Genomic DNA, 92059 nt, shown 5'->3' with positions numbered 1-92059 from the left:
GCTCCTCCACCAGCCGCTCGAACGGCACGTCCTGGTGCTCCAGCGCGCCCCCCGCGGTGCCGCCCGCGGCGGGGATGCCCTTGCCGAGGCCGAGGACGAGCAGCCGCCAGGTCGCGGGGCCCGGCAGGCCGTCGGCCTCCTTGCCCCGCCACCCCTGCGCCTGCTGGAACGCCTGGGTGGCGCGCCGGTCAGCCTCGCCCCAGCGCGGCCCGGGGCCCGTGGTGTAGAAGCGCTTGCCGCCGCGCGCCACGAGCAGCTCGCCGAGCCGGGTGACGTACGCGTTGTCCGCTCCGGGGCCGAACTTCGACGCGCCGGGGAACGCCGCCGACACCGCGGACGCGGCGCCCGCCGTCTCTTCGACGACCTCCTTGTAGCGGTAGGCGACGTACTTGTCGGAGTTGGTCCAGTACGCCATGGGCGTGGTCTGCGCCCTCGTGTGCGGCGGGGTCTGCTCGTACGCCAGGTAGGAGTCGTGCGAGGCGTCGGCCCAGCCGCCGAAGATGGTGACGTGCGAACCCCTGTTGGGGTTGGCGGGGTTGTGGAACAGGAGGATGTCGCCCGGCCTGAGGTCGGCGCGGTCGATCTTCACACCGTACGTGGCGAGGCTCCCCGTCCACTCGTTCTTCGGCAGGTTCCACGCCATGGAGACATAGCCCGAGCAGTCCTGGCGGTAGCCGTCGGTCCAGTACTTGGTCATGCTGTACGGCACCTGCGCGTCGACCCACTTCTTGGCGCGGCTGATGATCTCGGCGCGGGTCGTCCTGCGCAGGTCCTGCGACGTGCCGTTGCCTTCGGGCCTGCCGTGCAGCGGGCCGCTGCCGCCCTGCGGGGTGTCGTAGCCGGTGTCGACCGCGCGGCTGTGCGGCACCGCCGCGCCCGCCGGGGTGTGCGCGGGGGCCGCGGAGGCTGCCGCGGCTCCGCAGCCCCAGGCGAGGCCCACCGCCGTGGCGAGAGCCACCGCGCGCTGGGCGCCGGGCGCGCCCTCGCGCCCCGCGGCGCCTCGGGCCCGCTCCCTGCGTGCCTGTGCGCATCCCGCGCAGGGGCAGTCGAGAGCGGGCTCGTACTCTTCGAAGACCGGGACGGCCATGCGATCCCCTCCACGCTTGTCAGATGATGTGTGACGCGGCATCAAGAGCGTCAGTGTCTCAACTGCCCCAATGTGTCGCATTCTGACGGATCAAAGGTGGTAAATCCGCCTTTGACAGGGCGCGGCATACGACAAAAGGCCCGGTTTGCCCAGGAAAAGGGCGTAGAGTGCCGCCACCCCCTGCGGCATCGGCTGACGGGACGTCGGCCGCCATGCCGGTCTGCCGCAGCTCGCGGCAGACGGCGAGAGGCCCCCGCGCGCGGCGTGCGCGGGGGCCTCTCGGTGTCTCCTGCCGGGCGGGGCGTCCGGCGGGCGGCGCGGTCAGCGGGCGGCGGCGGCCGTGGTCCGCTCCCCCGCGCCGCGGTCCTTGCCCGCCCCGCCGCCCGGTGCGGCGTCCGTGACGCCGGTCAGGTACGCCGAGACGACGACGTTGGCCGTGTACTGACGGGTCGTACGGTCGAAGGTCCCCCCGCAGGTGATCAGCCGCAGGTCGGCCCGGGTCCGCTGGGCCGCGCCGTAGACCTTCGCGGCGTCGAAGTGCTTGCGCGTCACGACCTCCACGTCGTTGACCGTGAACTCGGCGACCGAGCCGTCGGCCCGCGTCACCCGCACCTTCTCGCCCGCCTTCGCGGTGCTCAGCCCGTAGAAGACCGCGGGCCTCGTCTCGGTGTCGACATGGCCGACGAAGACGGAGGTGCCCGCGGCGCCCGGCTGCGTACCGGCCTCGTACCAGCCGACCGTGCCGGGGGTGGAGTACGGCGGCGGGTCGACCGCGCCCGCGGCGTCGAGCCCGCGCCCCGACACGGGCGCGGCGATGCCCAGCGCGGGGATGTCGAGGTGCCGGGGCCGTGACGGGTCGAGGGGCCGGTGGGCGGGCGGCAGGGGGACGCCGAGCGGCCGGCCCACGGCGGCGATGTCGCCGGTGGCGGGTGCCGAGGCACCGCCCGACGAGCCGTCCGCGGCGCCGCGGCCCCACATCCACAGGCCGAGCAGCAGCACGGCCCAGGCGAGTCCCGTGATCAGGCGTCCGTTGCCGCGGCCGGGGGCCGCCGCGCCCTCTCCTTCGGACACGGTGGCCGCCTCAGTCCGCGTCCCGGGCGGCGGACGCGGCCGCGCGCCTGCGCTGCGTGGTGCGGTAGGCGACGGTCACCGCGGCGACGCCGGCGAGGGCGAGCCCCGCGAGGGTGAAGGGGGTGCCGGGGCCCGACTGCGTGGAACCTTCGGCCCGCGCGTTCCCGGCGTCGGCCGCGACGACCGCCGTGCCGCCGCCGCCCGCGTGCACCGGCGCGTGCGGGGCCGGGTGGTCGTGGCCTCCGCCGACCACCTGGAAGTGGCCGACATTGCCGTGGTGGTGACCGTCGCAGTCGACGCTGATGTCGTAACCGCCCGCGGCCATCCAGGACTTGATGGAGACGTCGCCGTACATCGTGTGCTGTGATCCGCTGACGGTGACCGCCTCGGCGAACGCGCTCGACGTGACCTTGGCCCGGCCGTCCCTGCAGCCGTCGACCTTGATCTGGACCTGGCCCTGCGCCGCGATGGCGGTGGGCGTGACGGTGGCGGTGACACCGTCGTGCGCCTGGGCCGACGTGGCCCCGCAGACCGGGGCCGCGACGAGTATGACGGCCGCACTGGCGGCACGGAGAGCGAGCAACCTTGAACGCATCGTGAACCTCCTCCTGACAGGAAGACTCACCCGCGCGCGGGGTTTCCGCATCCGCAGGGCCGCGGGCGCCTCACCCGTACGGCCCCGCGGTCACGGCGCTGACCTGGTCGTACGCCGCCTCAGACCAGGTCGATGAGGTCGGCGATCGAGTCGACGGTGTTCGACGGCCTGAACGGGTAGGAGCCGACCTCCTCGCGGGTGGTCACACCGCTCAGCACGAGGAACGTCTCGACCCCCGCCTCAAGGCCCGCGAGCACGTCGGTGTCCATCCGGTCACCGATCATCGCGCTGGTCTCGGAGTGGGCGCCGATCGCGTTGAGGCCCGTGCGCATCATCAGCGGGTTGGGCTTGCCCGCGAAGTACGGCTCCTTGCCCGTGGCCTTGGTGATCAGCGAGGCGACGGCGCCGGCGGCGGGCAGCGGCCCCTCCACCGAAGGGCCGGTCGCGTCGGGGTTGGTGCAGATGAAGCGGGCGCCGCCGTTGATCAGCCGGATGGCACGGGTGAGCGCCTCGAAGGAGTACGTGCGGGTCTCGCCGAGGACCACGTAGTCGGGGGCGTGGTCGGTGAGCACGTACCCGATGTCGTGCAGCGCGGTGGTCAGGCCCGCCTCGCCGATGACGTACGCGGTCCCGCCGGGGCGCTGGTCCTCCAGGAACCGCGCGGTGGCGAGCGCCGAGGTCCAGATGTTCTCCACCGGCACCTGGAGCCCCATCCTGGCCAGCCGCGCCTGGAGGTCGCGCGGCGTGTAGATGGAGTTGTTGGTGAGGACGAGGAAGGGCTTGCCCGATTCGCGCAGCCGCTTCAGGAACTCGGCGGCGCCCGGGATCGGAACCCCTTCGTGCACGAGGACACCGTCCATGTCCGTGAGCCACGACTCGATGGGCTTGCGCTCTGCCACTGGCCTGATCTCCGCTCTGCGGTGGAAACGACACGCCCAGCCTAACGAGCCGGGAATCCGTCCACGATCGGCCTCCCGCGCAGGTCGTTGCTCGCGGCGGCGCCGGCCGCGGGCCGCGGGCGGCCGCGGCCCACCGCCACCGGCGCGCGTGGGGGTACGCGCCGGGGGCGGTGCCGCGGCCCCGTACGGCCCGGGAGTGGCGCCGCGGCCCCGTACGGCGGCGACCGCCCCCGCCCGGCGGCCCCATGGGCCCGGCGGCCTCACGGGCCCGGCGGTTCTACGGGCTCGACGGTCCCGCGGGCCCTGCGGGTTCTACGGGCGGGGGCCGACCACCTCGCCCGAGGCACCGTCCGTCACGGTGATGGCGGACGAGGGGCAGGAGTCCGCGACGTCCAGCAGCACCTCGTCCTCGGGGGCGTCCGCCGCGTCCCGTACGACGGTGGCGGTGGAGCCGTCCAGAGCGAAACGTTCCGGCGCCAGCGCCGCGCACATGCCGGAGCCGATGCAGACGTGGTCGTCGACCTCGATGTGCCAGCCGGTCACCCCGCTCACCACCCCACCGGCAGCGAGCGCGGGCCGCGCACCAGCATCTTCGACTTCCACTCCGGCTCTCCCGCGATCCGCAGCTGCGGCACCTTCGTCACCAGTGCGCGCAGCGCCTCCTGGAGCTCCATCCTGGCCAGCTGCGCGCCCAGGCAGTGGTGCACGCCGTGGCCGAAGCCGAGGTGCTGGTTGGCCGGCCGGTCGAAGCGGAGCGTGTCGGGGTCCTCGAACTTCGCCGGGTCCCGGTTGGCGGAGCCGAGGGAGACGAGCACCGGCTCGCCCCTGCGCACGAGCACCCCGCCCACCTCGATGTCCTCCGCCGCGTACCGGGGGAAGAAGCCGCCGGACGCCAGCGGGATGAACCGCATCAACTCCTCGACAGCGCTGGGCACGAGGTCCGGGTCGTCGACCAACCGCTGCCACTCGTCGCGCTGTTCGAGCAGCGTCCACACCATGTTGGGGATCTGGGAGGCCGTGGTCTCGTGTCCGGCGACGAGGATCGCCAGGCAGAGGTTGGTCATCTCCTCCTCGCTCAGCCGGTCCTTGGCGTCACGGGCCTCGATGAGCCCGGAGATCAGGTCGTCGCGCGGCTCGGCGCGGCGCTGGGCGATGTACGCGGCGAGATATGCGGTCAACTGCTGCTGGTTCTCCAGGAGTTCCTCGGAGCTCAGCCGGTCGGTGGACATCAGCGCGTCGCTCCACACCCGGAACTTGGGCCGGTCCTCGGCCGGGACGCCGAGCATCTCGCAGATCACGGCGACGGGCAGCGGCAGCGCGAACGCGTCGACCAGGTCGGCGGGCGAGCCGGCCGCGATCATCTCGTCCAGCAGATCGCCGGTGAGCCCCCGCACCCACGGGCGCAGCCCCTCGACCTGGTGGCGGGTGAAGGCCCGGGAGACGAGGGTGCGCAGCCGGGTGTGGTCCGGCGGGTCCATCGACAGGATGTTGGGTCGGGACACGGCCGGGTTGTAGCGCGGCTCGCCCTCGTTCTCCACGGCCATGGCACGGGAGAACCGCAGGTCGCCGAGGACGAACCGGGCGTCCTCGTAGCGCGTCGCGAGCCACGCGGGTCCGCCGTGCGGCAGCTGGACCCGGATCATGCCGGCGCCCTCCCTGGCGTCGGCGTACGCCTCGTGCAGGTGGAGCCCCGCGCCCTCGTTGAACGGGTACGGCACGGGCTCGGGAACGGAGACCGAGGCTGAGGTGGGGGGTGTGATGCTCGTCAAGGATCTCTCCCACGTGAACGTGGCGGACGGTGTGGACGGTTGCACGGCACCCGGCAGAGCTGTGCGCACTCTCCGTGGCGCTCCCGCGACCGAACGTCTTGCAAGCAGACGCTTACAAGCTAGGCAGCCCTCCTCACGGCAGTCAAGGCGCGCTCCGCACACCGCGCGGGGGATACGGTGTGCGCGGGAGGACATGTGGCTGAAACCGGACGCCCCGCGCGCCCCCGGGCGCGCGACGCGGCGGCGACCCGTAGGGCTCTGCTCGACGCCGCCGCCGAACTCTTCTTCGAACGCGGCTTCCAGCGCACCACGGTGCGCGACATCGCCGACCGGGCGGGCGCCAACCAGGCGCTGATCTTCCGGTACTTCGGATCGAAGGCGGCGGTCTTCGAGGCGGTCGCCGCCCGCCTCGGCCATGAGCAGCTCGACCGGACACCGGTGGAGCGGCTGCTCGAAACCACCGTGCGCAGCATGGTGCAGGGCGAGCCGGGCAGACGGCGCGACCACACGATGGTGACGTTCCTGCGTTCGCTCGGCACGGACGGCCCCGCGGCCGACATCGCCGAGCAGCTCGGCGACGACTACGCCGCGGCCCTGTCGACGCTCACCGACGCGCCGGACGCGCGGCTGCGCGCACAGCTGGTGCTCGCGTGGCTCGTGGGCATCGGGCTGGTCAGGGACGTGAGCCGGATCGAGCCCCTCAAGACGGCGAGCGCCGACGAGGTGACGGCCCTCTTCCTGAAGGCGGCGCGCACGCTGCTTGAGGGGACGGAGTAAGTCCCGAGCCCGTGCGGCCGGACGGCCCAAGTCCCGTCCTCGTACGGCCTGTTCGGTGCGTATCCGGGGCCCGCGCCCCGGGCTCTGGGGCTCTGGGGCTCTGGGGCTCTGGGGCTCTGGACGCGATCCGTTGTGCGCTCCCGTTCACCCTGTGCGGTCGTCGTGTGCGGTCGCCGGTGGCGGTGTCGCCGTGGTCGTCGCGCACGGCCGCGCCGCCGCCCGGCAGGTCCGCCACGTCACGCACCGCACCGGTCGCCCAGGAAGGTGTACCGGCCGGTCGCGAGCAGCGCCTGCCCCAGGGCGAGTTGGGCGGTGCGCGGCTCGACGGCCGCGTCCCCGCGGCACCACAGCGCGACCGTGAAGGCGACGCGCGGGGCGGGGTTGCGGGCGCGCGCCTCGTCCGGTGCGACCAGTTCGAGGCCGCGCACCGCGGCGTCGGCGCCCGCCGTCGCGGCTGCGGCGACGGTCGCCTCGCGCTCGGTGCGCGCGCCCGGCGAGTGGAGGTGGTGGGAGTCGAGGGGGTGTTCCACCGTGGGATGGTCGTACGCGCCGCGCCGCGCCGCGGGTGCGGGTCAGGTCCTGCGCGTACGGCGCCGCTCCACCAGGACGGTGATCCCGGCGCCCGCGGCGATCAGCCCCACGGCCGCGCCGGTACGGGCCAGGACCCCGGCGGCACCGGTCGCCGCGAGCTGCGGGGGCAGAGGCAGCGGGGACGTCCACGGGTCGGTGCCGGGGCCGGCGGGCATGGCAGGGGTGGCGGGCATGCCGGAGGCGACCGGGCTGCCGGGGGTGGCGGAACTGACGGGAGTGGCCGGGGTGCCCGGCGGCCGGCCGCCTCCGCCGGGGCCGGTGTCCGCACCCCCGCCGGTGTCCGCCCCTCCGCTGCCCCCCACCACGCGGAGGCGGTACGGCGCCGACTCGCCGACCCAGCCGCCGTCGTCCCCCTCGCGCTGCACGGCGGCGGCGCTGACGGTGACGGGGCCCTCGGGCGCGTCCCCGGTGAACGCGAGGCTCGCCTCCAGGCTGACGGTGCCGCGCGCGGGGACCGTGAACCCGGTGGTGTCCCGGTCGAGGACGCCGATGATCTCGTCCTCGTCCGAGGTGTGGAGCGGGAGGGCGTGCGGCGCGCCGTGCTCGTCCGCGAGGCCGAGGGTGACCTGGGCCGCCGTCAGCCGCCGCCCGGCGTCGGTGACGACGAGGACGGGGTGGACATTGCGGCAGGCGCGGCGGGTGGTGTTGACGAGGTCGACGTACCAGGTCTGCGCGCCGCCGCCCGCCCGGTAGGCGGCGGGGCCGCCACGCAGGCGCGCCCGGATCGGGAAGTCGCGGGCGGCCGCGTCGCCGCAGAGCGGCACGGGGGCCGACGCGCTCGCGACGGCCCGCGCGGCCCCGGCCGGGTGCGGGCCCGCGACGGCGGGCACCGGCACGACGGCCGCGGCGAGACCGAGGGACAGGACGGCGGCACGGCGCAGGCGCATGGCAGCGTCTCCTCCACGGGTCGCGGGCGGGAGCCAGACGCTGCCACGCGGCACGGGGCTCACCCGGCCACCACGACCACCAATGGCCCGAAAATCATACGAATAGGCCCCTCGGGGTGGGCCGGGTCAGCGGCGGGCGAGCCCGCCGATCACCAGCCCGAGGGGGAAGCCGAACCGCTTGACTCGTGCCCCTCGCCCGCGGTGAGCTCCACGGCGTGCCGGGTGGTGCGCGGGGCCGGGCGCCGCCCGCCCGGCGCCCGGGTGCCCGACTGGGCGCGGGCGCAGAGCGCGGTGCCGCGCGGGGACGCCAGGCCGGCCGCGCTGCGTGGGGTTGTGGGCGGCCTGTCACAGCCGCGCCGGCGGCACGGCCACCGTCGCCCTCGGCCCGTACGGGCACGGGCCTGGCCCCGCACCGGCGGCAAGGGGCGGAGGCTGCCGAACGGGCGTCCCGGCAGGGCCAGGGCCCCCGGCCGGGACGCCCCGGTAACAGACGCGTGGAGGGGGCGCCGCCCGGGGGCGCGCACAGTCCGGGCGGGTCGCCCGGTGCCTGGCGCTCGGCGTCGGGCGCCCGGGACAGGCCGCCCGGCGCGTCTCGCGCTCGGGGCGAGCGGGCCCGGCCCGACCTGGCCCGGCCCGGCGCTTCGCGCGCCTCGCGGTCAGGGCCTCTGGCGCTCGGCGCCGTAGCGGAGGCCGTCGATGAGCAGGGCGACCATCCGCTCGTCCGCGGTGCGGTCCTCGCCGCCCGTACAGAGGCGGGACACGGCGTGCAGCAGTTCCATCGGGGCGACGTCCCCGCGGACGCGGCCCGCGCCTGCCGCCGCGTCGAGCAGCGTGCGCAGCGCGGGCTCGAAGCGCTCCTGGAAGTACGCGGGCAGCGGCTCGAAGGCGGGGTTGCCGGAGTGCAGCGCCGCGGCGAGGCCGCGCTTGGTGCCGACGAAGCCGGTGAACCGGTGCAGCCAGCGGGTGAGCGCCTCGAAGGGCTCGCACTCGGCGGCGAGGACGGCCGCCTCGGCCGCGCAGGCGTCTACCTCGTGCCGGAAGACGGCGGAGACCAGGTCGGAACGCTCGGGGAAGTGCCGGTAGAAGGTGGCGAGGCCCACCCCCGCCCTGCCGGTGATCTCACGCACCGGGGCGTCCACGCCCGACGTGAGGAAGACCTCTCGGGCCGCGGCGACCAGCGCGTCGATACTCCGCTGCGCGTCGGCGCGCACGCGCCGCGTGCGCTCGGGTGGGGGCGCGCCCATGAGGATCCTCCTTGCTAAGTGAGAAGCCGTTCCGTATCGTCTAAGTGATAAACCGTTCCGCTTAAGTGATCCTAGCACCGGAGGACAGCGATGAGGTATCGCACGCTCGGCCGTACCGGCATCCAGGTCAGCCCGTACTGCCTGGGGGCCATGATGTTCGGGGCCATCGGCAACCCGGACCACGACGACTCGGTCCGCATCATCCACAAGGCCCTCGACTCCGGCATCAACTTCGTGGACACGGCCGACGTGTACTCGCGCGGGGAGTCCGAGGAGATCGTGGGCAAGGCGCTCAAGGGCAGGCGGGACGGGGTCGTGCTCGCCACCAAGGTGAACGGCGCCATGGGCGACGACCCCAACCGGCGCGGCACCTCGCGGCGCTGGATCATGACCGCGGTCGAGGACTCGCTGCGCCGCCTGGGCACCGACCACATCGACCTCTACCAGGTCCACAGGCTCGACCCCACGGTCGACATCGAGGAGACCCTCTCGGCCCTCACCGACCTCGTACGCAGCGGCAAGGTGCGCGCGATCGGCTCCTCGGCCTTCCCCGCCTCGGCCATCGTGGAGGCCCAGTGGGCCGCCGAGTCCCGGGGACTCGAACGCTTCCGCACCGAGCAGCCCGCCTACTCGATCCTCGACCGCGGCATCGAGCGCGAGGTCCTGCCGGTGGCGCAGCGGTACGGCATGGGGGCGCTCGTGTGGAGCCCGCTGGCGCAGGGCATGCTGACCGGCCGCTACCGCAAGGGCCGGCCGGCCGAGACGCACCGCGGCGGACTGTTCAGGCACTACACGGACGAGCGCCGCCTGGACGCCGTCGAGCGGCTGATCCCGCTCGCCGAGCAGGCGGGCCTGAAACTGACGCACCTGGCGATGGCGTTCGCGGTCGCCCACCCCGGCGTCACCTCGGCCATTATCGGTCCGCGCACCATGGAGCACCTGGACGACCTGCTCGCCGGTGCCGACGTCACCCTCGACGACGCCCTCCTCGACGAGATCGACGCGGCCGTCGCCCCCGGCACCAACGTCGGCGAACTCGACATGGCCTACACGCCCCCCGAGCTCCAGCACACCCCGCTGCGCCGCCGCCCCCTCGACGAACGTCCGGCCGCCTGAGCGGACACGCGGGCCCACAGGCCCAGGCGCCGACTGCCGGGTCAGCGCAGGCGGTGGCCGTAGAGCGGGGCGAGTACGAGGTGTGCCGCGCCCTCCGCGACCGGGCGCGTCCCGTCCTCGACCGCGGTGACCGGCACGGCGCCGGGGGCGCGCCCGGATGGCCGCGCCGCCAGCACCTCGGCGACCCCTGCCGTGAAGCGCTCCCGGTGGGCGGCGACCGTGCGCCCGCCGAGTACGACACGGTCGATGTCCAGCAGCTCGACGAGGTTCGCCGCGCCCTCGCCCAGCACCCGCGCGGCGGTGCCGAGGTCGCCGCGCGCGGCGGCGGCCAGGCATGTCGCCTCAAGGCAGCCCCGGTAGCCGCAGCCGCAGGGCGGGCCGTCCAGTTGGACGACCTGGTGGCCGAACTCGCCCGCCCCGGTCCGCGCGCCGCGGTGCAGCGCCCCGTCCAGCACAAGACCGGCGCCGAGCCCCGTACCGAGGTGCAGGTACGCGAACGAGCCGCCACCACCTCCCGGCGCGGCGAGCCCCAGCGCCGCCGCGTTGGTGTCCTTGTCGAGCGCGACGGGCAGCCCGAGCCGCTCGGCGAGTGCCGCCCGCAGCGGGAAACCGTCCCAGTGCGGGAACCCCGTCACCCGGCCGGCCGTCCCGGCCGCGTGGTCGAGCGGCCCCGGCATGGCGACCCCGACCCCGAGCACCCCGCCCGCCGTCCCCGGGCCGCCCGCGCCCGCCCGCTCCGCGGATCCCGGCCGCGCCGAGGCCCGCACCTCCGCGACCCGGCCCACCGCGGCGGTGAGCACCTCGTCGGGCGGCGCGCCGAGGTCGAGCGGCCCGCTCGCGGCGGCCACCGGCCGTCCCGCGAGGTCGACCAGGACGGCCGTGGCCTCGTCCCGGTCCAGGTGGAGGCCCACCGCGTGCGCGGCGCCCGGGACGAGGCGCAGGACTGTGCGCGGTTTGCCGCCCGTGGAGGCGCGGAAGCCCGCTTCCGCCGCGAGCCCCTCCGCCCGCAGCCTCGCGGTGATCTTGCTGACAGCCTGCGGCGTGAGGCCCGTGCGCTCCGCGAGCTCCAGCCGGCTGATGCCCTCCTCCCCCGAGGCGCGGAGCAGGGCGAGCACCAGGGCGGTGTTGTGCCCGCGCAGCACCGGCAGGTTGGCGCCCGCGGCGCCGGGGGCGGGCGACTCCGCCGCCGACGCCGCGGGCCCGGGGCTTGGGGAGCGCCGGGCGGGCTTGTGGGGGTCCGTGCTGTTCATCGCCGCCATTCTCGCGTGCCCTTGCAGTTTGGCAACAGCGTTGCTTAAGTGGAACCATGACTGGCAGCATGACCGGCACATCCGACCGCCCTCTCAGGGTCGGGCTCGTGGGGTACGGCCTCGCGGGTTCCGTCTTCCACGCACCGCTGATCGCCGCCACCGGGGGTCTCGCCCTCGACACGGTCGTCACCTCAAGCGAGGAGCGCCGCGCCCAGGCGCGCGCCGAGTTCCCCTCCGTGCGGTTCGCCGCCTCTCCCGAGGAGCTCTGGCAGCGCGCCGACGAGCTGGACCTCGTCGTCATCGCCTCCCCGAACAAGACCCACGTGCCCCTCGCCACCGCGGCACTGGAGTCCGGCCTGCCGGTCGTCGTCGACAAGCCCGTCGCCGGGACGGCCGCCGAGGCCAGGGCGCTCGCCGCGCTCGCCGCGGAGCGCGGGCTCCTGCTCTCCGTCTTCCAGAACCGCCGCTGGGACAACGACTTCCTCACTCTCAGGAACCTGATCGACACCGGCGAGCTGGGCGAGGTACAGCGCTTCGAGTCCCGCTTCGAGCGCTGGCGCCCGCAGCTCAAGGGCGGCTGGCGCGAGTCGGGGGCCCCCGAGGAGATCGGCGGCCTGCTCTACGACCTGGGCAGCCATGTCGTGGACCAGGCGCTCACCCTGTTCGGCCCGGTGAGCCTGGTCTACGCGGAGTCGGACGTGCGCCGCCCCGGCGCCGAGGCCGACGACGACACCTTCTTCGCCCTCACCCACGCCTCGGGCGTCCGCTCGCACCTCTATGCCAGCGCCACCACGGCCCAGCTCGGCCCCCGCTTCCGCGTGCTCGGGTCGACGGCGGGCTTCGTCAAGTACGGGCTCGACCCCCAGGAGTCCGCCCTCCGCGACGGCCGCCGCCCCGGGGCCGGCGACAAGCCCTGGGGCGTGGAGCCCGAGTCCCAGTGGGGCCGGCTCGGCGCGGGCGAGTCGCCGCTGACCGGCGGCGGCACGCCCGTACCGACGATCCCGGGCGACTACCCCGCGTACTACACCGCCGTCGCCGCGGCCCTGCGCGACGGCGGCGCGCCGCCCGTCACGGTGGAGCAGGCCGCGGCGACCCTGGACGTCCTCGAAGCAGCTCGCCGCTCCGCGCGCGAGGGCACCGCCGTCCGGCTGGAGGCCACCGCATGAGCCCGACGCCCTCCCGCCAGGAGCTGCCCTCCGCCGCCGAGTTGGAGGCCGAGGCCGCAGATCTCGTGCTCCCCCGCTTCGGTCACGACGAGGCATGGCGCCTCGGCTCGCTGCTGGTCGAACTGGCCCGCGCCCGGCGCGCCCCGGTGGCGATCGACATCCACCAGGGCGCCCAGCAGCTTTTCCACTGCGCGCTGCCCGGATCGAGCGCCGACAACGACGGCTGGATCGAGCGGAAGCGCCGCGTCGTGGAGCGCTACGGCGCCGCCTCGCTTCTGGTCGGGGCACGCTTCCGGGCCAAGGGCCAGACCTTCGAGGAGTCCTCGCGGCTCGATCCGGCCCGCTACGCAGCCCACGGCGGCTGCGTACCGCTCGTGGTGGGCAACGCGGGCATGGTCGGCACCGTCACCGTCTCCGGCCTTCCGCAGGCCGAGGACCACGCGCTGGTGGTGGAGGCCCTGCGCACCCTGCGCGACGCACTCTGAGGGCTTCCACCCGGCACGTCCCGGCCGACGCCCCACCGCATACCCCACCGGCCCCGACCGCGCGGGCCCGGTGAGCGCGGGCCCGCCCGGCACCGGGCGCGGTGGGCGGCAGGCGCGGTGGGCGGCAGGCGGGGTGGGCGGCAGGCGCGGTGGGCGCCGCCGGCGGGGCACCCACCGCGCAGTCAGGCGTCCTTGAACTGCTGGCGCTGCCTGCCAAGTCCCTCGATCTCCAGCTCCACGACATCGCCCGAGCGCAGATAGGGCTTCGGCTCCGGCTGGCCGAGAGCCACCCCCGCGGGCGTGCCGGTGTTGATGACGTCGCCCGGGTAGAGCGTCATGAACTGGCTGACATACCGGACGATCTCCGCGACGGGGAAGATCATGTCGGCCGTCGTGCCATCCTGCCTGGTCTCCCCATTGACGCTGAGCCTCATCGAGAGCGCCTGCGGGTCGGGCACCTCGTCGGCCGTCACCAGCCAGGGGCCGAGGGGGTTGAACGTCTCGCAGTTCTTGCCCTTGTCCCACTGGCCGCCGCGCTCGATCTGGAACTCGCGTTCGGAGACGTCGTTGGACACGGTGTACGCGGCGACGTGCCCGAGCGCCGCCTCCGCGGACTCCACGTACCGCGCGGTCTTGCCGATGACGACGGCGAGCTCGACCTCCCAGTCCGTCTTCACGCTCCTGCGCGGGATGAGGACCGTGTCCTCAGGTCCGACCACCGTGTCCGCCGCCTTGAAGAAGATGATCGGCTCGGACGGCGCCTGCGCGTGCGTCTCGCGGGCGTGGTCGTGGTAGTTGAGGCCGATGCAGACGATCTTCCCTATGCCGGCGAGCGGCGCGCCGATCCGCTGCCCGCCTTCGAGCACGGGCAGCCCGCCTCCCGCCGCGGCGGTCCGGACGCGCTCCAGGGCCCCGTCGTCGGCGAGGAGCGCGCCGTCGATGTCGGAGACAAGATCCGACAGGTCCCGCAGGGTCGTACCGTCCTCGTCGAGCAGCGCGGGGCGCTCCGCACCCGCCGTACCGACACGCAGCAGCTTCATCGTTCCTGACTCCTCTTGGTCGAGCTGATCGAACTGGTTGAACTGGTCCGGCTGGTCCGGCTGGTCCGGCTGGTCCGGCTGGTCCGGCTGGTCGAGCCAGCGGGACCGTCCGAACCGGTGGTGTCGGGCCCAGAACCGGTGGTGTCGGGCCCAGAACCGCTGGGACCGGTCCCGAACCGGTGGGGCGGGTCGAGCCGGTGGGACCCGGTCCGGCCGGCGGATGCGGCGACCGGCGGACCGGCGGACCGCTCCCGTACAGCGGCCCTCCCGTGCAACCGGGCAATCCTTCCCATACATCGGATCTCTCCGCAAGGCCGCGTCTCACAGCCCGGTCATCGACGCGCCCGACGCCGAGGCGGGACCGCCCCCGTGCCGCCCGCTACGCGGGGGCCGCGACCGCCCGCCGCGGCGCCTCCCGCTGGAGCAGATACCGCTCCGCCGCCGTCCACACCGTGCTCGTCACCACATACAGCGCGGCGGCAAGCGGCACGACGGCGACCGTGACCAGGGTGAAGAAAGAGAGGAGTGGCATGAACCGCATCGCCCCCGTGACGGCCCCCGCGCCGGGAACCGACGCGTCGACGAGCGGACCGGCGCCGGCCTGCTGCCGCCTGGCGCGCACGGCGTTGAACGTGGCGACCGCGGCGATGATCACGAACAGCGCCGCGTACACCAGGCCCGCCGGGCCGAACGGCCCGCCGTGCGCGAGGGCGTCGCTCCAGCGGTCTCCGAGGGGTGCGCCGAGCAGGGAGTGGCTGAGCAGCTCATTGGGGCGTCCTCCGATCTCCGAGCTGTAGAACACGCGGTACATCAGGTAGAAGGCGGGCAGTTGCAGCAGCATCGGCAGGCATCCGGCGAGCGGGGAGACCTGCTCCTCCTCGTAGAGCTTCGCCATCGCGCGCTGGAGCTTCTCGGGGTTCTTCGCATGGGTGCGGCGCAGCTCGGCCATGCGCGGCGCGAGTTCGGCCCGCGCCCGCTGAGCACGGGCCGAGGCACGGGAGAGGGGGTGGACGGCGAGGCGGACGAGGACGGTGAACAGGACGATGGCGACGGCCACCGCCGAGCCGTGGAACAGCGGCCCGAGCGGGCCTGCGAGGGCGTTCACCAGGCGGGCGAACGCGGAAATCGTCGTGGACAAGGCTGTGCCCTCCGAGGGTCACGTCGAACCGGGCGAACCGGCACGGACCGAAGTCGAACCGGCGTGGATACGGCGTGACGGCCGACGCGGGCAGCACCCACGCGCAGGCAGGCAGACCCATGCCTCATCGCGTCGGCGCGGCGCGCTGTGCGCCACCGGCGGAGGAGGGGCGGGATCCGCAACGCCCGGAGTGAGTGCCGGAGTTACGCGGCCGTCGGAAGGCGGCGGCCGGGCGCTCGGGGGCGGGTGCGCCCCCTGGCGTCGGGATCTCGCTGGGGAAGGAACGCGGTGCGTATCTCGCGGTCGCGCATGGCCGTGCGCACCCGGTGGCGCGGCACCAACGGGGCCGTGCGGGCGGCGGCGACCACGCACAGCGCGAGTGCGGCGCAGGCGGCGGCGGTCGCGGCGACCGCGACGGCCGAGGGCACCAGCAGGCCGGGCGAGGACAGCAGTATCTGGGCGAGCACCAGGAACAACAGGGCTCCGGACCACAGTCCGGACGACCGCACGCCACGCCGCACGGAACTCCTCGCGCTCTCACGGGACATCCGCGCCACCGGTCGGCGCATCAGCACTCACCTCCCCCTTTCCGACTGCCGCTCTCAAACTGCTCTCAGCCTGCCACGGGCTTCAGACTGCCACGAGGGGGCCGCGGCTGTTTCCCGGCCCTGTCTGCTTGGACACGCGCCGGCCGAAAACGTCACGCACCCATCGCACACCGCGTTCCCCGTCACTTCCCGACCGACCACCGCACCGCGCCCCGTCACACGGACACGCACCCGCCCGCGGCCGCTACCCGCGCTCGACGTCAAGTCGCGTGAGCAGCCTGTGGGGCTTCAGCAGGGCCCGGCTCACCGGGTTCCCCGGCTCCGGGTCGAGGTCGCGCCCCGGCACGAGGAGCACGTCCTCGACCGGTACGACGCGCCCGCAGGCCGTGCACTGCCCGTGCGGGTCGAGCTTCGCGCCGCAGTCCGCGTGGACGAAGGAGCGCAGCGTCGGCACCCCGTCCACGTGCGCGGTCCCCCACGTGCCGAGCGACAGCAGGACCGGCCAGAGCGCGACCCCACGCTCCGTCAGGACGTACTCGTCACGCGGGGGCGACTCCTGGTACCTGCGCCGGTCCAGCACGCCGGCCTCTTCGAGGGAGCGGAGCCGCGCGACCAGCACGGCGCGCGGGATGCCGAGGTGCGTCAGGAAGTCGTTGTACCGCGTCACGCCGTAGAAGGCGTCCCGCACGATCAGGAGCGTCCAGCGCTCGCCGATGACCTCCAGGGCGCGGGCGACGGAGCAGTGCTGGTGCGCGTAGTCCTTCCCAAGAGCCATGCCGCCCACCCTACCGCTCCAGGTTCATTCACCGAACCTGCCGTGTTACGGTCACTCCATCCACAGGTTCATTGAACGAACTGACAACTCCCCGTCCCGGGTCTCTCGTCACGGAGGCACAGCCACCGTCCCAGGGCCCCCGTCACAGAGGCGCAGCCATGCCCCGCCCTTCCGACCCCGCCACGGCCACCACCCGCCCCCAGGGGACCGCCCAGGGCCTGGCCGTGGCGCACCCCGGTGTCTCGCCGAACGTGCGCGGCACCCTCGTCGCCACCCTCGCCGCGACCCTCGTGGCACTGATGGGCTACACGGCGCCGCTGCTCACCGTGCCGACGCTCGCCACGACCTTCCACACCTCGCTGTCGGCCCAGGCGTGGCTGCTCAACGGCACTCCGCTCGGCCTCGCCGCCCTGCTGCTCGTGGCCGGCGGCCTCGCCGACGACTTCGGCAGGCGCAGGGTGTTCCTGGCCGGGACCGCGGCCCTCGCGGTCACCACCGCTCTCAGCGGCCTCACCGACGACACCCTCCTCTTCACCCTCACCCGCGTCGCCCAGGGCGCGGCGAGCGCGGCGATCCTCGCGACCAGCCTCGGCCTCATAGCCCACGCGTTCCCCGCGGGCCCCGCCCGCCTCAAGGCCACCGGCGCCTGGGGTGCCACCGTCAGCGGCGGCATCGCGCTCGGCCCGCTCCTCGCCGCCGCGCTGAACGGCTTCGGCTGGCGCGTGCTCTACGCGGTGCTCGGCGTAGCCGCCCTCGCCGCGGGCGGCTACGCCTCCCGCGTCCTTGCGGAGTCGCGCGCGCCGCACCGCTCCCGCCCCGACCTGCCGGGCGCCGCGGCGCTCGGCCTCGCCTTCACCGCCCTGCTCACTGCGCTCACCCTGGGGCGCACCGGCTGGCTGCGCCCGTCCGTCCTGCTGCTCCTCGTCGCGACGGCCGTCCTGCTCGGCGCCTTCGCGCTGATCGAGCGGCGCACAGCCGCTCCGCTGGTCGACCTGGGGCTGCTGCGGCACGCGCCGTTCCAGTCGTCGATCCTCGGGGCGCTGTTCACCGGGCTCGCGGTGATCGGGTTCTTCAGCTACCTGCCCGTGGTCGTGGAGGGCGTCCTCCACCTGTCCGTCCTCCAGACGGCGTGGATCGTGCTGCTCTGGGCCGGGACCGCGGCGGTCGTCGCGTACCAGGCGAAGCGTTTGCACGCGCGGTTCCCCGTGCGGTACCAGATGGCGGCCGGCTTCCTCCTGCACGCCGTCGGCATCCTCGGCATGCTGGGCGCGGTCGGCGCCCTGTCGGAGGCGCGGTTGCTGCCGGGCGTGTTCGTCGCGGGGCTCGGCAGCGGGCTGCTGAACGCGGCGCTGCCCAGGCTGTCCGTCGAGTCGGTACCCGCACCGCGCGCCGCGATGGGCTCGGGCGCGAACAACACGGCGCGCTACATCGGCTCGTCGGCGGGCGTCGCGCTGACGCTCGCGCTGGTCACCTCGGCGGGCACGACCGCCCGCGGCATGGACACCGCCATCGCGGTGATGGCCGGGGTGTCCGTGCTCGGCGCCCTGTTCGTCGTAGCGCTGCGCGGGCGCGGGGCGGCGGCCTGAGCGGGCGGGTACGGGGCACGGCGGGCGCCCCAGGGACGGACGCGGGGTACGGCGGGCACGCCGGGGAAAGGGCGCGTGGCGCGCGCCCCGAGGACGTTCGCCGGGGAACCGGCGCCGGGTGACGGGGTACGGGCGCGCCCGAGAGGACGCTCGCCGGAGAACGGGCGCCGGGCGCGGGCGGACACGCCGAGGACGGAACTGCGAACCCCCGGCCCCGCGAGGGGCAACCCGGCGGCGGGCCGCCCCGACCGCCCTGGGGCCCGGCCGGCAGGCACCCCGGCCCGGCGAGCACGCAGGAGCCGTGCCACACGCGGCGGCGCGCCGGAACGGGCGGGCGCGCCGGCGACGCGGCCTACGCCGCCTCCGCCCCGCCCGGCCGCACCCCGTCGTCGGCGAGCACCTCGCCGTCAGGACGGGTGTCCGCCGCGGCACCGGCCGCGCCCGCCCCCGCGTACGTGAGGGAGAGCGCCACCAGCAGGTTGGCGGCGAGCCCGACGATGCCCGCGTTCACACCCCACACCGGGTCGTGGCCGCCGAAGACCAGCACACACACCAGCGCCACTCCGGCCGCGAGGCCGCCCAGCCCCGCGACGAGCGTGAACCGCCGCCACACCAGCCCCAGCAGCACCATCGGCAGGAGCTGCGCCATCCCCTCGTAGCTGATGAGCGACAGCCTGACGAGCGTGTCGGGCGCGGTGTACGTGAGGACGAGCGCGACGCCGCCCGCGACCACCACCACGGCCCTGGCCGCCGCGCGCTGCCGCCGCTCGCCGCTCAGACGCGGCACGAGCGACAGCACGCTCCGGCCCCACATCGTGCCGATGACCAGCATGAACACCGCCATCGGGACGATCGAGGAGAGCGCGGCGGCCACCCCGACCACGCCCACGGCCCAGGCGGGCAGCGCGTCCACGACGAGCCGGAACAGCGCGAGATCCGAATCGGAATCCGCGAGTCCGGGCACCACGAAGGTCGCGGCGAGCCCCAGCAGCATCGGCACGAACAGCAGCACGTTGTACGCGGGTAGGAACACCGCGTTCCGCCGGAGGGTGTCGGCGCTCCGCGCGCCGAGGTACCCGGCGACGGTCGTCGGGAAGATGACCACGGTCACCGCGTTCATCAGCGACGTGGTGACGAACCAGGCGGTGCCCATCGAGCTGTGCCCGTGACCCGGCAGGGTCAGCCACGCGGACCGCTCCCGTACGACGCGGTGCAGGAAGTCGCCGTACCCGTCGAAGTAGTGCAACGGCACGTACACCACGAGGAAGGCCAGGGTCCCGATCACCAGCAGGTCCTTCAGCACGGAGACCCAGGCGCTGCCGCGCAGGCCGCTGACGACGACGAAGGCGGTGGTGACCGCGAAGCCGATGAAGTAGGCCCAGTTCAGGCTGATCGTGCCGTACGAGATGGTCGAGACGACCACCCCCATGCCGGTGATCTGGAGCTGGATGTACGGCAGCAGGAACACCGTCGCGAGCAGCGCCGTCAGGGCGCCGAGCCAGGGTTTGCCGTACCGGTGGGCGATCAGGTCCGTGATGCCGACGAGGCCGTGCCGCCGCGCGTACGACCAGAGCATCGGGCCCACCACGTACCCGACCGCGTAGCCACAGGACATGTAGGCGATGACGTACAGGACCGGCGCCCCGAAGTCGTATCCCCAGCCGGCGCCGCCGAGGTAGCTGAAGCTGGTGTAGCTCTCCCCCGCCATCAGCACCCAGATGAAGACGGCCCCCAGGCTGCGTCCGCCCACGGACCACTCGGTGATGCCTCCCCCGCGGCCGCGCCCGCGCACCGCGAGCAGGCCGAGGACGACGGTGAGGACCATGAAGGCCCCGAACACGGAGGTCGCGACGGCCGCGTTCACCGCTTCCCCTGCCCGCGCCGGGCCATCTCCCTGCGGTCGCCCCGGTAGGCGGCCCAGACGGCGAACGGGGTCGCCACCACGGAGGCGAGCAGCCAGAACGCGAGGAACGGCAGGCCGCCGACCAGGGGATGGACCCGGTTCACCCAGGGCGGGGCGACCAGGAACAGCACAAAGGGGACGAGGAGCCAGAGCAGGTGGGGACGTTGTCGCAGCACCCGAGGACCCTAACCGGACGGCCGTCCACAAAGGACCCCCGCACCTCACCCCCTCCTCCCACGACGGAGCCGGTTTCCGGCAGTACCGTGAGGCCATGCGCCCCGACATGCCTGCCGACCACACGACGGAAGCCGAGCGCCTGCTGCGCACCGCGGCCCGCTACCCGGAGGACCAGGAGCCCCTGCTCCTCCAGGCGGCCGCCCACTTCGAGCTGGCCGGCGCGAGAGACCGGGCCTCCGGGCTCTACGACCAGCTCCTCACGGCCGGACAGGACCGGCCGAGCGCCGAGCACCCGCAACTGGTGAAGGCGCTCAAGGCGGCCAACCTCTGGGAGATGGGCCACGAAGGGGAAGCCCGCGCGATCATGGACGGCGTCCAGCTCGCGGCGCCCCTCGAACCCACACCGTGGGAGATCATCGCGGGCTGCCTTGAGCGCCACGACGAGCCGGAGGCCGCCCACGACATCTTCACCGAAGCGCTGAACCTGCTGCTGACGCCCGGCGAAGAGGTCCCGTACGCGACCCACGCGCTCCTCATCGGCCGCCACCGCACCCGTCGCGTGCTCGGCCTGCCGCACGACGCCTGGGACGCGCTCGCCGACAAGGTCAACCCGACGTCCGTGCCGCTCGACGAACTCCACGACCCGAAGCGGCTGTGGGCGCTCGGCTCGGACAACCCCGACGAGCTCCAGGCCGAGATCAACCGCCTGCGCGCCGAACTCGGCTCGTACCGCACGGCCCTGTCCCGGCCCTTCCCCGTCGCGGTCCTGCACTGGCCCGAGGCCGAACTCGCCGAGCTGATCGCGGCGTACCCGCCGCTCGCCGAGGAGTACCCCTCCCACGAGATCCACCTGGCCCGCGTCGAGACCGCCCTGCGCGAGCTCGCCGCGGCGGGCACCCCCAACCTGGGCGTCGTCACCGGCACGGTCCCCTCCTACGAGGCCTTCGCGGCCTCCGAGGCGCTCCCGCCGACCACCGCTTCCCTGCTCCCCCTGTACGCCACCACCCTCGCCGCCCGCGGCCGCGCCGTCCCTTGGCCCCCGCCCCGCAACGCCACCTGCTGGTGCGCCTCCGGCAAGCCGTACCGCCTCTGCCACGGGGCGGCGTGAGGGCCTGAGGCGGGGCGAGGGGGCCAGGGCCGGGGAGGCCTGCTCCGCCGGCCGCACTCGGACGGTCGGACCCGCGCCCGCGCTCCCCGGTTGAGAACGGGGCACGGTCAAAGGTCCGTCCACCCCTCCCGCGACCTTGCCTCCGCTGGCACAATGTGCAGGTGACTGGTCCGGTTCCCTCTTCCGCCGCCGTCTCCGGCCGTATGAGCCGACAGGGCTCCCGAGACACGGCACCGGAAGTCGCCGTCCGCAAACTCCTCCACTCGGCAGGTCTGCGCTACCGCGTGAACCATCGTGTCCCCGGCATGCCTCGCCGAACCATGGACATTGCCTTCGGACCAGCCAAACTCGCCGTGTTTCTGGACGGTTGCTTCTGGCACGGCTGTCCTGTGCACGCCACCCACCCCAAGGCCAACGCCGACTGGTGGCGCCAGAAGCTGGCGAAGAACATGGCGCGGGACCTCGAGACGACCCGCCATCTGGAAAAAGAAGGTTGGACGGTTCTTCGGTTCTGGGAGCACGAGGCTCCCGTGGCCGTCGCAGAGGACATCGCACGAAAACGGGAGGCCCTGCTCAGAGCAGCACGCCGCCCTCGCCGGGCACAGGCGCATGACTGAAATCCCCCACATCCCCCTGCACCCTGGACCAAGCCATTCACCCATCACCTTCGTGAGGCGAACATGAGCGACGACTGGAAGTTCGATGTCCCCGTCACCGGCAGCAAGCTTCTCCCGCCGGACGCTCGCTACATGGAAGGGCTGAGCAGTCAGGGGTACGGGTTCGAGGTCGCTCTCGCGGATCTGGTCGACAACTCCGTCGATGCCGGGGCAAAGGACGTCGTTATCCACTTCCTACGAGACGGTGACGAACTCGTGAGTCTGCTCGTGGTGGACGACGGGGCCGGTATGGACGACGCGGCCCTCGACGTGGCCATGACGGTGGGAGGTCGACGCGACTACGCGCCCGGGGCCTTGGGGATGTTCGGCACGGGTCTGAAATCCGCGTCTCTCAGCCACGCGTCGGCAGTGACCGTGGTGAGCACCACGAAACGCACTCGGGCAGCAGGCCGGCGTTGGCGTCTTCAAAGGGCGATGTCGAACTTCGAGTGCGACATCGTGGACGCCGACTACGCGCAAATCCTCATCGACCGCTACGACAACGGCCGGCCCATCCGATGGCAGGGAACAATCGTCCGCTGGGACGGAGTGAAGGACTTCCCCAAGCACGGTGGCGGCGGCCAGACGGACCGCTACCTCCATCGGACGATCAACAAACTGGGTTTGCACCTGGGGCTCCACCTGCACCGCTTCCTTGCGAGAGACGACTTCAACATCACCGTCGCAGTGGAGGACGTTCGTACAGGCACCGTCTACACAAGCTTCGGCGTACAACCCCTGGACCCCTTCGGCTACCCCGTGTCCGGCCACCCCGACTATCCGACGGCGTTCACGGCTTCAACGCCCGAACTGGGCCGAACGCGACTCGACGCCCACATCTGGACACCGAAGTCCAACCTGGACGAATACAGGGCCGTCGGTTCCGTCATGGAGCGTCAAGGGTTCTACTTCTACCGCAATGACAGGCTCGTCCAGGCAGGTGGTTGGAACAACTTCCGTCAACCAGAGCAGCATCTCTCGCTCGCCCGTGTGGCGGTGGAGCTCCCTGACCGCACCGGAGACGTCTTCCGCCTCACGGTGAAGAAGTCGGGTGTCGACACCACCCCCGAGTTCGCGACCGCGCTGGAGAGCGCCACCAGTCCCACCGGTCGCGCCTTCGTCGACTACCTGAGCACAGCAGAAAGCGTCTACCGCGAGGCTCGAAAACGGACAGGGACGACTCGAAGACCCGTAGTGCCACCGGGCACAGGAATCGACCCCGGGGTCAGGGAGACCATCAAGGAAGAGCTGCCTCCCATACCCGGCGAGGAACCCATCGCGATCCGTTGGCAGAAGCTCGGCAACGAGATGTTCTTCTCCGTCGACCGCGAGAACCGAGTCATCCACCTGAATCAGCGGTACAGGTCGGCCATTCTCGGAGGTCGCCGCGGCGGGCTCAACGACGCCCCGACCCTCAAGTCTCTGATGTATCTGTTGCTCCACGAACTTTTCGAGAGGGACTACAGCGGCAGTCGGGAGAAGGACAATCTCCAGTTGTGGCAATCGATCCTCGTGTCGGCGGCACGGGCAGAGGAAGACAGGATGACCGACAATGACTGAGGGCTACGTCCCGTGGGCCTCAGTGGAGTACTACCTGAGTCGGGGGCAGGGGACGGCCTACAGACTGTCGCCGCCTTCTGCGCACCCCGAGGTCTCCTATGTGATCGAAGACGGGGGACGCGAGATTTCCCTGTACGTCGAACTCGATCCGCGGCGCACTCTGCCGACGTCGCCTCTTCCTCTGATACGGATTGACCAGATCGCCGAGCGAGGCATACGCATGGCCCGGGTGCGGGTCGGACGCCCCGAACTCCTGCGAGACTTCCACGACCTGTTGAACGCAATTGCCGAGCGGATCGTCAAGCACGAGCACACACTCGACCGAGCGTTCCGGGAGACAGTGCGGGCCTGGAGTGAACTGTTGGAGCGCCCCCGGGTGATGCATCCGGAAAGGCGCGTCGGGCTCATGGGAGAGCTGATGGCTCTGGTGTCCATCGCCCGTACGCACGACTGGCACACGGCAATGGGGGCGTGGCGCGGCCCCGATCGCGAGGAACACGACTTCGGGCTGCCCGAATGGGACCTCGAAGTGAAGACGACCGTGTCGGAACGACGACGCCACACAGTGCACGGCCTCGACCAGCTCACTCCGACAGGTACCCGCCCTCTGTGGTTGCTGTCCATACAGATGACACGTGGGGGCGCCGAAGGACGTACCCTCAACGACTCCGTCAACGCGGTGCGCAACATCGTGGCGAACGAGGCCCCCGCAGAACTGGAACGTTACGACGATCGGGTCTCGACCGGTGGTTGGGTGGACTTTCCTCAGGACGACGAACGGTGGCGCCTTCGCAGCACGCCGCTTCTCCTGCTGGTGGACGAGGCCGTGCCCCGCCTGGATGCGTCCGCCATACCGCCCGAGGGGCTCGGCCGCGTCAGCAACGTCTCCTACGCGCTCGATGTCACCGGGTTGAAGGCGTCACCCGACGCACCACCGGCCCTGTGCGAACCGTCCGCCCTCCATCTCCCGTGACCCCGAGGACCCAGCCATGTCGTCTGCTCGCGCGACTCTGCGCGTCGAACTCCACACCAGCGCGCTGAGCGGCATGCCCCTCCGCCCGAAGAACCTCGTCAGTGCGCTCGTGCATCACTCCCAGGACGAGGGAGAGGAGGCGAGGGACCTGGCGACCGAAGAAGACTTCAGGAACGCCCTGTCCCTCGCCCACTCCACCGACCAGTTGGTGGAACTGTGGCGAAGGCACCTCATCCACTGGGACTACGAGAAGAGCCCTTCGTGGACCGCGACCGCGCCCCGCACCGATGAGAGACGCACCGACATCCTCGCGTCCCTGGGGCTGTCCGCGGAGACTGCCGCTGCGCTGACATCCCTCGTCCCCGTGCCGCCTTCCGGCGGCCCGGTGGTGATCAGCGGGACCTTCGTCCCCTGGTACACCCCGCACTCCCGGCAGGGCCGCAGTTGGTACTGGCCGGCCTACCGCCGACTGCTGTCGGAGAAGGGATGGTCCGACGGAGCGGTGACGGAACTGGACGTGGCGACCGACCAGGTCGTCGAGCGCCTCGCCGACCCGACGTCCGAGACCGCGTACCAGTCCAAGGGCCTGGTGGTCGGCTACGTTCAGTCCGGCAAGACCGCGAACTTCACCGGTGTGATCGCGAAGTCAGTGGACGCCGGATACCGCCTCGTGATCGTCCTCGGAGGCACCCTCAATCTCCTCCGTGAACAGACACAGCGGCGTCTCGACATGGAACTCGTGGGCCGAGAGAACATCCTCCGCGGCGCCCCGGAGTACGAGTCCGACTATGCGGACGACCCTGCCTGGGTACAGGGAAAATTTCTCTCACACGGTAATTTTCCCTCCGCGCTCGGCGGATTCGACATCGTCCGGATGACGACGGCCGACAACGACTACAAGAGCCTGCTGCAGGGCATCGTCGCACTGGAGTTCGAGAAGCAGGAACCTACGTTGCCGCTGTACACGCCGAAGAACCTCCACCGTTCCTCGGCCAGGCTGATGGTCGTGAAGAAGAACAAGACCGTCCTCAGCAAGCTGGTGAAGGATCTCAACAAGATCAAGACACCTCTGGGCGAGATCCCCGTTCTCATCATCGATGACGAGGCGGACGAGGCCTCGGTGAACACGGCGAACCCGAACAAGCCCGATGTAGAGCGAACAGCCATAAACGACAAGATCTCCGAGCTGCTCCGCCTTCTACCCAGGGCTCAGTACGTGGGTTACACGGCCACCCCGTTCGCCAATGTATTCATCGACCCCGCGGACGCCCAGGACATCTTTCCGAAAGACTTCATCGTCTCCCTTCCCCGACCCGAGGGCTACATGGGGGTCGAGGACTTCCACGACCTGGACTCGCCTGTCGCACCCTCGGAACGCACTCTGACAAATTCCAACGAGAAGGCGCACGTCCGAGACATCAAACTCGTCTCCGATGAGGACGACACCGTTCTCCGGAACGCTCTGGACATGTTCGTCCTCACTGCGGCAATGAAGCTGTACCGCGAGGCAAATGGATTGGGGGACCGTTACTTCCAACACCATACGATGCTGATTCACGAGTCGGTCCGTACCAAGGACCAGCGGGAGCTTCGCTCGAAGGTCCACAAGCTGTGGTGGTCTGCCGGTTACACCGGGCCGTCCGGGCACGACAGACTGCGTGTGCTTTTCGACACCGACGTCGCCCCCGTGTCGCGGCTGCGCTCCGAGGGCCAGGCAGTGCCCGATTCTTACGATGAACTTGCCCCATATGTCGGCGCTGCCGCCATCCGGATCGGCGGCGACGACCAACCCGTGATTGTGGTCAACGGCGACAGAGACATCGAGAACGGCGAGGCCGACTTCGCCAAACGCTCTCTCTGGAAAATCCTCATCGGGGGACAAAAACTGTCGCGCGGTTTCACCATCGAGGGACTGACCGTCTCCTATTACCGACGGCGTGCCGGCAACGCGTCCACCCTGATGCAGATGGGGCGCTGGTTCGGGTTCCGCGAGGGCTACCGTGATCTCGTACGCCTCTACCTGGGGCGCGGAGAAAGCATGGGCAGCAAGGAGGTCGATCTCTACGACGCGTTCGAGTCCCTCTGCCGCGACGAGGAGAGCTTCCGGGAACAACTCAAGCAATACGCCACCCTCGTCGACGGCGAACCTCAGATCACTCCGGCAGACATGCCTCCACTCGTCTCGCAGCACCTTTCGTGGCTGAAACCCACCAGCGCCAACAAGATGTACAACGCGCGCGTGGTCGAACTGGGCAGGCCCGGGAAGTGGGAGGAGCCGACCTGGTATCCGTCGGAGACGCGCCAACTGCGTCACAACACCGAACTCTGGCTGCCAATTATGGAGTCCCTTTCCGTGGAAACACAGGAGTTTGCCTACTTCGGCGAAGGAGAGCAGAGTACGCACCACAGGTTCAATGCCCTCACGGGAATTTTGCCGGCCACGGAATTCCTCGCTGTTCTCGAATCATTGAAATGGGATGCAAGTGGGCGGTTCGAGCCGCATCTGACCTACGTGAAGGAAATCACGCGGGCCTTGCCCACGAAGGTCGACGACTGGCTCGTGCTGGCGCCCCAGCACGCTTCCCAGGGAAGACGGGCAGGCATCGGCGACCTACCGAGGCTCCTCTCGTGGTTCGCGCGTGAGAGGCGCCGCGGTGAGGCTCTCGGCGCCATCCGCGACCCGAAACACCGCGCCCCTGCCCTGCGCATCGCCGGGAGCCTGCCGTACGGCGGCAACGACACGACGGAGCATTACGTGTCCGACCGGCGCGGGGTGGTCGTGTTGTATCCCGTGGTTCTTCCGGACGACCGGCCTCACGTGGAAGCGACCCAAAAAGTGGATCCGGGAAAGCTCGTCATGGCGTTCGCCTTCGTCGCTCCCGCCTCCGCGCACACCAGCGACGGCAAGATCGTCCGATTCGTCGTCAACACCCCGCCCAAGGACGGCCCCCGGTGACCGCCACCGGTGCGAAGTCGACGACGGATCCCCGTCCCTACGGCACGTGATCCCCGTCTACGATGGGAAAGGCAACGGTCGACAGGGGAGAATGCATTCATGCGGCAGAACGCACTCACGGTCATCGAGCTGTGTGCCGGCGTCGGCGGTCAGGCGCTCGGTCTCGAACAGGCCGGATTTTGCGTGACTGCCGTTGTGGACGCCGATGCGGACACTTGCCGGACTCTCTCGACGAACCGCCCCGAATGGCACCCCATCTGCGACGACCTCCGGCGGATGGAACCCGTGGAGCATCCCTCGTTGGATCACGCGGACGTACTGAGCTGCGGTCTGCCGCGATCGCCCTACAGCGAGGCAGGCAAACAGCTGGGAGACGCCGACAGCAGGGACGCACTCCAGGCGACTCTGGACATGGCGTCCTGGGTGAGACCCCGTGCCCTGCTTCTGGAGAACATCCCTACATTCCTGCGCGCGCCGAAGTTCGAGAAGCAGCGTCGCGCCGTTCGGGACGCCGCCGAGGATCTCGGCTACGAGGTGGTGTCCACGGTCCTGGACGCGACGGACTTCGGCGTGCCGCAACGGCGCAAGCATGCCTTTCTCGTCGCCATGCGCCCGGAAGATCTGAGCCGATTCTCGTGGCCTCTGCCGACGAGTACGCGGTGCCCCACTCTGGGAGAGACCCTGCGCGCTTCCATGGCCGCGCGCGGCTGGCCCGAGGCCGACAAGTGGGCCGCCGACGCCTCCGAGCCCGCTCCATTGATCATGGGAGGGGCCACAGGACGTGGTGGCGCCGATCTGGGGGCCACCCGGGCGAAGAAGCTGTGGGCCCGTCAGGGCGTCTACGGCGGGAGCATCGGTGATGCGGTTCCGGACCGCGACTTCAGACTGGACCGCACTGGCGCACTGCGCGACGGTCTCCCGCGACTGACCGTCGACCAGGTGAGCCTGCTCCAGAGCATGCCCGAGGACTGGAGGATTTACGGGAAGAAGACGTCCGCATACCGACAGGTGAGCCAGGCCACGCCCCCGCCCGTCGCCCGAGCCGTGGGACTTCGCATCGCGGCAGCCCTGCGCGAATCGGATTCTCCAGGAATCCGGCGCGACCTCTGAATTTCGCGGGGTCCAACGGCGTCGGGTCCGGACGGGTCGTCGTCCTTCGACGGGCTGTCCACCAAACCGGCGCATTCCCTGCCAGTGGTCCTCCGCGTCACGTCGGTATACTGCGGCATCAGCCTCCTGTCGGGGGCTTTTCCCTGTCCAGCCATGACCAACCACCCAAGGGGCGGGGGGATCACACCACCAGTGAGCCTGCTTCGCCGCCCCTGACCCACCCCTCGGGAGAGCACGTGCAAGGCGTCCGCATCGTTGACTTGTTCGCCGGGCCCGGTGGACTCGATGTCGCAGCGGACCAGCTGGGGATCCCGTCGATCGGGATCGAATGGGACGACGACGCATGTGCCACGCGGCGTGCCAACGGGTTGCAAACGATCCAGGGGGACGTCAGGGAGTTCGGGCCGCAGGAGCAGCCTTTCGTCGGGGCCACCGTCCTGGCGGGCGGGCCCCCCTGCCAGACCTACACCGTGGCCGGGACCGGCGCCGGCCGCAGAGCGCTCGATGACGTGATCGCTCTCGCGCGAAGCATGGCGGCCCGCGAGAACGTCAAGGACCACGTGGCTGAGCGACTCGACGCTCCCACGGGGGACGTCCGCACCGGGCTGGTGCTGGAACCGTTGCGGTGGGCTCTCGAAGCCGCGGACGCAGGCGCCCCGTACCGGGCGATCGTTCTTGAGCAGGTGCCTGCGGTGCTCCCGGTCTGGCTGGAAGTGGTGCGAGTACTCAAGAAGGAAGGGTACACAGCCACTGCCGAAGTACTGAACGCCGAGATGTACGGGGTACCGCAGACACGCCGCCGCGCTGTACTGATCGCCTGGCTCGAAAGTGAGGGGCGAGGAGAAGCACGCATGCCCGAGCCAACTCATCAGGGCTATCGCAAAGGTGTACCACCGGTCTCAGGCGCCGCAAAGCCCCTCCCCTGGGTTCCCATGCGCCAGGTGATCACCCGGCCCGAGCGGTTCGAGGTGGTCTCCAACTACGGCACGGGCGGAGACCCGAAAGAGCGGGGACGTCGCCGCTACGACGAGCCGTCGGCAACGGTGACAGGAAAGGTGTCACGCAACAGGGTCGTCTCACTGTCGGGCGACGACCTCGATCGATTCAGCAACGAGGAAGCCGGGGCGCTTCAGACTTTTCCCCCCAGTTTCAAGTGGCGGGGACGCAACATCGCCCAACAGATCGGGAACGCAATTCCTCCACGACTGGCCAAACACGTGCTCGCCACCGCTCTGGGTTTGGCTCTCCATCCCGAGAACACCGAAGTGATCGGTACTGTCGAGCCACGTCCCGTCCAGGAAATGCTCGGTTGACTCCAGGCAGGTGTCCACTGTCCGAGCCGTCGGCGCGGTGAAGGACAGCGTCTCGGACTATGTCGGCCGGTATTCCGGGTAGTCGGTGCCCGGCGGTCCCTAAGGGCTCGCAGAGAATCAACATGCTGACTTGATCTCTGTGGGGTTGCTGTTCGTGAGAAACGCGGTGACGTCGGCGGTGTGCGGAACCTGGCTGTTGAGGGTCGAACGGTGCAGCCGTGGTCGGCGATTAGGGGCTGGATTTGGTGGACGGCCCTGGTGATGGTGCTGCCGTTGACGCCGAGGAGCTGGGCGATCAGGTCTCGTGTTCCGAGTTCGCGCAGGTAGAGAACGGTGGCCAGGACTCGGTCGGCGGTGGGTCAGCTTGTCCTTGGCGCCGGCCCCACGAGCCCGGATACGGTCTCCTCCTCGCTGCTGTGACCGCTCGCGTTCACGTAGCTCATCGAGTTTCTGGGACAGCTGGTCGACGAGCTCGTCCAGTGCCGCTTCGGTCATGCCGGTCAGTTCCGGGTTGCGCAGACCGCCGGCTCGGGACTGAGGCGGCAGGCCCCCGGCTGACCTCGGGGCCTCGCCGCGCCGGTCGTGTCGCCCTGTTGTGGGTGGAGGGTGTAGTTCCAGTCTCCGTGGAAGCGGTGGCGGCGCATGGGTAGTGCGTCGATGTCTGTGTCGGTGACCTTGATGCCGGTGTCGTAGGTGCCCGGGTCGAGTTCCGCGTGGACTCTCAGCCCAGTGTGGGTAGTGGTTGCCTTGATGCTGTTCACGATGACGTCGTGGCTGGTCAGGGGCCTGCCACGCCAGTTCATGGAGATGTGGGAGAAAAGCCGGTGCTCCATCTTGTTCCACTTCGAGGTGCCCGGAGGCACGTGGCAGACCGTGACCTCCAGGCCCGTCTCGGCGGCCGGCGCGGCAAGTTCGGCCTTCCAGGCGCGCGTGCGGTATTCGTTGGAGCCGCCTGCGTCCGCGGTGATCAGTAGCCGGGCGGCCCGAGGGGAGTCGTGACTGCCACGGGCTTGCCACCAGCGGCGGATCGAGGCAACGGCGAATGCTGCCGTGTCATGGCGGTGCCGATGCTGACCCAGCCGGTGTTCGCGGCGACGTCGTAGATCCCGTAGGGGATCGCCGTGCCGGGTCCCTGCCGGTCCAGGAAGTCATGGGTCCTGACCTGGGCCGGAGCTCCCTCGATTCCCACTCACGACCCCCGTTCTTGTAGGGGCCGACCAGTTCCTTCTTCTTGGTGTCCACGCTGATCACCGGGTCGCCGGCGCCCATGTGTTCCTTGGCCCGGTCGTTGATGTAGTGGAACTGGGCATCCCGGTCGGGATGCTGGGCACCTTCGAGGGGTCTTGGCGTTGGCCTGGAGGCTGAATCCCTCCTCCCACAGAAGGTCGGCGACGGTATCCGCCGAGACACGGTGGCCCTGCCTGGTGAGCTCGTCGGCGAGTCTGCGGGTGGACTTCGTCGTCCAGCGCAGCGGCGACATCGGGTCCCCGCGCATGTCGGGCTCGACCAGCGCCAACAGCGCGGGAAGCAGTTCTGGATCCACCTCGGCCGCCCGCTTGCGCCCACCACCAGGGCGGCGGACCCGACGCAGCGGTTCCGCCCCGGCCTCCAGTTCGTCCACGCCCTTGCGGACTGTGGTCTCGCTGACTTGGGCCACCTGGACGACCGCCCGGATCCCGCCGTGGCCCAGGATCCTGGCCTCGGCCCCATCAGTAGACGACGCTGCCTCTCGTCCAAGTGTGGGAACAACACCGCGTACTTCAGGCCGAGTTGATCACGAACTTCGCTAGAAATGCGCATACCACACCAACGAGCCGAAATCCTGGAAGCAACACGTCGATTCTCTGCGAGCCCTTAGCGACCATCTTCCTCCCCTGCGCCCGCCTGCCTGCCCCGCACCGGAGCTTCGGCGAACAGATCCTGGAACCAGGCCGTCAGCCTTTCGGCGCTTTGGTGAGGAACACTGCCGTCCTTGGGACCGACCGGCAAGGTCTCATAAGGAATCGCCGTGCTGCCCGCCTCGGAGATCCATTCCTCCAAAGCCTCCACGTCCTGCAGCTCGTCGGGAGCCAACACCTCGTAGATCAAGGTTGCCGCCGCCGCATTGGCCGCAGAGGCGGCGGCATTGATGTCGCGGCCCGTCCGTACCAGGTTCTTCCGCTGGAGCCTCAACAGTGCCTGCGCTGTCGGCCGGTGCCGTACCATCTCCTGCCTCAGTACGGTGTTCAAGAAGTCCTGGTTTCCACAGGCGAGTTCGACAGGCGCATAGTTCGACCCGTCTCTGAAGAGTTCTGCCGCCCACCAAAGCCGCGAAAAGCACTGAAGATCCCAGCGGCCCGCGAACCGAACGGCCTGAGCCACCCGCCACAGCCCATTGTTCTCCCTGCCCCAACGCCAACGGACGAACTCGGGTGCCACGCAGACTCCCAGGAAGTTCCACACACCGGTGTCCGCGGCTTCTGCCCTGGTCATCCGCATGGTGCAATGAAGTCTCGGTGCGAGCCAGGCGTCCGAAGCAGTGGGCTTCTCGCCGAACCTTTCGCGGGACTCCGCAAGGAGCTCGACCACCGGAGCGACGTCCCACCGAATCGACTCGTCGACCGGCGGTTCAGCCCCCGCTCCGAGCGCGAGGTACGAAGGTGATTCCTGGCCCTGGAGGACGCGGGGGGACACTGCTCGCGCGGCCGCGGCATCCGGAAGCCGTCCTATCCTGCCGGGACCTGCCACCCCGTCTGCCATGCTCATCCCTCGCCCCTCGCATCTGCCACGCGTCCCAGCGCCCTGGCCGTATTGACCACGGTCCTCTGCCTCCTCGCCTGTACCCCGGCCGCGTGCATCAAGCGCGCGTGAAGGTCTGGGCCGCTCACTCCCTCCCGGCGACGGGTCACCAACTCGGCAAGAGCCTCCGCCGGCGAATAGTCGGGAAAGAAATCGGGCAACATACGGCGAAGCACTTCCTCCCGCCATCCGCCCGGCCACTGAACCTCGTCCTCTTCGGTGTCGGCCGCGTACAGAGCTGTGTTGAACATGGCGGTCCACGCCTCAGCGGCAATTTGTGTCGCCATGACCTCGCGCACCGCCCTGTGCTCTCCCGAAGAAGGCCCCTGCAGAAGGGCACGAAGTCCTTCGACCGAGGAATTCAGGTAGAGAACGGGCTCGTCCGCCTCGGCCGCAAGCATCCAGGGATCGTCACGCACTTGCGAGAGGTACGGGTGCCTGCCGAAGTCTCTCCACACCATGCGGACAGTCTTGTCACGGGTCGGCTGCTTGGCTTGGAGGTCGGCGGTCCAACGGTCGTCGGCCCGTCCGATCAGACGTCCCGCCACACCGTCGACCTCTGCCACGACCAAGGCGTCGATCTCGGCCCTTCCGACATGTTCCCCCCTCCTGATCTCGATCTCTCCCCTCCAGGTCCCGGGGGCCTCCGCACGAAGCGGAAAGGCCAGTCTGAGATTGGTGCTGCTGTTGCGCAGGGATACCACGCACGTGACGGACTCCCAGGCTCCCGAGGTGAGTTCCTCGGCATTGACCGTCACCGATGTATGAATTCGGATCTCCTGCCAGTCGCGCTTGGCCGAGTGCAGGGCCACAACACGCTCATGATCATTGATGAGACCGAGGCTGAGCGGGATGTTGTCCACCCAGACCTTGCTCACCGTCAGCGCGACACCGCCGGCCAGTATCGGATAGGGGAAAGCTGTTTTCACCTGTCTTGCTCCTCGGCCCTCGGCACATCGACCTCGACACAGGACATCAGGGCTTTCACGGGATGGCTCGTCATGTCGGTGACCCCCCGGAAAACCCCCCGCCGCGCACCCTGACGGAAGCGGAGGTTTCCCTCTCTCGTGAGCTCACAGTCGCGCTCCGGAACGAGAGTGCCGGCCCAACGCACGGCAATGTTGCTGCCCGATCGCACAACGAACCGCGCCACTGGGGCAAGCACCCAGGACTCCGCTCTTTCCGGCAGCTTGACAGTCACACGCAGCTGCCAGGCGCCGGAATCCGAGACGTGTCCGTCAACCGCCTGCACCGTCGGGTAGCCCTGCGCCCGAGCCTTCCGCGGTGCGCTGAGAACCAAAAGGTCGCGCAGGACCTGAGGGCCTTCGTCGATGTCGCTGTCGTCTTCCTGCCCCCGCAGTAGGTCCCGGATCGCTTGATCAGCGGCCTTCTTGAAGTTGAGGAGACTCTGCCGGGCACCACGCACATATGTGGCGGTCAGATCCTCGGTGTTCGTCCAGTCGTTGTGCTCGGGTGGCTCTGCCGCACGCAGGAACTGCTCCGCCGCCACAGCAGCAGGATCCGCCCGCCCTGTGGCGAGCCCCGCCAACAGGACCGCCTGGAAGCGGCGATGGCCGAGCGGAAGATCGCCGACGCGACGGTTCCTCACACTCATCCGCGAGGAGCGCATGTAGGTGAGCTGGTCGGGTTTCGGATCCTGCTCGTCCGTGGGCGTCAGGAGCAGGACGGCCTCGTGGGAGACGTGGCCTCCGCCGCCTGCCTGGACGCCGGACTTGAGCTCGGGGATCTTGAGCGGAATCGGCGCCTGAAGCACGTCGTCCCGAGACGTCAGCGCCTCGACCGTGCGGCCATCGAGAAAGGCCTGCACTGCTCGGGCACGGACGGGCTCGTACTCATGGGGATCGATCTCGCTCTCCACCGTCACCGGCCGACCGTCGCGCCGGGCCCCGACGAGGGCGCGCAATATGGGTCCGGTGCGCTCTCCACCGACCATGGAGGCCCAGAAGTTGGACCCGACGCTCTTTCGCAGCTGGGCGTCCATCTCCTCCAGGCTCTCGGCGCTCCCCGATCCGTCGTAGGCACCGACGACGAGGAACGACGTACCCGGCGCCGGGTCGTCCCGTTGCAAGTAGAGACTTTCGGCAGTGGCCGCGTCCGACCACCAGGAGCGTGCCGTGTTGGCACGGTCCTGGTCCGGTTCACCGAACCACGCCGGTCCTGCGAAGTCCAGGTCGTCGAGCCTGTGCCACGGGAGGTCCAACCTGCCAGCCATGCGGCCCTGGGCCCGTCCCTCCCTCGGCTCGGAAAGTGTGCTGTTGACCAGCACCAGGCCGAAGCGACTCGCACCCCACAGGGCCGCCTTGCCCAATCCGTACGAACCGCCCTGTCCGCCGGCCTTGTCACTGTCCAACGTCCTGCGGATCACCCTCGCGAACCGGCCGTCCTCGTAGTCCGGGCCGGTCAATCCAGAAGCGTTGTAGTCATCGATACGGAGCAGCACAAGGCGCTCCGTCCGCTTCAACTCGTTCAGTCCGTCGACCAACACCCGTCCGGCCTTCTGTCCGGGATTCGCTGCCTGCCGGACGTGCCCCTCGAGCGAGTCCCATCGCAGGGCCGACAGAAAGTCCTGCAACCTCCGGCCGGTCAACTCATGCAAGAGGAAGCGGACTTCGACAGGGCGGTCGTCCAGGAGCCTTTCGTCCAGGCTGTTTTGAGTGGCTTCCCGGGCCAGGACGTCCAGGTTCGCCGCGAAGGCATACGCAGCCACGTTGCCGCCGCTTCTGCTGCCGTCCTCAGGAGCCCTTTGGAACAGCCACTCCAGCTCGGAACGGTCGGCAGCCGGCTGCCGACGGCTTATGGCGTCCGCGACCGTCACACCGAGAGCAGAGGCCAACGCTTCGATCTTCTCGTAACGCGGTTCGGAACGACCGTTCACCCACGCGTTGACGGCCGCCGGAGTCACGCCGACGAGAGCCGCGAAGTCCTTCTGGGACATGTCCCGTCGACGCAACATCTCACCGAGCCACATGTTGAACCCTTGCGCCACAAGCACCCTCATCCCTCGTCAGGAACGAGAGCGTACATCCACTCGGTTTATCAGAGCCACCCAAATGAACAAGTCTGACATCAAGCGAAAGCAATAAGGTACAATTGAGACAAACCCTCCTCTTGGTGCAGGATTGACGACGTCAACATCAGGCCGCTACGCCACTCCCCAGGGGCGTACGCTGACCGCACCGCCTCACCAGGGCCACGACAGGGCGCCTCGAAGGGGGTTGCGTGGAGCACGAGCAGGGCGCGAAAGGCACTTGCACGCGGCCTCATACCGCCAAGACGCCTGAATCGAAATGTACCTTTTCGCACTAATTTACCCTTTACTGGCAACCCTCGAAAGGACCTCGAAGTGCCCGAGCAGGAAATGATCGAGTACAGCGTGTCCGTTCCGGTCGGCTCCACCGCGTCGGTATCGATCGCCCATCGGGCCGAGAGCCTCGTCTACTCCTGCGAAGTGGACGGCACTAGGGTCGACTTGGCCACCCGCCGGTTCCCTGTGGGTGACCCCGACGACGATCTCCGGGGACACGAGGCCGATCCGCCGCAGCAGCACGCCGGTTGACCCGACCTCACACTGACAGGGACGGCCGTCCGCTGTGCACACAGTGAGAATCTGGTACTCGTCCTGGACCAGATGCGGGCGCCCGCCCATGCTGGGAACAGGCACCTCGCACGGCGCAGACGTCCCTGCCGTTCGACGTGCCGCCCGCCCTCCGGGAGACGTGTGCGGGCCGATACGGAGGAGTGGCCGATGGTCCATCACGGCGAGGGGCGACAGGGCCCGGGGCTCGGGCGGTTGAGTGTGGTGCGGCACGGGGAGAGCGTCGCCAACGCGGTGTTCGCGCGGGCCGTGGCCACGGGGGACGCCGGGCTCGTGGTGGAGGGCACGGACGCGCGGGTGGGGTTGTCGGAGCGCGGGGTGCGCGAGGCCCGGGCGCTGGGGCGGTGGCTCGCGGGGGCGGGCGCGGAGCGGCCCGGTCTCGCGGTGGTGTCGCCCTATGTGCGGGCGCGGCAGACCTGGGAGGCGATGGCGGTCGCGGCCGGGCGGGCGGGCGCCGAGGTGCCTGCCGCGCTGGTGGACGAGCGGTTGCGGGACCGGGAGATGGGGGTGCTCGAACTGCTGCCGCCGCCCGCCGTGGCGGCCCGGGCGCCCGAGGAGGCGGCGCGGCGTGAGCGTCTCGGGGAGTGGTTCTACCGGCCGCCCGGCGGGGAGTCGCTCGCCGATGTGGTGCTGCGGGTACGGGACTTCCTCACGGAGCTGCGGGCGGATCCGCCCTGCGCGCACGTGCTGCTGGTGGCCCATGACTCCGTGGCGGTCGCGGTCCGGCAGGTCCTCGCGGGCATCGGCGCCCCACCCGCGCAGGACGTGCCGGTGCCCAACGCCTCGGTGTCGGTGTGGGAGCGCGCCCCCGCGGGCGGGGACTTCGCGGACGGGGGTCCTACGGGCGGCGACCCCGCGGACGGCCGGCGGCTGCGGCTCGTGGAGTTCGGCGGCGTACGGCATCTCGGCGCGGAGTGTGGCCATGGCCGGGGCACGGAGGCCTGACGCCCCGGCGCCCCCGAGCCGCGTTCGGGGAGTGGCGAACTTCTCGCCGGGGGCGGGGGCGCGCCGGTGGGGGCGCTGGTTAGGCTCGGCCGTGTTCACAGGGTGGAGACCGGTCACCCGGCGGCGGCAGCGCGTCGACGGCGGTGGACCAGCGAGGACGGCGGAAGTGTCGAAGGTGGCAGCGTTGGCGAAGGTTCCGGGGGCGGCCCCCGCGGCGGCAGCCGCGGCCGGCGGGCTGGTCGGCGGGTTCGCCGTCGCCCGGTGGACGAAGAAGCGGCAGCTGGGCGGCGTGGCACTGCTCGCCGGGGGCACGGCCGCCGCGTGGCAGTGGCAGCGGGCCTCAGGCACGGCGGCCACGGCCGGGCTGAGTGCGGCCTACCTGGCCGCGTTCGCGGGGTCGCACCTGCTGGCGAAGAAGATCGGGGCGTGGCCCTCGGTGTTCACCGTGGCAGGCGGCGTCGCCGTCGCCTCCTACGCCGTGACGCGCCGCTGAACCGACGCCGGGCGTGGTCGTTCACGGTCCTGGTCCGCGCGCGGCGTGCCGCACCGGACGGGATCGCGACGCCCGACCAGGGGGGGGCGGGCCCGGCCGGGCCACGAGGCTGAAGCGCCGGGCCCCGCGAGGCGGGACCGCCGGGGCCGCGCCCGGCAGACCGTACGCACTCGGCGGGCCCGTGGGCCGGCCACTGCCACCTGCCTCGTACGGTCCGGTCGGCCGTACGCGCCCGACGGGCGCGCCCCCGCCGGACAGACCCCCCACACGCGCCCCCGCCGGACGGCCCAGCCGGTCCGGCGTCAGGCGCCCAGGGCCTGGGAGAGCGTGTAGATCAGGAGGCCGGCCAGGGCGCCCACGACCGTGCCGTTGATGCGGATGAACTGGAGGTCGCGGCCGATGTGGGCCTCGATCTTGCGTGACGTGTCGTCCGCGTCCCAGCTCTTGACGGTGTCGGTGATGAGCGACGTGATCTCGCCGCGGTACGTGGAGACCACGTAGGACGCGGCGTCCTCGACCCAGCCCTCCAGCTTCCCCTGGAGGCGCTCGTCGCCCGCGAGCCGCCGCCCCAGGCCGAGCAGCGAGGAGCGGGCGCGCAGCCGCAGCGCGCTGCGGTCGTCCTCGGCGGCCGAGATGATCATGGAGCGTACGGAGGACCAGGCCGAGGCGATGACGTCCTGCACCTCCGGGCGTGCGATCAGCTCCGACTTCAGCCGCTCGATCCGGCCCCGGGTCTCCGTGTCCGACTGGAGGTCGGAGGCGAAGTCCTTGAGGAAGCGGTCGATCGCGCCGCGCGCCGGGTGCGAGGGCATGTCGCGCATCTCGGTGACGAAGCGCAGCAGCTCCTTGTAGACGCGGTCACCGATGCGCCGGTCCACGAACCTGGGGGTCCAGCCAGGCGCCCCGCCCTGCACGGCGTCCATCACGGAGTCCTCGTGCGCGATCAGCCACTCCCTGCCGCGTACGCAGATCAGGTCGACCGCGCGGTGGTGCGCGCCGTCCGCGACGACCCGGTCCAGGGTCTTGCCGATCACGGGCGCGACCTCGGCGGCCTCTGCGCGCCGGGTGATGGCGTCGCCGACGACCGCCTGCACGTCGGAGTCGCGCAGGACGGTGATGGCGCCGCGCAGCGCGGTCGCCAGCTCCTCGGTGACCCGGTCGGCGTGCTCGGGCTCCGCGAGCCAGGCGCCGATCCTGCGCCCGATGCCGAGGGCGCGCAGCCGGGCGCGGACGACGTCGGCGGAGAGGAAGTTCTCGCCGACGAACTGGGCGAGCGAGGCGCCCAGTTGATCCTTCTTGTGGGGGATGATCGCCGTGTGCGGGATGGGCAGGCCGAGGGGCCTGCGGAACAGCGCGGTCACGGCGAACCAGTCGGCGAGCGCGCCGACCATGCCCGCCTCGGCCGCCGCGGCCACATAGCCGGTCCAGCCGCCCGCGCCCGCGTGCCTGCCCCAGGTGGCCAGCGTGTAGACCGCGGCGACGAGGACCAGCAGCGCGGTGGCCGTGGTCTTCATCCGCCGCACGCCGCGGCGCTTCTCCTCGTCCGCTGCGGTGTACGAGAACGACGGCAGGCCGCCGCCGGGACGCCCGCGCCGGACCCCGGCCGCGCGCGGAGCCTCCTCCCCGCCGGCCGCGGGGGCCCCAGGGCCCTCAGCCCCCTCACCCGCCGCACCCTCACGGACCCCGGCCGCGCCACCGCCGCCCTCCGCGCCGGCCCCAGAGGCTCCGGCTCCTCCGTCCGCACCACCGCCGGCGCCGCCCGCCGGGCCCTCGGAGCCCCCGGCCCCACGGCCGCCCTCCGCGCCTGCCGCCCGGCCCTCGGCGCCCCCGGCCGCACCGGTGCCTGGCGGCGCGCCGCCGGCACGATTCGCGCCGGTGCCGCCGTCCTCCTCGCCCGCGCGAGCAGCGCGGTCCGCATCCGCCCCCGCTCCCCCGTGTGCGGCGTTCGCCGCCGAGTCGCCGCCGGCGCCCCGCCCCGTCTCACCGCGTTCCATCCGCTCCACCCGTCCGTGCCCGTCCGTGCCCGTCCCTGCCCGTAGCCGCACCACCCGTGTCCTTACGCGAACGCACACGCTCGCACACGGCACGTAATCGACCGGCTCCTTGGAACCTCCTGTACGCATTGTCCCTCTTGACTGGTGACTCCCCGGGCGCGCGCCGAGTTCCCCCGCCGTGCTGGATGATGGTGTCGTAGACAGAGGCGAGGTGAGACCAGGGCATGACGAACCAACGTGGCCTGGCCCTTTTCGGAGCGTTGATCGCCCTTGTGGGCCTGGTGTGCGCCGGCATCTTCGTCGGCCTCGGCCCGGGGCGCGGCCTTGCCCGCCAGGTGTCCGCGGGGCTCACCGGGCAGGACGGCCCGGGTCCGGCGGTCTCCGCGGACGGGCGCAACAGCGGGGCGGGTGGCACGGGCACCGGCCGACTGCCGCACCAGGCGGCCCCCGCGGCCTCCGGCGGCTGGGTCGGCACCTGGGCCGCGGGCGCGGCGGGCGCGGAGCCCGGCGCCCCGCGCGGGCTGCCGGGGACGTCCATCCGCAACGTCGTGCACACCAGCATCGGCGGCAGCGCCGCCCGCATCACCCTCTCGAACCTCTACGGCACCACGCCGCTGCTGGTGGCGCACGCCTCGGTCGCGGTCGCGGAGAACGGCGGCCCCTCCGCCGTGCCCGGTACCATGCGGCGCCTGGTCTTCGGCACGGCGAGGTCCGCGCAGGTGACGATTCCGGCGGGCCGGCAGGCCGTGAGCGACCCGGTGGCGCTTGCGGTCCCCGCCGACGCGGACCTGCTGCTGACGCTGTACACGCCCGCCGCGGGCGGCCCCACCACGTACCACTCGCACGCGCAGCAGACGTCGTACCTCGCGCGCGGGGACCGTACGGAGGAGACGTCGGGCGCCGCGTACGCCGTGCCGACGCCGTACTGGCGCTACGTCACCTCCGTGGACGTGGAGAACCGGCAGGCGTCCGGCACGGTCGTGGCCTTCGGCGACTCGATCACGGACGGCATCGGCTCGCTCGTGGGCGCCAACCACCGGTGGCCGAACTTCCTCGCCGACCGGGTGCGGGACAGCTCCTACGGCCGCTACGGCGTGGTGGACGAGGGCATCGGCGGCAACCAGGTGCTGCGGGACGCCTCCGTGCTGCGCAACGGCCGCAGCGGCGTGGTCCGCTTCGCCGGGGACGCGCTCGGCCGGCCCGGTGTGCGGGCCGTCTTCGTCGACCTCGGGGTCAACGACATCCTGCACGGGCACGAGCTGAGCGGCGCCCCCATCGTGGCGGGCCTGCGCGACCTGACCCGGCAGGCGCACGCGCACGGGGTGCGGGTGGTCGGTTCGACGCTGACGCCGTTCGGGGCGCACGTGGGCTACAACGCGACGAAGGAGCGGGTGCGGGACGAGGTCAACGCGGCGATCCGCGGCGGCGGCGTGTTCGACGCGGTCGTCGACTTCGACCGGGTGGTGCGCGACCCGTACGCCCCCGACCGGCTGCTGCCGGCCTACGACTCGGGCGACGGGCTGCACCCGAGCGATGCGGGCTACCAGGCGATGGCGTCCGCCGTCGACCTGCGGACCCTGCTGGGCACCCACACCCCGGCCGCGACCTGAGCGGCGCCCACGCGCGATCCGGCGCGCCACCGTACGCCTCGTCCGGCGCGCCACCGTACGCCGCGGGCCCGCCGCACAAGGGCCCGGGGTCTGGGGCCAGGTACAGGGGGCCCTGGGATCAGGCGCAGGAGTCTGGGGTCAGAGGGGGCAGAAGGCAGCGGCCCGGCCCGGTCGCGCGGGCCCGGTGCACGCCTCAGAGTTCCTTGCCGCCCGGATGCCCCCTGCGCCGCTCCTCCTGACGGGCCCTGCGCTCCTCACGGATGTCGTCGTGTCGGGCCCTGCGCTCCTCGCGGCGCTCCTCCTGGCGGGCCATCCGCTCCTCGTAGGACTCCTGGCCCGCGGCGAGCCGCTCGCGCTTGCGGGCCTCCTTGAGGCGGCGGCGCTCCTGCTTGCGCAGCTTGCGCTCGACGCCGACGCCGCCCATCAGCGCGAAGCCCGTCACGATGACCTTCGGGGAGTCGGGGTCCGGCGCGACGTCGGCCACGTCGTCCCGGTCGGGCACCGCGCCGAAGCCTCCCATGAACCCGAAGCCGCGCACCTCGACGTCGAGGTCGGGGCCCACCGTGACCTGCACGCCGCCCATGACCGCGACGCAGCGGATCACGGTCAGCGGCGCCTCGAACCGCGCCTCGCGCAGGTCGATCTCGCCGCCCCCCATGAACACCGTCGCGTTGAAGCGGCGGCCCACCGTCCAGTTGCCCTTCCGGCCGAATCCGCCCAGGAAGCCGAAGCCGCCCCGCGAGGTGGCGGGGCCGCCGACGCGCTCGGCCCAGCGGCCCGCGGCCGGGGGCTCCGCGGCGGTCGACGCGACGACGCCGCCGGCCCGTGCCGTGCCCGGCTGCGGCAGGTCGCGCACGAGGGGCACCAACTCCCCGTGTGTGCGGGCCCCGTAGGCGAGGCCGAGCCGCTCGTCGAACTCCGCCATGTCGAGCCTGCCCTCGGCCACCGCCTCCCGCAGCCGCTCGGCGACCTGCTCGCGCTCCGCGTCCGACGCCCTGGTCTCGGGCGGGTGAGCCGGCTCGGCGCGGCGCTCGGGCGGTTCACTCGTCATGACGGCCAGCCTAGCGGGCGGCCGGGGCCCCGGCATACGGTCGCGCGGCCGCCCGCGTACCGCCGCGGTCCCCGCGGACCGCAGGGCTCACGCCCCCGCCCGTTCGCCGTACATCCTCGCGATCACGGACTCGATGTCCGGCTCCCGCACCGAGAGGTCGACCAGGGGGTACGCGGCGGCCACCCGGGCCACCAGGGGCGCGGCCGACTGCGTGGCGGGGAACGCCAGATACTGCCGGGTGCCCTCCACCCGCACCACACGGGCACCGGGCGCGCCGGGCAGTTCGAGGGGCGGTGTCTCGCGCTCCAGGTCGACGACGAGGGTGCGTTCGCCGCCGCCCGCCTCGTGGAGCCCCGCGGTCGTTCCGTCGTAGAGCAGGCGGCCGTGGTCGATCACCATGACCCGCCCGCAGAGCTGCTCGATGTCCTGGAGGTCGTGGGTGGTCAGCAGCACCGTGGTACCCCGGTCGCGGTTGAGTTCGCGGAGGAACTCCCGTACACGAGTCTTGGAGATGACGTCGAGGCCGATCGTCGGCTCGTCCAGGTACAGCACGTCGGGGTCGTGCAGCAGGGCGGCCGCGATGTCGCCGCGCATCCGCTGACCGAGCGAGAGTTGACGTACGGGCACCTTCAACAGGTCGCCGAGGTCGAGGAGTTCGACACACCGGTCGAGGTTGGCGCGGAACCTGGCGTCCGGCACACGGTACATGCGGTGCGCGAGCCGGTACGAGTCGATCAGCGGCAGGTCCCACCAGAGCATGGTGCGCTGGCCGAACACCACACCGATGCGCGAGGCCAGCCTGGTGCGTTCGCGCGCCGGGTCGATGCCGGCGATCCGCACGCGGCCCCCGCTCGGCGTCAGGATGCCCGTCAGCATCTTGATCGTGGTCGACTTGCCCGCGCCGTTGGGGCCGATGTAGCCGACCATCTCACCGCGCGCCACACGGAAGCTGATGCCGTCGACCGCGCGCACCCGCTGCCGCTCGCGGCGGAACCGGCCGGCCCGCCGCCGCACGTCGAACACCTTCTCCAGGCCGTCGAGTTCGATGAACCCGTCGCCCGCGGCCCACTCCCGTGTCCCGTCGTCGCCCACTGCCCGCCCCTTCCTCCCGCTCCATGTGGTGTGCCCTGCTCCGGTCGCTGTCTCAACTGCCCGTACTCCGGTACGACCTGACGCCGCGGCGCCACAGCGCGCCGGCCCCCGCGCAGCACACCGCCGCGACCGCGGGCGCGAGGAAGGCGGCCCACCGCGGCAGGCCCACCGGCATCGGGCGGTCGAGCACGTAGAGCGCGGGCAGCCAGTTGACGAAGGCGAGCGGCACCACGAACGTCACCCCGCGCACCAGGTCCTGCGCGAACAGGCCGGGCGGGTACTGGAGCAGCGTCGTGCCGCCGTAGGTGAACGCGCTCTGCACCTCGGCCGCGTCCTGCGCCCAGAACTGGAAGGCCGCGCCCACCACGAACACCGCGGCGAAGATCAGGGCCCCGCTCAGCAGCATCAGCGGCAGGAGCGCGACGCGCACCGGGGACCAGTCGATGCCCGCCGCGGCGAGCGCGTAGCCGAGGACGGCGCCGCCCTGCACCACCCGGCCGATCCGCCGGGCGGCGAAGCGGTCCGCCGCGACCTGCGCGAGCACCGGCGCGGGGCGCAGCAGGAACGTGTCGAGCGTGCCGTCGCGCACCCGCGCGCCGAGGCGCTCGGTCGAGCCGAGGAAGAGGTCGACGAGTCCGAAGGAGGTGGCGGACGTGCCGTAGAGGAAGGCGATCTGGGCGAGCGAGAACCCGCCGAGCGCGTGGACCTGCGAGAACATCAGCAGAATGGTCACGAAGTCGAAGGCCGTGGCCACGAGGTTGCCGAGCGCGGTCACCGTGAAGGACAGCCGGTAGGTGAGCTGCGACCTGATGCCCATGGCGACGATCAGCCCGTACACGCGCAGGCCTTCCCGCAGCCGTCCGGGCGCGGCGCCGGCGGGTGGCAGCGCGCCGGGGCGTGCGGCGGGGGCCGTTCCCCCCGGGGCCGTTCCCTCCGAGGCCGTTCCCCCCGGGGCCGTTCCCCCCGGGGCCGAGTCCACCGGCGCCGAGCCCACCGGTGCCGGTCCGCCCGCCGGCCCGAGCGCGTCGAGGCCGCCCGTGCCCGTCTCCTCAGCCACCCTGGACCACCAGCCTCCGGGTCGCCGCGATCTGGAGCACCCGGCCGAGCGCGAGCAGCACGGCGGCCCAGGCCGCCTGGAACCCGTACACGCCGGCCACCGCCCAGCCCCTCTCGGTGCCGAGCAGCACGTCGGCGGGGAGCTGGAGCTGCGCCGACCACGGCAGGGCGCGCGCGAGCCGGCCGAGCAGGCCGGGGAAGACGTTCAGCGGGAGGAGCATCCCCGACCAGAAGGTGGCCGCGAGCCGGGACAGCTGGAGGGCGCCGGTGCCGTCGAGGAGCCAGAAGCCGCTGAGGGCCACGACGTAGCGGATCGCGAAGCTCACCACGTTGCCCAGCAGGACGGCACCGAGGAAGGCGGCCCAGACCAGCGGGTCGGCGGGCAGCGCCAGGTCGAAGAAGAGGGCGCCCACGGCCACCGGCACCGCGCCGCGCGCGAGCAGTTGGAAGACGGCCCTGCCGAGGTCCTGGGCGAGCCACCACCGTTGCAGGTCGACGGGGCGGTAGAGGTCGACGGCGATGTCACCGGAGCGGATGCGGTCCATCAGTTCGTCCTCGAAGCCGCCGCCCATGATCCCGGACGCGGCGAGCAGCCCCTGGCTGACCCAGACGAAGGTCAGCGCCTCGGCGGGACCGTAGCCGCCGAGGTGCGGCCGCAGGTGCCAGAGGGCCGTGTACGTGTACGCGATGATGAAGCCGAAGGCGGTGTTGGTGAACAGTCCGGCGACTGTGGCCGTCCGGTAGGTCGCGTACCGACGGAACGCGCCCGCCCAGACGACGGCGTACAGCCGCACGACAGCCCCTCTCCGCCCCCGCGCCCAGCGGCGGCGGCACCGAAGCGCACGACCCTAGCCGACCCGTTCCCCGGGGGCGACGGAGTTTTTCCCGGGCCGGACGCCAAGCCGGACGCCAAGCCGGACTCCGGGCCGGACTCCGGGCCGGATCCCCCGGCAGGATCCTCCGGCCGGACCTCCCCCGAGGAGAAAGACGCATGAGAGCCAATCGGGGGCAGAGGGGCCCCAGGTGCGGGGGACACCGGCCGAACCATGGGAAAAAAGAAAGACCGCACCAGCGCACCCGATACGACACCGTTATGCCGGAGCGTGCACCTTCGGCCCCGGTTGAGGAGTCTTCCCACACATGAGTGACGAGCCATCCCAGCAGGGCGGCGACCAGCCGGGGCCCGCTTCGGGCGCCGGGGACGCGTCCCCCGCGGACGCCCCGCCGCAGCGCCCGGGGAAGCGGCGGCGAACCGGCTGGCGCAGGGTGCTGCCGACGTGGCGCATGGTGCTTTTCGGGGTGCTGGCCCTCCTGGTGATCGTGGTCGGCGGCTTCATCGCGGGCTACAACCTGGTCGACATCCCGCCCGCCAACGCCGCGGCGACCGCCCAGTCCAACGTGTACCTGTACAAGGACGGCACCCAGATCGCCCGCGACGGCGACGTCAACCGGGAGAACGTGCCGCTGTCGCAGGTACCGCTCACCGTGCGGCACGCCGTGCTGGCCGCGGAGGACCGCGACTTCTACGGGGAGCCCGCCGTCGACCCGCTCGGCATGGTGCGCGCCGCCTGGAACACCCTCACGGGCAAGGGCACGCAGGGCGGTTCGACCATCACCCAGCAGTACGTGAAGAACTACTACCTGGGCCAGGAGCAGACGGTGGTCCGCAAGGTCAAGGAGTTCTTCATCGCGGTCAAGCTCAACCGCGAGCAGTCCAAGGATCAGATCCTCCAGGGCTATCTGAACACCAGCTACTTCGGGCGCAACGCCTACGGCATCCAGGCGGCGGCGCAGGCGTACTACGGCAAGAACATCAACGAACACGGCGGTCTCGACACCGCGCAGGGCGCGTACCTGGCGTCGCTGCTCAACGCGCCCAGCGAGTTCGACGTGGTCGCGCACCCGGAGAACAAGGGCGCGGCGACGGACCGCTGGAACTACGTGCTGGGCGGCATGGTCAAGGAGCACTGGCTCAGCGGGCCGGCCCGCGCGAAGCTCTCCTTCCCCACGCCCAAGCGCTACTCGGGCCCCTCGCGCGCCGGCCTCTCCGGGCAGCGCGGCTACGTCGTCGAGGCGGTCAAGGACTACCTCACCAGCAACAAGATCATCGACGAGGACACCCTCGCGAGCGGCGGCTACCGGATCACCACCACGCTCCAGCGGCCCAAGCAGGACGCGCTGGTCGAGGCGGTCGACGACAACGTCAACTCCAAGCTGGACAAGAGCCGCAAGGCCGACAGGAACGTCCGGGTGGGCGGCGCGTCCGTCGACCCCGCGACGGGCGACGTCGTCGCCCTGTACGGCGGCATCGACTACACGAAGCAGTACGTCGACAACGCAACCCGCCGCGACTACCAGGTCGGCTCCACCTTCAAGCCGTTCGTCCTCGCCTCCGCGATCCAGAACGGCTCAAGGACGCAGGGCGGCGAGCGCATCACACCGAACACCACGTACAACGGCGACAACCACCGCATGGTGCAGGGCCCGGACGGGTCCACCGGCTACGCCCCCGCCAACGAGGACGACCGCGACTACGGCGACATCACCGTGCGCACCGCCACCAACAAGTCGGTCAACGCCGTGTACGCGCAGCTCGCCGAGGACGTCGGCCCCTCCACGGTCGAACACACCGCGGTCGACCTCGGCATCCCCGCCACCACCCCCGACCTGACGGCGACCCCGTCGATCGCGCTCGGCCCGGCCACCGCGAGCGTCCTCGACATGGCCCAGGCGTACGCGACGCTCGCCCACCACGGGCAACGGCAGGCGTACTCGCTCGTCGCGAACATCACCAAGAACGGCGACAGGATCGCCCTGCCGCACCGCTCTGCCACCCGGGCCGTGAGCAGGCAGGCCGCGGACACCACGACGTCCGTGCTGCGCACGGTGGTCGAAAGCAGCGACGGCACCGGCACCGCGGCGCAGGCGGCGGGGCGCCCCGCCGCGGGCAAGACCGGCACGGCCGAGGACGACCAGGCGGCCTGGTTCGCCGGGTACACACCGGACCTGACGACAGTCGTCTCGCTGATGGGCGCCGACCCCGACACCGCGAAGCACGAGCCGCTGTACGGGGCGCTCGGCCAGGCCCGCATCAACGGCGGCGGGCCGCCCGCGCAGATCTGGGCGCAGTACACGGCGGCCGCCCTCAAGGGCTCCCCCGCCAAGAAGTTCGACCTGCACCTCCAGCACGGCGCGGAGCAGCGCGACGAGCCCTCGGGCCGCCCCTCAGGGCGGCCGACCGGTTCGAGCTCGGCGCCCGCCACCACGGGCGGCGACGACGGCGGCTCCGACGACGGCGGCCAGAACGGCACCGGCGGCACCGGCGACGGCGGCCAGAACGGGACAGGCGGCGACAACGGCGGTTCCACCGACGGCGGCCAGAGCCCCGCGGGCGGCCAGACCGGCGGCGACGGCGGCACCGTGGACGGCGGCACCGGCACCGTGGGCGGCACGGGCGGTGACGACGGCGGCACCGACACGGGCGGCGGCACCGGCGACAACGGCGGCGGCACCGGTGACGGCGGGGCGGGCGGCGGCACGGACGGGGGCGGCGACGGCGGAGGGGGTCCGGGCGGGGCGGGCGGCCCGACCGGCGGGCCCGTCCGGCCGCCCGGCGGCAGCGTCCCCGGGCTCACCCGCGCCGGCTGACGGCTCGTACGCCCCGTCCTTGCGGCCGGTGCGGCGCCGCCGACCGGCCGCCCCCGCGCCCCGGGGCCGTGTCCGCCCCCTGCCGCCACGACGGCCGCGGGGGGCACAGGGCGGCAGCGCGGGGCACAGACCGCTCCCTAGCCGTCGCCCGAGGTCGCCTCAAGGCCGACGACCGCCACGACCAGCAGGCAGACGAAGAAGATCCGGGCCGCCGTCACCGGCTCGTGCAGCACGGCCATGCCCACGACGGCCGCGCCGACCGCCCCGATGCCGACCCAGACGCCGTACGCGGTCCCGATCGGCAGGGACTTCGCGGCCTGCGCGAGCAGCACCATGCTCGCGGTGACACCGACGACGGTCAGCACGCTCGGCCACAGCCGCGTGAACCCGTCACTGAACTTCAAAGCGATCGACCAGACGACCTCAAGGGCCCCGGCCACCAGCAACAACACCCACGCCACGACGGCACCTCCGGCACAGCAGACTGCGGACACAGGGTGCGTCGTCTTTGCCTTCGCCCGGTACGGCGCGTCTCGTCGGGCGTTCCCGGCCGACCGTAGCAAAGGCCCGGTCCCCCCGGCGTGCCGAGGCCCGGTGACCCCTGGTCACCGGGCCTTCCGCCGAGGCATTTCGCGTCGGGCGCCGCTACAGGTACAGCCCTGTCGCGTCCTCCGAGCCCTCGAACCTGTCGGCGGCCACCGCGTGCAGGTCGCGCTCCCGCATCAGGACGTACGCGACGCCGCGCACCTCGACCTCCGCGCGGTCCTCCGGGTCGTACAGCACCCGGTCGCCGGGCTCCACCGTCCGTACGTTCTGGCCGACGGCCACCACTTCGGCCCAGGCCAGCCGCCTGCCGACCGCCGCGGTCGCCGGGATCACGATGCCGCCGGACGAACGCCGCTCGCCCTCGGGGATGTCCGTTCTGACCAGCACGCGGTCGTGCAGCATCCGGATGGGCAGCTTCTCGTGGGTGTTCTCGCTCACGGCGAAGAACCTACCCGGCGGGGCCGCGGCGGACCGCCCCAGGGTGGGCGGCGGCCACGGCCCCGTGCGCTCAGCGGCCGCGCCGCCGCAGCGACACCGTCAGCAGCCCGGCCACACCCACCACGAGCAGCGCCGCCGGAATGACCCGCTCCAGGCGGGGCGAGCCCTCGTCGTCGACGAACTGCGCCTTCACGTCCGAGACCACGCGGTTCACCGCGACGAACGCGCGGCCCGCGGTCTGGTCCACCGTGGAGGCCACCCGGGCCCTGGCGTCGCCCACGATCGTCTTCGGGTGCACCCGCACCCCGATCTCGTCGAGCGTTTCGGCAAGCTGACCCCTGCGGCGGACGATGTCCGCCTCGATCTGCGCAGGGGTCCTCGCATCGGCATCCGACACCGCGCCGCCTCCGTCGTCCCTCGTCGTGTTCCGGTACACCCGCACCGACCTGTGGGCCACAGTCTGTCAGTTCCGCCGCTCCCGCACCCGGCGGCACCCCCCGTTACGCTCGGCGGCGTACATCCCGGCGTGCGCTCGGGCACGGCGTGGTGTACGCCGTACCGCACGACTTCCCGCACCTCACGGAGAAATCCCATGAGCGAACGCCTCAGCCCCGGCGACACCGCCCCCGACTTCACACTGCCCGACGCGGACGGCAACAGCGTGTCGCTCGCCGGCCACAAGGGCCGCAAGGTCATCGTGTATTTCTACCCGGCCGCCCTCACCCCCGGCTGCACCAAGCAGGCCTGCGACTTCACGGACAACCTGGACGTCCTGGCCGGATCGGGTTACGACGTCATCGGGATCTCCCCGGACAAGCCGGAGAAACTTGCGAAGTTCCGCGAGAAGGAGAACCTGAAAGTGACGCTTCTCAGCGATCCCTCGAAAGAGGTCCTCGAGTCGTACGGAGCCTTCGGAGAGAAGATGATGTACGGAAAGGCGGTGACCGGGGTCATCCGCTCGACGATCGTCGTGGACGAGGAGGGCAGGGTCGAGCGGGCCTTCTACAACGTGCGGGCCACGGGCCACGTCGCGAAGATCATCAAAGACCTGGGAATCTGACACACCCGCCACACCTTGTGACCGGGGTCGCACTTCGGTGCGGCCCGGGTTTGCGGACGCTTGAAACGCGCAGAAGGTTCCACTGGACTTTGTTGTACGCAGAAAGGAACCGCCATGGCCGGCCAGGACTACGAAGAGGTGGCCGACCGGGCTGCGGTCCGGCGCCACCCCACCCTGTTCCGGACGATCAAGCAGCGGCGCAACCCCCGTCTGCGGAGATCGGACATCACCGTCACCGATGAGGCGGCGGTCAAGCGGGCGGTCAAGGCGGCGGCGCTCGGCAACGCCATGGAGTGGTACGACTTCGGTATCTACAGCTACATGGCCGGCACGATCGGCAAGGTCTTCTTCCCCGGCGGCCACGGCTCGGCCCAGTTGCTGCTGACCTTCGCCACCTTCGCCATCTCCTTCCTGGTACGGCCGCTCGGCAGTGTGGTCCTCGGCCCCCTCGGCGACAAGCTCGGCAGGCAGCGGGTCCTCGCGCTGACCATGCTGATGATGGCGTTCGGCACGTTCTTCATCGGCGTCCTGCCCTCGTACAGCTCCATAGGCCTGTGGGCGCCCGCGCTGCTCATCCTGCTCCGCCTCGTGCAGGGCTTCTCCACCGGCGGCGAGTACGGCGGCGCGTCCACGTTCATCGCCGAGTACGCCCCCGACAAGCGCCGCGGTTTCTTCGGCAGCTTCCTGGAGTTCGGCACACTCGCCGGCTACGTCGGCGCTGCGGGGCTCGTCACCCTGCTCACCGTCACCCTCGGCGACAGCGGCCTGCAGAGCTGGGGCTGGCGCCTTCCGTACCTGCTGGCGGGTCCGCTCGGGCTCATCGGCCTCTATCTGCGGCTGAAGCTCGACGAGACGCCCGCGTTCCAGAAGCTCTCCACGGAGAACGTCCGGGTGCGGGCGTCCGAGGCGGCCGACACCGTCGAGACCACCGCCAAGGGCGACCTCGCCAAGATCTTCACCAACTACTGGCGGCCGCTGGTCCTGTGCGTCGCCCTGGTCGCCGCGTACAACATCACCGACTACATGCTGCTGTCGTACATGCCGACGTACCTCTCGGACGAACTCGGCTACGGCACCACCCACGGCCTGCTGATCCTGCTCGGCGTGATGGTGGCCATGATGCTGCTGATCAACCAGGTGGGGCGGCTCAACGACCGCTACGGCAGGAAGCCCCTGCTGCTCGCGGGCATGCTGGGCTTCCTGGTGCTCTCCATACCGTCGTTCCTGCTGATCAGGGAGGGCAACATCATCCTGATCATCATCGGTCTCGCGATGCTGGGGCTCTCGCTGGTCTGCCTGCTGGGCACCATGTCGGCGGCCCTGCCCGCGCTCTTCCCCACGCAGGTGCGCTACGGCGGCCTCTCGATCGGCTACAACGTCTCCACCTCCCTCTTCGGCGGTACCACCCCGCTGGTCATCACCGCCCTCATCGACATCGGCGGCACCAACCTGATGCCCGCCTACTACGCGACCGGCGCGGCGATCGTGGGTGTCATCGCCGTCCTGTTCATGAAGGAGACGGCGCAGCAGCCCCTCCAGGGCTCCCCGCCCTCGGTCTCCACCCCTGAGGAGGCCGCGGAGCTCGCCCACGAGCAGGCGCAGGAGCCCCGCTTCTGACCGCGGCGCCCAATCCGCGGAGGCGTCCCGCGGCGCCGTAGACTGAGGGCCGCCGGGCGCCGTACGCGGCCGGCGGTCCGCGGTGGTGGCGCAACGGCGACGCAGCAGACTTAGGATCTGTGGCCCTTGACCGGGCTTGAGGGTTCGAATCCCTTCCACCGCACGGCAACGGCCCGGGGCGGCGTCGGCGAGGACGCGGCCCCGGGCCGTTTCGCGCGGCGGTCGCCGCGCCGGCGCCTCAGGCCACGAGTTCCGTGAGGGACGGGACCAGGGCGCGGAAGGCCTTGCCGCGGTGGCTGATCGCGTTCTTCTCCGCCGCGGTCAGCTCGGCGCAGGTGCGGGTGGAGCCCTCCGGCTGGAGGATCGGGTCGTAGCCGAAGCCGCCCGTGCCCGCGGGTGCCGTGCGCAGGGTGCCGGGGAGGGTGCCCTCGACGACGCGCTCCGTGCCGTCGGGCAGGGCGAGCGCGGCGGCGCAGGCGAAGTGGGCGGCGCGGTGCGGTTGTGCGATGTCGGCGAGCTGGGCCAGGAGCAGGTGGAGGTTGGCCTGGTCGTCGCCGTGGCGCCCCGCCCAGCGCGCGGAGAAGATGCCGGGCGCGCCGCCGAGGACGTCGACGCAGAGGCCGGAGTCGTCCGCGATCGCCGGGTGGCCGGTGGCGCGCGCGAGGGCGTGCGCCTTGAGCAGGGCGTTCTCCGCGAAGGTGACGCCGGTCTCCTTGACGTCGGGGATCTCCGGGTAGGCGTCGGCGCCGACGAGCTCGTGGCTGAGGCCGCTGTCGGCGAGGATGGCGCGGAGTTCGGTGATCTTTCCGGCGTTGCGGGTGGCGAGGATCAGGCGGGTCATGCGCCCAACCTATCCGGGCGCACGAGGGCCGCGGGACCCGCCCGCCGGGGGCCGGGACCGCGGCCGCCGCCGGAGTCTGGACGGACGCACCGCTCTCGCCGTGCGCCCGCACCTGTAAGGACGCGCGGGGGCGTCTTTTGGTTCCCGCTTTACCTTGCGGTGCCCGCTTGCCTCGCGGTGTCCGCGAGCGCCTCGGTCTGGAGGCGGGCGAGGTCGGCGCAGCCCGCGGTGGCCAGGTCGAGCAGGGTGTTCAGTTCCTCGCGGTCGAAGGGCTCGGCCTCGGCGGTGCCCTGGATCTCGACGAAGCGGCCGTCGCCGGTGCAGACGACGTTCATGTCGGTGTCGGCGCGCACGTCCTCCTCGTAGCAGAGGTCGAGGAGGGGGGTGCCGGCGACGATGCCGACGCTGACGGCGGCGACGGTGCCGGTGAGCGGCTCGCGCCCGGCCTTGACGAGCTTCTTGCCGCGCGCCCAGGCGACGGCGTCGGCGAGCGCGACATAGGCACCGGTGATGGCGGCGGTGCGGGTGCCTCCGTCCGCCTGGAGGACGTCGCAGTCGAGGACGACGGTGTTCTCGCCGAGCGCCTTGTAGTCGACGACGGCCCGCAGGGAGCGGCCGATCAGGCGGCTGATCTCGTGGGTGCGGCCGCCGATCCGGCCGCGTACGGACTCGCGGTCGCCGCGGGTGTTGGTGGAGCGGGGCAGCATCGCGTACTCGGCGGTGACCCAGCCCTCGCCGCTGCCCTTGCGCCAGCGCGGCACGCCCTCGGTGAAGCTGGCGCTGCACAGGACGCGGGTGTCGCCGAAGGAGACGAGGACGGAGCCCTCGGCGTGCTTGCTCCATCCGCGTTCGATGGTGACAGGGCGGAGCTGTTCGGGGGTTCGGCCGTCGATACGTGACATGGCGCCGAGCCTATCGGGCGCCGGAGCGCGGCAGGTCCCTGCGGTGGGCGGGGGCGGGCCCGCCCCCGGCGTGCGGGAGCGGGCCCGTGGGCTGCGGTGGCCGGTCCGCGTCAGTCCATCATGTCCTCGATGTCGGAGGCGATGGGGTCGGCGTCGGTGCCGATGACGACCTGGACGGCCGTGCCCATCTTGACGACGCCGTGGGCGCCCGCGGCCTTGAGCGCCGCCTCGTTCACGAGGGAGGCGTCGTTGACCTCGGTGCGCAGCCGCGTGATGCAGCCCTCGACCTCGACGATGTTGTCGAGTCCGCCGAGCCCGGCGACGATCTTCTCAGCCTTGCTGGCCATGGTGTCTCCCTGTGTCCCTGGCGCCTTGCCGTACAAGCGTATTGGCCTGTCGAAGCACCGGCATACTGAATGTTTTGTCACGGTAACGCACGGTTGGCCCATCTCCTCGGGCGCATTCCGGTCCCGTGCCGAAAGATGTCGACCATCGGTGGACCGCGGGCATTCCGCAACTGGTCTACACCATTATGGCCGGGGAGGCACCCATGAGCGGCGACGGGGCGGTGCGGAGCCGGCGGGCGCCTGGCGCCCCGCGCGGACACTGGTGGCAGGGGCTGTTCCAGGGTCTGCAGAAGATGGGCCGCAGCCTCCAGCTGCCGATCGCCGTCCTGCCGGCCGCGGGCATCCTGAACCGGCTCGGCCAGCCCGACGTCTTCGGCGCCCAGGGACTCGGCTGGGACGCCGTGGCCAAGGTCTTCGCCGCCGCGGGCGGCGCCCTGCTCGACTCCTCGCTCGGCCTGCCCCTGCTGTTCTGCATCGGCGTCGCCATCGGCATGGCGAGGAAGGCGGACGGCTCGACCGCGCTCGCCGCCGTCACCGGTTTCCTCGCGTACTACGCGGTGCTGCACGCCTTCCCGCTCGACTGCGACGGCGCCGCGCGCTTCACCGGCGCCGGGGTGTGGTCGGGCGTGTGCGTGACGCCGGACGGCACGACGGTGACGCAGGCCTCGTACCAGAACCCGGGCGTCTTCGGCGGCATCGTGATGGGGTTGCTCACCGCGTGGCTGTGGCGCAGGTTCCACCGGGTCAAGCTGGTGGACTGGCTCGGCTTCTTCAACGGGCGTCGCCTCGTACCGATCGTCATGGCGTTCGTCGGGCTGCTGGTCGCCTCGCTCTCGGTGTGGGTGTGGCAGCCGATCGGCGACGGGCTGACGGACTTCTCCAAGTGGCTGGTGGACGCGGGGGCGTGGGGCTCGGGGATCTTCGGCGTGGCCAACCGCGGGCTGCTGGTGTTCGGGCTGCACCAGTTCCTGAACACCTTCGTGTGGTTCCAGTTCGGCGACTACACGAAGCCGGACGGCACGGTCGTGCACGGCGACGTGAACCGCTTCCTCGCGGGCGACCCGACGGCGGGCCAGTTCACCACCGGCTTCTTCCCGATCATGATGTTCGCGCTGCCCGCCGCCGCGCTCGCGATCTACCACTGCGCGAAGCCGAGCCGCAGGAAGGCGGTCGGCGGCCTGATGCTCTCGGTGGCCCTGACGTCGTTCGTGACGGGTGTCACGGAGCCGATCGAGTACTCGTTCCTCTTCGTCGCGCCGCTGCTGTACGCGATCCACGCGGTGCTGACCGGTGTGTCGATGTTCGTCAGCTGGCAGCTGGGCGCGAAGGACGGCTTCAGCTTCTCCGCCGGCCTGATCGACTACGTCATCAACTGGGGCCTGGCGACCAAGCCCTGGCTGCTCATCCCGATCGGCCTCGCCTTCGCGGTGGTCTACTACACCGTCTTCCGCGTGCTGATCACGAAGCTGGACCTGCCGACACCGGGCCGTGAACCGGACGATCCCGACGATCCCGGGACGCAGGAGGAGCAGACGGTGACCGGGGACACCAGGCCCTGACCTGCGGGCCCCCGCGCCCGACCCCGCCCGGCGGGCCCCGGCCGCACGGTGGTTACGCTTCGGAGTAGATCTTTATGCAGGCCATATTCGAGGGTTCCAGGCACAGCCACCCCCGTGTTACAACAGGTCTAAACCACTCAATGGTTTAGACCTGTTCTCATGGGGCGCGCGGCGTTCCCTGCGCATGGAGGAAGTTGATGAGTACGGCCACCGCCCCGGCGGCGCCCGCGAAAAAGCGGGGTTCCGGACTGTTCCAGGGGCTGCAGAAGGTGGGCCGCAGTCTCCAGCTGCCGATCGCCGTCCTGCCCGCCGCGGGCATCCTCAACCGGCTCGGCCAGCCCGACGTCTTCGGGGACCAGGGACTCGGCTGGGACAGTGTCGCGAAGGTCTTCGCGGGCGCGGGCGGCATGCTGCTCGACGCCTCGCTCGGCCTGCCCCTGCTGTTCTGCATCGGCGTCGCCATCGGCTTCGCCAAGAAGTCGGACGGCTCGACCGCGCTCGCCGCGATCGTCGGTTTCTTCACGTACTACGCGGTGATCCACCAGTTCCCGATCAAGGACGGGATGGGCGGCGCCACCTACATATCGAACGGCCTGCTGGCCGGCGAGTGGCAGAAGGGCAGCGTCGTCACCAACGCGTCCTTCCAGAACCCCGGCGTGCTCGGCGGCATCATCCTCGGCCTGCTGACCGCGGTGATCTGGCAGCGCTTCCACCGCACCAAGCTCGTGGACTGGCTGGGCTTCTTCAACGGCCGTCGCCTGGTACCGATCCTGATGGCCTTCGTCGGCACGGCGCTCGGCGTCGTCGCGGTCCTCGGCTGGCAGCCCATCGGCGACGCGATCACCAGCTTCGGCAACTGGATCACCGGGCTCGGCGCTCTCGGCTCCGGCATCTTCGGCCTGGTCAACCGCGGTCTGATCCCCATCGGCATGCACCAGTTCGTCAACACGGTGGCCTGGTTCCAGCTCGGCGACTTCACCAACCACGCCGGTGTGGTCTCGCACGGCGACATCAACCGCTTCCTCGCGGGCGACCCGCACGCCGGGCAGTTCACCTCGGGCTTCTTCCCGATCATGATGTTCGGCCTGCCCGCCGCCGCGCTGGCGATGGCGCACACCGCGCGCCCGGAGCGCCGCAAGGTCGTCCTCGGCATGATGCTCTCCCTCGCCGCGACCTCGTTCGTGACCGGTGTGACCGAGCCCATCGAGTTCTCGTTCATGTTCATCGCGCCGCTGCTGTACGCGCTGCACGCGGTCCTGACGGCCATCTCGATGTTCGTGACCTGGTCCCTCGGCGTGCACGACGGCTTCACGTTCTCCGCGGGCGTGATCGACTACGTCCTCAACTGGAACCTCGCCACGAAGCCATGGCTGATCATCCCGATCGGGCTGGTCTTCGGCGTCGTCTACTACGTCGTGTTCCGCTTCGTGATCGTGAAGTTCGACCTCAAGACCCCCGGCCGCGAGCCGGAGGAGGAGATCGAGGACATCACCAAGTAGCCGCGGACGGCCGCCCCGAGGGGCGGTGCCCGGCACCCGTGCGAAGGCGTCCGCCGCTCCCCCTCGGGGCGCGGCGGACGCCTTCGCACGTCACGGGGCGCCCCCGCTACAGCTCGTAGACCGCGCCGGGCACCGCGAGCTCGGAAGGACCCGCGTACACCTCGCGCGCGTCCTCCAGATTGCGCCGCGCGTCCGTCCACGGCGGAATGTGCGTCAGCACGAGGCGCTTGGTGCCCGCCCGCACCGCGTGCTCGCCGGCCTCCCTGCCGTTGAGGTGGAGGCCCGCGATGTCCTCCTTGCCGTCCGTGAAGGCGGCCTCGCACAGGAACAGGTCGGTGCCGCGCGCCAGGTCGACCAGCGTGTCGTCGGCCCCGGTGTCCGCCGAATAGGCGAGCGAGCTGCCGCCGTGCTCGACGCGGATGCCGAACGTGTCCACGGGGTGCGCCATCCGCTCCGTACGGACCGTCAGCGGGCCGATGTCGAACGTGCCGGGCTCCAGCGTGCGGAAGTCGAAGACCTCGCTCATCGACTTGTCGCTCGGCGTGTCGTCGTAGGCGGTGGTGAGCCGCTGCTCGGTGCCCTCGGGACCGTAGACCGGGATGGCGTCGCAGCGCCCGCCCTCGTACCGGTAGTAGCGGGCCACGAAGTACGCGCACATGTCGATGCAGTGGTCGGCGTGCAGATGGCTCAGGAAGATCGCGTCGAGGTCGTAGAGACCGATGTGGCGCTGCAACTCGCCGAGGGCGCCGTTGCCCATGTCGAGGAGCAGCCGGAAGCCGTCGGCCTCGACGAGGTAGCTGGAGCAGGCCGATCCCGCGGCGGGAAAGGAGCCCGAGCAGCCGACGACGGTGAGCTTCATGGAGCGTGAACCTCCGTGGCGTGGACGGTGGGCGACGGGGGTCGTTCGGTGACGCCGTGAGCACGGTGCGTGAGGGACCGTACGGCCCACGCGGTGGAACGGCGGTCGTGCGGGGGTGGTTCGATCTGTCGAGCCTAAGGCGCGACCCGGCGGGCCGCTTCCCCACGACGGCGCGTTGTGGGGGAAGTCACCGGCAAGTCCACTCTTCCCGGTGTTCCCCGTGTTCCCGGTGACCGCGGTCACCGCGCACGGGCCGGGTACGGTCGGTGCATGACGTCGTGGTGGTGGGTGGCGCTGATCGCCGTGGTGGCCGCCGCGCTCGTGGCCTCGGTGGTGGACGGGCGGGCGCGGGCGGGCCGGAGCCGCAGGCAGTGGCGCGCGGCCACCCGGCCGCCGGGCCGTCCCGGGCAGCCGCAGCGGCCGGGGCTGCCGCGGCCGGGCGAGATCTGGTGGGCCGCCGTGCCCTACGAGGACGGGCCGGGCGAGAAGGACCGGCCGTGCCTGGTGCTGTCGGCACGCGGCGACCGGATACGGGTCGCGAAGATCACCACGAAGCACCACGCGGAGCGGCCCGGGGTGATCGCGCTGCCGCCCGGCACCGTGGGCGACGCGCGGGGGCGGGCCAGCTATCTGGAGACCGACGAGGTCCGCGAGGTGCGGCCCGGCGCGTTCCGCCGCCGCGTCGGCGCGGCCGACGCGGCGCTGTGGGAACGGGTGCGGCGGCTCGGCTGACGCCCCCGCGCGTGCGCAGGGGCGCCCGTACGCGCGGACGCCGGGAGCCCTGCCGCCGCCCCGACAGGACGACCCCGGGCGCCCCCGTACGCGCGGACGCCGGCGCCGCAGCCGCCTGAGGGGCGGTCAGGGCACCGGCGGCTGTGGTGTCGCGGTGTCGGGCGGTGGTCCCGCCGGGCGTCCTACGCCCAGAGCTGGCCCTGGAGCGTCTCGATGGCCTCCTCGGTGGTGGCGGCCGTGTAGACGCCGGTGGAGAGGTACTTCCAGCCGCCGTCGGCGACGACGAACGCGATGTCCGCGCTCTCGCCCGCGGCGAGCGCCTTCCTGCCCACGCCGATGGCGGCGTGCAGCGCGGCGCCGGTGGAGATGCCCGCGAAGATGCCCTCCTGCTGGAGGAGTTCGCGGGTGCGGGTGACGGCGTCGGCCGAGCCCACGGAGAACCGGGTGGTCAGCACCGACTCGTCGTACAGCTCGGGCACGAAGCCCTCGTCGAGGTTGCGCAGGCCGTAGACGAGGTCGTCGTAGCGCGGCTCCGCGGCGACGATCCGCACGTCGGGCTTCTGCTCGCGCAGGAAGCGGCCGACGCCCATCAGCGTGCCCGTGGTGCCGAGGCCCGCGACGAAGTGGGTGATCGACGGCAGGTCGGCGAGGATCTCGGGGCCGGTGGTCGCGTAGTGCGCGCCCGCGTTGTCCGGGTTGCCGTACTGGTAGAGCATCACCCAGTCGGGGTTCTTCTCCGCCAGGTCCTTCGCCACCCGCACGGCGGTGTTGGAGCCGCCCTCCGCGGGCGAGGAGACGATCTCGGCGCCCCACATGCCGAGCAGGTCGCGGCGCTCCTGCGAGGTGTTCTCCGGCATCACGCACACCATGCGGTAGCCCTTGAGCTTGGCCGCCATGGCGAGGGAGATGCCGGTGTTGCCGCTGGTCGGTTCGAGGATCGTGCAGCCGGGGGTGAGCCTGCCGTCCTTCTCGGCCTGCTCGACCATGTGCAGGGCGGGCCTGTCCTTGACGGAACCGGTCGGGTTGCGGTCCTCAAGCTTGGCCCAGATCCGCACGTCGTCGGAGGGGGACAGCCGGGGCAGCCGCACCAGCGGCGTGTTCCCGACCGCCGCGAGCGGGGCGTCGTACCGCATCAGGCCAGGCGCTTCGTGAGCGCGCCGCCGGCGACCGCCGGGAGGATGGTGACGTTGTCGCCGTCGGAGAGCTTCGTCTCGATGCCGTCCAGGAAGCGGACGTCCTCGTCGTTCAGGTACACGTTGACGAACCGGCGCAGCTGGTTGCCCTTGTCGGCGTCCACGATGCGCTCGCGGATGCCGGAGTGCCGGGTGTCGAGGTCGGCCAGGAGTTCGGCGAGGGTGGTGCCGCTGCCCTCCACGGCCTTGGCCCCGTCGGTGTACGTGCGGAGGATGGTCGGGATGCGGACCTCGATGGCCATGGCGTCGGTCTCCTGTCGTCCTGTTCGGGGCGGCTGCCTGACGGGTCCTGGCGGTCCCGGGGCCGCTTCCCGCGGCGTCGCGCGGCGGTTCGCCACCGCGCGGGGAAGGGTGCTTGAGAGGTGGGTGAACTGATGAACGGCCTGCTGGACCCGCGCTTCAGCAGTCCGCGCCGCCGGGACAGATCGCGCTCGCGAGGCGGCACAGGTCGACGTGCAGCCGCGCCACGAGCAGCGGTGTGCTCGGCGTCGTCTCATTCACGTCAGAGGCAACCATGCGGTCATCGTATCGATTCCCGCACGGGTTCCAGAGGTGTGATCTCGCATGGCGGACGGCGAACGTTCGTCATGCGGACGGCCGTGGCCCGCCTGGCACCGGCGGCGCGGTCCGCCGCGCGGGGCCGGTGTCCGGCAGGTAGACGACGACCGGCGTCCCGGTGACGGGGTGCGGCGTGATCGCCGCGCCGACCCCGTACACGTCCGCGAGCAGCCCGGGGGTGAGGACCTCGGCGGGCGGGCCCGACGCGACGAGGCGGCCGGCGCGCAGCACGTGGAGCCGGTCGCAGTAGTATGCGGCGAGGTTGAGGTCGTGCAGCGCGAGCAGGCAGGTGGCGCCGCTCTCGCGGGCGACCAGGCCGAGGACGTCGAGCTGGTGGCGGATGTCGAGGTGGTTCGTCGGCTCGTCGAGCACCAGCAGCGCGGGCCGCTGCACCAGGGCGCGGGCGACCAGGACGCGCTGCCGCTCACCGCCTGAGAGGGTGGGGAACGCGCGGTCGGCGAGACCCGCGGCGCCGACCCTGGCGAGCGCCTCGGCGGCGAGGGCGGTGTCGGCCGCGGTGTCGCCCTCCCAGAACCGCTTGTGCGGTGACCGGCCCATCGCGACGACCTCCCTGACGGTCAGTTCGATGTCCGCGCGCCCGTCCTGGGGCACGGCCGCGACGCGCCGGGCGCGGGCCTTGGCGGTGAGGCCCGCCAGGTCGTCGCCGTCGAGGAGGGCACGGCCCGCGGTGGGGCGCAGGGTGCCGTAGAGACAGCGCAGCAGGGTGGTCTTGCCGCTGCCGTTGGGACCGACGAGGCCCACGGTCTCGCCGGGGGCCGCGGTGAGGTCGACCCCGTCGACCAGGCGCCGCCCACCGGTCTCGTACGTCATCCCCTCGACGGTCAGCCGCGCGGGCGCGACGTGTGCGGGCGTCATACGGCGGCCCCCTCGGGCCTGCGGCGCATCAGCCAGAGGAAGAACGGGCCGCCGATGAGCGCGGTCAGCACGCCGACCGGGATGTCCTGCGGCGCGGCGACCGTGCGGGCCGCGAGATCCGCGACGACCAGCACCACGGCGCCGCCGAGCGCGGCGACCGGCAGCAGGGCCCTGTGGGCGGCGCCGACGGCACCGCGCGCCGCGTGCGGCACCAGCAGGCCGACGAAGCCGACCGCGCCGCTCGACGCCACCAGCACGCCGGTGACCAGGGAGGCGAGGACGAAGACCGCGGCGCGGAAGCGGCCGGTGTCGAGGCCGAGCGCGGTCGCGCCCTCCTCCCCCGTGAGCAGCAGGTCGAGCGGGCGCCCGAGCGCGATCAGCACGCCGGTGCCGAGGACCAGCACGGCGGCGGGCAGCACGAGCGTGCCCCAACGGGCGCTGCCGAGCCCGCCGAGCGTCCAGTACAGGGCCTCCTGGAACTGCTCGGGACGGGCGGAGAGGGTCAGGACGAGGGTGGTGAGGGCGGAGAGGATGTACGAGACGGTGACGCCCGCGAGGACCAGCCTGCCGCCTGTCATGGCGCCGCCGCGGCGGGCGAGCCCGTACACCAGGGCGAGCGCGACCAGGGACCCGGCGAAGGCGGCGGCGGGCATGGCGACGGTGGTGGTGATCCCGCCGCCGACGCCGACGACGAGCACGAGGACCGCGCCCGCCGAGGCACCGGAGGAGATGCCGAGCAGGAACGGGTCGGCGAGCCGGTTGCGCACGAGCGCCTGGAGCACGGTCCCGACGACGGCGAGCCCGGCGCCCACGACCGCGCCGAGCAGCACGCGCGGCAGCCGCACGTCCAGCACGATCGTCCGCAGCGGGCTCGGCGCGGCCGTCCCGGTGAGCGTGCGCACGACCTCGCCCGGCGGGACACGCACGGAGCCGAGCGCGAGCCCCGCGACGACGGCGCCGGCGAGCGCGACGACCAGCCCGCCCACCACGAGCGAGTAGCGCGCCCGGCTGCCGCGGACCCGCGACGTGGACGCGGGCGCGCGGTCGGACGCGGGGCCTGGAGCCGGAGGCGCCCCGGGCGCCGGACCGCGAGCCCGAGCGGCCCCGGGCACAGGGGCGGGATCGCCGGGGCAGGGGCCGGAAGCGCGGACGGCCCCGGTCGGGGGATCTCCGGCGGCCCCGGCGGCGGGGTCCTGGGCCGGGTCGGACGTGGGCACCCGCGCCTACCGGGTGGACTCGGGGTGGAGCCGGCGGGCGAGATCGCCGATGGCGCCGGGGACCCGGACGCCGAGCACCACGTTGGACAGCGGCAGCACGGCGAACCGCTTGTTCCTGATCGCGGGGACGTCCTGGAGTACCGGGTCGTCGAGCAGCCGCTTCTCCTTCTGCGCGACGGTGGTACTGCCGTAGTCGTAGATGACGATGACCTGCGGCTTGCGGGCGACGACCTGCTCCCAGGAGGCGTCGGAGAAGGGCTTGGGGAGGTCGGCGAAGACGTTGGTGCCGCCGGCGCGGGTGATGATCTCGTTGCCGATGCCGGTGCCGCCCGCGGTGAAGGGTGCCTTGTCCCCGCTGTCGTAGACCATGACCGGCACCGGCTTGACGCCCCTGAGCCGGTCGGCGGTCGCGGCGACGGTGGCCCTGGCCCCGCGCACCCAGGCCGCGGCCCTGCCGGGCACGCCGAAGGTCCTGCCGACCTCGGTCACCTCGCGGTACAGGTCGTCGAGCGTGACCTTGTCCTTGGCGCAGCTCTCGATGTCGAGGCGGGTGTCGATGCCCGAGCCCTTGAGGTCGTCGCGGGCGCGCCCGTCCTTGGCGTCGAAGGCGCTGGCGTAGCCGCCGTAGACGAAGTCGGGGTTCGCGGCGAGGAGCTTCTCCTTGGAGGGGTACTCCTTGGCGAGGACCGGGACGGCCTTGTACGCCTTCGCGTAGGCGGGCGCGATGTGGTCGTCGAGGTAGGCGGTGCCCACCAGGGAGCGGCCGAGCCCGAGGGCGAGCATGATCTCGGTGGCGTGCTGGTTGAGGGTGACGGCCCGCTTCGGCGGGGCGTCGTAGGTGGTGCGCACGCCGCAGTTGGTGACGGTGTACGGGAAGCCGGCCCGGTGGGCGACGGCGCCCCCGGACGTGGCCGCGTCCTGGTGGGAGCCGGCCGAGCAGGCGGCGACGGGTATGAGCAGGGCGGCTGCGGCGAGGGCGCGCAGGCGCACGGGCAGGGCTGACCGCACGGGTTCCTCCTCGGGGATGTCCACGTCCCCTGGCTGGCGGGAGAGGGCGGCAGGTCAGTTCCTGGCTCCCGGGAGGCGCGGCGCGCGCGGCTGCGCGGCCGTCCCCGCGGTCACAGTGGCGGGACCGTGCCGGATTCGCACCGGCTTCCTGGGTCCTGCCGCCTCGGGTCCTACGGGTGGTCCGGTGAGTCTCTCAGACGACCTGGACGTCTTCCTCGGTGACCTCGCCGTCCACGATGCGGTACGAGCGGAACTGGAAGGGGCCGGCGCCGTCGGTGTCCGCGGTGGAGACGAGGACGTAGTGGGCGCCGGGCTCGTTCGCGTAGGAGATGTCCGTGCGCGAGGGGTACGCCTCCGTCGCGGTGTGCGAGTGGTAGACGATCACGGGCTCCTCGTCGCGGTCGTCCATCTCCCGGTACAGCTTGAGCAGGTCGCCCGAGTCGAACTCGTAGAAGGTGGGCGACCTGGCGGCGTTGAGCATCGGGACGAACCGCTCGGGCCTGCCGCTGCCCGCAGGGCCCGCGACCACACCGCACGCCTCGTCGGGGTGGTCGCGCCGCGCGTGCGCGACGATCTGGTCGTGCAGCTCCTGGGTGATGGTCAGCATGGGGGAAATATAAGCCGGACCCCGCGCGGCCCGGCAGGCCGGGCCGGGGGCGCGCGCCCCGCGGGGAGCAGGCGGGGAGCAGGCGGTGCGCCGGCCGGGAGCAGGCGCGGAGGCCAGGGTCTTTGCGTTTGGCCCAGGGCGGATCAGGGAGCGGGGGCCTGCGCCGTGTGTCGCACGGCACAGGAGGGGGTCATGGCGGAGCCCTGGCGACCGACGACAACGCCGCGAGACGCGGTGCCGGGACACGCGAGCCCGGCGTGATCCACACGAGAGGCCCTACTCGGCGGGCGCCGCCGCCGGCCCCGCGCCCTCGCCGTCCGCGGGGCCCGGGTCCTCGGCCCGGTCGTGCGGGGCCCGCCGGTCGTCGGGGAGGTGGGCGCCGCGCCGCTTCAGCGCCTGCCAGCCCGCCCCGAGCCCGGCGGCCCACAGGGCGCCGACGTAGAGGCAGACCCGGGTCTCGGTGCCGTACGCGATGAGCGCGGTGACGAGCGCGAGGAAGGCGAGCGCCACCCAGCTGAAGAGGGTGCCGCCCGGCGCGGGGAACGCGGAGGCCGGCAGCAGGCCGTCGGCGACGGCCCGCCGGTAGCGGATGTGGCTGACGAGGATGACCGACCAGGTCCAGATGCCGCACGCGGTGGCGACGGAGGTGACGTAGCCGAACGCCTGCTGCGGCACGAGGTAGTTGAGGACGACGCCGACGCCCATCACGGCGACGGAGACGGCGGTGCCCACGGCGGGCGCGCGGCGGGCGTTGAGCCGGGCGAAGGCGCGCGGCGCGTGCCGGTCGGCGGCGAGGCCGCGCAGCATGCGGCCGGTGGAGTACATGCCCGAGTTGCAGGAGGAGAGCGCGGCCGTCAGCACGACGAAGTTGACGATCCCTGCGGCGAGGGGGATGCCGATCTTCTGGAAGGCGTGCACGAACGGGCTGGTCCCCGCCGAGAACTCGGTCCAGTCGACGACGGCGAGGATCACCGCGAGGGAGCCGACGTAGAAGATCACGATCCGCCAGGGCAGCGTGTTGATGGCGCGGGGCAGGATGCGCCGCGGGTCGGCGGACTCCCCCGCGGTGACGCCGACGAGTTCGACGGCGACATACGCGAACATCACGCCCTGGAGGGTCATCAGGCTGGAGCCGACGCCGTGCGGGAAGAAGCCGCCGTGCGCCCAGAGGTTGTCGGGCGAGGCGGTGGGCCCGGCGTCGGAGAAGCCGAGGGTGAGGACGCCGAGGCCGATGAGGATCATGCCGAGGATGGCGGTGACCTTGACCATCGAGAACCAGAACTCGACCTCGCCGAAGACCCGTACGGAGATGAGGTTGACGCAGAACAGCACGACGAGGAAGACCAGCGCGCCGGCCCACTGCGGGATGCCCGACCACCAGAAGTGCAGGTAGATGGCGGCGGCGGTGAGCTCGGCCATCGCGGTGACCACCCACATCAGCCAGTACGTCCAGCCGGTGGCGTAGCCGTAGAAGGGGCCGAGGAACTCCCGCGCGTAGGAGGCGAAGGAGCCGGACACCGGCCGGTAGAGCAGGAGTTCGCCGAGGGCCCGCATGATGAAGAAGATCACCAGGCCGGCCAGGGCGTACATCAGCACGATGGAGGGGCCCGCCTGGGCGATGTTGGCGCCCGCGCCCATGAAGAGGCCGACGCCGATCGCGCCGCCGATCGCGATCATCTGGACCTGGCGGCCGCCGAGGCCGCGCTGGTAGCCCTCTTCCGGGGCGGCGGGGAGCGGCGGGGGCGCCGGTCGGGTAGTCATGGGTACAGCCCAGCGGACAAAGCCCGGAAACCATGCATATCATCCGCAAATCGGTCGGATAATTACCCCGCCCGGCCGAAGATCACGACGACGGGCGCCCGCCGGCGCACGCACGGGGAGCGGCGCCCGCGGTCGTCGCTCGCGCACCACGCACGGCGCCTCACGGAGTCAGGGTCTCGATCAGCGTCTCCTGGAGCGCCCCGAGCCAGAGGTACGCCATCACCATGGGCTTGCGCGGGTCGGAGTCCGGCAGCCGGTACAGCTCGCCGTCCTCGTCCTCGTCCGCCACCTCGAGACGGGTGCCGATGGTCAGCCGCAGGTCGTTGAGGGTGCCGAGCCACTGCCGCGACGCGTCGGGGGTGAGCTTGAGCACTCCCCCGCCGTCACCCTCCGCGGCCACCGCGTCGAGGGAGCGGATCACGGCGAGCGCGTCGGCGCGCTTGCGGCCGCGCAGGTCGTTCTCCGTGAAGCGGCGGAACTCGGCGGAGTAGCCCCGGAGTTCCCCGTCCTCCCGGCCCGGCTTCGCCGGGTCCCCGTACGCGTCGGGGAAGAGGCGCCGCAGCGCGGGGTCGGACGGCGGCTCGCTCGGGCCCTCGGTGAACAGCGACGCGAGCGGGTCGTCCTGCTCCGCGGGCTCCTCGCCCGGCCCGATCAGCTCGGCGAGCTGGAGGGCGAGCGAGCGGAGGATGGAGATCTCGACCTCGTCGAGCGCCACGGCCGCGCCGCCGCCCGGGAGGGGCTCGAAGTGCCCGGCCATCAGCCGCGGTCCTGGGAGAGCGTCGCCCACAGGCCGTAGCCGTGCATGGCCTGCACGTCGCGCTCCATCTCCTCGCGGGAGCCGCTGGAGACCACGGCCCGGCCCTTGTGGTGCACATCCATCATCAGCTTGTGCGCGATCTCTTTCGAATAGCCGAAGTACGTCTGGAAGACGTAGGTGACGTAGCTCATGAGATTGACCGGATCGTTGTGGACGATGGTCACCCAGGGCACGTCCGGCTCGGGGACGACAGAGGTCTCCTCTGCCGATTCCGGCCGCGTGATCTCACTCGGAGCAACACTCACGGTTCGGGACGACCTTCTCTTCCATGCCGGGGCGAGAGGCGGAGCGCCCGCGGCACCACCTCGTCACGGTGTGCCGCGATTCACAGCCTCGTGCACCCCATGCTGCCACCCGGAGGGTGCCGTCGCACAAACGGCCCTGGTGAGCGGCGTCCTGCCGCGCGGTACCCCGCTGACGCCCGGCGGGGGCCCCGTGGGCGGCACGACGGCTCCCCGAGGGGAAATCGTCACTCTGACGAGTAAGGGGGGTAGCATCCTTCATATGAACACTCCGGACCTGGGACTGCCGGTGGATGTGCCCTCCACCGCCCTGTTCACCGACCAGTACGAACTCACGATGCTCCAGGCCGCCCTGCGGGCCGGCACGGCGGAGCGCCACTCGGTGTTCGAGGCGTTCACCCGGCGCCTGCCCGAGGGGCGGCGCTACGGCGTGGTGGCCGGCACGGGGCGGGTGCTCGACGCGGTGGAGAACTTCCGCTTCGACCCGGGCGTCCTCGGCTTCCTGCGCGAACAGCGGATCGTGGACGAGCGGACCCTCGACTGGCTGGCCGACTACCGCTTCACCGGCGACATCTGGGGCTACCCCGAGGGCGAGGTGTACTTCCCCGGCTCGCCGATCCTGCGCGTGGAGGGCTCCTTCGCGGAGTGCGTACTGCTGGAGACGGTGATCCTCTCGATCCTCAACCACGACTCCGCGATCGCCGCCGCCGCGTCCCGGATGTCCGCGGCGGCGGGCGGCCGCGGCCTGATCGAGATGGGCGCGCGCCGCACCCACGAGCTGGCGGCGGTGGCCGCCTCCCGCGCCGCGTACGTGGGCGGCTTCGACAGCACCTCGGACCTGGCGGCCGGATTCCGCTACGGGATCCCCACGGTCGGCACCAGCGCGCACGCCTTCACCCTGCTGCACGACTCGGAGCGCGACGCGTTCCGCGCGCAGGTCGACTCGCTCGGCCGCGGTACGACGCTGCTGGTCGACACGTACGACGTGGCCGAGGCGGTGCGCACGGCGGTGGAGGTCGCGGGTCCCGAGCTCGGGGCGGTACGGATCGACTCGGGCGACCTGCTGCTGGTCGCGCACCGGGTGCGCCAGCAGCTGGACGATCTTGGCGCGGTGGACACCAGGATCGTGGTCACGTCCGACCTGGACGAGTACGCCATCGCCTCGCTCGCGGCCGCGCCGGTGGACGCGTACGGGGTGGGCACGCAGCTGGTGACCGGCAGCGGCCACCCGACCTGCTCCATGGTCTACAAGATCGTGGCCCGCGCGCAGTCGGCCGACGCGGCGGCGCCGCTCCAGCCGGTGGCGAAGAAGTCGACGGGCGGCAAGACGTCGGTCGGCGGGCGCAAGTGGGCCGCGCGGCGGCTCGACGCCGAGGGCGTCGCCGAGGCCGAGGTCGTCGGCACCGGACCCGTGCCGCAGGAGCTGGCCGGACGGCAGCTGCTCGTCCAGCTGGTCAAGGGCGGCGAGGTGGTGTCGCGGGAGTCGCTCGACGCGGTGCGCGAGCGCCACATCGCGGCACGGGCGGGTCTGCCGATGTCCGCGATGCAGCTGTCGCGGGGCGAACCCGTGCTCCCCACGGAATTCGTGTGACGATATGAGTGACGGCTTGGACACGGTAGGCCCGGAGGACACCGGGCAGGGACCGGATGGGGGGCTGCGGCCATGCAGCGCGCGCTGATCGTGGTGGACGTGCAGAACGACTTCTGCGAGGGCGGCAGCCTCGCCGTGGGCGGCGGCGCCGACGTGGCCGCCGCCATCACGGAGCTGATCGCCCAGTCCACGGCGGGCTACCGCCATGTGGTCGCCACCCGCGACCACCACATCGACCCCGGCAACCACTTCGCACGGCCGCCCGCCGCCCCCGACTACGAGCACACCTGGCCGGTGCACTGCGTGGCCGGGACCGAGGGCGTCGGCTTCCACCCGAACTTCGCGCCCGCCATCGCCTCGGGCGCGGTCGCGGCGGTCTTCGGCAAGGGCGAGTACTCCGGGGCCTACAGCGGCTTCGAGGGCGCCGACGAGAACGGGCTGCCGCTCGCCGAGTGGCTGCGCGAGCGCCGGGTCACCGAGGTCGACGTCGTCGGCATCGCCACCGACCACTGCGTGCGGGCCACGGCGCTCGACGCGGCCCGCGAGGGGTTCGCGACCCGTGTGCTGCTCGACCTGACGGCGGGCGTGGCCCGCCGCACCACCGACCGCGCCGTGGAGGAGCTGCGCGCGGCGGGCGTCGCTCTCACCGGCGAGCCGGTGGTCAGGGCCGCCTGAGGCCGTGGGCCCGGAGCCTGAGGGGCCGCGCGGGTCAGCCCGCGCACGGGCCGTCGAGGAGCCGTCCGTCAGCCGCCCGCGCGCACCCGGGGCGCCGGCGGCAGGTGGCGCCAGGGCGCCATCGGCTTGCGGGCGAGGCCGGGCCGCGTGGGCCCCGGCTGCCAGGTGCGGCCCGGCCTGAGCAGGGCCCGGATGGGGCGCCAGAGCGCGTCGGCGTCGCCCGGGCACTGGGGGGTGGCCCGCCAGAGCAGGCCCTCGGGATGGTGCAGGACCGCGGTGACCTCGTCGGGTGTCGGCGGCTCCGCGTTCCCCCGCAGGTAGACGGCGCGCAGTCCGAGGTTGCGCAGCCTGGTCAGGGCTCGCGCGCGGTTCTGCGCGTGCACGAGGACACGAACCGTGCCGCCTTCGGCCGCGGGTCTCGGCACGGTCAGCGCCACCACCACTCTGCCGTTCGGGAGCCTGCTGAAACCTCCGCCTGCCATGATCCTTCCTCTCCCCCCGCGAGACCCCGTGTCAATAAGAGATGCACAGCTGCACCTAAACACGATCGGCCGCCGCCCGCTAGAGGGGCAACGGCCGATCATGGTTTGACCTGCGGTTTTGATGCTTAACGGGTCGAGGGTCCCACATGGAGTGTCATGGTCGCGCCACTGATGGGCTGGCTCAGGATCGTGATCCTGGTGCGGGTGTCAGGAACCTTGACGCTCCCCTGGGGGTTCGCCGGGTCCCAGTAGCCGCCCCGGTGGTCGTCGAAGGCGACCACCCCGGCCTGCGGCCTGATCCGGGTCGGCCGGTCCGCCTTGTGGAGCGTGAAGCCCGGCGTCGGGTACCAGCTGAACGGCGCGTCGAACGGCTGGATCCGGTTGCGCATCACCGTCCCGTCCGACCAGCGCAGCGCCTTCGGGTGCGCGTCCACCGGCAGGATGAGCCCCTCGCCCGGGTGCACACTCGTGTTGTTGTCGGCCTGCGAGGTGTCCCAGTACCAGACCAACATGCCGTTCTGGTACGCGTAGTGCTCGACGGTGAGGTCCTTCGGCTCCGTGAAGCCGAAGTTGTACGGGCCGGTGCGCAACGTCCGGTCGTAGCTGGTGTACTGGCGGTTCTCCACGACGTAGTACTGGTCGTAGTCCTTGGTGAAGGACCCGCCGATGCGGGAGAAGCCCGCCGCGGTCCAACCGCCGTCCGCCGTCTCGGCGTTGTCGGTGAACAGCGGGGTGCCGTCCGCGACCACCGAGAGCTCGTCGGCGGCGAACCCCTTCTGCGCCACACCGCCGTCGGTGAGGTAGCGGAAGCGCAGGTCGACCTTCTGCCCCGCGTAGGCGTCGAGCGGGTAGACGAGCTTCTCGTACGCGCCGGACGTGCCGGTCAGCGCCGGTTTGTCGCCGCCGTCACGCGGGATGGCGGCGCCGTCAGCGGTGCCGTCGAGCGGCGTCCAGTCGGCGCCCCCGTCCGTCGACACCTCGGCGTAGAGGTAGTCGTAGCCGGACTCGATGTCCCACCAGCCGTCCAGTGTGAGCGAGGCGGCGGACCTGCCGGTCAGGTCGACCGAACGGGTCAGCGTGTTCTTGAGGTTGTCCCCCATGCCGCTCCACCACTGGGTGGCGCCCTGCGCGGGCTCGACGACCGTGGTCGTCTTCTGCTTGGGCGGCAGGGTCACCACCAGCGCCTGCGGGTCCTTGGTGTTGTACTCGGACACGCCGAGCTTCACCGTGGAGCTCCTCGCCGCCTTGGCGCGGGCGTAGTCCAGCCAGCCGAGTTGGAGCTTGTCCCACGCGGACATGTCGCCCGGCAGGTCGCCGATCGCGTCCTTGCCGGTGCCGAGCCAGGAGCCGGCCGACATCAGGTCCCAGAAGGCGGTGGAGTTCTCGCCGCCCGCGGTGTCGTAGTTGTCGGGCAGGCCGAGGTCATGACCGTACTCGTGGGCGAAGACGCCGAGTCCGCCGTTCTCCGGCTGCATCGTGTAGTCGCCGACCCAGATGCCGGTGTCGCCGATCTGCGTGCCGCCGGCCCTGTTGTCCGCAGGACCGGTCGCGCCGGCGTCGGAGCCGTACGCGTACCAGCGGTGCGCCCAGATGGCGTCGGTGGCCTGCGCGCCGCCGCCCGCCGACTCGTCCTCGCCCGCGTGCACGATCTGGAAGTGGTCGATGTAGCCGTCGGGCTCGTTGAAGTCGCCGTCGCCGTCGTAGTCGTAGCGGTCCCACTGGTCGTACTGCGCCAGGTCCGCCTTGATGTCGGCGGTCGACTCGCCCTTGGCCTTCTGGTCCGCGACCCAGGCGTTGACGCCGTCGCGCACCGCGTCCCACACCGAGGGGCAGGTGGTGCCGCCGCAGTAGTTCGAGCCGTAACGGGCCTCGTTGTAGGGGATCTTGACCCAGTCCGTGACCTCGCCGTCGACGGAGTAGCGGCCCGAGGACTGCTTCTCGTAGTACGTCTTGAGCGACTCGCGCTGCGCGCCCTTCGCGTCCTTGCCGGTGCCGAAGTAGAGGTCCTTGAAGTGCTTCTGGTTGTAGTCGGCCTGCCACGCGGTGGAGTTGTCCACTCCGCGGTCGGGCTCGGCTATCGCGTTGTGCACGGGCCCCGGCGTGCCGCCGTACTGCGTCACGGGCGGCTTCGGCCCCTCGGGGCCGTCCGGGTCGTACGTCGTGGTGTCGTCGACCTTGTCGCCGAACTCCACGAGGATCGTGAAGATCCGGTCCGTCTTCTCGCGCCCCAGCTCGACGTACTTGCCGCCGCCGAGCTTCACCACGCTGGAGGGGCCGCGCCTGACGGCCGTGCGGTGCCCCGAGAGCACCTGCCCGAGCGCCGCCTTGCGCTCGCCCTCCTGCCGCTTGGTGAAGGGGCCCGGCAGGTCGTGCTCCGCCTGGCCCGGCTGCGGCGCCGGGTCGCGGCGCTCCACCTGCCGCGGGGCGGGGCGTTCCTCGGCCTGTGCCGTGGTGATGGCGGAAGCGGTCGCCGCGGTCACGGCGAGCACCGCGGCCACCGCCGCGGCGCGCCGCACCCGTCTCGCCGGTCTCGCCGGTCCTGTCCTGGTCACTCGCTGGTGTCCTCCCCCGCGTCCCGGCCGGCGGCCGTCCGTCCTCATGGGGGCCGTCCGTCCGAGCCGGTACGCGCCTGTACCCGGCCTGTGCGCGCGCTGTACGCGCGTCAAGTGGCGCTATTGGACCGGAGTTGACGAAGAAATGACAGTCTTGACTTGTTCACGACGGTTCCAGTATGGAAAGCAGAACATTCGATGATCTTTTCTTGAGGATGCCGGGATGCCGGGATGCCCCGGGGATGCCCGGGGTGGCGGCCCCGCCCCAGGGCGCACCGGGCACCGCGGGGGCGGTCGCATGAATCCGTGCGCCCCCTGTGCATCCGTACCGTGGGTTAGGTCACGCTTACCGCACGTTCGCGTCGGGCAACCAGAGTCGTAGGGTCGCGCCGCCGGTGCGGCCCGCAGGCACGCACCCGCTCTTGAGGGACGGAAACGCCATGCCGCGTCCTAACACCGCACAGCTCGCCTACGGTTCAGCCACCGTCGTCTGCTCGGCCGTCGCCATGCTCCTGCTGTCGGGCGCCCCGGCCGGCATCGGCACCGTGGTCATCGGTGTCGCCGCCCTCGCCCTCGGACTGCTCGTGTCGCTCTCGGTGCCCGCGCCGCGCCGGACGCGGGCCGCGCGCGAGGCCACGGCCCCTGCCGAGAGCACGGCGAGGCCGGCCGACGGCTCGATGGCGACGGCGGCGCCACGGGTCGGCGCGCCCCGCGCGCACGCGGGCGCCGGATACGGCGTGGCCCGCGTGGGCGGGCACTCCGCGCGCCGGTAGCCGCGCCCCCTCTCTCCCGCTCCCACCGCGAGGACGCCCTCCCGGCGCGGGGCCCTACGCCGTGACGACGACCGTCTTCGCCGCCTTGTCGTGCCAGCCCTGTTTGTACGGGCGACTCGACACGATCGTCAGCGCGATGACGATCCACCAGATGCAGTAGCAGCACAGCAGGGCGGGCAGCCACAGCACGGTCGCCCGCAGCAGCGAGGGGCCCGTGCCGGGCACGGAGCCGTCGGCGAGCATCCCCACCCGCAGGCCCAGCCACCGCTTGCCCAGCGTCTGCCCGCGCGAGCGGGTCATCAGGGTGTCGTAGCCGATGTACACGACGAGGGAGATCAGCGTCCACAGCCACTGCGTGCCGGTGTTGAACTCGTCCCCGAGCCGGTCGGCCTCGCTCTGCCCGTTGGAGGTCGACAGGTCGAAGCCGTTCGCGGCGAGGGAGATGACCGCGAGCGGGATGGCGATGATCAGCGCGTCGATGATCCGCGCCACGAGGCGCGTACCGAACGGCGCGAGCGGCGGCATCCCGGCGAGCGGGTCGGCCCCGCCGTAGGGCTCGCCGAAGGAACCGCCGCCGTAGGGGCCGCCGCCCTGCCCGTAGGGGCCGCCGCCCTGCCCCCCGCCGTACGGGCCCTCGCCACCGCCGTAGGGGCCGGACGGCGGCTGTCCGTACGGGCCCTCGCCAGGGGGCGGCGCCGAGTCTCCCGGCGGCGGCTGCCGCGGCGGCTGCGGCCGCTTCAGGAAGGGATCGTCCTCGGGCGGCTGTCCGGACGGCGGCTGGTCGTTGCTCATAGGGGCAGTGCACATCGCGGCGCGGCGCGCCGCCAACCCTCGGCGCCGTTCGGGCGAACGAACGGGCGGATCCCGGCGTACGGCGCGGGCCCCGCGCGTCAGCCGACCGGGCCCGCCACGAACGTGCGGGCGGCCTTGTCGTGCCAGCACTGCCGCCAGGGCCGGTCGAACACGCACCACAGCGCGTTCAGCACGCCCACGGCCACCATGCCGAGCACCCCGTACAGCAGCCAGCGCACGAGCGCGCTGCCGAGGCGCGGCGGCTCGAACGCCTCCACGTCGAGGACCCGCAGGCCGCAGACCTTCTTGCCCAGGGTGCGCCCCCACCTGGCGGTCGGCAGCGCCTCGTAGAGCGCGCCGAAGACCAGCACGGCCACCACCGCGACGGCCAGATAGGCGCCGGTCGTGCCGTCGAGCAGATAGACCGTGACCGTGCGGCCCGACTGGCGGGCGGCCTCGATCTTGTCGTCGAGATGGGCGCGGGCGCGCAGCGCGAGCGGTCCCGCGACGGCGCAGGCGACCGCTCCGAGGACCACGGAGTCGATCAGACGGGCAAGGAACCTGCGGCCGAGCCCGGACGGGCGCGCGCTCGCCTGGGCCCTGGCCGCCGCCTGGAACGGGTCGTCCTTCGGCGGCTTCCACGGCACGACCGGCGGCTCGCTCCCGCCCTGCGCGGGGACGGCGGGCGCCGTCGCGAACGGCACCGGAGGCGCGGCCGGGGCGGGGGCGGGCGCCTGCGCGAACGCGTGCACCTGCTGCGCCCAGGGCGCGGCACCGGCGGGCGGCACGGGGCGCGGGGCCTGCTCCTGCGCCGTGCGCCTGCCGCTCGGCAGGGCGGCGGGCGCGGCGGGCGCGGCAAGCTCGCCACGCGCGGCCTCGGCGGCAGGCGCCGGGCCGTGGGCGGCGCCTGCCTCTTCTTCTTTGGCGCGGCCCGCGGCGGCGAGGGCCCGCATCGCGGCGCCTGAGTCGACCGGCTTGGCGGAGCGGGGCGGGCCCACGTGCCGGCCTGCGTCGTCCACCGCACGGGAGGGCAGCGGCTCGGGCGCGTCGGCGTCCTGGGCCGTGCGCGCGGGCGGCACGGCGGTCAGGCCGGTGGGCGGGGCCGCGGAGAGTTCCGAGGGGTCGGCGGGTGACGCGGCCCGCGGGTCGGCGGGCGCGCCCCAGGCGATCCGGCGGTCCACCTCGCTCCCGAAGCCCGCCTGGCGCGCCGTGTCGGCCTGCCAGGCGGAGGCGGGCTCCTGCGGGACGGGCGCGGCGTCCGGCCCGTCGGCGACGCCCGCCGCGGGGTCCTCGTCGAAGAAGACGGGCCCCGTCTCCTCCGCGGCCCGCGGCGAGGTGGTCTGCGGTGCGGCCTGCGCGCGGGGGTCGGCGGCCTCGCTCCCCGCGGGCGCGGGCCTGCTGGTGCCGGGCACCCAGGCAGCGCCGTTCCAGTACCGGACATAGCCCGGGATGGACGGATCGGGGTAGTAGCCGGCCGCGGGCCCGCCGTCGCCGGCTGCCGATGTCGGGGCGCTCATCACCGTGGTCCCGTATCTCCTCAAGTGCCTTTGTTTCAAGGCTTCACATCTATCAGAACACCGGCCGCCGCCGGGGCGGTCCTCTCCTTTGCGCCACTTTTCGGTCACGGAGTTGTCACACAACGTGATCGGCGTATCGGCAGCCCCCGCGGACGTCCCGGCCGCCGCCCTCGGGCCGCTTCCGGCGCGGGTGCGGCGGTGGACGGCAGCACGGTACCCGGCCGGGGGCCTGTAGGGGGACCGCGCGGAGCCCCGCCGGGCGGCCGGAGTGCCCCGGGACGGCGTCAACCCGGGCGCCCGGCGGGCCGTGACACGGAACGGTCGCTTGACGCCGGCGCTTGACACGGGCGCTTGACAACCACTGCGCCTCCGGCTCCCGCCCCCCCACCCGTACACGCCCGCCGCGCGCCTTCTGCGACCCTGTGGTTCCGCGGGCGCCACCGCCCGCGTACCCGTACCGCACCCCGGGCGGCACGCGCCCGCACCACACCGACCGAGAGGCAGGGACCGCGCCATGAGTCACGCAGCGACGCCGTCAGGAGCGGCCGGGGCCGCGGAGCCGGGGCGTGCGGACCCGGACATGTGGCTGCGGCGGCTGCGTGCCACGCCAGAACCGGCCCCGGAGGCGCCGCTGCTGGTCTGCTTCCCGCACGCGGGCGGCGCCGCCTCGTCGTTCCGGCCCCTCGCGGCGGCGCTCGGCGGGGCCGCGGAGACCGTGGCGGTGCAGTACCCGGGGCGGCAGGACCGGTACGCGGAGCCCTGCGTCGACGACCTGGACGAGCTGGCCGCCCTTGTCGCGGAGGCGCTGCGGCCGGGCGACGGCGAGCAGGAGCGGCCGACGGCGTTCTTCGGGCACAGCATGGGCGCGACGCTGGCCTTCGCGGTGGCCCGGCTGCTTGAGGGCGCGGGGACCCGCGGGCCCGTGGGCCTGTTCGCCTCCGCCCGCAAGGCGCCCTCCGTGCCGGAGGAGCGGCGGGTCCACCTGCTCGGCGACGCGGAGGTGGTCGCCGAGCTGAAGTCCCTGGGCGGCACGGCCGCAGGCGCGCTGGACGACGAGGAGCTCGTCCGCCTCGTCCTGCCCGCGGTCCGGAGCGACTACCGCGCGCTGGAGACGTACCGCCCCAGGCCGGGGGAGCGGCTCGGCTGCCCCGTGACGGCGGTGCTCGGCGACGCCGACCCCCGCGTGTGCCCTGCCCAGGCCGCGGCCTGGGCAGGGCACACGCGGACGGACTTTTGGATACGGGTGCTGCCCGGCGGCCACTTCTATCTGAACGACCAGGTGGAGGCGGTCGCAGACCTGGTGCGGGAGCGGCTCGCCGCGTGGGTGGGCTGAGCCCCGTACCCCTGCCGGAAAAGAATCTTGGAGAAGTTCGGAGAAGTCGCGTCATAGCCGCGGGGCACCCCGCTCTCTCCCAGTACGGCGCCCGGACAACCAGTCCCGGGGCCGAACGAGGGAGAGGACGAAGCACCATGGGCGCCACCAACACCGTCGTGGAACGGGAACTCGACATCGAGCTGGTCCTGTCGCCTGAGCACAGCGTGGCGGTACCCGCCAGGCTGACGTACCGGACGGCGGACCCCTACGCGGTCCACATCGCCTTCCACATCCACTCGCCGAACCCGGTGCACTGGACGTTCGCCCGGGAGCTGCTGGTGGAGGGCGTGTTCCGGCCGTGCGGGCACGGCGACGTACGGATCTGGCCGACGCGCGTGAACGGGCACGGCGTGATCAGCCTCGCGCTGACCTCGCCGGACGGGGACGCGCTGCTCCAGGCGCCGCTCGGCGCGCTGTACCAGTGGCTCGAACACACGCTGCGGGTCGTGCCGCCCGGGACGGAGACGGACCGGCTCGGCCTCGACGAGGGCCTGATGGCGCTGCTCGCTCCGACCCCCGCCGACGACCTGTGGCTGCGGGACCCGTGGCCCTCTGACGGATCCGACTGCCAGGACGCCGGGGAGTGACTCGCGTCACAGGGACGGCACTTCGCGGTCCTGCGCAAACTCCGCCGGCGCCGGGCGCGCCCGTAGCGGAGTCCTTACGCGCGGCCACCTGCCGTTCACGCACCGGGAACGGGGGCCGGCGCCGCGCAGGGGACGGCACGGGCCCCCGGCGGTGCGTGAACGGCAGGTGGCCGGGGAGGGGCGACCGGTGGTCCTCTACCCTTTGGGCGACACGGGTCGGCGGAGGGCGAGAGGGAACACCGAAGATGACGACTGCTCCGGCACTGGCGGAACTGCGCGAGGTCTGCCAGCCGAACGCGAAGCTCGCGAGCCGCAACGGCGAACACTGGGCCGGCCGCCTGTACATGCGGACGATCTCGCTGCACGCGACGCGGCAGCTCGTCCGCACCCGCGTCACACCGAACGCGCTCACCTGGACCATGGTGGTGTGCGGTGTCCTCGCGGGCGTGGCGCTGCTCATCCCGGGCCTGTGGGGCGCGCTGCTCGCGGCGGTCCTCTTCCAGTTGTTCCTGCTGTTCGACTGCGTGGACGGCGAAGTGGCCCGCTGGAAGGGGCAGAACAGCGCGGTCGGCATCTATGTCGACCGCCTGGGCGCCTACTTGGCGGACGCGGCACTCCTCGTCGGCGCCGGTTTCCGCGCGGCGCGCGGCGGTTCGGACCTGTGGGTGTCCGTGGGCCTTGCCGCGGCCCTCGGCATCGTGCTGCTGAAGGCGTCGACGGACCTGGTCGACGTGGCCCGCGCGCGGCGCGGACTGGCCGTCGCCACCGAGGATTCGACGGCGCCGCGCGCCCAGTCGATCGCCTTCGCACGGCGCGTGGCGTCCGCGTTCAAGATCCACCGCATCACCAACGGCATCGAGGCGTCGCTGCTGCTGCTCGCCGTGGCGATCGTGGACGCCGCACTCAACAGCACGGAGCCGACCAGGATCGCCGTCGCGGTGATCGCCGCGGTGAGCTGGATCATGGTCGTCGCCCACCTGGCCTCCATCATGAACTCCTCGCGCCTGCGCTGACGTCGACCACCCCGGCGGTCACACGGCGGTCCTTCGACGCCCGCGGCCCGCGCCCCGTATCCCGCTCGGATCGGCACGCGGCGCCATGTCGGCGGGTGCGGGAGAGCGCGGGAGTGCGCTGTTCGGACTGGCAGCGGTGGGCGGGATCGGCGTCACCACCGCCAGGGGTTTCCTGTACGCGGGCGGCAGGCCGGGAGCGCTGCCGCCCGGAGCGGCTGACGCCCGCGCGGTTCGCGGACGGGCCTGGAGGCGTCTTCGGGCGCCACCCCGGTTTCTCCGCCGCAACCACGCGCAGGGCGTGGCCGTACGGGCCGCTTCGCGGCCGTCACCGACGCCGCCGCGCTCTGCGGGGGCTCGTGCACGCGCTCGCGGTGAGGGACGGCCTGCCGCGCCGGATGGCGCTCGGGCGGGGCGGCCCGCGCGCCGCGCGGATGACGGACCGCCGGAGCGGCGGGTGGGCGCACGCCGCTTTGTCGGCCGCCGGTGCGGCCGGCCCCGCACGGGGCGCCGGCCCGCAGCCGCCGGAAGCGTCCGGCGGCCGGTCGGCGAGGGCCGGTGCGGCCGGCCCCCGTGTCACCACTCGTAGGGCAGGTACTTGCCGTCGAGGGTGATCACGATCCGGTCGCCCTTCGGATGGGGCACGCGCTCCACGTCGAGCTTGAAGTTGATGGCGCTCATGATGCCGTCGCCGCACTGCTCGTGGATGAGCTCCTTGATGGTCGGCCCGTAGACCTGGACCACCTCGTAGAGGCGGTAGATCGTCGGGTCGACCGGGACGGGCGTGTCGAGCCCGCCGCGGTAGGGCTGGCTGCGGAAGGCGAGCACGGCGTCCTCGCCGAGTTCGAGCAGCGCCGCCGCGCGCTCGGCCTCCTGCTCGCCCATCGGGTGCTGCCCGAGCAGCGCGGCGGTCGTCCAGGCGAGCGGCCTGCCCACGGTCTCGGCGAGCTGCGCCCAGGTCACGCCGGTACGGATCTTGGCCTGGCGCACGGCCTCCGCGGCTTCCTTCTTGGTGAGCATGCCGGTCCCCTTCCACTCCACGGCGCGCTGGGGGCGCACTGCATACAGAATACAATATGCCGACTCGGAGGAAGTCCACACCGGAGGTCCGGGAGCCGGGAGCCGGATCCCTCCGGCCGCACTATGTTTAGTAGCGGAACATAGTGACCGTCCCTTCCCACCGCCGGGAGAACCCATGGACCACCACGCCGGCCTGCGCGAACTCCTGCGCGGGATCGAGGTCTTCGCCGGAGACGACCTCCCCACCTTCGACCCCGCCGACACCCCGGCGACGCCCGACGAGTTGTTCGTCACGTGGCTGCGCGGGGCGCTCGCCGCGGGCGTCCGCGAGCCGCACGCGATGACGCTGTCCACCGTGGACGCCGAGGGGCACCCGGACGCGCGCGTCCTCATCCTCAAGATGGTCGACGCGGACGGCTGGCAGTTCGCCGTGCACGCCGAAAGCCCGAAGGGCCGGGACCTGGCCGGGCACCCCGGGGCGGCGCTCACGTTCTACTGGCCGCCGCTGGCCCGGCAGGTCCGGGTCCGCGGCCCTGTCGCCGCGCGGCCCGCACGGCAGGCCGCGGCCGACTTCCTCGCACGCTCACCGCAGGCCCGCGCGGAGGCGCTGCTCGGCGCCCAGAGCCGGCCCCTCGGGAACCTCGCGGAGCGCGACCGGCGCGCCGCTGAGTCACTGGACCGCGTCAGGCACCACCCCGACCTGGTGGCGCCGGAGTGGACGCTGTACGAACTGCGCGCCGAGCGCGTCGAGTTCTGGCAGGGCGACGCCGGGCGCCGGCACACCCGCCTCGCCTATCTGCGCGAGGCGGACGGCTGGCGCAGACAACTCCTCTGGCCCTGAGGCGCGCCGAGCCCGGGGGCCGCGCGTCGGCCGGGCGCCCGCCTCAGCCCGGCAGCCCCCGCACCAGCACCAACGACCCCTCGTAGAACGGCCGGTGGCGCAGCTCGCCGTACCGCTCGTCCCACTCCCCCGTCGCGACCGCGGCGCGCAGCGCCTCCGCGTACCGCTCCCGCGTCGCCGCATCGACGAAGCTCCAGGCCGAGTTGGCCTGCCGGGCGCCGGGGTCGAGCAGCCGCTCGGGGCGGCCGTAGTACGCCTCGTTGAAGCCGTCGACGCAGTCGAACGGGATCGGTACGGGCGTGACGTCCACGAGCCCGCCGAGCGCGTCGGCGAGGTCCGCGACGGCCGGGTAGCGGCGCGCCTCGGTGTCGAGGACGAGCGGCGCGTACGCGTACAGCCAGAAGTTCCTGACGAGGGCGGGGTCCGCGGTCAGGAGGAGCACGGGCCCGCGGGCCACCCGCCGCATCTCGCGCAGCCCGGCCCGGAAGTCGCCCCACTGGTGGACGCTGAAGGTCGCCATCGCGGCGTCGAACGCACCGTCCTCGAAGGGGAGTCGCTCCGCGACCGCGTCAACGGCCGCCGGCAGGCCCGGCGGGCGCTGCGCGCGCATCACAGCGGATGGCTCGACGGGCGTCACCGCGCGCTCCGCCGTCTCGTAAGAACCGGCCCCGGCCCCGACGTTGACGACGGTGCGGGCGTCGCCGAGCGCCGCCTCGATCAGTCGCGCGATGCGCGGCTCCGGCTGCCGGTAGGAGGTGTACCGCTCACCGATGGCGCCGTAGTCCGCGTCGCCCGCGCTGCCGTCCGGCCTTCTTTTGTTCATTTTCGGAACATATCAGGGAAGGGCCGGTCCGGGGGCGGTTCCCGGTCTGTCAGTGCGGATGACCGCCTCGGTGCGCATCAGGAAGAGGGGGACATCACCGAAACCGACTCCGTGTGGCACGATCCGCGCACCGGGGAACTGCTCGATCCCGACCGCCCGGTTGCGGTGCTGATGAGTGCGGGTACTGCACTTCTTCGACGACAGCGCGGCGGCCCGGCTGGTGCGCGGCCACCTGCGCCCCCTGGCTCCCGGCAGCTGCCTGGGGCTCTCGCAGGCGGGTGGCGACGACGCCGCCCGCCCGGCGCTGAGCACCTACGGTGAGCGGGTCCGGCATGTGCACATGCGCGGCAGGGCCGAGGTCACGGCCTTCTTCGACGGTCCGGAACCCGTCGAGCCCGGTGTCGTGCTGCGGCCCGAATGGCACCCGGATCCCGGTGTTCCGCTCGACGCCGGCAGCCGGGCCGTCCTCCGCGCCCGCGCCGGTCATGGCGAGCGCACCACCGCGTCATATCCGCGCTCGGCCAGGTGCGGTACCCACGGCGTGCGCGTCGCGCGGCGCCGCCTCCTGACGGCCACCTGACGAAGGGTCACCTCCCATACAGGCGGAAGCAGTCGACCGGATCAACCTGATCTTCACGCGCTTCGCTGTCGACGGCGACGGATACCTGGAGTCCGAGGACTTCGAGACCATGGCGAAGCGGGGCGTCGCGGTGGCCGTCGCATCCGACGGCGAGGCGAGGGCCGCGATGGCCGCCGCTTTCCGCGGCTTCTGGAACGCCCTGGTCAGCAACTTCGACACCGATCACGACGGCCGGATCGACTTCGCCGAGTACACCGCCTGCGTGATCGACCCGGAGCGCTTCGACGAGGCGATCGGCGAGTTCGCCGAAGCACTCGCCGCCCTCGGCGACCCGGACGGCGACGGGCTCATCGAACGCCCTCTGTTCACCGCGCTCCAGACGGCCATCGCCTTCGGTCTTCCGCAGATCAACGCGCTCTTCGACTTCCTCGGACCCGACGCCGCGGACCGGATCACGGTGCCCGCCTGGTCCGCCAGCATCAAGGAGTACAACCGCGTCGACAAGGCCGGTATCGCGGGTGACGTCCTGGCGCACGGAGCACCGGCCTGAACCACACCGGGAGGCTGCCGTCGTCGAGGAAAAGACCCGTGGTCAGCGGCCTGTTCCGCCCTGCCCGTCGAACAACTTGCCCGGGTTCAGCAGTCCGAGCGGGTCGAAGACGGACTTGACCTGGCGCTGCAACTCCAGCTCGACCGGGCCGAGTTCGCGGGCGAGCCACTCCTTCTTCAGGACGCCGACTCCGTGTTCGCCGGTGATCGTGCCGCCGAGGCGCAGACCGAGCGCCATGATCTCGTCGAACGCCGCCTTGGCCCGGCGTACCTCGTCCGGCTCGGTGGGGTCGAAGCAGACGATCGGGTGGGTGTTGCCGTCGCCCGCGTGCGCGCACACCCCGATCTTGGTGTCGTACTTCGCCGAGATCGCCTCGACGCCCTCGAACATGTCGCTGAGCCGGGCGCGCGGCACGCACACGTCGTCGATCATCGTCGTGCCGAGCAGCGCCTCCAGGGCGGGCAGGGACAGCCGGCGCGCCTGCATCAGCATCTCGGACTCGGCGGCGTCGTCGGCGGGCACGACCTCGGTGGCGCCCGCCTCGGTGCACAGTTCGCCCACCGCCGCGAGGTCGGCGGCCGGGTCGGGGGTGTCGAAGGCGACGAGCAGCAGCGCCTCGGTGGTCTCGGGCAGGCCCATGTGGGCCATGGCGTTGACGGCGCGGACCGTGGTGCCGTCCATCAGCTCCATCAGGGACGGCACATGGCCGCGCTCCATGATCAGGCGCACGGCCTCCCCCGCGGCGGACGCCGAGGTGAACTCGGCGGCGAGCACCAGCTGCCGCGGCGGCTCGGGCTTCAGCGCGAGTACGGCCCTGACGACGACACCGAGGCTGCCCTCGGAGCCGACGAACAGCCGGGTCAGGTCGTATCCCGCGACCCCCTTGGCCGTGCGGCGGCCGGTGGAGAGCAGGCGGCCGTCGGCGAGCACCACGTCGAGCCCGAGCACGTACTCGGCGGTGACCCCGTACTTCACACAGCACAGGCCGCCCGCCGCGGTGCCGATGTTGCCGCCGATGGTGCAGGTCTCCCAGCTTGAGGGGTCCGGCGGGTAGTACATCCCCCGCTCGGCGACGGCGCGCGAGAGCGTCGCGTTGACGACGCCCGGCTCCACGACGGCGACCCGGTCGACGGGGTCGATCTCCAGGATCCGGTCCATCTTCACGAGCGACAGCACGATGCAGCCGTCGGAGGCGTTGGCCGCGCCGGACAGGCCCGTGCGTGCGCCCTGCGGCACGACGGGGACCCGCAGCGCGGTGGCCGTGCGCATCACGTGCTGGACCTGCTCCACCGTGCGCGGCAGCACGACGACGGCCGGTGCGCCCGCCTCGCAGAAGCTCGCCATGTCGTGCGCGTAGGAGGCCGTCACGTCGGGGTCGGTGAGGACCGCCTCGGCGGGCAGGCCCGTGCGGAGGTGGTCGGCGAGCGCGGCGCGGTCGGCGGCGGTCGTCCCGGATTCCAGCAGATCGTCCATGATCCCAGGTTCGCACCGACGGCCATCGGTGTGAACCCGCATGCGAGCCACCCCACAGGACAGAGTGTGATCATCATATTGACGCACAGTTGCCTCCATGGATGCGATGAAGCAGGACAGGACCCGGCAGAGCAGACAGATCAAGCGCGCCGCGCTCGCCGTGGGGGCCGGCGGCCTCCTGGTGGCGGGCGCGCTGGTGTGCGTACCGGACGGAAAACGGGGGGCGCCGCCGCCTTCCGGGCCCGAGGCCCGCGCCCTCGACGCCCTGTCGGCCGGAGCCCCGGCGTCCGGCGCGGACCTGGCGGCGCTGATCAGGGACCGCGAGGCATGGGTGGGCAGGCACCCGGGGGACGCACGTGCCTGGGCGGTGCTGGGCTCCGCCTACGTGCGGCGCGGGGTGCGGCAGGCGGATCCCGCGGCCTTCCCCAGGGCCGAGCGGGCCCTCGACCGCGCGCTCGCGGGACCCCTGCCGGACGCCTCGGCGGCCCCTGCGGTATCGGCCTCGCCCCGCGCCTCCGCAGGTACGGGCGCCACAGCCGCGCCGGAGGGACCCGCTTCGCCCGGCGCATCCGACTCCCTCGCGTCGCCCGCCGCACCGCGCACCCCTCCGGTGCCCACCGGCTCGACGGCGGTCGCGGCCGGTGCCCCCGGCGCCCGCGCGGCGACCGGAGCCCCGGCGGCGGACACCCCGCCCGAGGCGCTCGTCGGGCTCGCCGCGCTCGCGGACGCCCGGCAGGACTACCCGGCCGCCCGCACCTGGGGCGAGCGCGCGCTGCGGCGCTCACCCACCGCCTGGGCCGCCTACCCGCCGCTGATCGACGCGTACAGCCTGCACGGCGACCACGAGGCGGCGGGCCGCGCAGCCGCCCGGCTCGCCAAGGCGGGGCCGAAGGCGCCGCCCGCCGCGGCCGAGTACGCCGTCGTCTACCGCGACCGCGGCAGGCGGGAGGACGCGGCCGCGCAGGCCTCCGCCGCCGTCGAGCAGGCGTCGGCGCCCGCGCAGAAGGGCGCCGCGCTCGCCGCGCTCGGCGACCTGGCCTGGGAGCGCGGTGAGCCCGAGGAGGCGCTCGGCCAGTACGGCGCTGCCCTCCAGGCAGCGCCCGACCTGTACACGGCGCAGGCGGGCCGCGGTCGGGCGCTCGCCGCGCTCGGCAGGACCGACGAGGCGTACCAGACGTACGACACCGCGCTCGCCGGACTGCCCGACCCCGCGTACGCGTTGGAGTACGGCGAACTCTTCGACTCCCTCGGGCTGACGGGCGACGCGAGCACGCAGTACGCCAAGGTGCGCGCGCTCGCGGCGCGTGGGGCCCGCGCGGGCGTCGACGAGAACCTGGTGCTCGGCCGCTACGAGGCGGACCACGGCGCGCCCGCGTCCGCCGTCACCCGGCTGACCGCCGAGTGGACCCGCGGCCACCGCGGCATCGAGACGGCCGACGCGCTCGGCTGGGCCCTGTACCGCTCGGGCGACGCGTCCCGCGCGCTCACGTACGCCACGACCGCGACCGAGCAGGGGCGCCGCAGCGCGCTCTACACGTACCACCGCGGCGAGATCGAGCGGGCGCTCGGCATGGCGGCGGAGGCGCGCCGCCACCTGGACGAGGCGCTGCGCACGAACCCGTACTTCTCGCCGCTGCTCGCGCCCCGCGCCCGCGAGGCGCTCGGCGCGCTCGGCGGTTCGACCGCGACGGGCGGCGTCGCGGGCACGACGGAGGAAGCAGACGGCCCCACCGTGCGCGCCCCGGCCGCACAGCCCTGAGCCGACGCGTCAACCCCCGTACGGAGAAGGCCGCTTCACGCCCGCACACCGGACAGCGGTACGGCCCCGTGGGTCAGTTTCCACGGGGCCGCGGGCAGAGCGGGCACGGGCGGTGCGAGCCGCGCGTCAGAGGTTGCCGCGCTTCTCCTGCTCCCTCTCGATCGCTTCGAAAAGCGCCTTGAAGTTGCCCTTTCCGAAGCCCATCGAACCGTGCCGTTCGATCATTTCGAAGAAGACGGTCGGGCGATCCTGGACCGGCTTGGTGAAGATCTGGAGCAGGTAGCCGTCCTCGTCCCTGTCGACCAGCAACTTCAGCTCGCGCAGCGTCTCGACGGGCACCCGCGTCTCGCCGGCCCACTCGCCGAGCGTGTCGTAGTACGAGTCCGGTGTGTCGAGGAACTGCACGCCCGCGGCGCGCATCTGGCGCACGGAGGCGACGATGTCGTTGGTCGCGAGCGCGATGTGCTGGACCCCGGCACCGCCGTAGAACTCCAGGTACTCGTCGATCTGCGACTTCTTCTTCGCGACGGCGGGCTCGTTGATCGGGAACTTCACCTTGAGCGATCCGTCCGCGACGACCTTCGACATCAGCGCCGAGTACTCGGTCGCGATGTCGTCGCCGACGAACTCCTTCATGTTGGTGAAGCCCATCACCTTGTTGTAGAAGCCCACCCACTCGTTCATCCGGCCGAGTTCGACGTTGCCGACGCAGTGGTCGACCGCCTGGAAGCTCCGCTTGGCCGGCGGCTCGACGATCGGCTGGGCCGCGCCGAACCCCGGCAGGTAGGGCCCGTCGTAGCCGGTGCGCTCCACGAGCGTGTGCCGGGTGGTGCCGTACGTGGCGATCGCGGCGAGCACGACCGCGCCGTGCTCGTCGGTGGCCTCGTGCGGCTCGACGAGGCCGCGGGCCCCCTGCGCGGTCGCGTACGCGTACGCGGCGCGCGCGTCCGGCACCTCGATGGCGAGGTCCACGACGCCGTCGCCGTGCTCGGCGACATGGTCAGCGAGGAACCGGCCCCAGTCGGTGGACGGCTTGATGACCGAGGTGAACACGAAGCGGGCGGAACCGCTCGTGAGCACGTAACTCGCGGTCTCGCGGCTGCCGTTCTCCGGGCCCGCGTAGGCGACGAGCTTCATGCCGAAGGCGGTGGAGTAGTAGTGCGCGGCCTGCTTGGCGTTGCCGACGGCGAAGACGATCGCGTCCATCCCCTTCACCGGGAACGGATCGGCCTCACGCGCGGAGTCGGGTACGGGAGCGGCGTCGGACGCGGTGCCTGGGTGCATCGAGGTGTCTGCCATGGGGTCAGGGTCTCCCCGCTCCACAAGGTGCGCAACAGTTCCCGTGACTGGTGGGCAACATGTCCAGCCGGATGGCAGGATCACCGGACGATCTGTACAGTCTGACCACGCCGGGGCCCGGCCCGTCGCGGGTTCTGCCGTAGCCCGGCCCCGCCGGACGCCTCCGGGTCTCGGCGCACAACCAACGGGGAGCGCTGCCATGGGTATTGACGGACTCGACGGACGGCTGCTCGTGCTGCTCGCGCAGGAGCCGCGCATCGGGGTGCTGGAGGCGTCCAGACGCCTCGGCGTCGCGCGCGGCACCGTGCAGGCGCGGCTCGACCGCCTCAGGTCGAGCGGGGTGATCCGCGGCTTCGGCCCCGATGTCGACCCGGCGGCGCTCGGCTACCCGGTGACGGCCTTCGCCACCCTGGAGATCCGCCAGGGCCAGGGCGCCGATGTACGCACCCACCTCGGCGGCGTCCCCGAGGTGCTCGAACTGCACACGACCACCGGCAGCGGGGACATGCTGTGCCGCCTGGTGGCCCGCTCCAACGCGGACCTCCAGCGCGTCATCGACCGCGTGGTCGGCTTCGAGGGGATCGTCCGCGCGTCCACGGCGATCGTGATGGAGAACCCCGTACCGCTGCGGATCATCCCCCTCGTACGGCAGGCGGCCGACGACTCGGGGCGGTAGCGCGGGCTCGGCGCGGAGCGAGGGCTCAGTGCGGTACGCGGCCCGGGGCGGGCCGCGGCCCGGCGCGTCCGGGTCAGCAGGCCGGGACGCGGCCGCCCGAGCCGAGCGCCTTGAGCGCGGTGACCGCGCCGCGCAGTGTGGTGGCGGGGACGAGGCGCATGCCCGCGGGCAGGTTGACCTTCGCTTCGGAGCACTCCGCCTTCGGCACCAGGAACACCGTGGCGCCGGCGCGGGCCGCCGCCTGCGTCTTCAGCGCCACGCCGCCGACCGCGCCCACCGCGCCAGAACCGTCGATGGTGCCGGTGCCCGCGATGGTCCTGCCGCCCGTCAGGTCGCCGCCCGAGCCGTCGCCTGCGAGCTTGTCGATGATGCCGAGTGTGAACAGCAGGCCCGCGCTCGGGCCCCCGACGTCGGCGAGGTGCAGCTTGATGTCGACGGACTTCGGGTCCCTGTGCAGATAGGTGAGGGCGGCGGTGACCGCGTCGTCCTGCGACTGCACCATGTCGTTGGTGTTGGTCCTGTCGATCTCCTTGACGGACTGGCCCGCCGGGTAGACGGCGTCGCGCGGCAGCACCGCCTCCTTCGGCCGGAACCAGCCCTTCACGACGTCGCCGAGATACACCCTCGCCGAGGGGCCCGTCGCCTCGATGGTGGTCATCCGCAGCTGGCCCGTGGTCTTCCTGACCGGGGCGCGGCCGATGGTGATGACCTGCTGCCCCTTGTCCACCCCGAGCACGTCCGCGGTCAGCCCCGGCACGGCGATCGCGTACGGCAGCGGCAGCACCGCCGCGACCACGAACAGGGCCGCGACCGGCACGGCGCACACGGCGAGGAAGACGGGGCGTGAGAGACGAGAGAACACGGTGCCAATCTATCGGCCGCCCGCCGGGCACCCGCGCCCCGCCTCACCCGTCCCGCCGCGAGGGCCCGCGCGCCCGGCGACACGGGGCCGTACGGGACGGTCGTACGGGACGTGCCGCCCGGCCGCCGGACGGGCCCTGTGCCGGGCGGTCGTACAGCGGACGACGCCGGGCTCAGCGCAGGGCGTCCGCGACCTCGCGGGCCGCGTCCACCACCCGGGCGCCGACCCGCTCCGGCACCGAGTCGGCGAGCATGACCACGCCCACACTGCCCTCTATCCCGCTCACTCCGACGAGCGCGGCGGCGGCGCCGCTCGCGCCGTTGTCCAACTCGCCGCGCGTCAGCGTGCAGCGCGGCTCCGTCAGCACGGCGCCGCGGGCCGCGAGGATCGCCTTGCCCGCGGCTCCGTGGTCGAGCGCGTGCCGGAACCCCGCGCGGTACGCCACGTGGTAGTCGGTCCAGCTCGGTTCGACGACCGCGACCGCGAGGGCGTCACCGCCGTCGACCAGGGTGAGGTGCGCGGTGGCGCCGATGTCCTCCGCGAGGGACCGCAGCGCGGGCATCGCCGCCTCGCGCACCAGCGGGTGCACCTGGCGCCCGAGCCGCAGCACACCGAGGCCGACCCTGACCCGGCCGCCGAGGTCGCGGCGCACCAGGGCGTGCTGCTCAAGCGTGGTGAGGAGACGGTAGACGACGGTCCTGTTGACGCCGAGCCGGTGTGACAACTCGGTGACGGTCAGGCCGTGGTCGGTGTCGGCGAGCAGCTTCAGGACACGCAGTCCCCTGTCGAGCGTCTGGGAGGTCTCGGCGGTCACGACGCCCTCTCCTTCGATGGTCTCGGGCGAGTGGTGGCGACGGTCCCGCGCGGGCCGCGGCACCGGTCCCGTCGGTTCGGTGACGCGCGGAGGGAAACCGCCACCGGACACGGCACACCGGCTGCGCTGCGCGGCGGCGCTGCCACGGCGCGTGTTCACGTGTCCGGACAGTAGCGAGCGCGACCGCTCAGCGGAAGACCTGGTCCAGAATCCGGGCACGAGGCGTTGTGTTCGTCCCGAACGATGGGCAAATGGCGGGGAAAAACCGGTGATGAGCGCATTGGCTCGCGGTGCACCGAGGCGCCGGGCACACCGCCGCCGCCCGCGCCCGCACCCCGACCCCGGCCCGCGCGCACACCGCTCACACCGCGGGCCCGGTGCCCACACCGCGAGGCCGATGCCCACACTACGGGCCCGGTGCCCACACCGCGGACGCCGGTGCCCGCGTTACAAGCCCGGTGACCGGCCTGCGGGGCCGGCGTCCACACCGCCCGCACACCGGACACACCGACACGGCGGGCGCGGCGCGGCTTGAGCCGTACCCGCCCGGCGGACGGGACGCGCAGCGGACGCGGCCCGCCCGGCCGGGGCTCACCGCATCCGGGTGGCCCACTCCTGGACCTTCTTGATCCGCTCGCGGATCTGCCCCGCCGTCGCCTCCGCGCTCGGCGGGCCGCCGCACACCCGGCGCAGCTCGGTGTGGACCACCCCGTGGGGCTTACCGCTCTGGTGCACATACGCACCGACCATCGTGTTCAACTGCTTGCGAAGGTCGAGGAGTTCACGGTGCGACACCACCGGCCTCCGCTCGGCGGGCAGTTCGAGGAGGTCCGCCTCCTCGTCGGGCTTCTTGCGGCTGTGCGCGATCTGCCGCGCCTGCCGCCGCTGGAGCAGTATCTGCACCTGCTCGGGCTCCAACAGCCCGGGGATGCCGAGGTAGTCCTGCTCCTCCTCGCTGCCCGGGTGGGCCTGCATGCCGAACTCGGCGCCGTCGTAGAGGACCCGGTCGAAGACGGCGTCGGACTCCAGCGCCTCGAAGGGCAGCATGTCCTGCTCGCCGGTGTCAGCGTCTGCTTCGTCCTCCTGCTTGTTGGCGTCGTCCATCTCCTTCTCGGACTCCGCGTACGGGTCCTCATCGCCGCGCTTCGGCTTGTCGAGCACGTGGTCGCGCTCGATCTCCATCTCGCCCGCGAAGCCGAGCAGGTCGGGGATGGTCGGCAGGAAGACGGACGCCGTCTCGCCACGCCTGCGCGACCGTACGAAACGGCCCACGGCCTGCGCGAAGAACAGCGGGGTCGAGATGGTGGTGGCGTACACACCGACCGCGAGACGCGGCACGTCGACGCCCTCGGACACCATGCGCACCGCCACCATCCAGCGGTCCTCGCTCGCGCTGAACTGCTCGATGCGTTTCGAGGCCGCGGCCTCGTCCGACAGCACGACGGTGGGTTTCGTGCCGGTGATCTCCCGGATCAGCTTCGCGTAGGCGCGCGCCGCGTCCTGGTCCGCGGCGATCACCAGGCCGCCCGCGTCCGGGATCGCCTTGCGCACCTCGGTGAGGCGCTGGTCGGCGGCGCGCAGCACGTTCGGCATCCAGTCGCCCCGCGGATCGAGCGCGGTGCGCCACGCCTGTGAGACGGCGTCCTTCGTCATGGGTTCGCCGAGGCGCGCGGCGACCTCGTCGCCCGCCTTCGTGCGCCAGCGCATGTTGCCGCTGTAGCTGAGGAAGATGACGGGTCGCACGACGCCGTCGGCGAGGGCGTTGCCGTAGCCGTACGTGTAGTCGGCCGACGAGCGGCGGATGCCGTCGTCGCCCTCCTCGTACACGACGAACGGGATCGGGTTGGTGTCCGACCGGAACGGCGTACCGGTCAGCGCGAGGCGCCGGGTGGCCGGCTCGAACGCCTCAAGGCACGCCTCGCCCCACGACTTGGAGTCGCCCGCATGGTGGATCTCGTCCAGGATGACCAGCGTCTTGCGCTGCTCGCAGCGGTTGCGGTGCAGCATCGGCCGCACTCCGACGCCCGCGTAGGTGACGGCGACGCCGTCGTACTCCTTGCTGAGCGGGCCCGCGCTGTAGTCGGGGTCCAGCTTGATCCCTATCCGCGCCGCGGCGTCCGCCCACTGCGTCTTGAGGTGCTCGGTCGGCGCGACGACCGTGACCTGCTGCACGACGTGGTGGTGCAGCAGCCACGACGCGAGCGTCAGCGCGAACGTCGTCTTGCCCGCGCCCGGGGTCGCGACCGCGAGGAAGTCGCGGGGCTGCTCCTGGAGGTAGCGCGAGAGGGCGCCCTCCTGCCAGGCGCGCAGCTTGTTGGCGGTGCCCCAGGGGGCCCGGCCGGGGAAGGCGGGTGAGAGGTGGTGGGAGGCGGGAGTGCTCACGGTCTCCGTTCCGAACCTGGCGGCGGCCCCGCACGGGACCGGCCGCTGCCGTACGACAACCGGGCCACCCTACCGGGGCGCCGCCATGATCCTCGTACGAACGCGACCCCACGCGCCGGGGTGCGGGATGTGTCACATCCGGGCCGCGCCGCGTGTCCCCGGGCTCCGCGACGGCCCCGCGGCCCCGCCCTCCCGCGCCCGGGTCGCGACCCACACGCCGACCAGCGCCACGGCCGCCATCAGCGCGAACACCGAGGCGAACGCGGCGGGGTGCGACGCGGCGGCCCCGCCCCCCCCCATTACCTTCTTGGTGGCCCCGCAATGGGGCGCCCGGCCTTCGGAGTTGGCATGACTTTCTCCCCCTGTCGATCGCATGTCTTGGGGGGTGGTGTCACCGGCTCCGGAGGCATCGACAGACCGCTGATTAGGGGCATGACCACCGGCTTCTTCGCAGGTCGGGAGGCTCTTCGTAATGTGGATGTGGCGATCGGTGCCATGGGACGGCCGGGCGAGGACGACCGAAGGACGCACGTGATCGACGTCAGTGACATCGGCGCTTTCCTCGGCCTGGACGTCGGCAAGGGCGAACATCACGCCACCGCCGTCACCCCGGCCGGGAAGAAAGCCTTCGACAAGCGGCTGCCCAACAGCGAACCCAAGCTCCGCGAGGTCTTCGGCAAACTGCAGGCCAAGCACGGGACCGTGCTCGTGGTGGTCGACCAGCCGGCCTCGATCGGCGCTCTGCCGCTGGCGGTGGCCCGGGACATGGGCTGCCCTGTCGCCTATCTGCCCGGCCTGACGATGAGGCGGATCGCCGACCTCTATCCCGGCGAGGCCAAAACAGACGCCCGGGACGCGTTCATCATCGCGGACGCGGCCCGCGT

84 protein-coding genes, 1 tRNA gene, 4 pseudogenes and 2 riboswitches are annotated in these 92059 nt (G+C 72.2%); of the genes and pseudogenes, 35 read left to right on the top strand and 54 right to left on the bottom strand.

Features of this window, described 5'->3' with window-relative positions:
• The 6 genes from ABEA77_RS19355 to ABEA77_RS19330 form a co-directional block, all read right to left on the bottom strand.
• Positions 1-1087 (bottom strand): peptidoglycan-binding protein (locus ABEA77_RS19355; RefSeq protein WP_345648889.1); only part of this gene is annotated, 1087 nt, incomplete at its 3' end.
• Between the two features lie 321 nt (positions 1088-1408).
• Entirely contained in the window at positions 1409-2158 is a 750-nt protein-coding gene (locus ABEA77_RS19350; RefSeq protein WP_345648886.1) for a class F sortase, read from the bottom strand.
• A 10-nt stretch (positions 2159-2168) separates the two neighbouring features.
• Positions 2169-2753, bottom strand: a complete 585-nt coding sequence (locus ABEA77_RS19345; protein WP_345648883.1) for a hypothetical protein — start codon at positions 2751-2753, stop codon at positions 2169-2171.
• 119 nt (positions 2754-2872) lie between these two features.
• Complete coding sequence (locus ABEA77_RS19340) at positions 2873-3652, bottom strand: HAD-IIA family hydrolase (RefSeq protein ID WP_345648880.1); 780 nt, start codon at positions 3650-3652, stop codon at positions 2873-2875.
• Between the two features lie 312 nt (positions 3653-3964).
• Complete coding sequence (locus ABEA77_RS19335; protein WP_345648878.1) at positions 3965-4204, bottom strand: ferredoxin; 240 nt, start codon at positions 4202-4204, stop codon at positions 3965-3967.
• Positions 4201-5421: a cytochrome P450 gene (locus ABEA77_RS19330; protein WP_345648875.1), complete on the bottom strand. Its 1221-nt coding sequence runs from the start codon at positions 5419-5421 to the stop codon at positions 4201-4203. Before ABEA77_RS19330 ends, ABEA77_RS19335 begins: the two co-directional genes overlap by 4 nt.
• Before the next feature lie 195 nt (positions 5422-5616).
• Here ABEA77_RS19330 and ABEA77_RS19325 point away from each other — a divergent pair, with 195 nt between their 5' ends.
• Complete coding sequence (locus ABEA77_RS19325) at positions 5617-6198, top strand: TetR/AcrR family transcriptional regulator (RefSeq protein ID WP_345648873.1); 582 nt, start codon at positions 5617-5619, stop codon at positions 6196-6198.
• A gap of 169 nt (positions 6199-6367) precedes the next feature.
• Here the strand turns inward: ABEA77_RS19325 and ABEA77_RS19320 are convergent.
• The 3 genes and pseudogenes from ABEA77_RS19320 to ABEA77_RS19310 form a co-directional block, all read right to left on the bottom strand.
• A pseudogene (locus ABEA77_RS19320) lies at positions 6368-6683 on the bottom strand (FAD-dependent oxidoreductase); the annotation flags it as partial.
• Positions 6684-6770: 87 nt separating this feature from the next.
• Complete coding sequence (locus ABEA77_RS19315) at positions 6771-7676, bottom strand: hypothetical protein (protein WP_345648870.1); 906 nt, start codon at positions 7674-7676, stop codon at positions 6771-6773.
• 656 nt (positions 7677-8332) lie between these two features.
• Positions 8333-8920 carry a TetR/AcrR family transcriptional regulator gene (locus ABEA77_RS19310; RefSeq protein WP_345648867.1) on the bottom strand — a complete coding sequence of 196 codons (588 nt, stop codon included), beginning with the start codon at positions 8918-8920 and terminating at the stop codon, positions 8333-8335.
• 90 nt (positions 8921-9010) lie between these two features.
• Here ABEA77_RS19310 and ABEA77_RS19305 point away from each other — a divergent pair, with 90 nt between their 5' ends.
• Positions 9011-10036: an aldo/keto reductase gene (locus ABEA77_RS19305; protein ID WP_345648864.1), complete on the top strand. Its 1026-nt coding sequence runs from the start codon at positions 9011-9013 to the stop codon at positions 10034-10036.
• A gap of 41 nt (positions 10037-10077) precedes the next feature.
• Here the strand turns inward: ABEA77_RS19305 and ABEA77_RS19300 are convergent, their stop codons facing one another.
• Positions 10078-11286, bottom strand: coding sequence for an ROK family transcriptional regulator (locus ABEA77_RS19300; protein WP_425588321.1), 1209 nt, complete (start codon positions 11284-11286; stop codon positions 10078-10080).
• Positions 11287-11342: 56 nt separating this feature from the next.
• On the opposite strand from ABEA77_RS19300, the gene ABEA77_RS19295 reads away from it, so the two are divergent.
• Positions 11343-12452, top strand: coding sequence for a Gfo/Idh/MocA family oxidoreductase (locus ABEA77_RS19295; protein WP_345648859.1), 1110 nt, complete (start codon positions 11343-11345; stop codon positions 12450-12452).
• On the top strand, positions 12449-12937 hold the full coding sequence (locus tag ABEA77_RS19290; protein WP_345648856.1) for a heme-degrading domain-containing protein: 489 nt from the start codon (positions 12449-12451) through the stop codon (positions 12935-12937). The genes ABEA77_RS19295 and ABEA77_RS19290 overlap by 4 nt, the downstream gene beginning before the upstream one ends.
• A 182-nt stretch (positions 12938-13119) precedes the next feature.
• Here ABEA77_RS19290 and ABEA77_RS19285 read toward each other — a convergent pair whose 3' ends face one another.
• From ABEA77_RS19285 to ABEA77_RS19270, 4 genes are all read right to left on the bottom strand, one after another.
• Entirely contained in the window at positions 13120-13977 is an 858-nt protein-coding gene (locus ABEA77_RS19285) for a fumarylacetoacetate hydrolase family protein (protein ID WP_345648854.1), read from the bottom strand.
• 379 nt (positions 13978-14356) lie between these two features.
• Complete coding sequence (locus ABEA77_RS19280) at positions 14357-15115, bottom strand: YidC/Oxa1 family membrane protein insertase (RefSeq protein WP_345648851.1); 759 nt, start codon at positions 15113-15115, stop codon at positions 14357-14359.
• A 203-nt stretch (positions 15116-15318) separates the two neighbouring features.
• Positions 15319-15663 (bottom strand): DUF6412 domain-containing protein, encoded by a 345-nt coding sequence (locus ABEA77_RS19275; RefSeq protein WP_425588323.1) that lies wholly within the window; start codon positions 15661-15663, stop codon positions 15319-15321.
• 244 nt (positions 15664-15907) lie between these two features.
• Positions 15908-16447 (bottom strand): winged helix-turn-helix transcriptional regulator, encoded by a 540-nt coding sequence (locus ABEA77_RS19270; RefSeq protein ID WP_345648845.1) that lies wholly within the window; start codon positions 16445-16447, stop codon positions 15908-15910.
• A gap of 149 nt (positions 16448-16596) precedes the next feature.
• On the opposite strand from ABEA77_RS19270, the gene ABEA77_RS19265 reads away from it, so the two are divergent.
• A complete protein-coding gene (locus ABEA77_RS19265; protein WP_345648842.1) occupies positions 16597-18024 on the top strand; it encodes an MFS transporter in 1428 nt (475 codons plus the stop codon).
• A gap of 352 nt (positions 18025-18376) precedes the next feature.
• Here the strand turns inward: ABEA77_RS19265 and ABEA77_RS19260 are convergent, their stop codons facing one another.
• Positions 18377-19888: a sodium:solute symporter family protein gene (locus ABEA77_RS19260; protein ID WP_345648839.1), complete on the bottom strand. Its 1512-nt coding sequence runs from the start codon at positions 19886-19888 to the stop codon at positions 18377-18379.
• The gene (locus ABEA77_RS19255; RefSeq protein WP_345648837.1) at positions 19885-20103 is read right to left on the bottom strand and encodes a DUF3311 domain-containing protein; all 219 of its coding nucleotides are present in this window, start codon (positions 20101-20103) and stop codon (positions 19885-19887) included. Before ABEA77_RS19255 ends, ABEA77_RS19260 begins: the two co-directional genes overlap by 4 nt.
• Before the next feature lie 95 nt (positions 20104-20198).
• On the opposite strand from ABEA77_RS19255, the gene ABEA77_RS19250 reads away from it, so the two are divergent.
• The 7 genes from ABEA77_RS19250 to ABEA77_RS19220 all read left to right on the top strand — a co-directional run bounded on the left by ABEA77_RS19250 (position 20199) and on the right by ABEA77_RS19220 (position 29780).
• Complete coding sequence (locus tag ABEA77_RS19250; RefSeq protein ID WP_345648834.1) at positions 20199-21212, top strand: SEC-C metal-binding domain-containing protein; 1014 nt, start codon at positions 20199-20201, stop codon at positions 21210-21212.
• Positions 21213-21415: 203 nt separating this feature from the next.
• A complete protein-coding gene (locus ABEA77_RS19245; RefSeq protein ID WP_345648919.1) occupies positions 21416-21829 on the top strand; it encodes a very short patch repair endonuclease in 414 nt (137 codons plus the stop codon).
• Between the two features lie 63 nt (positions 21830-21892).
• Positions 21893-23428, top strand: a complete 1536-nt coding sequence (locus ABEA77_RS19240) for an ATP-binding protein (RefSeq protein WP_345648832.1) — start codon at positions 21893-21895, stop codon at positions 23426-23428.
• Complete coding sequence (locus tag ABEA77_RS19235) at positions 23421-24401, top strand: PD-(D/E)XK motif protein (protein ID WP_345648829.1); 981 nt, start codon at positions 23421-23423, stop codon at positions 24399-24401. Before ABEA77_RS19240 ends, ABEA77_RS19235 begins: the two co-directional genes overlap by 8 nt.
• A 16-nt stretch (positions 24402-24417) precedes the next feature.
• Entirely contained in the window at positions 24418-27357 is a 2940-nt protein-coding gene (locus ABEA77_RS19230; protein WP_345648826.1) for a Z1 domain-containing protein, read from the top strand.
• Between the two features lie 99 nt (positions 27358-27456).
• On the top strand, positions 27457-28467 hold the full coding sequence (locus ABEA77_RS19225) for a DNA cytosine methyltransferase (RefSeq protein ID WP_345648823.1): 1011 nt from the start codon (positions 27457-27459) through the stop codon (positions 28465-28467).
• A 236-nt stretch (positions 28468-28703) separates the two neighbouring features.
• Entirely contained in the window at positions 28704-29780 is a 1077-nt protein-coding gene (locus tag ABEA77_RS19220) for a DNA cytosine methyltransferase (RefSeq protein WP_345648820.1), read from the top strand.
• Positions 29781-29897: 117 nt separating this feature from the next.
• Here the strand turns inward: ABEA77_RS19220 and ABEA77_RS34010 are convergent.
• The 5 genes and pseudogenes from ABEA77_RS34010 to ABEA77_RS19200 form a co-directional block, all read right to left on the bottom strand.
• Positions 29898-30299: pseudogene (locus tag ABEA77_RS34010) on the bottom strand (helix-turn-helix domain-containing protein); the annotation flags it as partial.
• 74 nt (positions 30300-30373) lie between these two features.
• Positions 30374-31580 (bottom strand): annotated as a pseudogene (locus tag ABEA77_RS19215) (ISAzo13 family transposase); the annotation flags it as partial.
• Between the two features lie 54 nt (positions 31581-31634).
• Positions 31635-32519 (bottom strand): DUF6339 family protein, encoded by an 885-nt coding sequence (locus tag ABEA77_RS19210; RefSeq protein WP_345648917.1) that lies wholly within the window; start codon positions 32517-32519, stop codon positions 31635-31637.
• Positions 32520-32521: 2 nt separating this feature from the next.
• Positions 32522-33487 (bottom strand): hypothetical protein, encoded by a 966-nt coding sequence (locus ABEA77_RS19205; RefSeq protein WP_345648817.1) that lies wholly within the window; start codon positions 33485-33487, stop codon positions 32522-32524.
• Positions 33484-35532 carry a helix-turn-helix domain-containing protein gene (locus ABEA77_RS19200; protein WP_345648914.1) on the bottom strand — a complete coding sequence of 683 codons (2049 nt, stop codon included), beginning with the start codon at positions 35530-35532 and terminating at the stop codon, positions 33484-33486. The genes ABEA77_RS19205 and ABEA77_RS19200 overlap by 4 nt, the downstream gene beginning before the upstream one ends.
• A gap of 390 nt (positions 35533-35922) precedes the next feature.
• On the opposite strand from ABEA77_RS19200, the gene ABEA77_RS19195 reads away from it, so the two are divergent.
• From ABEA77_RS19195 to ABEA77_RS19185, 3 genes are all read left to right on the top strand, one after another.
• On the top strand, positions 35923-36135 hold the full coding sequence (locus ABEA77_RS19195) for a hypothetical protein (RefSeq protein ID WP_345648815.1): 213 nt from the start codon (positions 35923-35925) through the stop codon (positions 36133-36135).
• Positions 36136-36324: 189 nt separating this feature from the next.
• Positions 36325-37119 (top strand): histidine phosphatase family protein, encoded by a 795-nt coding sequence (locus tag ABEA77_RS19190; protein WP_345648812.1) that lies wholly within the window; start codon positions 36325-36327, stop codon positions 37117-37119.
• A 175-nt stretch (positions 37120-37294) separates the two neighbouring features.
• On the top strand, positions 37295-37612 hold the full coding sequence (locus ABEA77_RS19185; protein WP_345648912.1) for a hypothetical protein: 318 nt from the start codon (positions 37295-37297) through the stop codon (positions 37610-37612).
• A gap of 302 nt (positions 37613-37914) precedes the next feature.
• Here ABEA77_RS19185 and ABEA77_RS19180 read toward each other — a convergent pair whose 3' ends face one another.
• Complete coding sequence (locus tag ABEA77_RS19180; RefSeq protein ID WP_345648909.1) at positions 37915-39183, bottom strand: DUF445 domain-containing protein; 1269 nt, start codon at positions 39181-39183, stop codon at positions 37915-37917.
• Positions 39184-39830: 647 nt separating this feature from the next.
• On the opposite strand from ABEA77_RS19180, the gene ABEA77_RS19175 reads away from it, so the two are divergent.
• Complete coding sequence (locus ABEA77_RS19175) at positions 39831-41216, top strand: SGNH/GDSL hydrolase family protein (protein WP_345648810.1); 1386 nt, start codon at positions 39831-39833, stop codon at positions 41214-41216.
• 193 nt (positions 41217-41409) lie between these two features.
• Here ABEA77_RS19175 and ABEA77_RS19170 read toward each other — a convergent pair whose 3' ends face one another.
• The 4 genes from ABEA77_RS19170 to ABEA77_RS19155 all read right to left on the bottom strand — a co-directional run bounded on the left by ABEA77_RS19170 (position 41410) and on the right by ABEA77_RS19155 (position 45209).
• Positions 41410-42267, bottom strand: a complete 858-nt coding sequence (locus tag ABEA77_RS19170; RefSeq protein ID WP_345648808.1) for a DUF1707 SHOCT-like domain-containing protein — start codon at positions 42265-42267, stop codon at positions 41410-41412.
• Positions 42268-42354: 87 nt separating this feature from the next.
• Entirely contained in the window at positions 42355-43359 is a 1005-nt protein-coding gene (locus ABEA77_RS19165; RefSeq protein ID WP_345648807.1) for an ABC transporter ATP-binding protein, read from the bottom strand.
• A gap of 52 nt (positions 43360-43411) precedes the next feature.
• The gene (locus tag ABEA77_RS19160) at positions 43412-44245 is read right to left on the bottom strand and encodes an ABC transporter permease (protein WP_345648906.1); all 834 of its coding nucleotides are present in this window, start codon (positions 44243-44245) and stop codon (positions 43412-43414) included.
• Between the two features lie 163 nt (positions 44246-44408).
• Complete coding sequence (locus ABEA77_RS19155; protein ID WP_345648804.1) at positions 44409-45209, bottom strand: ABC transporter permease; 801 nt, start codon at positions 45207-45209, stop codon at positions 44409-44411.
• Between the two features lie 346 nt (positions 45210-45555).
• Between ABEA77_RS19155 and ABEA77_RS19150 the strand changes: the two genes are divergently transcribed.
• The gene (locus ABEA77_RS19150; RefSeq protein ID WP_345648801.1) at positions 45556-48063 is read left to right on the top strand and encodes a transglycosylase domain-containing protein; all 2508 of its coding nucleotides are present in this window, start codon (positions 45556-45558) and stop codon (positions 48061-48063) included.
• Between the two features lie 137 nt (positions 48064-48200).
• On the opposite strand, the gene ABEA77_RS19145 is transcribed toward ABEA77_RS19150, so the two are convergent.
• From ABEA77_RS19145 to ABEA77_RS19135, 3 genes are all read right to left on the bottom strand, one after another.
• Entirely contained in the window at positions 48201-48524 is a 324-nt protein-coding gene (locus tag ABEA77_RS19145) for a DMT family transporter (protein ID WP_345648799.1), read from the bottom strand.
• 35 nt (positions 48525-48559) lie between these two features.
• Positions 48560-48625: riboswitch (guanidine-III (ykkC-III) riboswitch) on the bottom strand.
• An 83-nt stretch (positions 48626-48708) separates the two neighbouring features.
• Positions 48709-49011, bottom strand: a complete 303-nt coding sequence (locus ABEA77_RS19140) for a GroES family chaperonin (RefSeq protein ID WP_345648904.1) — start codon at positions 49009-49011, stop codon at positions 48709-48711.
• A gap of 106 nt (positions 49012-49117) precedes the next feature.
• Positions 49118-49444, bottom strand: a complete 327-nt coding sequence (locus ABEA77_RS19135; protein ID WP_345648797.1) for a DUF3618 domain-containing protein — start codon at positions 49442-49444, stop codon at positions 49118-49120.
• 195 nt (positions 49445-49639) lie between these two features.
• On the opposite strand from ABEA77_RS19135, the gene bcp reads away from it, so the two are divergent.
• The 3 genes from bcp to ABEA77_RS19120 all read left to right on the top strand — a co-directional run bounded on the left by bcp (position 49640) and on the right by ABEA77_RS19120 (position 51887).
• Positions 49640-50107, top strand: coding sequence for a thioredoxin-dependent thiol peroxidase (gene bcp / locus ABEA77_RS19130; RefSeq protein ID WP_345648794.1), 468 nt, complete (start codon positions 49640-49642; stop codon positions 50105-50107).
• Between the two features lie 114 nt (positions 50108-50221).
• Positions 50222-51724 (top strand): glycine betaine/L-proline transporter ProP, encoded by a 1503-nt coding sequence (gene proP, locus ABEA77_RS19125; protein WP_345648791.1) that lies wholly within the window; start codon positions 50222-50224, stop codon positions 51722-51724.
• 79 nt (positions 51725-51803) lie between these two features.
• Positions 51804-51887, top strand: a tRNA-Leu gene (locus ABEA77_RS19120).
• Positions 51888-51962: 75 nt separating this feature from the next.
• Here ABEA77_RS19120 and rdgB read toward each other — a convergent pair.
• The 3 genes from rdgB to ABEA77_RS19105 form a co-directional block, all read right to left on the bottom strand.
• Positions 51963-52565 carry an RdgB/HAM1 family non-canonical purine NTP pyrophosphatase gene (rdgB, locus tag ABEA77_RS19115; protein WP_345648788.1) on the bottom strand — a complete coding sequence of 201 codons (603 nt, stop codon included), beginning with the start codon at positions 52563-52565 and terminating at the stop codon, positions 51963-51965.
• Between the two features lie 149 nt (positions 52566-52714).
• Entirely contained in the window at positions 52715-53467 is a 753-nt protein-coding gene (rph, locus tag ABEA77_RS19110) for a ribonuclease PH (RefSeq protein WP_345648785.1), read from the bottom strand.
• A 110-nt stretch (positions 53468-53577) separates the two neighbouring features.
• The gene (locus ABEA77_RS19105) at positions 53578-53814 is read right to left on the bottom strand and encodes a PTS sugar transporter subunit IIB (protein ID WP_345648784.1); all 237 of its coding nucleotides are present in this window, start codon (positions 53812-53814) and stop codon (positions 53578-53580) included.
• Positions 53815-54017: 203 nt separating this feature from the next.
• Here ABEA77_RS19105 and ABEA77_RS19100 point away from each other — a divergent pair, with 203 nt between their 5' ends.
• Positions 54018-55373 (top strand): PTS transporter subunit EIIC, encoded by a 1356-nt coding sequence (locus ABEA77_RS19100; RefSeq protein WP_345648783.1) that lies wholly within the window; start codon positions 54018-54020, stop codon positions 55371-55373.
• A 197-nt stretch (positions 55374-55570) separates the two neighbouring features.
• Positions 55571-56872 (top strand): PTS transporter subunit EIIC, encoded by a 1302-nt coding sequence (locus ABEA77_RS19095; protein WP_345648781.1) that lies wholly within the window; start codon positions 55571-55573, stop codon positions 56870-56872.
• A 106-nt stretch (positions 56873-56978) separates the two neighbouring features.
• Here the strand turns inward: ABEA77_RS19095 and ABEA77_RS19090 are convergent, their stop codons facing one another.
• Positions 56979-57731 carry an MBL fold metallo-hydrolase gene (locus ABEA77_RS19090; protein WP_345648779.1) on the bottom strand — a complete coding sequence of 251 codons (753 nt, stop codon included), beginning with the start codon at positions 57729-57731 and terminating at the stop codon, positions 56979-56981.
• Positions 57732-58001: 270 nt separating this feature from the next.
• On the opposite strand from ABEA77_RS19090, the gene ABEA77_RS19085 reads away from it, so the two are divergent.
• Positions 58002-58463 (top strand): type II toxin-antitoxin system PemK/MazF family toxin, encoded by a 462-nt coding sequence (locus tag ABEA77_RS19085; RefSeq protein ID WP_345648777.1) that lies wholly within the window; start codon positions 58002-58004, stop codon positions 58461-58463.
• 182 nt (positions 58464-58645) lie between these two features.
• On the opposite strand, the gene ABEA77_RS19080 is transcribed toward ABEA77_RS19085, so the two are convergent.
• The 10 genes from ABEA77_RS19080 to clpS form a co-directional block, all read right to left on the bottom strand.
• Positions 58646-59596, bottom strand: coding sequence for a PLP-dependent cysteine synthase family protein (locus tag ABEA77_RS19080; RefSeq protein WP_345648774.1), 951 nt, complete (start codon positions 59594-59596; stop codon positions 58646-58648).
• Complete coding sequence (locus ABEA77_RS19075; protein ID WP_345648771.1) at positions 59596-59898, bottom strand: MoaD/ThiS family protein; 303 nt, start codon at positions 59896-59898, stop codon at positions 59596-59598. The genes ABEA77_RS19080 and ABEA77_RS19075 overlap by 1 nt, the downstream gene beginning before the upstream one ends.
• 157 nt (positions 59899-60055) lie before the next feature.
• Complete coding sequence (locus ABEA77_RS19070) at positions 60056-60172, bottom strand: putative leader peptide (protein WP_345648769.1); 117 nt, start codon at positions 60170-60172, stop codon at positions 60056-60058.
• Positions 60173-60241: 69 nt separating this feature from the next.
• On the bottom strand, positions 60242-61090 hold the full coding sequence (locus tag ABEA77_RS19065) for an ABC transporter ATP-binding protein (RefSeq protein WP_345648767.1): 849 nt from the start codon (positions 61088-61090) through the stop codon (positions 60242-60244).
• Complete coding sequence (locus ABEA77_RS19060) at positions 61087-62076, bottom strand: FecCD family ABC transporter permease (RefSeq protein WP_425588320.1); 990 nt, start codon at positions 62074-62076, stop codon at positions 61087-61089. Before ABEA77_RS19060 ends, ABEA77_RS19065 begins: the two co-directional genes overlap by 4 nt.
• Positions 62077-62313: 237 nt before the next feature.
• Positions 62314-63315, bottom strand: coding sequence for an ABC transporter substrate-binding protein (locus ABEA77_RS19055; RefSeq protein WP_345648762.1), 1002 nt, complete (start codon positions 63313-63315; stop codon positions 62314-62316).
• Positions 63316-63370: 55 nt separating this feature from the next.
• A riboswitch (cobalamin riboswitch) is annotated at positions 63371-63466 on the bottom strand.
• Positions 63467-63508: 42 nt separating this feature from the next.
• Positions 63509-63922: a M67 family metallopeptidase gene (locus ABEA77_RS19050; protein WP_345648759.1), complete on the bottom strand. Its 414-nt coding sequence runs from the start codon at positions 63920-63922 to the stop codon at positions 63509-63511.
• 276 nt (positions 63923-64198) lie between these two features.
• On the bottom strand, positions 64199-65683 hold the full coding sequence (locus tag ABEA77_RS19045; RefSeq protein ID WP_345648757.1) for an amino acid permease: 1485 nt from the start codon (positions 65681-65683) through the stop codon (positions 64199-64201).
• 160 nt (positions 65684-65843) lie between these two features.
• Positions 65844-66440: a DUF2017 domain-containing protein gene (locus ABEA77_RS19040; RefSeq protein ID WP_345648754.1), complete on the bottom strand. Its 597-nt coding sequence runs from the start codon at positions 66438-66440 to the stop codon at positions 65844-65846.
• On the bottom strand, positions 66440-66745 hold the full coding sequence (gene clpS, locus ABEA77_RS19035; protein ID WP_345648752.1) for an ATP-dependent Clp protease adapter ClpS: 306 nt from the start codon (positions 66743-66745) through the stop codon (positions 66440-66442). Before clpS ends, ABEA77_RS19040 begins: the two co-directional genes overlap by 1 nt.
• 259 nt (positions 66746-67004) lie before the next feature.
• Between clpS and ABEA77_RS19030 the strand changes: the two genes are divergently transcribed.
• Together ABEA77_RS19030 and ABEA77_RS19025 are read left to right on the top strand one after the other, a co-directional pair.
• Positions 67005-68333 carry a nicotinate phosphoribosyltransferase gene (locus ABEA77_RS19030; RefSeq protein ID WP_345648750.1) on the top strand — a complete coding sequence of 443 codons (1329 nt, stop codon included), beginning with the start codon at positions 67005-67007 and terminating at the stop codon, positions 68331-68333.
• 72 nt (positions 68334-68405) lie between these two features.
• Positions 68406-69008, top strand: a complete 603-nt coding sequence (locus ABEA77_RS19025) for an isochorismatase family protein (RefSeq protein WP_345648747.1) — start codon at positions 68406-68408, stop codon at positions 69006-69008.
• Positions 69009-69184: 176 nt separating this feature from the next.
• Here ABEA77_RS19025 and ABEA77_RS19020 read toward each other — a convergent pair.
• Together ABEA77_RS19020 and ABEA77_RS19015 are read right to left on the bottom strand one after the other, a co-directional pair.
• Positions 69185-69490 (bottom strand): annotated as a pseudogene (locus tag ABEA77_RS19020) (hypothetical protein); the annotation flags it as partial.
• Positions 69491-69615: 125 nt separating this feature from the next.
• Positions 69616-72042 carry an immune inhibitor A domain-containing protein gene (locus ABEA77_RS19015; RefSeq protein WP_425588319.1) on the bottom strand — a complete coding sequence of 809 codons (2427 nt, stop codon included), beginning with the start codon at positions 72040-72042 and terminating at the stop codon, positions 69616-69618.
• 440 nt (positions 72043-72482) lie between these two features.
• Between ABEA77_RS19015 and ABEA77_RS19010 the strand changes: the two genes are divergently transcribed.
• Positions 72483-72815 (top strand): hypothetical protein, encoded by a 333-nt coding sequence (locus tag ABEA77_RS19010; protein WP_345648743.1) that lies wholly within the window; start codon positions 72483-72485, stop codon positions 72813-72815.
• Between the two features lie 54 nt (positions 72816-72869).
• Here the strand turns inward: ABEA77_RS19010 and ABEA77_RS19005 are convergent, their stop codons facing one another.
• Positions 72870-73607, bottom strand: a complete 738-nt coding sequence (locus tag ABEA77_RS19005; protein WP_345648740.1) for an RDD family protein — start codon at positions 73605-73607, stop codon at positions 72870-72872.
• A gap of 98 nt (positions 73608-73705) precedes the next feature.
• Positions 73706-75124 (bottom strand): RDD family protein, encoded by a 1419-nt coding sequence (locus ABEA77_RS19000; protein ID WP_345648737.1) that lies wholly within the window; start codon positions 75122-75124, stop codon positions 73706-73708.
• A gap of 514 nt (positions 75125-75638) precedes the next feature.
• Between ABEA77_RS19000 and ABEA77_RS18995 the strand changes: the two genes are divergently transcribed.
• The 3 genes from ABEA77_RS18995 to ABEA77_RS18985 all read left to right on the top strand — a co-directional run bounded on the left by ABEA77_RS18995 (position 75639) and on the right by ABEA77_RS18985 (position 78099).
• Positions 75639-76457: a thioesterase II family protein gene (locus ABEA77_RS18995; RefSeq protein ID WP_345648734.1), complete on the top strand. Its 819-nt coding sequence runs from the start codon at positions 75639-75641 to the stop codon at positions 76455-76457.
• Between the two features lie 137 nt (positions 76458-76594).
• A complete protein-coding gene (locus ABEA77_RS18990; protein WP_345648731.1) occupies positions 76595-77086 on the top strand; it encodes an SsgA family sporulation/cell division regulator in 492 nt (163 codons plus the stop codon).
• Positions 77087-77331: 245 nt separating this feature from the next.
• Positions 77332-78099 (top strand): CDP-alcohol phosphatidyltransferase family protein, encoded by a 768-nt coding sequence (locus tag ABEA77_RS18985; protein ID WP_345648728.1) that lies wholly within the window; start codon positions 77332-77334, stop codon positions 78097-78099.
• Between the two features lie 573 nt (positions 78100-78672).
• Here the strand turns inward: ABEA77_RS18985 and cynS are convergent.
• A complete protein-coding gene (gene cynS / locus ABEA77_RS18980; protein ID WP_345648898.1) occupies positions 78673-79116 on the bottom strand; it encodes a cyanase in 444 nt (147 codons plus the stop codon).
• Between the two features lie 175 nt (positions 79117-79291).
• Here cynS and ABEA77_RS18975 point away from each other — a divergent pair, with 175 nt between their 5' ends.
• Entirely contained in the window at positions 79292-79957 is a 666-nt protein-coding gene (locus ABEA77_RS18975; RefSeq protein ID WP_345648726.1) for a pyridoxine/pyridoxamine 5'-phosphate oxidase, read from the top strand.
• Between the two features lie 43 nt (positions 79958-80000).
• On the opposite strand, the gene ABEA77_RS18970 is transcribed toward ABEA77_RS18975, so the two are convergent.
• A complete protein-coding gene (locus ABEA77_RS18970) occupies positions 80001-80780 on the bottom strand; it encodes a class I SAM-dependent methyltransferase (protein WP_345648723.1) in 780 nt (259 codons plus the stop codon).
• Between the two features lie 175 nt (positions 80781-80955).
• Between ABEA77_RS18970 and ABEA77_RS18965 the strand changes: the two genes are divergently transcribed.
• On the top strand, positions 80956-81360 hold the full coding sequence (locus ABEA77_RS18965; RefSeq protein ID WP_345648721.1) for an SAM-dependent methyltransferase: 405 nt from the start codon (positions 80956-80958) through the stop codon (positions 81358-81360).
• 16 nt (positions 81361-81376) lie between these two features.
• The gene (locus ABEA77_RS18960) at positions 81377-81910 is read left to right on the top strand and encodes an EF-hand domain-containing protein (protein WP_345648895.1); all 534 of its coding nucleotides are present in this window, start codon (positions 81377-81379) and stop codon (positions 81908-81910) included.
• Between the two features lie 42 nt (positions 81911-81952).
• On the opposite strand, the gene ABEA77_RS18955 is transcribed toward ABEA77_RS18960, so the two are convergent.
• Entirely contained in the window at positions 81953-83383 is a 1431-nt protein-coding gene (locus tag ABEA77_RS18955) for an FAD-binding oxidoreductase (RefSeq protein WP_345648718.1), read from the bottom strand.
• A gap of 97 nt (positions 83384-83480) precedes the next feature.
• Here ABEA77_RS18955 and ABEA77_RS18950 point away from each other — a divergent pair, with 97 nt between their 5' ends.
• The gene (locus ABEA77_RS18950) at positions 83481-85142 is read left to right on the top strand and encodes a tetratricopeptide repeat protein (protein ID WP_345648715.1); all 1662 of its coding nucleotides are present in this window, start codon (positions 83481-83483) and stop codon (positions 85140-85142) included.
• A gap of 126 nt (positions 85143-85268) precedes the next feature.
• Here ABEA77_RS18950 and hppD read toward each other — a convergent pair whose 3' ends face one another.
• The gene (gene hppD / locus ABEA77_RS18945; RefSeq protein ID WP_345648712.1) at positions 85269-86441 is read right to left on the bottom strand and encodes a 4-hydroxyphenylpyruvate dioxygenase; all 1173 of its coding nucleotides are present in this window, start codon (positions 86439-86441) and stop codon (positions 85269-85271) included.
• A 199-nt stretch (positions 86442-86640) separates the two neighbouring features.
• Between hppD and ABEA77_RS18940 the strand changes: the two genes are divergently transcribed.
• Positions 86641-87117, top strand: a complete 477-nt coding sequence (locus ABEA77_RS18940) for an Lrp/AsnC family transcriptional regulator (RefSeq protein WP_345648709.1) — start codon at positions 86641-86643, stop codon at positions 87115-87117.
• Between the two features lie 73 nt (positions 87118-87190).
• Here ABEA77_RS18940 and ABEA77_RS18935 read toward each other — a convergent pair whose 3' ends face one another.
• From ABEA77_RS18935 to ABEA77_RS18925, 3 genes are all read right to left on the bottom strand, one after another.
• Positions 87191-87979: a S16 family serine protease gene (locus ABEA77_RS18935; protein WP_345648706.1), complete on the bottom strand. Its 789-nt coding sequence runs from the start codon at positions 87977-87979 to the stop codon at positions 87191-87193.
• A 172-nt stretch (positions 87980-88151) separates the two neighbouring features.
• Positions 88152-88793 (bottom strand): IclR family transcriptional regulator, encoded by a 642-nt coding sequence (locus ABEA77_RS18930; protein ID WP_345648703.1) that lies wholly within the window; start codon positions 88791-88793, stop codon positions 88152-88154.
• A 591-nt stretch (positions 88794-89384) separates the two neighbouring features.
• Positions 89385-91175 (bottom strand): DEAD/DEAH box helicase, encoded by a 1791-nt coding sequence (locus ABEA77_RS18925; protein WP_345648700.1) that lies wholly within the window; start codon positions 91173-91175, stop codon positions 89385-89387.
• Positions 91176-91670: 495 nt separating this feature from the next.
• Here ABEA77_RS18925 and ABEA77_RS18920 point away from each other — a divergent pair.
• On the top strand, positions 91671-92059 hold a 389-nt coding region (locus ABEA77_RS18920), incomplete at its 3' end, for an IS110 family transposase (RefSeq protein ID WP_425588322.1).

It is taken from the genome of Streptomyces tremellae, assembly GCF_039540215.1.
In the GTDB taxonomy this organism is placed as follows: domain Bacteria; phylum Actinomycetota; class Actinomycetes; order Streptomycetales; family Streptomycetaceae; genus Streptomyces; species Streptomyces tremellae.
Note: the sequence above shows the minus strand (reverse complement) of the source record. Positions and strands in the feature narration are given on the sequence as shown.

Coding starts and splice junctions, on each gene's coding strand:
- ABEA77_RS19245 (WP_345648919.1), top strand. CDS start 21,416: ATGAGCCGACAGGGCTCCCGAGACACGGCACCGGAAGTCGCCGTCCGC.
- ABEA77_RS19100 (WP_345648783.1), top strand. CDS start 54,018: ATGAGCGGCGACGGGGCGGTGCGGAGCCGGCGGGCGCCTGGCGCCCCG.
- ABEA77_RS19065 (WP_345648767.1), bottom strand. CDS start 61,090: ATGACGCCCGCACACGTCGCGCCCGCGCGGCTGACCGTCGAGGGGATG.
- ABEA77_RS18985 (WP_345648728.1), top strand. CDS start 77,332: ATGACGACTGCTCCGGCACTGGCGGAACTGCGCGAGGTCTGCCAGCCG.
- ABEA77_RS19345 (WP_345648883.1), bottom strand. CDS start 2,753: ATGCGTTCAAGGTTGCTCGCTCTCCGTGCCGCCAGTGCGGCCGTCATA.
- ABEA77_RS18955 (WP_345648718.1), bottom strand. CDS start 83,383: ATGGACGATCTGCTGGAATCCGGGACGACCGCCGCCGACCGCGCCGCG.
- ABEA77_RS19005 (WP_345648740.1), bottom strand. CDS start 73,607: ATGAGCAACGACCAGCCGCCGTCCGGACAGCCGCCCGAGGACGATCCC.
- ABEA77_RS18995 (WP_345648734.1), top strand. CDS start 75,639: ATGAGTCACGCAGCGACGCCGTCAGGAGCGGCCGGGGCCGCGGAGCCG.
- ABEA77_RS19140 (WP_345648904.1), bottom strand. CDS start 49,011: ATGCTGCACGACCGCGTGCTGGTCAGAACGGACATCCCCGAGGGCGAG.
- ABEA77_RS19310 (WP_345648867.1), bottom strand. CDS start 8,920: ATGGGCGCGCCCCCACCCGAGCGCACGCGGCGCGTGCGCGCCGACGCG.
- ABEA77_RS19070 (WP_345648769.1), bottom strand. CDS start 60,172: ATGGTTGCCTCTGACGTGAATGAGACGACGCCGAGCACACCGCTGCTC.
- ABEA77_RS19190 (WP_345648812.1), top strand. CDS start 36,325: ATGGTCCATCACGGCGAGGGGCGACAGGGCCCGGGGCTCGGGCGGTTG.
- ABEA77_RS19050 (WP_345648759.1), bottom strand. CDS start 63,922: ATGCTGACCATCACCCAGGAGCTGCACGACCAGATCGTCGCGCACGCG.
- ABEA77_RS19305 (WP_345648864.1), top strand. CDS start 9,011: ATGAGGTATCGCACGCTCGGCCGTACCGGCATCCAGGTCAGCCCGTAC.
- ABEA77_RS19315 (WP_345648870.1), bottom strand. CDS start 7,676: ATGCGCCTGCGCCGTGCCGCCGTCCTGTCCCTCGGTCTCGCCGCGGCC.
- ABEA77_RS19030 (WP_345648750.1), top strand. CDS start 67,005: ATGAACACTCCGGACCTGGGACTGCCGGTGGATGTGCCCTCCACCGCC.
- ABEA77_RS18940 (WP_345648709.1), top strand. CDS start 86,641: ATGGGTATTGACGGACTCGACGGACGGCTGCTCGTGCTGCTCGCGCAG.
- ABEA77_RS19295 (WP_345648859.1), top strand. CDS start 11,343: ATGACTGGCAGCATGACCGGCACATCCGACCGCCCTCTCAGGGTCGGG.
- ABEA77_RS19275 (WP_425588323.1), bottom strand. CDS start 15,663: ATGTCCCGTGAGAGCGCGAGGAGTTCCGTGCGGCGTGGCGTGCGGTCG.
- cynS (WP_345648898.1), bottom strand. CDS start 79,116: ATGCTCACCAAGAAGGAAGCCGCGGAGGCCGTGCGCCAGGCCAAGATC.
- ABEA77_RS19105 (WP_345648784.1), bottom strand. CDS start 53,814: ATGGCCAGCAAGGCTGAGAAGATCGTCGCCGGGCTCGGCGGACTCGAC.
- ABEA77_RS19175 (WP_345648810.1), top strand. CDS start 39,831: ATGACGAACCAACGTGGCCTGGCCCTTTTCGGAGCGTTGATCGCCCTT.
- ABEA77_RS19230 (WP_345648826.1), top strand. CDS start 24,418: ATGTCGTCTGCTCGCGCGACTCTGCGCGTCGAACTCCACACCAGCGCG.
- ABEA77_RS18990 (WP_345648731.1), top strand. CDS start 76,595: ATGGGCGCCACCAACACCGTCGTGGAACGGGAACTCGACATCGAGCTG.
- ABEA77_RS18975 (WP_345648726.1), top strand. CDS start 79,292: ATGGACCACCACGCCGGCCTGCGCGAACTCCTGCGCGGGATCGAGGTC.
- rdgB (WP_345648788.1), bottom strand. CDS start 52,565: ATGACCCGCCTGATCCTCGCCACCCGCAACGCCGGAAAGATCACCGAA.
- ABEA77_RS19025 (WP_345648747.1), top strand. CDS start 68,406: ATGCAGCGCGCGCTGATCGTGGTGGACGTGCAGAACGACTTCTGCGAG.
- ABEA77_RS19080 (WP_345648774.1), bottom strand. CDS start 59,596: ATGCGGTACGACGCCCCGCTCGCGGCGGTCGGGAACACGCCGCTGGTG.
- ABEA77_RS19210 (WP_345648917.1), bottom strand. CDS start 32,519: ATGGCAGACGGGGTGGCAGGTCCCGGCAGGATAGGACGGCTTCCGGAT.
- ABEA77_RS19225 (WP_345648823.1), top strand. CDS start 27,457: ATGCGGCAGAACGCACTCACGGTCATCGAGCTGTGTGCCGGCGTCGGC.
- ABEA77_RS19085 (WP_345648777.1), top strand. CDS start 58,002: ATGACGTCGTGGTGGTGGGTGGCGCTGATCGCCGTGGTGGCCGCCGCG.
- hppD (WP_345648712.1), bottom strand. CDS start 86,441: ATGGCAGACACCTCGATGCACCCAGGCACCGCGTCCGACGCCGCTCCC.
- ABEA77_RS19075 (WP_345648771.1), bottom strand. CDS start 59,898: ATGGCCATCGAGGTCCGCATCCCGACCATCCTCCGCACGTACACCGAC.
- ABEA77_RS19045 (WP_345648757.1), bottom strand. CDS start 65,683: ATGACTACCCGACCGGCGCCCCCGCCGCTCCCCGCCGCCCCGGAAGAG.
- ABEA77_RS19010 (WP_345648743.1), top strand. CDS start 72,483: ATGCCGCGTCCTAACACCGCACAGCTCGCCTACGGTTCAGCCACCGTC.
- bcp (WP_345648794.1), top strand. CDS start 49,640: ATGAGCGAACGCCTCAGCCCCGGCGACACCGCCCCCGACTTCACACTG.
- ABEA77_RS18950 (WP_345648715.1), top strand. CDS start 83,481: ATGGATGCGATGAAGCAGGACAGGACCCGGCAGAGCAGACAGATCAAG.
- ABEA77_RS19095 (WP_345648781.1), top strand. CDS start 55,571: ATGAGTACGGCCACCGCCCCGGCGGCGCCCGCGAAAAAGCGGGGTTCC.
- ABEA77_RS19300 (WP_425588321.1), bottom strand. CDS start 11,286: ATGAACAGCACGGACCCCCACAAGCCCGCCCGGCGCTCCCCAAGCCCC.
- ABEA77_RS19200 (WP_345648914.1), bottom strand. CDS start 35,532: ATGTTGCGTCGACGGGACATGTCCCAGAAGGACTTCGCGGCTCTCGTC.
- ABEA77_RS19250 (WP_345648834.1), top strand. CDS start 20,199: ATGCGCCCCGACATGCCTGCCGACCACACGACGGAAGCCGAGCGCCTG.
- rph (WP_345648785.1), bottom strand. CDS start 53,467: ATGTCACGTATCGACGGCCGAACCCCCGAACAGCTCCGCCCTGTCACC.
- ABEA77_RS19240 (WP_345648832.1), top strand. CDS start 21,893: ATGAGCGACGACTGGAAGTTCGATGTCCCCGTCACCGGCAGCAAGCTT.
- ABEA77_RS19285 (WP_345648854.1), bottom strand. CDS start 13,977: ATGAAGCTGCTGCGTGTCGGTACGGCGGGTGCGGAGCGCCCCGCGCTG.
- ABEA77_RS19290 (WP_345648856.1), top strand. CDS start 12,449: ATGAGCCCGACGCCCTCCCGCCAGGAGCTGCCCTCCGCCGCCGAGTTG.
- ABEA77_RS18970 (WP_345648723.1), bottom strand. CDS start 80,780: ATGAACAAAAGAAGGCCGGACGGCAGCGCGGGCGACGCGGACTACGGC.
- ABEA77_RS19170 (WP_345648808.1), bottom strand. CDS start 42,267: ATGACGAGTGAACCGCCCGAGCGCCGCGCCGAGCCGGCTCACCCGCCC.
- ABEA77_RS19235 (WP_345648829.1), top strand. CDS start 23,421: ATGACTGAGGGCTACGTCCCGTGGGCCTCAGTGGAGTACTACCTGAGT.
- ABEA77_RS19000 (WP_345648737.1), bottom strand. CDS start 75,124: ATGAGCGCCCCGACATCGGCAGCCGGCGACGGCGGGCCCGCGGCCGGC.
- ABEA77_RS19265 (WP_345648842.1), top strand. CDS start 16,597: ATGCCCCGCCCTTCCGACCCCGCCACGGCCACCACCCGCCCCCAGGGG.
- ABEA77_RS19090 (WP_345648779.1), bottom strand. CDS start 57,731: ATGAAGCTCACCGTCGTCGGCTGCTCGGGCTCCTTTCCCGCCGCGGGA.
- proP (WP_345648791.1), top strand. CDS start 50,222: ATGGCCGGCCAGGACTACGAAGAGGTGGCCGACCGGGCTGCGGTCCGG.
- ABEA77_RS19040 (WP_345648754.1), bottom strand. CDS start 66,440: ATGGCCGGGCACTTCGAGCCCCTCCCGGGCGGCGGCGCGGCCGTGGCG.
- ABEA77_RS19150 (WP_345648801.1), top strand. CDS start 45,556: ATGAGTGACGAGCCATCCCAGCAGGGCGGCGACCAGCCGGGGCCCGCT.